The 99,623-nt window shown below is 71.5% G+C and carries 86 protein-coding genes and 1 pseudogene (1 of these 87 only partly in view); 44 read left to right on the top strand and 43 right to left on the bottom strand.

The genetic code is table 11. From position 1 onward, the window contains the following. Positions 1-328: 328 nt before the first annotated feature. From IG74_RS0112690 to IG74_RS47895, 9 genes are all read right to left on the bottom strand, one after another. On the bottom strand, positions 329-5,524 hold the full coding sequence (locus IG74_RS0112690) for a S1 family peptidase (protein ID WP_030674534.1): 5,196 nt from the start codon (positions 5,522-5,524) through the stop codon (positions 329-331). Beyond that, on the bottom strand, positions 5,505-5,903 hold the full coding sequence (locus IG74_RS52060; RefSeq protein ID WP_030674531.1) for a CU044_2847 family protein: 399 nt from the start codon (positions 5,901-5,903) through the stop codon (positions 5,505-5,507). The genes IG74_RS0112690 and IG74_RS52060 overlap by 20 nt, the downstream gene beginning before the upstream one ends. Positions 5,904-6,084: 181 nt before the next feature. Continuing rightward, positions 6,085-7,929 (bottom strand): asparagine synthase (glutamine-hydrolyzing), encoded by a 1,845-nt coding sequence (asnB, locus tag IG74_RS0112680; RefSeq protein WP_030674528.1) that lies wholly within the window; start codon positions 7,927-7,929, stop codon positions 6,085-6,087. A gap of 83 nt (positions 7,930-8,012) precedes the next feature. Further along, positions 8,013-8,435: an aspartate 1-decarboxylase gene (gene panD, locus IG74_RS0112675; protein WP_030674526.1), complete on the bottom strand. Its 423-nt coding sequence runs from the start codon at positions 8,433-8,435 to the stop codon at positions 8,013-8,015. A 111-nt stretch (positions 8,436-8,546) separates the two neighbouring features. Beyond that, positions 8,547-9,965, bottom strand: a complete 1,419-nt coding sequence (locus tag IG74_RS0112670) for an aldehyde dehydrogenase family protein (RefSeq protein ID WP_030674522.1) — start codon at positions 9,963-9,965, stop codon at positions 8,547-8,549. A 12-nt stretch (positions 9,966-9,977) separates the two neighbouring features. Next, positions 9,978-10,943 carry an alpha/beta hydrolase gene (locus IG74_RS0112665; RefSeq protein WP_051854831.1) on the bottom strand — a complete coding sequence of 322 codons (966 nt, stop codon included), beginning with the start codon at positions 10,941-10,943 and terminating at the stop codon, positions 9,978-9,980. A gap of 28 nt (positions 10,944-10,971) precedes the next feature. Next, entirely contained in the window at positions 10,972-12,510 is a 1,539-nt protein-coding gene (locus tag IG74_RS0112660; protein WP_063761240.1) for a flavin-containing monooxygenase, read from the bottom strand. Beyond that, the gene (locus IG74_RS0112655; RefSeq protein WP_030674513.1) at positions 12,507-13,907 is read right to left on the bottom strand and encodes an FAD-binding oxidoreductase; all 1,401 of its coding nucleotides are present in this window, start codon (positions 13,905-13,907) and stop codon (positions 12,507-12,509) included. The genes IG74_RS0112660 and IG74_RS0112655 overlap by 4 nt, the downstream gene beginning before the upstream one ends. Next, on the bottom strand, positions 13,904-14,443 hold the full coding sequence (locus IG74_RS47895; RefSeq protein ID WP_078868747.1) for an acyl-CoA thioesterase: 540 nt from the start codon (positions 14,441-14,443) through the stop codon (positions 13,904-13,906). Before IG74_RS47895 ends, IG74_RS0112655 begins: the two co-directional genes overlap by 4 nt. Before the next feature lie 383 nt (positions 14,444-14,826). On the opposite strand from IG74_RS47895, the gene IG74_RS0112645 reads away from it, so the two are divergent. The 12 genes from IG74_RS0112645 (at position 14,827) to IG74_RS0112590 (ending at position 25,469) form a co-directional block, all read left to right on the top strand. After that, a complete protein-coding gene (locus tag IG74_RS0112645; protein ID WP_030674508.1) occupies positions 14,827-15,222 on the top strand; it encodes a 4'-phosphopantetheinyl transferase superfamily protein in 396 nt (131 codons plus the stop codon). Positions 15,223-15,230: 8 nt separating this feature from the next. Then, a complete protein-coding gene (locus IG74_RS0112640; RefSeq protein ID WP_199818823.1) occupies positions 15,231-16,226 on the top strand; it encodes an ACP S-malonyltransferase in 996 nt (331 codons plus the stop codon). Further along, a complete protein-coding gene (fabG, locus tag IG74_RS0112635; protein ID WP_030674505.1) occupies positions 16,223-16,969 on the top strand; it encodes a 3-oxoacyl-ACP reductase FabG in 747 nt (248 codons plus the stop codon). Before IG74_RS0112640 ends, fabG begins: the two co-directional genes overlap by 4 nt. Before the next feature lie 178 nt (positions 16,970-17,147). Next, positions 17,148-17,435 carry an acyl carrier protein gene (locus tag IG74_RS0112630; protein WP_078868744.1) on the top strand — a complete coding sequence of 96 codons (288 nt, stop codon included), beginning with the start codon at positions 17,148-17,150 and terminating at the stop codon, positions 17,433-17,435. Beyond that, positions 17,432-17,926 (top strand): 3-hydroxyacyl-ACP dehydratase FabZ, encoded by a 495-nt coding sequence (gene fabZ / locus IG74_RS0112625; protein ID WP_030674501.1) that lies wholly within the window; start codon positions 17,432-17,434, stop codon positions 17,924-17,926. Before IG74_RS0112630 ends, fabZ begins: the two co-directional genes overlap by 4 nt. A gap of 133 nt (positions 17,927-18,059) precedes the next feature. Next, the gene (locus IG74_RS0112620; RefSeq protein WP_030674498.1) at positions 18,060-19,079 is read left to right on the top strand and encodes a glycine cleavage T C-terminal barrel domain-containing protein; all 1,020 of its coding nucleotides are present in this window, start codon (positions 18,060-18,062) and stop codon (positions 19,077-19,079) included. 56 nt (positions 19,080-19,135) lie between these two features. Next, positions 19,136-21,637: a beta-ketoacyl-[acyl-carrier-protein] synthase family protein gene (locus IG74_RS0112615; RefSeq protein ID WP_063761238.1), complete on the top strand. Its 2,502-nt coding sequence runs from the start codon at positions 19,136-19,138 to the stop codon at positions 21,635-21,637. Further along, positions 21,637-22,014 carry a hypothetical protein gene (locus IG74_RS0112610; RefSeq protein WP_030674492.1) on the top strand — a complete coding sequence of 126 codons (378 nt, stop codon included), beginning with the start codon at positions 21,637-21,639 and terminating at the stop codon, positions 22,012-22,014. Before IG74_RS0112615 ends, IG74_RS0112610 begins: the two co-directional genes overlap by 1 nt. Continuing rightward, positions 22,011-22,760, top strand: coding sequence for an SDR family NAD(P)-dependent oxidoreductase (locus tag IG74_RS0112605; RefSeq protein WP_030674490.1), 750 nt, complete (start codon positions 22,011-22,013; stop codon positions 22,758-22,760). Before IG74_RS0112610 ends, IG74_RS0112605 begins: the two co-directional genes overlap by 4 nt. Positions 22,761-22,805: 45 nt before the next feature. Continuing rightward, on the top strand, positions 22,806-24,476 hold the full coding sequence (locus IG74_RS0112600) for an MFS transporter (RefSeq protein ID WP_158857591.1): 1,671 nt from the start codon (positions 22,806-22,808) through the stop codon (positions 24,474-24,476). Between the two features lie 69 nt (positions 24,477-24,545). Then, entirely contained in the window at positions 24,546-24,881 is a 336-nt protein-coding gene (locus IG74_RS0112595; RefSeq protein WP_030674482.1) for a hypothetical protein, read from the top strand. A 225-nt stretch (positions 24,882-25,106) separates the two neighbouring features. Next, entirely contained in the window at positions 25,107-25,469 is a 363-nt protein-coding gene (locus IG74_RS0112590; RefSeq protein WP_030674479.1) for a hypothetical protein, read from the top strand. A gap of 118 nt (positions 25,470-25,587) precedes the next feature. Here the strand turns inward: IG74_RS0112590 and IG74_RS0112585 are convergent, their stop codons facing one another. Next, a complete protein-coding gene (locus IG74_RS0112585; RefSeq protein ID WP_037825152.1) occupies positions 25,588-28,461 on the bottom strand; it encodes an ATP-binding protein in 2,874 nt (957 codons plus the stop codon). A gap of 346 nt (positions 28,462-28,807) precedes the next feature. Between IG74_RS0112585 and IG74_RS49345 the strand changes: the two genes are divergently transcribed. From IG74_RS49345 to IG74_RS0112565, 3 genes are all read left to right on the top strand, one after another. Next, positions 28,808-29,440 (top strand): ATP-binding protein, encoded by a 633-nt coding sequence (locus tag IG74_RS49345; protein ID WP_078868741.1) that lies wholly within the window; start codon positions 28,808-28,810, stop codon positions 29,438-29,440. Between the two features lie 218 nt (positions 29,441-29,658). After that, positions 29,659-30,201: a helix-turn-helix domain-containing protein gene (locus tag IG74_RS0112570; protein ID WP_051854827.1), complete on the top strand. Its 543-nt coding sequence runs from the start codon at positions 29,659-29,661 to the stop codon at positions 30,199-30,201. After that, on the top strand, positions 30,198-32,090 hold the full coding sequence (locus tag IG74_RS0112565; protein ID WP_051854826.1) for an AMP-dependent synthetase/ligase: 1,893 nt from the start codon (positions 30,198-30,200) through the stop codon (positions 32,088-32,090). Before IG74_RS0112570 ends, IG74_RS0112565 begins: the two co-directional genes overlap by 4 nt. A gap of 10 nt (positions 32,091-32,100) precedes the next feature. Here the strand turns inward: IG74_RS0112565 and IG74_RS0112560 are convergent, their stop codons facing one another. The 6 genes from IG74_RS0112560 to IG74_RS0112535 all read right to left on the bottom strand — a co-directional run bounded on the left by IG74_RS0112560 (position 32,101) and on the right by IG74_RS0112535 (position 42,518). After that, positions 32,101-33,780, bottom strand: a complete 1,680-nt coding sequence (locus IG74_RS0112560; protein ID WP_030674464.1) for an ABC transporter family substrate-binding protein — start codon at positions 33,778-33,780, stop codon at positions 32,101-32,103. A gap of 85 nt (positions 33,781-33,865) precedes the next feature. After that, a complete protein-coding gene (locus tag IG74_RS0112555; protein ID WP_078868739.1) occupies positions 33,866-36,946 on the bottom strand; it encodes a dipeptide ABC transporter ATP-binding protein in 3,081 nt (1,026 codons plus the stop codon). Beyond that, positions 36,943-37,878, bottom strand: coding sequence for an ABC transporter permease (locus IG74_RS0112550; RefSeq protein ID WP_234334317.1), 936 nt, complete (start codon positions 37,876-37,878; stop codon positions 36,943-36,945). The genes IG74_RS0112555 and IG74_RS0112550 overlap by 4 nt, the downstream gene beginning before the upstream one ends. Positions 37,879-38,238: 360 nt before the next feature. Continuing rightward, entirely contained in the window at positions 38,239-39,162 is a 924-nt protein-coding gene (locus IG74_RS0112545; protein WP_030674455.1) for an endo-beta-N-acetylglucosaminidase H, read from the bottom strand. 258 nt (positions 39,163-39,420) lie between these two features. Continuing rightward, the gene (locus IG74_RS0112540; RefSeq protein ID WP_030674452.1) at positions 39,421-41,769 is read right to left on the bottom strand and encodes an ABC transporter permease; all 2,349 of its coding nucleotides are present in this window, start codon (positions 41,767-41,769) and stop codon (positions 39,421-39,423) included. Next, positions 41,766-42,518 carry an ABC transporter ATP-binding protein gene (locus tag IG74_RS0112535; protein ID WP_051854825.1) on the bottom strand — a complete coding sequence of 251 codons (753 nt, stop codon included), beginning with the start codon at positions 42,516-42,518 and terminating at the stop codon, positions 41,766-41,768. Before IG74_RS0112535 ends, IG74_RS0112540 begins: the two co-directional genes overlap by 4 nt. A 241-nt stretch (positions 42,519-42,759) precedes the next feature. On the opposite strand from IG74_RS0112535, the gene IG74_RS0112530 reads away from it, so the two are divergent. The 3 genes from IG74_RS0112530 to IG74_RS0112520 all read left to right on the top strand — a co-directional run bounded on the left by IG74_RS0112530 (position 42,760) and on the right by IG74_RS0112520 (position 46,379). Continuing rightward, the gene (locus IG74_RS0112530) at positions 42,760-44,070 is read left to right on the top strand and encodes a sensor histidine kinase (RefSeq protein WP_030674446.1); all 1,311 of its coding nucleotides are present in this window, start codon (positions 42,760-42,762) and stop codon (positions 44,068-44,070) included. Continuing rightward, positions 44,067-44,792, top strand: a complete 726-nt coding sequence (locus IG74_RS0112525) for a response regulator (RefSeq protein ID WP_030674444.1) — start codon at positions 44,067-44,069, stop codon at positions 44,790-44,792. Before IG74_RS0112530 ends, IG74_RS0112525 begins: the two co-directional genes overlap by 4 nt. A 135-nt stretch (positions 44,793-44,927) precedes the next feature. Then, complete coding sequence (locus tag IG74_RS0112520) at positions 44,928-46,379, top strand: amidase (RefSeq protein ID WP_030674441.1); 1,452 nt, start codon at positions 44,928-44,930, stop codon at positions 46,377-46,379. 75 nt (positions 46,380-46,454) lie between these two features. Here the strand turns inward: IG74_RS0112520 and IG74_RS0112515 are convergent, their stop codons facing one another. Further along, positions 46,455-48,047: a hypothetical protein gene (locus IG74_RS0112515; protein ID WP_030674438.1), complete on the bottom strand. Its 1,593-nt coding sequence runs from the start codon at positions 48,045-48,047 to the stop codon at positions 46,455-46,457. 278 nt (positions 48,048-48,325) lie between these two features. Here IG74_RS0112515 and IG74_RS0112510 point away from each other — a divergent pair, with 278 nt between their 5' ends. Together IG74_RS0112510 and IG74_RS0112505 are read left to right on the top strand one after the other, a co-directional pair. After that, on the top strand, positions 48,326-48,802 hold the full coding sequence (locus IG74_RS0112510) for a hypothetical protein (protein ID WP_030674435.1): 477 nt from the start codon (positions 48,326-48,328) through the stop codon (positions 48,800-48,802). A 187-nt stretch (positions 48,803-48,989) separates the two neighbouring features. Then, positions 48,990-49,937: a ketopantoate reductase family protein gene (locus IG74_RS0112505; RefSeq protein ID WP_051854824.1), complete on the top strand. Its 948-nt coding sequence runs from the start codon at positions 48,990-48,992 to the stop codon at positions 49,935-49,937. Positions 49,938-50,015: 78 nt separating this feature from the next. Here the strand turns inward: IG74_RS0112505 and IG74_RS0112500 are convergent, their stop codons facing one another. Continuing rightward, positions 50,016-50,957: an alpha/beta hydrolase family protein gene (locus IG74_RS0112500; RefSeq protein WP_030674429.1), complete on the bottom strand. Its 942-nt coding sequence runs from the start codon at positions 50,955-50,957 to the stop codon at positions 50,016-50,018. Positions 50,958-51,110: 153 nt separating this feature from the next. Here IG74_RS0112500 and IG74_RS0112495 point away from each other — a divergent pair, with 153 nt between their 5' ends. Further along, positions 51,111-51,701: a TetR/AcrR family transcriptional regulator gene (locus IG74_RS0112495; RefSeq protein ID WP_030674426.1), complete on the top strand. Its 591-nt coding sequence runs from the start codon at positions 51,111-51,113 to the stop codon at positions 51,699-51,701. Between the two features lie 39 nt (positions 51,702-51,740). Here the strand turns inward: IG74_RS0112495 and IG74_RS0112490 are convergent, their stop codons facing one another. Together IG74_RS0112490 and IG74_RS0112485 are read right to left on the bottom strand one after the other, a co-directional pair. Next, a complete protein-coding gene (locus tag IG74_RS0112490; RefSeq protein ID WP_030674424.1) occupies positions 51,741-52,343 on the bottom strand; it encodes a TetR/AcrR family transcriptional regulator in 603 nt (200 codons plus the stop codon). 112 nt (positions 52,344-52,455) lie between these two features. Beyond that, positions 52,456-53,418 (bottom strand): quinone oxidoreductase family protein, encoded by a 963-nt coding sequence (locus IG74_RS0112485; protein ID WP_030674421.1) that lies wholly within the window; start codon positions 53,416-53,418, stop codon positions 52,456-52,458. 260 nt (positions 53,419-53,678) lie between these two features. Between IG74_RS0112485 and IG74_RS0112480 the strand changes: the two genes are divergently transcribed. The 5 genes from IG74_RS0112480 (at position 53,679) to IG74_RS0112455 (ending at position 58,435) form a co-directional block, all read left to right on the top strand. Beyond that, the gene (locus IG74_RS0112480) at positions 53,679-54,494 is read left to right on the top strand and encodes a phosphotransferase enzyme family protein (protein ID WP_030674418.1); all 816 of its coding nucleotides are present in this window, start codon (positions 53,679-53,681) and stop codon (positions 54,492-54,494) included. 182 nt (positions 54,495-54,676) lie between these two features. Beyond that, positions 54,677-55,318 carry a maleylpyruvate isomerase N-terminal domain-containing protein gene (locus tag IG74_RS0112475; protein WP_030674415.1) on the top strand — a complete coding sequence of 214 codons (642 nt, stop codon included), beginning with the start codon at positions 54,677-54,679 and terminating at the stop codon, positions 55,316-55,318. A 644-nt stretch (positions 55,319-55,962) separates the two neighbouring features. Then, the gene (locus IG74_RS0112465) at positions 55,963-56,298 is read left to right on the top strand and encodes a PadR family transcriptional regulator (protein WP_030674410.1); all 336 of its coding nucleotides are present in this window, start codon (positions 55,963-55,965) and stop codon (positions 56,296-56,298) included. Beyond that, positions 56,295-57,170 (top strand): hypothetical protein, encoded by an 876-nt coding sequence (locus IG74_RS0112460; protein WP_158857589.1) that lies wholly within the window; start codon positions 56,295-56,297, stop codon positions 57,168-57,170. Before IG74_RS0112465 ends, IG74_RS0112460 begins: the two co-directional genes overlap by 4 nt. A gap of 308 nt (positions 57,171-57,478) precedes the next feature. Beyond that, a complete protein-coding gene (locus tag IG74_RS0112455; RefSeq protein WP_199818822.1) occupies positions 57,479-58,435 on the top strand; it encodes a DUF4184 family protein in 957 nt (318 codons plus the stop codon). A gap of 55 nt (positions 58,436-58,490) precedes the next feature. Here IG74_RS0112455 and IG74_RS0112450 read toward each other — a convergent pair whose 3' ends face one another. Continuing rightward, positions 58,491-58,685 (bottom strand): hypothetical protein, encoded by a 195-nt coding sequence (locus IG74_RS0112450; protein WP_030674401.1) that lies wholly within the window; start codon positions 58,683-58,685, stop codon positions 58,491-58,493. Positions 58,686-58,829: 144 nt separating this feature from the next. Between IG74_RS0112450 and IG74_RS0112445 the strand changes: the two genes are divergently transcribed. Then, positions 58,830-59,600, top strand: a complete 771-nt coding sequence (locus IG74_RS0112445) for an alpha/beta fold hydrolase (protein WP_234334316.1) — start codon at positions 58,830-58,832, stop codon at positions 59,598-59,600. A gap of 12 nt (positions 59,601-59,612) precedes the next feature. Here IG74_RS0112445 and IG74_RS0112440 read toward each other — a convergent pair whose 3' ends face one another. Beyond that, positions 59,613-59,882: a hypothetical protein gene (locus IG74_RS0112440; protein ID WP_030674397.1), complete on the bottom strand. Its 270-nt coding sequence runs from the start codon at positions 59,880-59,882 to the stop codon at positions 59,613-59,615. 218 nt (positions 59,883-60,100) lie between these two features. Between IG74_RS0112440 and IG74_RS0112435 the strand changes: the two genes are divergently transcribed. Further along, positions 60,101-61,294 (top strand): 4-hydroxybenzoate 3-monooxygenase, encoded by a 1,194-nt coding sequence (locus IG74_RS0112435; protein WP_030674396.1) that lies wholly within the window; start codon positions 60,101-60,103, stop codon positions 61,292-61,294. Positions 61,295-61,332: 38 nt separating this feature from the next. Next, a complete protein-coding gene (locus IG74_RS0112430; RefSeq protein WP_030674395.1) occupies positions 61,333-63,039 on the top strand; it encodes a methyltransferase in 1,707 nt (568 codons plus the stop codon). 58 nt (positions 63,040-63,097) lie between these two features. Here the strand turns inward: IG74_RS0112430 and IG74_RS0112425 are convergent, their stop codons facing one another. Next, positions 63,098-64,432: an MFS transporter gene (locus IG74_RS0112425; RefSeq protein WP_030674394.1), complete on the bottom strand. Its 1,335-nt coding sequence runs from the start codon at positions 64,430-64,432 to the stop codon at positions 63,098-63,100. 133 nt (positions 64,433-64,565) lie between these two features. Between IG74_RS0112425 and IG74_RS0112420 the strand changes: the two genes are divergently transcribed. After that, entirely contained in the window at positions 64,566-65,021 is a 456-nt protein-coding gene (locus tag IG74_RS0112420) for a winged helix-turn-helix transcriptional regulator (RefSeq protein WP_030674393.1), read from the top strand. A 138-nt stretch (positions 65,022-65,159) separates the two neighbouring features. Continuing rightward, on the top strand, positions 65,160-66,386 hold the full coding sequence (locus IG74_RS0112415) for a cytochrome P450 (RefSeq protein WP_030674392.1): 1,227 nt from the start codon (positions 65,160-65,162) through the stop codon (positions 66,384-66,386). 54 nt (positions 66,387-66,440) lie between these two features. On the opposite strand, the gene IG74_RS0112410 is transcribed toward IG74_RS0112415, so the two are convergent. The 5 genes from IG74_RS0112410 to IG74_RS0112390 all read right to left on the bottom strand — a co-directional run bounded on the left by IG74_RS0112410 (position 66,441) and on the right by IG74_RS0112390 (position 71,044). Continuing rightward, the gene (locus IG74_RS0112410; protein WP_030674391.1) at positions 66,441-67,706 is read right to left on the bottom strand and encodes a cytochrome P450; all 1,266 of its coding nucleotides are present in this window, start codon (positions 67,704-67,706) and stop codon (positions 66,441-66,443) included. Continuing rightward, entirely contained in the window at positions 67,703-68,323 is a 621-nt protein-coding gene (locus IG74_RS0112405) for a GTP-binding protein (RefSeq protein WP_030674390.1), read from the bottom strand. The genes IG74_RS0112410 and IG74_RS0112405 overlap by 4 nt, the downstream gene beginning before the upstream one ends. After that, entirely contained in the window at positions 68,304-68,660 is a 357-nt protein-coding gene (locus IG74_RS0112400; protein WP_030674385.1) for a DUF742 domain-containing protein, read from the bottom strand. Before IG74_RS0112400 ends, IG74_RS0112405 begins: the two co-directional genes overlap by 20 nt. After that, a complete protein-coding gene (locus IG74_RS0112395) occupies positions 68,657-69,076 on the bottom strand; it encodes a roadblock/LC7 domain-containing protein (RefSeq protein ID WP_030674382.1) in 420 nt (139 codons plus the stop codon). Before IG74_RS0112395 ends, IG74_RS0112400 begins: the two co-directional genes overlap by 4 nt. A gap of 126 nt (positions 69,077-69,202) precedes the next feature. Next, positions 69,203-71,044, bottom strand: a complete 1,842-nt coding sequence (locus IG74_RS0112390; protein WP_030674378.1) for a sensor histidine kinase — start codon at positions 71,042-71,044, stop codon at positions 69,203-69,205. 506 nt (positions 71,045-71,550) lie between these two features. Between IG74_RS0112390 and IG74_RS0112385 the strand changes: the two genes are divergently transcribed. The 4 genes from IG74_RS0112385 to IG74_RS0112370 all read left to right on the top strand — a co-directional run bounded on the left by IG74_RS0112385 (position 71,551) and on the right by IG74_RS0112370 (position 74,706). Beyond that, entirely contained in the window at positions 71,551-72,219 is a 669-nt protein-coding gene (locus tag IG74_RS0112385) for a hypothetical protein (RefSeq protein ID WP_051854822.1), read from the top strand. 314 nt (positions 72,220-72,533) lie between these two features. After that, positions 72,534-72,779: a hypothetical protein gene (locus IG74_RS53405; RefSeq protein WP_234334315.1), complete on the top strand. Its 246-nt coding sequence runs from the start codon at positions 72,534-72,536 to the stop codon at positions 72,777-72,779. Positions 72,780-72,968: 189 nt separating this feature from the next. Next, on the top strand, positions 72,969-74,186 hold the full coding sequence (locus IG74_RS0112375; RefSeq protein ID WP_030674362.1) for a serine hydrolase domain-containing protein: 1,218 nt from the start codon (positions 72,969-72,971) through the stop codon (positions 74,184-74,186). A gap of 106 nt (positions 74,187-74,292) precedes the next feature. Continuing rightward, positions 74,293-74,706: a hypothetical protein gene (locus IG74_RS0112370; RefSeq protein WP_030674359.1), complete on the top strand. Its 414-nt coding sequence runs from the start codon at positions 74,293-74,295 to the stop codon at positions 74,704-74,706. 48 nt (positions 74,707-74,754) lie between these two features. Here the strand turns inward: IG74_RS0112370 and IG74_RS0112365 are convergent, their stop codons facing one another. Beyond that, complete coding sequence (locus tag IG74_RS0112365) at positions 74,755-76,104, bottom strand: TolB family protein (RefSeq protein WP_107058926.1); 1,350 nt, start codon at positions 76,102-76,104, stop codon at positions 74,755-74,757. A 505-nt stretch (positions 76,105-76,609) separates the two neighbouring features. After that, positions 76,610-77,128: a lytic polysaccharide monooxygenase auxiliary activity family 9 protein gene (locus tag IG74_RS0112360; RefSeq protein ID WP_030674353.1), complete on the bottom strand. Its 519-nt coding sequence runs from the start codon at positions 77,126-77,128 to the stop codon at positions 76,610-76,612. 235 nt (positions 77,129-77,363) lie between these two features. Here IG74_RS0112360 and IG74_RS0112355 point away from each other — a divergent pair, with 235 nt between their 5' ends. Together IG74_RS0112355 and IG74_RS0112350 are read left to right on the top strand one after the other, a co-directional pair. Beyond that, positions 77,364-77,936, top strand: a complete 573-nt coding sequence (locus IG74_RS0112355) for a GNAT family N-acetyltransferase (protein WP_051854834.1) — start codon at positions 77,364-77,366, stop codon at positions 77,934-77,936. 9 nt (positions 77,937-77,945) lie between these two features. After that, the gene (locus IG74_RS0112350) at positions 77,946-78,392 is read left to right on the top strand and encodes a TIGR03618 family F420-dependent PPOX class oxidoreductase (protein ID WP_030674347.1); all 447 of its coding nucleotides are present in this window, start codon (positions 77,946-77,948) and stop codon (positions 78,390-78,392) included. 42 nt (positions 78,393-78,434) lie between these two features. On the opposite strand, the gene IG74_RS0112345 is transcribed toward IG74_RS0112350, so the two are convergent. From IG74_RS0112345 to IG74_RS0112320, 6 genes and pseudogenes are all read right to left on the bottom strand, one after another. Next, positions 78,435-79,193, bottom strand: a complete 759-nt coding sequence (locus IG74_RS0112345) for a helix-turn-helix transcriptional regulator (protein WP_030674344.1) — start codon at positions 79,191-79,193, stop codon at positions 78,435-78,437. Positions 79,194-79,243: 50 nt separating this feature from the next. Then, positions 79,244-80,947 (bottom strand): amidohydrolase, encoded by a 1,704-nt coding sequence (locus IG74_RS0112340; protein WP_030674341.1) that lies wholly within the window; start codon positions 80,945-80,947, stop codon positions 79,244-79,246. A gap of 331 nt (positions 80,948-81,278) precedes the next feature. Beyond that, positions 81,279-81,611, bottom strand: coding sequence for a histone-like nucleoid-structuring protein Lsr2 (locus IG74_RS0112335; protein WP_030674339.1), 333 nt, complete (start codon positions 81,609-81,611; stop codon positions 81,279-81,281). A 514-nt stretch (positions 81,612-82,125) separates the two neighbouring features. Further along, positions 82,126-82,611, bottom strand: a complete 486-nt coding sequence (locus tag IG74_RS45810) for a hypothetical protein (RefSeq protein WP_078868737.1) — start codon at positions 82,609-82,611, stop codon at positions 82,126-82,128. A gap of 219 nt (positions 82,612-82,830) precedes the next feature. Further along, positions 82,831-83,772 (bottom strand): annotated as a pseudogene (locus tag IG74_RS0112325) (NADP-dependent oxidoreductase); the annotation flags it as partial. Positions 83,773-83,839: 67 nt separating this feature from the next. Then, positions 83,840-84,580: a class I SAM-dependent methyltransferase gene (locus IG74_RS0112320; RefSeq protein WP_030674336.1), complete on the bottom strand. Its 741-nt coding sequence runs from the start codon at positions 84,578-84,580 to the stop codon at positions 83,840-83,842. Between the two features lie 226 nt (positions 84,581-84,806). Between IG74_RS0112320 and IG74_RS0112315 the strand changes: the two genes are divergently transcribed. Together IG74_RS0112315 and IG74_RS0112310 are read left to right on the top strand one after the other, a co-directional pair. Further along, complete coding sequence (locus IG74_RS0112315) at positions 84,807-85,259, top strand: DUF6082 family protein (protein ID WP_030674332.1); 453 nt, start codon at positions 84,807-84,809, stop codon at positions 85,257-85,259. Between the two features lie 172 nt (positions 85,260-85,431). Continuing rightward, on the top strand, positions 85,432-85,617 hold the full coding sequence (locus IG74_RS0112310) for a hypothetical protein (RefSeq protein ID WP_030674328.1): 186 nt from the start codon (positions 85,432-85,434) through the stop codon (positions 85,615-85,617). A gap of 54 nt (positions 85,618-85,671) precedes the next feature. On the opposite strand, the gene IG74_RS0112305 is transcribed toward IG74_RS0112310, so the two are convergent. After that, entirely contained in the window at positions 85,672-87,258 is a 1,587-nt protein-coding gene (locus tag IG74_RS0112305) for a helix-turn-helix domain-containing protein (protein WP_030674325.1), read from the bottom strand. Further along, positions 87,255-88,040, bottom strand: coding sequence for a hypothetical protein (locus tag IG74_RS0112300; protein ID WP_051854820.1), 786 nt, complete (start codon positions 88,038-88,040; stop codon positions 87,255-87,257). Before IG74_RS0112300 ends, IG74_RS0112305 begins: the two co-directional genes overlap by 4 nt. Positions 88,041-88,223: 183 nt before the next feature. Here IG74_RS0112300 and IG74_RS0112295 point away from each other — a divergent pair, with 183 nt between their 5' ends. Next, entirely contained in the window at positions 88,224-88,763 is a 540-nt protein-coding gene (locus IG74_RS0112295) for a putative immunity protein (protein WP_030674321.1), read from the top strand. 368 nt (positions 88,764-89,131) lie between these two features. Next, a complete protein-coding gene (locus tag IG74_RS0112290; RefSeq protein ID WP_199818821.1) occupies positions 89,132-89,971 on the top strand; it encodes a hypothetical protein in 840 nt (279 codons plus the stop codon). Positions 89,972-90,173: 202 nt separating this feature from the next. On the opposite strand, the gene IG74_RS0112285 is transcribed toward IG74_RS0112290, so the two are convergent. The 3 genes from IG74_RS0112285 to IG74_RS0112275 form a co-directional block, all read right to left on the bottom strand. Then, entirely contained in the window at positions 90,174-91,772 is a 1,599-nt protein-coding gene (locus tag IG74_RS0112285; RefSeq protein WP_030674317.1) for an alpha/beta hydrolase, read from the bottom strand. Positions 91,773-91,975: 203 nt separating this feature from the next. After that, positions 91,976-92,188 (bottom strand): DUF4287 domain-containing protein, encoded by a 213-nt coding sequence (locus tag IG74_RS0112280; protein ID WP_030674315.1) that lies wholly within the window; start codon positions 92,186-92,188, stop codon positions 91,976-91,978. Between the two features lie 52 nt (positions 92,189-92,240). Then, entirely contained in the window at positions 92,241-92,900 is a 660-nt protein-coding gene (locus IG74_RS0112275; RefSeq protein WP_030674313.1) for a DUF998 domain-containing protein, read from the bottom strand. 104 nt (positions 92,901-93,004) lie between these two features. Between IG74_RS0112275 and IG74_RS0112270 the strand changes: the two genes are divergently transcribed. Continuing rightward, positions 93,005-93,625: a TetR/AcrR family transcriptional regulator gene (locus IG74_RS0112270; protein WP_030674310.1), complete on the top strand. Its 621-nt coding sequence runs from the start codon at positions 93,005-93,007 to the stop codon at positions 93,623-93,625. A 43-nt stretch (positions 93,626-93,668) separates the two neighbouring features. Here IG74_RS0112270 and IG74_RS0112265 read toward each other — a convergent pair whose 3' ends face one another. Both IG74_RS0112265 and IG74_RS0112260 read right to left on the bottom strand, forming a co-directional pair. Further along, a complete protein-coding gene (locus IG74_RS0112265; protein WP_030674307.1) occupies positions 93,669-94,595 on the bottom strand; it encodes a LysR family transcriptional regulator in 927 nt (308 codons plus the stop codon). 249 nt (positions 94,596-94,844) lie between these two features. Beyond that, a complete protein-coding gene (locus IG74_RS0112260; protein ID WP_030674304.1) occupies positions 94,845-97,805 on the bottom strand; it encodes a M14 family metallopeptidase in 2,961 nt (986 codons plus the stop codon). 413 nt (positions 97,806-98,218) lie between these two features. Here IG74_RS0112260 and IG74_RS0112255 point away from each other — a divergent pair, with 413 nt between their 5' ends. After that, positions 98,219-99,199 carry an NAD(P)-dependent alcohol dehydrogenase gene (locus IG74_RS0112255; protein ID WP_030674301.1) on the top strand — a complete coding sequence of 327 codons (981 nt, stop codon included), beginning with the start codon at positions 98,219-98,221 and terminating at the stop codon, positions 99,197-99,199. Between the two features lie 89 nt (positions 99,200-99,288). After that, positions 99,289-99,623, top strand: the 5' portion of a protein-coding gene (locus IG74_RS0112250; RefSeq protein ID WP_030674298.1) for a 3-keto-5-aminohexanoate cleavage protein. It continues 394 nt past the right edge of the window; the window shows 335 of its 729 coding nt (coding positions 1-335); its start codon is at positions 99,289-99,291; its stop codon lies beyond the right edge, outside the window.

Here is a 99,623-nt window from a genome sequence, read left to right as displayed (position 1 = left end):
CACCCACACCACCAGCGCCACCACCACCCACATCACCGCAACCCAGAACAACCAAACCGCCTTCACCAGCACCATCACCACCACACCCCACCCCTAACCCACAGACCCACCAACACACCCACAGCCAGAGACCCACACACAGCCAGGCAGACACACGACAACCACGGCGACCGCCCACCCACTGCCAGGAACCCGCAACCCACACAACAACCACAGCGCCCGCAGCCCGCAGCCCGCAGCCGACGGTCACCCCCACCACCAGCCCGCAGCGCGGAAGAGGGAAAGCCAGGTGCCTGCCAAGAGCGACGGGGTCAGCAGTTCAAGGCCGTCAACGGCCCCGCAGCGCCCAGCGCACCTCCGCCGCCTCCGGATGTTCCTCAAGGTGGTGCGCCGCGGTCAGCTCGGCCGCGCGGGCGCGGTCGGTTGCCGCGTGTTCCGGGGTCGTGGCGGCGCGGATCAGTAGGCAGCCGATGTACGGCATCGACTCCAGGGTCGGGTCCTCGGCCCGGGCCGTCTCCCACAGGTGTACGGCTTCCTCGGCGGCCTCGCGTGCCGCCGGGGTCTCCCGCCGCTCCAGGTGGATCAGTGCTCGGACCGCCCGGGCGCGGGCCAGGCGGGGCCTGTCCGGCGGGTCCAGGGCGCGTAGTTCGGCTGTCGCCCGTTCGATGTCCCGTACGGCGCCGTTCAGATCGCTCAGGTGCCAGCGCGCCCAGCCTCGCTGGACGCGTAGTTCGATGCCCTGGGACAGGGCGGCGGCGTGGCTGCCCGGGGTTCGGTCGTTCCACTCGCGCAAGGCCTTGGCGGAGTGGCGCAGGGCGGCCTCCCAGTCACCAGCGAAGCCTAGGCAGCTGGACAGGCTCATGCGGGTGGCCGTCGCCTCCGGGAGGAACGTGGCGGCCGTCTGTGCGGAGACCCCCTTCAGGGCCTTCAGAGCCTGGGCGAAGGCCGTTTTGGCCTCGGTCGCCAGCCCGGGAACGTACAACCGGGCGGAGCCTCGGGCCCTGTCGGTCAGGAAGCGCAGGTAGGCGACCGTGTCGGGCAGGAGTCCGTCCCACTCCTCGGCGTAGCGGGCCGCGTCGGCCAGGTCGTCTGCCGCGGCCATGGCCTCCTGCCATCGTCCGTCTCCCAGCAGCAGGAACACCTTGCGGTGGAGATCGACGAAGTGGGCGGGCCGCCGGTCGGGGGCCGCCGCGAGCGAACGACGGTCCCAGGCGATCAGCCTGTCGAGGATCGCGAGTGCGGCGGCCCTGCGGCCGAGTCTCTCCAGCACGAGGGTGTGGCGGCGCAGCCCCTGCACCGCGAGGGCGTGCTGGGCCGACCACTCCGCGTCCGCGAGATGAGCCACCACGTCGTCGTACTCGCGGTACAGCCCCTCCGCACCCGTCACGTCGCCGTGATGTTCGTGGAGTTGAGCGGAGTGGGCGAGGGCAAGGGACAGGTGGTACCACCACTGGTGGTCGGTGGCGTAGGCGGCGCGGGCTGTGGGCAGGGCCCGCGCCAGGGCCTCCTCGGCCGCTTCCGGCCGCTGCTGCAAGAGCGCGCAGCTCGCCAGTTCCACCAGTGTCTTGGTCACGCCCCGCGTCGGTAGGTCGGGTACGGGATGGCGGTCGTACGATGCCACCGCCGCCTGCCCCAGCCGCAGGCCCTCCAGGGGTCGGCCCGCGTGTGCGTACTGAAGGCCCAAGTTGCTCAGCAGATAACCCAGTTCGGCCTCGCCGGTCAGGGCGGTGGTCTGTTCCCAGTGCGCCCGGCAGGCCGCAAGGGCCTCGTCTGCTGTCCGCTCGTCCCTGGCGACGCGTACGCTGTAGGGCACGACCAGGTGGACGGACGTCCAGTACGCCGCGAACGCCTGTGTGCGGTCGAGGCCCGCCAGCTCCGTATCGGCGTCCGCCGCGCAGGCGAGCGCTGCCTCGTCGTCGGTGCCGCACAGCGCGAACGCCCGTTGCGCAAGGAGCCGTCCCAGCCAGGCCCGCGCCTCCAGGTCCTCGGGCACCGCGGCCCGCTCCGCGCGCAGTACGGGCAGGCCCTCCTCGGTGTACCGCAGCGTCGACGCGTGGTCGGAGCAGCGGAAGGCGATGGTGGCGGCCACGGACAGCATCCTGCTCAGCTCGCGGCGCGCGCCGTGCAGGGTCTCCCCGGCGGTCAGGTCCCGCAGTTCCTGGATCGCGCGGGCGGCGTAGGGCAGCGCCCGCGCCGGTTCGCCGATCCCGTCGTAGGCCTGCGCGAGCAACAGGTCGGTCTCCGGGGCGAACAAGGCGACTGCCGCTCCGCCTTCGTCGATCAGCCGCCGGGCCGCGAGGGCGGCGGTGCCGGCCTCGCGCAGGGCGCCGCGGGCGAGCTGGATCCGGGCGAGTTCGTAGTGTCCGACCAGCTTCAGGCCGAGGCCGGACGCGGAGCCGCCGTCGAGGGACTCGGCCGCCTCGACCGCCGCGAGCGCGCACTCCAGCGCGCCGTCCAGGTCCTGGTAGTCCTTGAGGATGTCGGCCCGGCTGTGCAGCGCCTGCACCAGGGCGGCCGTCGCGAGCGGGCGCGCGGCCCCGTTCTCCGGTGTCGGTGAGGCCACGGCGACGGCCGACTCCGAAAGGCGCAGCGCCAGCTCGCGGCTGCCCTCGGCCATCTGCTCGCACAGGGCGGCCTGGTTGAGGGCGCTGGACAGAATCAGCGGGCGTACGGCAAGAGTGCGCGGCAGCCGCCGGGCCGTCCCCAGGGCCTCCAGCGCGCACTCTCGTGCGAGTGGCGGAGGCCCTGCCAGCAGACGGGCGCCCGCCCGGGACACGAGCACCAAGGCGAGGGGCAGGAGTTTCTCCTGGTCGTTGAGGACGTCGGTGTCCCGCAGAACGCGCAGACTCTCCTCGAGCACGTCGAGGGCCGCCCCGGGGCGGCCTTGAAGCGCCCATCGCTCCACCTGGGTCGCGCGGAGCACGGCGAGGTTCACCCGGGCGACCTGGTCGGTGGCCGCGAGGGCGGCCAGGTCCGTGGCGGCCTGTTCGGTGAACTCCTCGGCCTGGTCGGCAAGGCCCAGGTGGGGCAGGACGGCCGCGAACTCGTGCAGGCGCTCCACCGCCGAGGGGTGTACGGCGGTGCCGGGGTGCCGGTGCCACACGTCCAGGGCTGCCCGGGCCGCCGTGAGGGCGTCGGCGGAACGGTTCCTGAGCATGTGCAGGCGGACCTGGGACAGCTGGCAGCCCACCAGGTGCGGGGCCGCCGCCTCCGGCTCGTCGGCGTACCACGCCAGGTGCAGGGCCAGCGACTGTTCCTGCGCGGCATCGGCGACTTCGTCCTCGCCAGTGAGACAGGCCAGGCGCACCAGGTGCAGGAGATGGTCCGACACCTGTTCCGGCGTCAGGGTCAGCTGGTCGTCGCGCCACAGCCGGATGGACCCGGCGTGCATCCACAGGGCCGCGTCGATCAGGTTGCTCGGCTCGTCGTAGTGCAGCAGCGCCCGCGCCAGACGGCGGAAGAAACGAACGTCCAACTGGCCGCGCGCGTCGGCGCGTTCGAGTGCGTCGCGCACGGCCCGTCCCATGACCGCGCCCGAGCGGGCCGCCTCGTGGACCGCCAGCGGCAGCCGTCGGCGGAGGTCCCGGCAGATGAGTTCCACCAAGAGGTCGCGGGCCTCCGGGGCGTGTTCGGCGCTTCGGCCGAGCACACCGAGCGCGCGCCCCAGACGTTTCTTGGGCAGGACCGCGAGTGCCGCCGCCAGCGGCTCGGGATCGTCACGGCACAGGTCGGCCACCAGGAGTTCGGCGACCGGGTCGGGCTGGATCGCGGGCCAGTGGTCGTCGCCGTCGCGCGATCCGGTCTCGTACAGCTGGTGCAGCCATCGGGCCGTTCGCTCCGCGCGCCGGGGTCCGAGGTCCAGTGCCGCCCGCAGCAGCGCGGTGCCCTGCTCGCGGTCGCGGGCTCCGGTCACCGCGGCCAGCGCGACGGCGGTCCGCCGCAGGCCCGCCGGGAGCGGGGTGCCCGCCGCGTCGGGCAAGGTGCGCTCGGTGAACGCCCAATAGGCCGCCTCGTGTGCCAGCAGGTTCCGGAAGGTGCTGCCGCGTGTGCCGTCCGCGGGCGGCTCGTCCGTGCCGAGGACCCGGACGAGGGCGGCGGCGTGCACCTGGAGCAGGGGGGTCCCGTCGGTCGGCGGGGCGGGGCGGCCCGGCTGCGCGGGGATGCCGAGCACGTCCGCGAAGACGTGCACCGCGCGCTCGTACTCCTGCTGCGGGTCGACGAGGGGCGGCAGCGCGCCCAGCCGGATGTGCCGCCCGTCGGCGTCGAGGTCGGTGAGCGGGCGCAGCGCGGAGTCCAGTTGCTCGCTCATCTCCCTGAGCAGGTGGCGTTCCTGCCGGGCGAGGACGAGCAGGCGGACGGCTCGGCGGGTGTGCCGGGCGGCCGCGTTCAGGGCGGTGACGAGCGCCACCAGCGCCGGGTGGTCCTCGCCGTAGTCGACGACGAGCAGGGCGGGCTCGTCCAGTGTCTCCAGCGCGTCGGCCAGCGGGCCGATCCAGGCCGTCGGCGCGGCCAGTTGGGCGGGTCTCGGGACCATCCCGGTGATCCAGCCGCGGCCGTCCATCGTGCGGGCCAGTTCCACCGCCAGGCGCGTCTTGCCCACGCCGCCCGGGCCGGTGACGAGGGCCAGGGAGAACGGCTCCGGCTGCGCGCACCAGGCCGCCAGGCGGTCGTGGTCGGCGTCGCGGCCGCCGAAGGGCACCAGGCACAGGCTCGGTCGGAGCAGCTGGGCCCGGCTGTAGGAGTCGGCGGTGGCCTCGCCGCGCACCCGCAGTGCCTCGTCGGGTCGGTGGGCGGGCCGCAGCAGTTCGGCAAGGCGGGGCACCAGCGACCTGCGGCGGGCCGCCCGCCAGGCGGGGTGCGTGGGAAGCCGCACGGCCAGGGTCGCCGGGTGCAGGCCGGAGGGGTGGTCGGCGTCCAGTCCTGTGAGGGGCACGGCCCAGCCGCCGGTGCTCAGGAAGTGGTCGTGGTGCGCCATCCTCATCACGGCGGCCACGCGGCCGGTGCGCAGGTTGAGCACCGGTCCGCCACTCATGCGGTCGATGATCGGCCGCCCGTCGAGTTCGAGCAGTTGGTGTCCGTCGACGTCGACCGTGCCTTCGCAGACGTACCCCATGGAGTGCAGGGCGGGTCGCGCTCCGGGAGTCCCGTCGTCCAGGGCGCGGGTCCAGCCCAGGGCCAGGAGTTCGTCGCGGTCGCGCCCGGCGCGGGCCTGCCGCTGGTCCAGTTCCACCCAGGGGTGGTCGGCCACGTCCACGTCCAGGAGGGCCAGGTCGGGCGGCGGGTGCCGGGAGGGGCCGCGCTCCTGGGGATAGCGGGCCCGCACGGTGGCCGTCAGCGCGCGCCCTTCCAGGAACACCTGTGGATGGTCATCGGATGCCACGACGTGCGCGCAGGTCAGCACCAGGCCGGGCCCGACGAGGAAGCCGGTGCCCTCGCCGGCGCTGCGGCCACCGCGCTCCCGGATGGACACCGTGCAGCGGGCGAGCAGGTCCAGGAGGGGATCCTCATCCGGCCGGGGTGTCACCGGCGGACCCTTCCTCGGTCGTCGGCGCTCCGTCGCCCCCGGCATTTCCGGGCTCCGCCGCGCCCGCCTTCGCCCGCCACAGCGCCGTCACCGTGAACGTGGCCTTCCCTCCGGCCCCGGTCACCAGTCCGATCAGGCCGGAGCCGTCGACCGCCACGTCGAGCCCGAAGGACACGGTCAGTTCGTCCGGCTGCGCCTGTCGTACGGATCCGCGCACCAGGTCCATCACGCCGTGGATGCTTCGCTGCACTCCGCCGAGGCCGAACACCCGCCCCGCCCGCTCGACGGGCCCCCGGCCCCGGCTCGCGGTGATCAGCAGCTCGGTGCCGTCGGGCAGCACGGCCCGTACGACGTCACGGCTCAGCTCGTCCTCGTTCATGCGTCCCCCATGCCGGATGCGACCGGGCCGCCACTATAGGGAGGCGCGGGGTGGCCTCGACAGGCTTCGGGGCGATACCGGCAAAGGGAACAACCGCGCGACCTTCGCGCCGATCTCCATCGCTGAGCTGGAGGTCCGCGATCGTGGACGGTTGACGCTGCCACAGTCGCCACTCGGTCTGTCAGAGCCGTAGTTGAGGGCTGTAGAGGTCGATCCAGGTGCGCAGGTCGAGGAACTTCTCCAGTGCGGCGCGGAGCGCCTGGGGCCGGGGGTGGTCGGTGGGTCCGGCGTGTGCGGCGCGAGTCGCCGCCGCTCTGGCGAACAGGGCGAAGACCGGGTGGCCGGGCTCCCCGAGGGTCTCGCGCACCTGATCCTGGAGCGCGGACACATAGCGTCGGTCCCGGGTCATCGGGTAAGGGCTCTTGCGTCGCATCAGCACGCTCTCGGGTACGACGGGGCGTGCCGCGGCGCGCAGCACGCTCTTCTCCCGGTTCTGTGCCGCGTGCAGGGACCAGGGGATGTTGAAGGCGTACTCGGCGATGCGGTGGTCGCAGAACGGCACCCGCACCTCCAGGCCGACGGCCATGCTGAGCCGGTCCTTGCGCTCCAACATGCCGCCGAGGCTGCGGGTGATGTGCAGGTGGAGCAGTTCTCGGGAACGGCGTTGGGCGGGGCTTTCGCCGTCGAGCGCCGGGGTCTCGCCGACGGCTTCGCGGTAGCGGTGCTCCGCGTATCCGGACAGGTCGAGGGCCGTGGCCAAGTCCGGTGGCAGGAAGGCGCGTTCCTGGCGCGTCCGGCCGAGTGCGGCGGTCAGCCAGGGGAAGCCCGCGCCCGCTCGCAGGGCGGCGTCGTGGAACCACCAGTAGCCGCCGAACATCTCGTCGGCGCCCTCCCCCGACAGCGCGACCGTGGAGTGCTCGCGTATCGCGGTGAAGAGCTGGAGCAAGGAGTGGTCCATGTCGCCGCGGCCGACGGGCAGGTCACGGGCGCGGACGGCGGCCCGGCGGACGTCGGGGCTCGCGAGGTCTCCGGCGTCCAGGACGATGTCGGCGTGTTCGGTGTCGAGGTGCTTGACGATTTCCTGTACGTAGGGCGCGTCGGGGCTGACGTTGTGGTGGTCGGGTGTGAAGTGGTCGGCGTGTCCTTGGAAGTCGACGGAGAAGGTGCGCAGGCGCTCGCCGTGCCCGCTCAGGGCCTCGGCCGCGAAGCCGGCGATCGCGCTGGAGTCGAGCCCTCCCGACAGCAGCAGGCAGCGGGGCACGTCCGCGACGAGCTGCTCGCGCACCGCGCCGCTGAGGAGTTCCTCGACGTGCGCGGCGGTCGCGTCCGCGTCCTCGGTGTGGGGCCTGGCGGTCAGGCTCCAGTACGTTCGCTCGCGTACGCCGTGGCGGTCGACCGTGGCGAGGTGGGCGGGGCGCAGCTCCCGCATGCCGCGCCAGACGGCCGCGCCCGGCGTCTTCACGCCGAGGAAGATCTCGCGCAGCCCGTCGTGGTCGACCGCGGCCTCGACCGCGGGGTGCGCGAGGACGGCTTTGGGTTCGGAGCCGAACAGGATCCCGTCGGCCGTGCGGTAGTAGTAGAGGGGCTTGATGCCCAGGCGGTCGCGGACCAGGAGGAGGCGGTCGGTGCGGCCGTCCCAGATCGCGAAGGCGTACATGCCCGTCAGGTGCTCGACGAGGCGCTCCCCCCATTCCAGGTAGGCCCGCAGGACCACCTCGGTGTCGCTGGCGGTGCGGAAGGGGTGACCGCGGCCGCGCAGGTGCTGCCGCAGGGCGACGAAGTCGTAGACCTCTCCGCTGTAGGTCATGGCCACGGGGCCGTCCGGCGTGTCCACGGTCATCGGCTGCGTGCCGCCCTCGACATCGATGACCGCCAGTCGCCTGTGTCCGAGGGCGGCGTACCTGCCGGTCCAGGTCCCTGAGGCGTCCGGTCCCCTGGTCCGCAGCGACCGGGTCATCGCGCCGATGGTCTCTTCCTGGTGGCTGAGGTCGGCGTCGAACGCGACCCATCCTGCGATGCCGCACATGAGGGCTCGCCCCTTTCGTCATTCACCGGTGGGTCCGGACCGGCCCGGCCCGGAACTCGGTGCCGGGTGGTGGGTGCGGGGCGTCAGTCAACGAGGATGCGGTCGCCGCGGGTGGTGTCGCTGCCGGGGGCCGGCTCGGCCGGGTCGGATCCCAGAGCCGAGATCCTGTTGTCGTGGTCGACGTGGACGACCTTGGGCACGAAGCGGGCCGCGTCCGCGTCCTGGACGTGCGCGTAGGCGATGATGATGACCAGGTCGCCTGGGCTGATCAGCCGTGCGGCCGCGCCGTTGATGCCGACGACCCCGGAGCCGCGCCGTCCTTCGATGAGGTAGGTGGACAGGCGGCTGCCGTTGTTGATGTCGACGATGTCGACCTTCTCCCCGGGCAGGAGGTCGGCCGCGTCCATCAGGTCCCGGTCGAGGGTGAGTGATCCGACGTAGTGCAGGTCGGCCTGGGTGACGGTCGCGCGATGGACCTTGGACTTGAACAGGGTGCGGTAGTACATGGCTCTGCCTTTCTCGCAGGGGTGTTCCCGGCCGGTTCGCACGGGGACGTAGTACGGGGATGGGGTCCGGGCCAGTCAGCACGCGGACCCCGTCCGGGAACTGACGGTGGATCAGGCCTGTACGGCCTTGGTCTCCAGGAACTCCTCCAGGCCCGCGGCCCCGCCCTCGCGGCCGTTTCCTGACTGCTTGTAGCCGCCGAAGGGCGCGTTGGGGTCGAAGGCCGCTCCGTTGACCTGCACCTGTCCGGCCCGCAGTTTGCGCGCCAGGGTGAGGGCGCGGTGTTCGTCGGCGGACCACACGGCCGCGGCCAGGCCGTACACCGTGTCGTTGGCGATGTTCAGGGCCTCGTCCTCGCTGTCGTACGCCTCGATGGCCAGGACCGGGCCGAACACCTCGTCGTGGTGCACGGCCATCTGTGGGGAGACCCGAGAGAGCACGGTGGGCCGTACGAAGAACCCCCGGGGCATTGCGGCGGGTGGTTCGTCGCCGCCGGTGACGAGTTCGGCTCCGTCGGCCAGGGCACGGGTGATGTGGTGCCGTACGCGCTGGAGTTGGGTGGCCGATGCCAGCGGGCCCAGCCGTGTCCGCTCCTCACCGGGGTCCCCGGGTGCCCAGCCCGTAGCCGTGTGGCGGGCCAGTTCCTCCACCTCGGCGAGTACGGGACGCGGCACGATCAGGCGGGTGAGGGCGGAGCACGTCTGGCCGTTGTTCATGAACGCCGATGCCATGACGGCGGGGACGACACGGGCGGGGTCGGCGTCGGCCAGCATGACCGCGGGGCTCTTGCCGCCCAGTTCGAGCGTCACCTTCTTGACGGTCCGCGAAGCCAGGGCGCTGACCCGGCGGCCGGTGTGCGTGGAGCCGGTGAAGGAGACCGCGTCGACTCCCGGGTGCGCCGCCAGCGCCTCACCCGTGCGCGGTCCGCTGCCGCAGACGAGGTTGAACACGCCGGGAGGCAGCCCGACGGAGTCGATGACGTCGGTCAGCTCCCAGATGCTCAGGGGCGCGACCTCGCTGGGCTTGAGGACGACGGTGTTTCCCGCGGCCAGGGCGTGGGCGACCTTCGCCGCGGCCTGGTGGACGGGGTAGTTCCACGGGGTGATGGCCGCGACCACTCCGTACGGCTCGCGCAGGATCCGCGACGGGCCCTGCGCACGCTCGAAGGGGTACTCCAGAGCCGTGCGGGCGGCCTGGAGGAAGCTGTTGACGGGCAGGGTGACCTGCACGGCCCTGGCGAAGGACAGCGGGCTTCCCACGTCCCGGGTGATCAGCCGGGCCAGGGGCTCCGCGCGGCGGCCGAGCTCCGCGGCGACGGCGCGCAGCCGGTCGGCCCGTTCCTCCACGGGTGTGGCCGCCCAGCGCTCGGCGGCGGCGCGCGCCGCGCCCACGGCGTCGTCGACGTCCGCCGCGGTGGCGTCGGGTACGGAGGCGAGTGGTTCCTCGGTCGTGGGGTCGACGACGGTGAGCAGGGCGGGGTCGTGCGACGGCACCCAGGCGCCGTTGATGTACAGACGGTCGTGAGCTGGCATGTGCGCTCCTCCTCAGTCGGCGCGGCCCCGCTGTGCGTCCGTGGTGGGGAAGCGAGCTTGCAGCCAGGTGGTGATGTCGGTTCGTGCCTGTGTCGCGGCGGACGACTCGCACAGCAGGAAGAAGACGTGCAGCGAGCCGTCGTAGCGTCGGACGGTGCTGGGCACGCCGCTGGTGCGCAGGTGCTGGCCGTAGGCCGCCGCCTCGTCCCGCAAGGGGTCGTACTCCGCGCTCAGGATCAGCGCGGGAGGAAGGCCGGTGTGCTCCGGGGCGAGCAGCGGGCAGGCGTAGGGGTGCGCCGCGTCCTGCGGGGAGGGTAGGTAGAGGTCCCAGAAGTGGGTCATGGCGGCACGGGTGTTGAGGTATCCGCTCGCGTACTGGCGGTAGGAGGCGAAGGGCGAGTCCGTGGCGGGAGCCAGGCTCGGGCAGATCAGCAGCTGCGCGGCGATCGAGGGGCCGCCGCGGTCCCGGGCCATCAGGCACGTGGCGGCCGCCAGGTTCCCTCCCGCGCTCTCCCCCGCGACCACCAGGCGCGCGGGGTCGGCGCCGAGTTCCTCCGCCCGCTCGGCCAGGGCGGCGACCGCGGCGTAGGCGTCCTCGGCGGGGCCGGGGAACTGTGTCTCCGGGGCGCGTCGGTACTCCACGCTGGCCACGACGGCGCCGCTGGCGTTGGCCAGCTTCCGCAGTGGCCTGTCCACCAGTTCCACGTCTCCGGCGATCCAGCCGCCGCCGTGGAAGAACACCAGCAGGGGACGCGGACCGGGGCGCCGGATGGGCTGGTAGACGCGGACCGGCAGCATTCCGGCCGGGCCCGGCACCGTGGTGCCGGTGATCGACATGACCGGTTCGGGCGCCCCTTGGGCCAGTCGCAGGCCGCCCATCAGCTCCCGGGCCGTGGGCACGTCGACCGATTCGAAGGGCGGCATGCGCAGCTGGGCCAGCTGGTCCAGGAACGCCTCGGCCTGCGGGTGCAAGGGCATCGGGACTCCTTCGGTGGCATCAGGGGTTTCACGAGCGGGTCGGTGTCCGGGGCGCGTGCGGGTGGGTCGGCGTCCGCGGTGTGTGCGGGTGGTCCGCGGGGCCTCGGGGCTCGTAGTGCGCCAGGTTCACGCGGCGGGTGCGGCGGCGGTACTCCGCCGTCTGGCCGGGCCAGTTGGTGGTGACGAACCCGTTCTTTCCGCGGTACCAGTTGCGGCAGGCCGACCAGACGGTGGTTCCCAGGCGGTGCCGCATCTCCTTGGTGAAGGTGTCCTCGGCGTCCGCGCGCACGTCCAGCAGCGGACGCGTGCCGCGGCCGATGACGCGCAGGGCGTCGAGGACGTAGCGGATCTGGCTCTCGACCATGTAGACGACCGAGCCTGCGCCGACGTTGGTGTGCGGTCCGTACAGGACGAACATGTTGGGGAAGCCGGGCACCGTCATCCCCAGGTAGGCCCTGGCGCCGCCGCGCCAGTGGTCGGCCAGGGTGCGGCCTTCGCGTCCGGTGACGTGCAGCGACGCGAGGAATTCCGTGGCCGAGAAGCCGGTGGCCTGGATGATGACGTCGACCGGGTGCTCGCTGCCGGTCTCGGTGCGGATGGCCTTGTCGGTGAGCTCCGCGACGGGGTCGGTGACCAGCTCGACGTGGGGTTCGTTGAAGGCGGGGTAGTAGTCGCTGGAGATCCCGATCCTTTTGCAGCCCACCTCGTCACGCGGGGTGAGGCGCTCGCGGAGCGCGGGGTCGTGGACCTGTCGGCGCAGTTGTGCCGCGCAGCCGAAGGCGGTGAAGCCGCGGGTGCGCCACCGCCGGGTCAGGCCCGGCACGGTCAGCTCGTTGAACAGCCACCAGCCCAGTCGTGCCGCCTTGGCTCCGATCCAGGCGAGGGGCCCGCTGGTGGGCCGGTAGGTGCGTTGCCAGCGGGGCACCACGTAGGGGGCGGAGCGCTGGAACACCGTGAGGTGTGCTGCCTGCTTCGCCACCTGGGGCACGATCTGCAGGGCGCTGGCGCCGGTCCCGATCACCGCGACCCTGCGGCCGGTCAGGTCCAGGCCGTGGTCCCAGCGGGCCGAGTGGAAGATCCGTCCCGTGAAGCGCTCGGTGCCGGGCAGGTGGGGTGAGGAGGGGCGGCTCAGCTGGCCGCAGGCCGGCACCAGGACGTCCGCCTCGTAGGTGTCGCCGTTCTGGGTGCGCAGGTGCCAGCGTCGCGTGTGCTCGTCGAAGCGGGCCTCGCGGACCTCGGTGCCCAGGCGCAGGTGGTCGTGGAGGCCGTGGTCGTCCGCGCAGCCGCGCAGGTACTCCAGGATCTCCTGCTGTCCGGCGTAGCGCTGGGACCAGGTGTGCGGTGCGAACGAGTACGAGTACAGGGGGGCGGGGATGTCGCAGGCGGCGCCGGGGTAGGTGTTGTCGCGCCACACCCCGCCGATGTCGTCGGCCCGTTCCAGGATCGTGAAGTGGTGGTGGCCCGCCCGCTTGAGGGCCATGCCCAGGCCGAGGCCGCTGATGCCCGCCCCGACGATCACCACGTGGACCGGGCGGCCGTGCCGTGGAGGGCGGCGGGGCCGGTTCATCGCGGGGTCCGTGGCGGTGCCGGGGTGATGTTGTGGTTGAACCGCAGCAGGTTGTCCGCGTCGTACGTCGCCTTGACCCGGGCCAGGCGGGCGAGGCGGGCCTCGTCCCAGAAGGCGCGTACGCGGTCCGTCTCGTCGTCCTCGGAGGTGGTGTTGAGGTAGGTGTTGCCGTGGCTGAAGGCCTTGAGCCGGGAGCTCGCCTTCTTCACCCAGGCCCGGCAGCGGTCGGAGTCCGCGGGGTCCTTCCACTGGCAGATCACATGGATCAGCCAGCTGTCCTCGCGGTGGGCGAACGCGGTGGCGTCCGCGGCGACGGCCGTGGCCGCCGTGTCGAAGGGGTGGACGTTGATGGTGGTGAGCGACGACGGCAGATCGCCGCCGATGGCCGCGACGGCCGCGATCTGCTCCGCGCCGAGGCCGGGCAGGAACTCGCTGGTCCAGTAGTGCAGGTTGCCCGCCGGGTTGAAGGCGTCCAGCATCGACTGCACGGCCACCAAGGGCATCGGGCCGAGGCTGTCGTACAGCGGGCTGCCGAAGTCCCGCAGGGGCCGCACGGTATCCCAGGCGTCCTCCATGGGGCCGAAGTAGCGCACGAAGAGGGCCACCATCGGCATGCCCTGGAACTCCTCGGGCACGAAGTCCGCCTCGGGGGCGTGGATGAACAGCGCGTCGGCGCTCAGGTGCGCGGGGCTGGTGGCGCTGAAGTCCCGCAGGAACGTGAGGACTTCCTCGGCCCGGTCGACGGGGTGGGCGAGGAATCCGGCCAGCATCATCGGCCCGACGGGGTGTGCCTGGAACTCGAAGGAGGTGACCACGCCGAAGTTGCCTCCGCCGCCGCGCAACGCCCAGAAGAGCTCCCCGTGGCTGTCGGCACTGGCGGTCACCAGGCCGCCGTCCACGGTGACCACGTCGGCGGACAGGAGGTTGTCGCAGGTCAGCCCGTACTTGTGGAGCATCATGCCCACCCCGCCGTTCAGGGTGAGTCCGGCGATGCCGGTCTCCGACATCTGGCCCGTCGGGATCGCCAGGCCGTGCAGCTGCGTCTCCCGGTCCACGTCCCCCAGCAGCGCTCCGCCCTGTACCCGCACGGTGCGGCGCTGGGCGTCGACGTGCACGCCGCGCATGAGGGACAGGTCGATGACGAGTCCGTCGTCGCACATCCCGTGTCCGGCGACGCTGTGCCCGCCGCCGCGCACGGCGATCAGCAGTCCCTCCTCGCGGGCGAAGCGCACCGCCGTGACGACGTCCGCCGTCCCCAGGCACCGGGCGATGACGGCGGGCCGCTTGTCGATCATGGCGTTGTAGACCCGGCGCACGGTGTCGTATCCGGCGTCCTGCGGCCCCACGACCTCGCCCATCAGCTGTCCGCGCAGGCGGTCGAGCGCACCGTCCTTCATGACGTCTCTCCAGACTCTCGGGGTGAACCTGCGGAAATGTCCAGCTCGGGCCGGAAGCGTGCATGCGTCGCCTCATCGGGAGCCGAATTCCGCTTGCGCTCGCGGTAGTTCTCCAGGAATTCCACAAAGGCGTGATGCATGTCGTCGGGAATCTTCGTCAGCACACCGCGCTCCGCGTCGACGAACGCATGAATGGTGCGCGCCTCGGCGACGAGCCGGCCGCCCTGCTTCCGGTAGATCTCGTAGTAATAGGTGAGGGTGCCGGGTGCGGCCGCCCACGTCCTGATCACGAGCTCGTCGAGGTACTTGGCGGGCTGGTGGTAGCGGACGTACAGATCGGTGGTCGCGATCTGGTACTTGCGGTAGTCGGCGCCGACGTCCAGGGCGAACTTCTCCCGCCCGAGGTCGAACCAGGGAATGTAACTGGCATAGTAGGCATGCCCCTGGAGGTCGCACTCCCCCCAGCGGACCCGGGCCGTGGCCTCTACGCTGACGTCACGCATGAGGTTGGTGGCCGACTGCACGAGACGTGGCATGGTCTCCTCGTTCTCCTCCTGAGCCGCCGGCGGGCTCCGGGCCCGCAGCGGTCAGCGCTGCTGCGTCCGCTCCAAGACAAGCCCAGAACGGCATCGCGGGCACCGAATGTGTCCGCTTCATGTCACGGCTTGCACGGATCTTTCGGCAGCGGCCCACGCGGCCTTGGAATCTGATGGGCGCATTACGCATTCGTTGACAAGCGCTCGCTGCCGAATTTAGGTTTATGCCGCCTGGAGGAGCTCCCCCGCAGCAGCGAGAGCCATTTCCGCTCACGGGACGTCGACTCCTTCTCCGAACTCGCCTCTTCCGAACGGGCGGAGACCCAGCCATGAGAATTCCTGACAAGGCCGGGAGAATCCCGGCTCTCCTTCATTCAGCGGGTGTGGACCTGGTGGACCTGCGCCGCTGGGACCTCGCCCTGGCACGCAGCGGGGAGGAGCTGGCACGGCGGTACTTCACACCGCAGGAACGGCTCGCCGCACGGCAACTCGCCACCGCGGAACGGCCCTTCGGGGCGATCCTCTGCCACCTCTTCGGCGTGAAGGAAAGCGTCGTCAAGGCGGCCGGTGGCCTTCCCGCGAAGGCCCGCCTCGCAGATATCGACGTCCAGATCTCTTGCGTACGCGGCGACGAGGAGCCCTGGAGCGTGCGGCTCAGCGGTCCTCTGAGAGACTGGGCCCGCACCGAGCGGCTCGACGTCGTCGGGGCGTCTTCGCCCCTGGAGTCCGGTCTGGCCCTGGCCTGGTCGGCGGCCCGGGACACGGGGCCGCGCCCATGAGCCCGACCGTGGCTTTCGTCTTTCCCGGGCAGGGAAGCCAGTACCCCGGCATGGGCTACGAGATGCAGCGGTGGGGGCCCTGGACCGGCGCCCTGGCGAGCCGGGCCGAGGACGTCACCGGACTTCCGGTACGCGCGCTGATGAAGCACGCCGACGCCGCGGCGCTCGCTGCCCCCGAAGTGGCTCAAGTCCTCGTCCTGACGTGGTCCTTGGCCGCCCTGGAGCAGCTGCGCCGACAGGGCTGGAGGCCCGATGTGGTCGCCGGTCACAGCCTGGGCGAGTACACCGCGCTGGTGGCGTGCGGATCCCTCGACGAGGACACCGCGCTGTCCCTGGTCGCCCGGCGCGGCAGGGCGATGGCGGACGCGGCCGCCGCCCGCCCCGGCACCATGGCCGCGATCGTCGGCCTCGCACCGCAGGCGGTGTGCGGGCTGTGCGACGACGCGTCGGCCGACGGCGAGGTAGCGGTGGTGGCCAACTGGAACTCACCGCGCCAGATCGTGGTGGCCGGAAGCCGGACCGCGGTCAAGGACGTCGTCGCCGCCGCGAGCGCCGCCGGTGCCCTGCGGGCCCGCGAGCTGCCCGTCGGCGGCGCGTACCACTCGCCGCTGATGAACAGCGCCCATCAGCTCCTCACCGAGCACCTCGCCGAGGTCGCGCTCGCCCAGCCCGCGGTGCCGTTCGTCTCCAGCACCACCGGCCTTCGGATCACCGACATCGAGGCCTACCGCCAGGACCTGCTGGCCCAGGTCGTCTCCCCCGTGCGCTGGCGGGACGTCATGCACACCCTGGCCGGGCTCGGCGTGGACACCTACGTCGAAGCGGGGCCCGGCCGCGTCCTGCACGGCCTGGCCCGCGAGATGGCGCGCTCGGCACGCCATCTGACGACCGCGGAGGCGTCGCGGCACGCTCTCGCGCCGCCCGGCCCGGTGAGCCGACCGCGCGCCGTGCCCCTCTCGGGCACGGAAGCCGCGCCCCTCCCCAGCAAGGAACAAGTGACGTGAGCGAACTTCAAGGGCGTGTCGCCCTGGTCACCGGCGCCACCCGGGGCATCGGCCTGGCGGTGGCGCTCGAGCTGGCCCGCGACGGGGCCACGGTCCTGATGAACCACCGCGGCAGACCCGAACAGGCCCAGGAGGCACTGGCCCAGGTACAGAAGATCCAGGCCGAGGCCCGGCTCCTCCAGGCCGACGTGGCCGACGCGGCCGCCGTCGAGCGCATGTTCCGCTCCGTCAGGAACGAGTACGGCCGTCTCGACGCCTTCGTCAGCAACGCCGGCATCACTCAGGACGGCTACGCCCTCATGATGGGCGAGGCCAAGTGGCGCGAGGTCATCGACACCAACCTCACCGGCGCGTTCCTGTGCACGCGTGCGGCCGCCCGCCTCATGGCGCGGCGCCGGGCGGGAGCGATCGTCACCGTGAGCTCGACGAGCGCCGTACGCCCTCCGGTGGGCCAGGCCAACTACGCCGCGGCCAAGGCCGGAACCGTGGCCCTGACGCAGGCGCTCGCCAAGGAGCTCGGCTCCTACGGCGTCCGTGTGAACTGCGTGGTGCCCGGCTTCATCGACACGTCGATGACCCGGCAGATCCCCTCGGACCGGCTCACGGAGAACCTGCGGCACGTCCCGCTGGGTCGCATCGGACGGCCCCAAGAGGTCGCGTCCGCCGTGCGGTTCCTCCTCAGCGACGCGGCCGCCTACGTCACCGGGTCCTCCCTCGTCGTCGACGGCGGCCTCGTCTGCTAGTACGCCCCGTTGTCGACGGCGGCCCCGTCTTCCAGCACGCCTCGCTGTCGACAGCGGCCCCATCCGCCAGCACACCTCGCCGTCGACGGCAGCCCCCATCTGCCAGCACGCGGCCCTCACCCGCCGCCCGCGCGCGAGTCCCCCCTCGCGACCACCCACCCCTTTAAGGAAGCACACCATGGTGATGACACTTCACGAGGCGACCCGCCGAGCGGCTGCCCGGCAGGAGCTGTGCGCGCAAGTCAAGGCGCTGCTGGTCGAACGCCTCGCGCTGAACGTCGACCCGCACACCATCGGCGACGACCAGCCCTTGTTCGGCCGCGGCCTGGAGCTCGACTCCATCGACACCCTCGAACTGGCCATGGCGGTGGAGGACACCTTCGGCGTGACCGTCACCGACGACAACACCCACAGCCTGCTGTCACTGAACCGGCTGGTCGACCACATCGAAGGCGCCCGCGCATGACCACCCAGCCCGCCGCGCCGCCCGCACGAGCGGTACTCGGCGCCGACGACATCGCCCGGCTGCTTCCGCACCGCTACCCCTTCTTCCTCCTTGACCGCATCACGGCGCTGGAGCCCGGCACGAGCGCGGAGGCCATCAAGAACGTCACCGCTTCCGACGCCGTCCTGGCCGGTCACTTCCCCGGCCGCATGCTCTATCCAGGAGTGCTCCTGGTCGAATGCGTGGCCCAACTGGCCGCCGTCGTCTACGGCAGCGCCGCCGCCCGCTCGACGACGGGCGACCTGGTGGCGGACGTCGCCGACCGGGTCGGCTACCTCGCCGAAATCCGTCAGGCCAAGTTCCTCAAGCCCGTTCTCCCCGGGGACCAGGTCACCGTACGCGCGCACAGCGGCCCGCGCATCGGCGGTCTGATCTCGGTCACGGGCCAGGCCGCGGTGGGCCGTGAGCTGGTGATGACCGTGCGTCTGGCCGTCACCGAACTCGCCCCGTGACACGAGCCGTACCACGACCCACGGCACGCCCCGTGCCATGCCCCGTGACACCCCCCGCGGCGCCCTCCTACCGCGCCGTGCCCCCGCCTTTCCCACCACCAGCGTCCGCCGAGCCACCTTTGGAGAAGACACCATGACCACTCACCGCACCACCACCGACGAGGAGTACACGGCGCTGCGGCAGAGCTCCGGCCTCGTCGACTACGACGGCGCGGGCCTGCTCACCGTCACCGGGCCCGAGGCCACGGCCTATCTGGGACGCGTCGGGACGCGCAGCGTCGACTTCCTCCTCGAAGGGCAGAGCACCTCGTCGCTGCTCCTGCGCGAGGACGGCACCATCGTCGCCGAGGCACTCATCCACTGCCACGGCACCGGCTACCTCCTGGAGATCTGGCCGGACCAGGCCCCCGCCGCCACCGCCCACCTCCTGGCCGCGGCCGCCGACCGCTCCGGTGTCACCGTCGAGGACGTCAGCTCGCGGTTCGCGGTGCTCGGCGTCGAAGGCCCCACCTCGTTCAAGATCGCGCAGCAGTACCTGGACTTCCCCATCGCCTCGCTGTCCTACCGCAGTTGCGTCAGCGTCACCTGGGCCGGGAAGCCGGTGACGCTCTCACGGACCGGCGTCACCGGCGAGTACGGTTACAAGTTCCTCGTCCCCGCCGACCACGCGGCGTCCCTGCGCGCCGAGCTCATCGCGCAGGGCGCCGTCGAGTGCGGCAGGGAAGCCCTCGACATCTGCCGCATGGAAGTCCGCTTCGCCAGTCACGAGAGCGAGCACACCGGCGGCCCGGTGACCCCTTACGACATCGGCCTGCAGTGGATGCTCGACCCCGACCTGGACCACACCGGGCGGCAGGCCCTGGACGAGCGGCGCCGCGAGCCGCACCGCTCGCCCGTGTGCTGGATCGCCGAACCCGGCCTGGAGACGGCGCCCCGCCGCGGTACCGCCGTCGCGGTCGAGGACGCCGCCGTGGGCACCGTGACGCACTGCGTGTGGTCGCCCCGGCTCGGCCGCTTCATCGGTACCGCCGCCGTCGACCGGGGCGTGGCCGCCTCGGGCCAGGACTTCCGCCTGGAGGGGACCGGAGCGGCGGTGCGCACCGTCTCGGCGCCCTTCCTGACGGCCACCAGCCTCGGCGTTCCTCTCGACTGAGCCCGTCAGCACGCGGACCGTCCCACGGCAGTGGCAGCAGCGAAGAGGAGAAACCCATGAGCCCCAGCCTGCGGCGCCAAGAGAGCGTCGCCGTCACCGGAATCGGCATCAGCTGCGCGCTCGGCACAGGCGCGGAGCAGGTCTGGCAGGCCGTGCAGAGCGGCGCCAGCGGCATCGGCAAGGCCCAGCGCCTCGATGTCTCCGCACTCAGCTGCCGTTACGCGGGCGAGGTGCGGTCGGTGCCTGCCGACGTGCGGCGCGTCGGCATACGGCCCGACCGTGCCACGCGCCTCGCCCTGGCCGCCGTGGGCGAGGCGGTCACGGGCGCGGGCCTGCGCCTGGCCGACCACGACTCCTACCGGGTGGGTGTGGCCGTCGGCACCTCCGTCGGAGGCCTGGAACACGGGGAGCGATTCCACTGGGACATCCTCAAGAGCGGCCCCACCGCGGGCAGGCGCCACCACCTGACCAGCTATCCGCTGTACACATCGGCGGACGCGATCAGCGTGGCCTTCCGGCTCCGGGGGCCCAAAGTGGTGCTCTCCAATGCCTGCGCGGCCGGGTCCAACGCGATCGGGTACGCGGTGGACGCCATCCGCGAGGGCCGCGCCGACGTCATGATCGCCGGTGGTGTGGACGTGCTCGACATCCTGTCCCTCGCCGGGTTCGACAGCCTCAACGCGCTGGACACCGAGCCCTGCGCGCCCTACTCGCGCAGCAGCGGCACGAGTCTCGGCGAGGGAGCCGCCTTCCTCGTCCTGGAGGCGGAGTCCCTCGCCCGGGAGCGCCGCGCCCCCACCCTCGGCCACGTCCTCGGCTACGCGACGACCAGCGACGCCTATCACGCCACCGCCCCCGACCCGGCGGGCAACGGCGCCTACCGGGCCATGCGCCGCAGCCTCGCCCAGGCATCCCTCGCTCCCGCAGACGTCGACTACGTCAACGGCCACGGCACGGGTACCCCCACCAACGACAAGGCCGAGACCAAGGCGGTGGCGGACCTCTTCTCGCCCGCGCCCCCGGTGCCCATGAGCAGCACCAAGTCCCAGGTGGGTCACATGCTCGGGGCCGCCGGTGCCATGGAGGCGGCCACCTGTGTCCTGGCGCTGCGCGACGGGGTCCTGCCGCCCACCGTCAACGTCGCGGAGCCCGACGACCTGTCCCGCGACGTCGTCGCCAACCACGCCCGCCCGCACGCCCTGGACGTCGTCGTCTCCAACTCCTTCGCCTTCGGCGGCAACAACTGCTCCCTCGTCCTGGGCCGTCGTCCGGTGCCTCCCGCGGACGTCCCCGACCACCGGGTGGTCATCACTGGGGCCGGGCCCGTCACCGCGTTGGGCAGTGGCAGGCAGGCCTTCCTCGACGCGCTGCGCGCGGGGACCAGCGCGGTCGGGGACGCCCGCCTCACCGATGTGTCCCTGTCCCGCACCCGCCGGGCGGCGGAGCTCGACAGCGCCGCGTGCCGACGCCACGTGGACCCGGCCTACGCGCGCCGCCTGGACCAGATCGGCCTGTTCACCCTCGCCGCCAGCCGACTCGCCGTGCGCGACGCCGGGCTGCGGATCACCAAGGCCAACGCCGAACGCATCGGCATGATCTTCGGTACGTTCAGCGGGCCCATGCAGACCGTCGCGCAGCTCAGCGAGACCATCGGCACGGTGGGCCCGCACCGGGTCAACCCCCGCCTCTTCCCCAACTCGGTCATGAACGCGGCAGCCGGTCACGCCTGCCTCGCCCTGCAGATCCGCGGCCCGCTGTCCACCCTGGCCACCGGCTGCGTCTCGGGCCTCAGCGGCCTGGGCTACGCCGCCGACCTCGTACGGCGCGGGGAAGCCGACGCCATGCTCGCGGTCAGCGCCGACGAACTCACCCCCCTGCTCCACGGCGGCTTCGACCGCTTGGGCCTGCTCTCCGACGACAGCGTTCGCCCCTACGCCGCCACGGCCGGCGGCACCGTCCTCGGCGCGGGCGGCGCCGCGCTGGTCGTGGAGTCCCTGGAGCACGCCCTGCGGCGCGGGGCGACGATCCTCGCCGAGGTCAAGGGCCACGCGGTGACCTCCGACGCCTACCGCGTCGCCGGGAACGACCCCTCCGGCCAGGCCTGGGCCGAGAGCTTCACCCGCGCCCTCGACCACGCGGGACTGAGCACGGACGACATCGGCACCGTGTACGGGGACGCGCGCGGCACCGCGGCCATCGACACCGCAGAGGCCCACGCCGTGAGCCGGGTGTGGCGGCCCGGACAAGTCAGGCTGAGCAATCTCAGCCCGTACGTCGGACATGTGCACAGCACCACCTCGCTGATGTCCGCGATCTGCGCCGTCGAGACCGTGCGGAGCGGCTGGAGCCCCGGCGTCCGTCCGCCGTCGACGCCCGGGCCCGTCGACGCCCATCTCCGGGCGATCGCCGACGCGGGCAGGGCCTGCCTGGTCACGGCGGCCAACTGGGGCGGCACGTACGCCTCCCTGGTCATCGCGCCGTACAACGGCCCGGCGGCGTACAACGGCCCGGCAGCGTACAACGGCCCGGCGGCGACGGCGAAGACGGCGGTGCGGTGATGGCGGCGCACGCCCTCGTCCTACTCCCACCGGAGCGGATCCCCGATGCGGACGCCGACCACTGGCACGACTGGCTCACGCCTGAGGAGATCTCCTTCAGTCGCGGCTTCCGCCGTGCGCACGAGCACCTGGCGGCGCGGAAGGCCGCCAAGCTCGCCGTCGCCTCGCTCCTGGGCCTTCCGGCCGATCCGGGGTTCTGCCGGGCGGTCGAAGTGCTCCGGGCCCCCGGCGCCGGGCCCGTGATCCGGTTCGGTGGCACCCCCGGACAGCTCCTGCGGAGCAAGGACCTGCCTCACCCCCACGTCTCCTTGACGCATGCCAGGGGGCACGCCGCGGCGCTCGTCTGGCTGCCGGTGCCGAAGGCGGGCGGGCGATGACCGCGGGCAGCCAGGTGGCCCTCGTCACGGGTGCGCTGGGAGGCATCGGCCGGGCGATCACCGAGCACTTCCTCGCCCGCGGCATGGGGGTGCTCGTGACCGACCTCGACGGCGACGCCTGCCACGAGGCCGCGGTCGGACTCAACGGCGCGGGCGGGTCCGGCCGCGCCCTTGGCTGCGCGCTCGACGTCACCGAACCCGAGGCGTGGGCCCGGGTGACACAGCTGGCCCGGCGCCGCTTCGGCGCCCTGACCGTGCTGGTCAACAACGCCGGAGCGCTGGGGCACCAACCGCTGGAGGGCACGGGCGAGCAGGAGTGGGCCCGCGTGGTCCGCGTCTGCCAGCGGGGCACGTTCCTCGGCATGAAGGCCGTCGCCCCGTGCCTGCGTTCCGCGGGCGGCGGCGCGATCGTCAACATCGCTTCGGTCTACGCGCTCGTGGGCTCCGGCGCCTCGTTCGCCTACCACGCGGCCAAGGGCGCCGTACGTTCCATGACGACCGCCGCGGCCGTCGAACTCGCGCCCAGCGGGATCCGCGTGAACGCCGTCTACCCCGGCATGGTCACCACCGCCATGACCAGCACCGCCCCGGCACGGTTCGTGGAGCGGGCCATCGACGCGACACCCCTGGGCCGCGCCGCCCGCCCCGAGGAGGTCGCGGCCGCGGTCGGCTTCCTCACCTCGCCCGCGGCCTCCTACGTCACGGGCGCCGGACTCGTCGTCGACGGCGGTTACAGCGCCCGATGAAGCCCCAGATCACCGGTACCGCCTCTCTGAAGGGCCGTGGCACTCATGTCCCCTGCGTCTCCTCGCCGGCCGTGGCAGATCCTCGCCGTGCTGTGCACCGGCTTCTTCGCGATCACCATGGACACGACGATGGTCAACGCCGCCGTTCCCATCATGATCAGCGAGTTCGACGCCGGTCTCGCCGAGGCGCTGTGGGTGGTGAACGCCTATGTCCTGACCTGTGCGGCGCTGCTGATCACGGCGGGGCGGCTGGGTGACCGCTTCGGCCCCAAGCGGCTGTATCTGGTCGGCCTCGCGGTCTTCACGATCGCTGCCGCCGGGTGCGGAACGTGCGACAGCATCCGCGAGTTGATCGCTCTGCGCGTGGTGCAGGGCCTGGGCGCGGCGCTGTTGACGCCGCAGACGAGCGCGTTCATCACGGTGCTGTTCCCGCTGCGGCTGCGGGGCGCGGCGTTCGGTGTCTGGGGCGGTGTCATCGGTCTTTCCGCCGTGGCGGGGCCTCTGGCCGGTGGCGGTCTGATCGCACTGGCGGGCTGGGAGTGGATCTTCCTGGCCCATGTGCCCCTCGGCTGTTTCGCCTTCGTCCTGGCGGCGGTGTTCGTGCCGGATCACCGTCCGCGCGTACCGCATCGCTGGGACGTCACCGGCACGCTCCTGGTGACGTCCGGCCTGGCCGCGCTCTGCTACGGGCTCTTGGAGTTCGGCCGGCCCGACGGCGCGGCGTCGGCCGCCTCCGGGGCGTGGATCGGCGTGGGTGCGGTGCTGCTGGTCTGCCTCGTCGCGCAGCAACGGCGCGCGCGGGGCGAGCCCTTGGTTCCCCGGTCCCTGTACCGCAGTCCCGCGTTCGTCAGGGCGTCCCTCATCGGTGCCGGGGTCCACTTCGCCGTGATCGGCACCGCTCTGCCGCTGCTGCTCTACCTCCAGAACATCCTGGGGCACGACCCGCTCGCCGCCGCCACGATCACCGCTCCCTCCGCGCTGGCCGTCGGTGTCACCGCCGTGGTGGTGGGCCGCTGGAGCCTGGGCACGCACACCGCCCGGCTGCTCACCCTCGGGGTCCTGCTCTACGCGGCGGGGCTGGCCCTCACGGTCCTGTGTGCCCGTCCCGGCATGAACGCCTGGCAGCTGCTTCCTCCGATGCTCGTCGCGGACGCGGGCATCGGCTGCACCCTCGCCCCCGTCACGGCCCTCGCCCTGCACGGCGTCGCCCCGCCCCTGGCGTCCGGTGCGTCTGGCGTGCTCAACACCGCCCGGCAGATCGGCGGCGTACTGGGCGGGGTGACTGTCGGCGCTCTCCTGCGGCTGCGGCTCTCCGCCGACCTGCCGGTACACGCCCACGCCGCCGGGAAGGGCCTGCCCGCCGAACTGCGCGCCCCCTTCACCGAATCCCTGCTGTCCCGCCCCGGCGACGGCCTCGTGCGGCCACCGGCCCCGGTCGGCCTGTCCCCGTACGAAACCGACTGCTTCGCCGCCTTCACCGACACCGTCGTCCAGCAGACGTTCATCAGCGCCTGGCGCACCACGATGGCGCTGCCCGTCGGTGTCCTGCTGCTCTGTTGTCTCATCGGCCGACGGCTGTCCCGGTCGCCGGCCAATCCTGCCGACGGTGAACACGTCCGGCCCGCGAGGCGTGCCGGGTTCCCGAATTCCCTTCCTTTTCGGATGCCACCGCAAGGTACGGGCAATAGATTCTCGCGACCGCCGGGAAGTTACTAACCTGGCCGCGGGCCGAAAAGAGAAGCCCTTCGCAATTCCCTCCCCAGCAATACAGAAAGAAGGACACCCATGCTCAACACCTCCGGCAAGATCGGTCGGTTCCTCTTCTCCGCCGCTCTCGTGGGCGCGGTGGGCATCGCGGTCGCGGGCCCCGCGCAGGCGGCCGCTTCGGCGCACTCCTCCCAGTCCAGCGTCGCGCCCCAGGGGCAGTACGTGCACTTCCAGGGCAAGCTCACGGCCGTGGCGGACGACCACGTCAAGGTCTCCACGGGCGGCACGGTGGTGACCGTGCTGCTCACCGGTGACGCCCACTGGATCGGCCACCTCAGGGTCGGCGCCCATGCCGACGTCACGGCAACGCTCAAGGACGGGGTCTACACCGCCAAGGTCATCGTCACCTGGTAGCCCCTCCGCCGCTCGCCCGGGGATCCGCATCAGCGGATCCCCGGGCTCTTTTCATTCCCCGGCGAGTGCTCACGTGAATCAGCTTCCAGCTACCGAAAGAAGAGCGAAACAAGTCCCTTCCGGGAATTACAGAAAGGGTATTTTTCGAAACGTCAGAACACCGCCCGGATCCCCCACTTCATCGTTTCCCGAAGGGCATCCGGTATCGACATCAAGGAGTGCGTCATGAGCAGGTCCCGGAATTCGCTGATCAAGCTGGCGTCGGTCGTCATCGGGCTTGCGGGCACCGTGGGAGCCTTCACGTCGACGGCGCAGGCGGCCGCGGCCGAGCAGCCGCCCGTGACGGCGATCAGCGCCCCGGCGGCCGGCACGGCCGCGAACCCGGCGGAGATCACCCGGTTCTTCGGCAAGATCACCGCCTTCAAGGACGACTACCTGGAGCTCGAGACGGCGCGGGGGAAGATGCGTTTCAGCCTCCGGGACGGAGCCGAGTACTACGGCCCCATGCGCGTGGGCGTCTACGCGCTGGTGGAGGCTTCGTTCGTCAACGGCGAGTGGTACGCCAAGCGGATCACCGCCCGCGCGTAGCGGACACTCGCCCGGGATGCGGCCTCTGCCGGAGAAGCCTCCGGCAGAGGCCCACGCATGTCCGCACCGCACCTCACCACCGCGTTCGGGCGAGCCGGACCACCGTGACGACCGGCGCTCAGCCAGCCGGACCGTCGCCGAGGTGGGCGTCGAGGGCCCCGGCCACCTCCGCGCGGTTGACGACCTGGAGCTTCTTCAGGGTCCGGGCGACATGGTGCTCGACCGTGCGCACCGAGAGGCAGAGCGCCTGAGCGATGTCACGGTTGCTGGCGCCTTCGGCGAGCAGCCGGGCCACCTCGACCTCGCGTGGTGAAAGGTCCTCGCCGTAGCCACGCCGTCCGGGGGTGGCGGGGCGTTTCGCACCCGCCTGCCGCAGGGCGCGCCGGCAGCGGGCGACGTCAGCGGTGGCCCCCAGCCTGCCGTAGGTGTCGAGCGGTTCGTCGAGAGCCGCGGGTTCGAGGAGCGCCCCCGATCCGCTGCGGCAGCGTGCGAGCAGTTCCGCGGCCTGGGCCGCGGGGTAGGGCCGGCCGATGGTCCGCCACTTGTCGCGGGCCTCCTCGAACCACTGGGCCGCGCTCTCGGGGTCGGCGTCCTGTGCCAGCAGCCCACGGGCGACGCAGAGTTCGGCGTCCGCGGCCGGGGAGACATGGGTGACCCTCGCCGCCAGGGCCTCTTCCACCAGGCTCCGGGCCTCCTCGTGGTGACCGGTGGCCAGGCCCGCGCGGACGGCCGCCTGGATCACCCCCAAGGGCTTGTACCAGAGGCTGGACGACCGGAGCAGCCGGATCGTCGGTTCGAGCACGTCCCACGCCTTGTCCGGCTCCTCGCGGGCGAGGTGTACCTCGGCGGTCGACGCCGCGGAATGCAGGGCGCACACCGTTCCGCCGATGCGCTCACCGGCGTGGCGGGCGAAGTCCAAGTACTCCATCGCGGTGCCCCACTGCCCCTTGGAGACGGCCAGGCTCCCGCAGATGAGGGCCTGTTCGCGGTGGGCGATCGCCATGTCGGGGCAGGTGGTGTTCAGTTCGTCGAAGCGCTCTTCGAGGCTTGACCACTCGCCCGCGAACCAGTCGCACCGCAGCAGCTGGGTCCGGGCGAAGCATTCAAGGGAAGGGTTGACGCCGTCGGCCGTGAGACGGGCGGCTTCACGCAGAAGCGCTCCCGCACGCGCGTCCTCCCCTCGGTTCAGCGCGTTCGCGCCGACGTTGTACAGGCCGATGAGCCGCTGCCTTCGCGCCTCGGGGTGCGCGGAGGACCGCGGGAGGGCGTCGACCACGTCCCAGAGTCGGGCATGGCCCTTCCTGGACATCAAGAACAGCTTCGCGGAGGCGAGTTCGGCAAGGCGACCCTCGTCCTCACAGCCCTGGAGAGCGTGTTCGGCCCGCTCCACCCACCGGTCGATCTCGTCCGGTGTCTGCGTACGCTCGTAGAAGATCGCACTGAGCATCCCGGACGCGGCGAGCGAGGGCCACGGCTCGAGTTCCTCCAGCGCCTTCATCAGTTCGCGGTACGAGGCCACGTCACCGGCGTGGTTCATGAGCACGGCGGCGAGCGTGAGCCGCACCCGGCCGCGGGTCTGGACGGGGAGGGTGGGGTCGTCCACGAGCCGCCGCATGATGGCCAGGTGGTGCGCGAAGCGCGTGAACTTGTGCGCGATGTCGCACAGCGCGAGGGCGACGCGTGACCGCACCTCCGCCCGGACTCCTTCCTCGCCGAGGATGCCGTGCAGGAGTTGGGAGGCGATGCCGTCGTCTCCCACGGTGACCGCTTCGCGGGCCGCCTCCTCCGCCTCGCGCAGCCACGCCTGCTTGTCGCCCAGCGCCTTGGAGTGGTGGGCGACCTGGACCAGCGCGGGCTGCCGCTGTCCGCGCAGGGCGCGGTGGGCCCGCTGGTGCAGGTGCAGCCGTCGCGGGCCGGGCAGGTCTCCGTACACGGCTTGCTGCGCGAGCACGTGGCGGAAGGCGTAGGTGGCGGACTCCGGCTCGTGCAGGAGGGACCGGTGCAGGGCCTGGGTGAGCGCGGCGGTCGCCTGCTCGGCCTCAAGACCGGCCACCTCGGCCAGGACGTCCTGGGCCGCGGGGACCGCGAGGACGGCCGCCGCCTCCACGAGGTGGGCGGCGGGTTCGGGCAGCTCGGCCAGCCGCTCGTGGACGGCTTCGCGGAGGGAGCGCGGCGCCGGTGAGCGGCCCAGGAACTCCAATTCCTGTTCGAGGCCTTGGGAGCTGCTCCTCTTGCGCCGGTCCAGGAGCGTGAGCAGGTCCTCCTCCACCACCAGGGGGAGTCCGGCGCTGCGCCGGTACAGCACCCGCCCCAGGGAGTGGCCCGCCACGCGCCCGACCACGCCCGAGGCCAGGTCCGTGACCTGCTGCGCGGTCAGCGCCTGGAGCCGGATCTCGCCGCCCGCCACGCCGATCGGCCGGCGGTAGGCGCTGCCGAGGACCGGTTCGGTGGGCGGCAGGTCCTCCGCCCGGTAGGTCAGGACGAGGCCGAGCCCGTCCGGGGGTTCGCGGGCGATGAGGAACAGCAGTTCACGCGTCGCCTCGTCCGCCCAGTGCATGTCCTCGATGACCAGCACGACAGGGCCGACCGCCCGCAGGACGGCCCGGATGCCCAGGAGGAGCCTCAGACGCTCGGGCATCGCGGAGGCGAGCTGCCGGGAGTCGTCGAGATGCTCGGCCAGGCCCGGCAGGTAGGTGGCCAGCGTCCCGGTCTCGGGCGGCAGGAGGCAGTCCGCCGGGAGGTGCTCCGCCGCCTCGCCGATGGCCCCGAGGACGGGGCCGTACGGGAACGGCTCGCGCAGTGGGTGGCACAGGCCCGTCACCACCTGCGTGCCGGAGGACGTCAGACGCTGTTCCGCCTCGCGCACCAGTCGTGACTTCCCGGATCCGGCCTCGCCTTCGAGCATGACGACCGAGGGCAGGCTCCGCAGGAACGTGACGAGGTCGTCGAGCTCCCGCTCACGGCCGACCAGAGCGAAGCCGTTCTTTCGCATCCACGAGACGTCCGCGGAAGTCGCAGCCTGAACCACCGGTTCTCGTCCTCTGCAGGATGTGAGCGGGCGCGCCTGCCCGGCCACCAGCCGGACGTCCAGCGTAGCCAGTCCCGACGTCGCCTTGCCCCTGTTTTCCGGCGCTTTCCGGGCGCACGGGAGTGGATCCGGGCGGTTCGTCGCGCCCCGGGCGCCCGGCGGCTCGGCACGTGAGCTCCCCGCACATGCGTGCTCTCCGCCGAGCTTTAGGTGGTGCCCCGCATTGAACACGCATCTATCCGCGCGGTCCTCTGGGTATCGACAGGCGCGATCCCTCACAGCTCCGCCCAGCGGAACCGAGGAGGCAGAGATGACTCCGTTCTACGACCACGCCGGCAGCGTGGCACGGGAGACCAGGCCCGTGCCCAGCACCCGGGCCGCGAGCAGGCGGGACGGGCGCTCCCACGGCTCAGAGCCCCCAGCGGCCGCCCCTGAGAAGACAGCCCCTGAGAAGACCGAGCGCCAAGCCGAGGCCGACCGACGCCATCCGCCAGGCCGTGACACGCGACAGCCGAGGGACTTCCGGGCCCTGCGGCTCAGACTGCCCGCCACTGTCAGCACGGTGCCCGGCGCCCGCCACCGGGTGCGCCGCTCCTTGATCGAGTGGGGGTGGGGTGACCAGGTGGACACCGTGGAGCTCCTCTTCTGCGAACTGCTGTCCAACGCCGTCAAGCACACGCCGAAGGACCTCTGGGGCCGGGAGGGCGAGGAGACGGTCGAGGTCAGTGTCCGGCAAGGACACGCGTCGCTCCTCGTCACGGTCGACGACGCGGGCAGCGACGGCGCTCCCGTGGTCGCCGACTCCCCCGTGGACGCGCTCGCCGAGAACGGCCGGGGCCTGCTGCTGGTGGAGGCGATGGCCTCCGCCTGGGGCTGCCGCAGGACCCGGAAGGGAACCAGCACCTGGTTCACGCTGGACTTCCCCGGTTCCGGACGCCGCTGAAGCGCACCCGCGAGGCCAGGCGCCACCAGCCCCGGTGGACGCCCAGCGAGGCGATCCGATCTCGCGCGCAGCGCACGACCTCCCCGCGCAGAGCACACGTCCCCGAGCGCACACATCCCCCAGCGTCACAGGAATACGTACACATGATCCGTACCCCTTCACCGCTTCCCCCACGACCCGCCCGACCAACCGGCTCGCCCGGGCACGCCACGCCCGCCGTGCCGACCGCCCCGCCCGGGCGGCGCAGCCTGAGCCGCACGACGGGCGGCATTCCGGCGCTGCGCTGGCCGGAGCAGGCCGCCGTGGTGCACGAGCTGCGCCTGCGCAAGGCGCCCCGGGTCCTCCTGGTGCTCCCCGGAGAGCAGCCTCCGACCACCCTGGATCCGCTGGAGGACTGGGTCCGGCTGCCCGTCGACGAGCGGGAACTGCGGGTGCGCTGCGACACCTTGCGGGCCAGGGCCTCGCTGCGCAAGCCGGTGCTCGACGCGCACAACGTGCTGCGCTTCGCCGGGCGGCACCTGCCGCTGGCGGCGGGCGAAGCAGCGATCGCCCGTCTGCTCATCGACTCCTACGGGTCGGTGGTCAGCCGGGAGGCGTTGCAGGCGGGCGTGTGGCCGGACGACGAGAACGGTCGGCGCAACGCGCTGGACGTCAGGATCTCGCGTACGCGCCGCCGCCTCACCCCGCTCGGTCTGCTGATCAGGACCGTGCGGCACCGGGGCTACCTGCTCCACGCCGAACTCGACGAAGGAGCGGTATGAACCGCGACGCCAACGCCCCGGTCGCGCCTGACGGGCACGGCACCCGGAGCGACGGCCGGGACGCCCCGACCGACCCCGGCGAGACGCTGGCTCACCTGGCACGCCGCAACGCGGAGCTGTGGCCCGAGGCACCGGCCCTGCGCTGGCGCGACCCCGTCGGCGACCGCCAGCACCGCATGACCTACGCCGAGGCCTGGGACATGAGCGAGGGCACCGCCCGCGGCCTGCTCGCCCTGGGCCTGGCGCCGGGCGACCGCGTGGCGGTGCTCAGCGGACTGCGGCCCGAGTGGACGACGACGCTCCTGGCAGCCGCGGCGTCGGGCCTCGTCGTGGTGTCCCTGCTGCCCTCCACCGTGCCCGAGGAGATCGCCCACGTACTCGGCGACAGCGGCGCCCGGGTGGTGGTGTGCGAGGACTCGGAGCAACTGGCGAAGGTCGAAGCCGCCCGCCACCGCCTGCCCCACCTGAGTCACGCCGTACTGATGGACGCCCCGCCCGAGGCCGCGTGCGCCATACCCACCGAGCACCCCACCCGCACGCTCACCCTGGACGAACTCCGGGCCCGGGGACGGCTCGACGTCAGCGCGGGCGAACTGAGACGACGCTCGGACGCGGTGCGGGCGGAGGACCTGCTGGTCATCATCTACACGTCCGGCACCACCGGCCCCAAGAAGGGCTGCGCCCTCAGCCACGGCAACTACGTCAGCGTCCTGCGGGCCCACCCCAAGCCGCCGCGCGCCCCCGAAGCCACCGACGACCACACCCACGGGACCGTCTTCGTCGTCACGGGCCCGCACACCATCGCGATGCTGATGCAGGTCCTGGCCTGGTGGTCGCGGTACACGCTCGCCTTCCGCCGCGGCGGTCCCGACGACAGCCTGGTGGAGGAGATCCGCGCCGCGCGGCCGCAGATCCTGCCGCTCGTCCCCCTGGCCCTGGAGCAGATCCACAGCTCGATCCTCGCCTCCTGGCCCGAGGAGGACACGTCCCTGATCCAGGAGGCGGCACGGGCGGGCCTGGCCGCACGCGAGCGCGTCAACCGCGGCGAGGTGCTGCCGCCCCGCCTCCAAGAGTGGTTCGAGGCCACGGAGAAGTCCCTGTTCACTCAGGTCCGCGAGCACTTCGGGGGCGCCCTGCGCAGGGTGACGGTATCGGGCGCGCCGGTCTCCCAGGAGATCCTGTCCTTCTTCCTGGGCTGCGGAGTCCCCGTCGTCGAGTGCTACGGGATGACGGAGACGGCGGCGGCAGCCACCACCAACACCCCGGACGCCTACCGGCTGGGAACCGTGGGCAGGCCCCTGCCCGGCGTCGAAGTAGCCACCGCACCCGACGGGGAAGTCCTCATCCGCGGGGCCAACGTCTTCCACGGCTACTGGGGCTATCACGAGGACGAGTTCGGTGCCGTCCGCGACGGCTGGCTGCACACCGGAGACCTCGGCAGCATCGACGCGGACGGATACCTGACGCTCACGGGACGCAACAAGGAACTGATCCAGCTGTCCCACGGCGTGGCGGTGACCCCGAACCCCCTCGAGAGCGAACTGCGCAGGAATCCGCTGATCTCGCACGCGGTTGCCTACGGGGAGGGGAAGCCGCACCTCGTGGTCCTGCTGACGCTCAATGAGCGGTACGCCCAGAAGTGGGCAGCCGATCGCCGCCTGCCCACCGACCTCGCCCAACTGCTTCGAGAGCCGGTCCTGCTGGGGGAACTGAAGCGGACGCTCGACCGCGCCAACGCCACCCTCCAGGAATACTACCGAGCCCAGGATTTCACGGTCCTGGAGCGCGATCTGTCGCTGGACGAGGGCGAGTTGACCATCTCGATGAAGGTCGTGCGCCACGTCGTCCAGGCGCGGTTCCGCGACCTCTTTGAGGCTCTCTACCGGTGAGTGCGGCCTCTCACCGGGTGAAGCCGATGTCCTGGTAGATCACGGAGGCGTAGCCCTGGGCGCCCAGGTTGGCGAGCGCGCGTTGCGCCGCGACGACGCCCGGCTCCTGGTAGAGGGGGATGGCCGCCGCCTCTTGCCAGATCAGGCGGTCGGCGCGGTTGATGACGTCGATGGCCTCGCGCTTGTCCGTCTCGCTCGCGGCCTCGTCGAGGAGGGCGTCGATCCGCGATGACCCGGTCCGCGCGAAGTTCAGCTGGATGTCCTTGCCTTTGGGCCGCACGTAGATGCTGCGGCTGAGCGACACCGGGAAGGGCCTCTTGGTCCAGCTGAAGACCGTCAGGTCGAATTTCCCCGGGATGATGTGGCGTTCGAAGAGCGCCTTCTCCGGGACGAGCGTGAGTTTCGCCCGTACGCCCACGTCGCGGAGCATGGCCTGAATGACCCGGGCTTCGTTCTGCAACTCGTCGTTGCCGCTCGCGGCCAGGTAGTCGAGTTCGAGCCGTTGCCCGTCCTTCTCGCGGACATCGCCGTCGAGACGCCACCCGGCCGAGTCGAGCGCCTTGCGGGCCGCCGCGGGATCGTACGTGCCGACCGGGCCCGCGTTGTCCTGGTAGCCGTCCTGTTGGGGAAGGAGGAAGTGGTTGCCGAGCGGCCGCGCGTTGCCGCCGACTCCCTGGAGGGCGACCTGGGTGATCCTGCGGCGATCGACGGCCTGCGCCAGGGCCCTGCGCACGCGGGCGTCCTTGAGGAAGGGGCTTTCGCCGTTCATGGTCAGCTGGTGGTGGCTCGGGCTCCCGGCCCTCCGGATCTGCGCGTGGGGTGTGTCCTGCGCGGATCGGTACGCGGCCGCCTTCACTCCGACGTCGAAGAAGTCGACTTCTCGATTGGCGAAGGCTCCGGCGTGGGCGCCCGGGTCGAGGGCGCGGAATACGATCTTGTCAAGGAGTGGGCGGTCGCCCCACCACGCTTCGTTGCGCACCACGGTCAGCGTCTTCGCGGTCTCGTCCCGGTGGGCGAACTTGAACGGCCCGGCGGTGACATCGGCCCCGCCCTTGAATCCGTTGTTGAAGCCGCTGACCGTGCGGATGACGGACGCCGGGTACAGCGGCGTGAACAGCGATCGCCACTCCCCGAACGGCCTGGCGAAGTCCACGGCGACCTCCCGGTCTCCCCCGGGTCCCCTGGACACCTTGGTGATCAGCTCGTAGCCGGTGTGGGACATCGCGTGGAAGGCGGCCCGCCTGCCGTTCTGTGCCTTCCAGTTCGCCTGGAAGTCCCGGTAGGTGATCGGGGATCCGTCGGTCCACCGCGCCTTCTCGTTGATGCGGTAGGTGACGCGCTGTCGTCCGTCCTTCGAACGGGAGACGGCGGAGACGAGATAGTCAGGGTCCGGCGTCACCCGGCCGCGGTCGTCGCTCTTCATGACGATGGGCATCATCGACTCCATGATGCGCCGGGTGTCGAGGTGTCCGCCGTCGAGGTGGCGGATGTTGAGGTTCTCCTGGATCACGGTCACCGGCCAGTTGAGGGCGCCGCCCTTCTTCAGGTCGGCGCGGTCGACGGGGTTGACCTGACTCGCGCCTGGTGGCTTCGCGGAGGGCTTGTCCTCGCGGGTCGAGCACGCGCTGCCCAGCGAGGCGCAGACGGCGGCTACGACCACCGAGGTGAGGACCGTACGAGCAGGGCGCATGGTGCCGCCTCCTGTGAGTGTGACTACCGGTTTCCGCCGCTCCTCGGGGTCAGGTGCACTGTCCGGAGGTCGGCTCCTTGGGCCCTCAGCCGAGGGCTTCGCGCGGCCTTGCGAAGTGGCAGGCCGCCGTATGGTCCTCCCCCTGCGGCGACGGCATCGGGTCCTCCGTCTCGCACCGCCGCCGCTGCTCGGTCGGCAGCTCGGCGTGGCGGGGGCAGCGAGGGCGGAAGCGGCACCCGGTGCGGCTCTCCGCCCCTCCCGGCGGCTCGTCGACCAGCGGGAGGCGGGCCCTGGCCCGCTCCAGCCTCGGCTCGGGCCGCGGCACCGCGGAGAGCAGGACCTGGGTGTACGGGTGGCTGGGCCGGGCGAGGACGGCGGCGGCGTCACCGGCCTCGACGACGCGTCCCAGGTGCATGACCGCGACGCGGTCCGCGAGGTAGGCCGCGACGGCCAGGTCGTGGGTGACCAGGAGGCAGCTGAGCCCCAGCTCCGCCTTCAGCCTTCGCAGCAGGTTGAGCACCGTCGCCTGCGCGGACACGTCGAGCGCCGCGACGGGCTCGTCGAGCAGCAGCAGCTCGGGCCGCGGGGCCAGCGCCCTCGCGATGCCGACCCGCTGGGCCTGGCCCCCCGAGAGCTGTGCGGGGAACCGGCCGCGGTGCTCCGGGCCGAGGCCGACGAGGCCGAGCAGGGCGGAGACCCTGCGGGCGCTCGCCTCACGCGTCCAGCCGTACGCCCTCAGCGGCTCGGTGAGGCTCTCCTCGACGGTCATGCGCGGGTCCAGGGCCGCGACCGGGTCCTGGAACACCATCTGCACCTCACGGCACAGCTGTTGCCGCACGCCGGGCTTGGCACCGCGGACGTCCTGACCGTTGACCAGCACGGTCCCCGCCGAATGGCGCCTGTGCGGCGGCGGTGGTTCCACGACCTGACTCAGCAGCGTGGTCTTGCCGCTTCCCGATTCACCGACCAGCACGAGCGTCTCGCCTCGCCTGACGTCCAGGCTGACGTCGTCCACTGCCCGCACCGGGCCCGTCCTGGCCTGTCCCAGCGGGGACCGGCGGGCCGGGTAATGGTGAACCACCCGGTCCATCCGCAGGACGACGGGCCGCTCCGCGCGCGTCATCCACTTCCCGCTCCTCTCCCCGCTCGGCGCGACGAGGTGGGGAAGGTCCCCCGGTGCGCCACGGAGCTGTTCGCTCTCACGCCGCCGCCCGACCTCCGCGCTGCGCAGGCACGCGGTCGGATGGCCGACGCCGTGCCGCGCTTCCAGAGCGGGCTCTCCGTCGCGGCAGGAGTCGACGGCCAGCGGGCATCGGGGCACGAACGGGCAGCCCTGGGGCACGTACAGCGTGTTCGGCGGGTTTCCCCCGATCGGGGTGAGGGTGCGCTGGTCGACCTCAAGACGGGGCACCGCGCCGAGCAGTCCGACCGTGTACGGCATCCGGGGCCGTTCGTAGACGTCGTCCACGGGGCCTTCCTCGACGAAGCGTCCCGCGTACATGATGTGGATCCGGTCGGCCAGGCCTGCGACCACCGCCAGGTCGTGCGTGATGATCACGACGGCCGCTCCGGTGGCCGTACGGGCCTTCCCGATCAGGTCCAGGATCTGGGCCTGGGTGGTCACGTCAAGCGCGGTCGTGGGTTCGTCGGCCACGATGACCGCGGGGTCGTTGGCGATGGCCATGGCGATGGCGACGCGCTGCCGCATTCCGCCGGAGAGCTCGTGCGGGTAGGAGTCGATCCGCCGGGCGGGGTCGCGCATGCCCACCATGCCCAGGAGCTCGACCGCCCGCCGACGCGCCGCCGCCTTGGACAGCCGCTGATGGACGCGCAGGGCCTCCATGATCTGGTACCCGACGGAGTACACGGGAGTCAGCGAGGAGAGCGAGTCCTGGAAGACGATGGACAGGTCCTTGCCACGGACACGGCACAGGCCCCTCTCCCCGAGGGACAAGAGGTCTTGCCCGTGCAGCCGCACGGAGCCGCGGACTTCGGCGTGCTCGGGCAGCAGGCCCAGCACGGCCGACGCCGTGACCGACTTCCCCGCCCCGGACTCGCCGACGATGGCCAGTACTTCGCCGGGGCGCACGTGAAAGGAAACCCCCCTGACCGCGTGGACGGTTCCGCCGGAGCTCGGCAGGGAGACGTGCAGGTCCCGTACCTCCAGCACGGGTGGGACGCGCGGCCGCTCCCCCTCCGGGAGGGCCCTGTCGGTGGGTGCGGCGCATCTCGTCGAGCCTCGCGCGCCCCTTGTCCCCGCCGATCCCGGGTCGAGTGCGTCGCGCAAGCCGTCGCCGATCAGGAACAGCGACAGGCACAACAGCAGCAGGGACCCTGCCGGGAAGTAGAAGAGCCAGGGGTACGCCATCACGTTCGGCGTTCCCGACGCGATGAGCGCCCCGAGTGACACCTCCGGGGGATGCACCCCCAAACCCAGGTAGGCGAGGCCCGCTTCGGCGATGACGGCGGACCCGAACTGCAGCGTCGCATCGATGATCAGGAAGGAGGCCAGTGAGGGAACCACATGCCGACGGATCACTCTCCGGCCGGGCAGACCGAGGTGACGGGCCGCCCGCACGAAGTCGCGTTGCTTCAGGGACCGCGTGCCGGCGCGTACCGCACGCGCACTGATCATCCAGCTGAAGACCGACAGAAACACGATCAGTAGCAGCCAGGTCGTGTCCTCCATGACCGGCGACAGGACCGCGACCAGCAGGAACCCGGGCAGTACCAGGAAGAGATGGATGCTCGCGAGCGCGACGCGGTCCGTCCAGCCCCCGGCATAGCCCGCGGCGGTCCCGATGACGACGGCGATCGCCGTGGAAAGGATCGCCGTGAGCAGGCCGACGACCAGGGACCTCTGGGTGCCCCGCAGCACCAGGGCGAACAGGTCCGCTCCGGCGCCGTCGGTGCCGAAGGGGTGGCTGCCGCTCGGCGGGCTGCGCAGGGCCAGCGGGTCGAGATCGCTGTGGTCCCAGGGATGGAACAGGGGTGCGCAGTAGGCCAGTACGGCGAGACCGATGAGCATCACCGAGCCGACGAGCACCGCCGGGTGTCTCTTCAGCGTGGTCAGAACCCGTACGGCCCGACGGCGCGCGCTCCTGTGTTCGAGCGATTCACCCCGAGTCCTCGTCAGCAGGGCCCCGGGGCCGGGGAGTGTGCTCATGGGATCCTGCTCCTCGGGTCGAGAACGAGGTGCAGGACGTCGGCGATCAGGCTCGCGACGAGAACCAGCGCGGCGGTGAAGAGCCCGATCGCCGCCACCACGTTCACGTCCTGGGCGAACACGGCGTCGACGAGCCATTCGCCCATACCGTGCCAGCCGAAGATCCTCTCGATGAAGACGGCTCCGGTGAAGACCAGCACCGCGTTGTACGTGAGCAGCGGAAGCAGCGGCAGGACCGCGACACGCAGCGCGTGTCTGCGCAGGGCCGTGCGCCGGGAGAGCCCTTTGGCCCGGGCAGTGCGCACGAAGTCCGCGTGCAGCACATCAAGCATCGTGTTGCGCTGGTACAGGCTGAACAGCGCGACCTGGTACGCGATCAGCGTGACGCTCGGCAGAACGAGGTGCTGGGCCCTGCTGACCAGCCTGTCCCAGGTCCCCGTCGACTCCGGCGCGTACTCCCCGGTGTAGGCGAAGAAGCCGCTTCCCACCGCGTCGTTGACGCTCCTCGCCCCCAGTTGCAGCGCGAGCGCGATGACGAAGACGGGCGTGGCGAGGACGGCGAAGGCGGCCAAGGTCAGGATGCGGTCGCCCCGGCCCTTGCGCAGCGTGGCGCTCCAGGCCCCGAGCAGGATCCCGCCGACCGAACCGATGAGGGAGGCCAGCAGGACGAGCCGGACGCTGGTCATGGCGCGGCGCAGGAACTCCGGGCTCACGTCGGCGCCGGACACCTGCCGCCCCAGGTCTCCCCGGACGACCCCCCACGCCCAGTGCGTGAACCGTTCGACGACCGGCGTTTCGGGGTTGAGGTTGTAGGCGTTGAGGACGGCCTCGACTTCCGCGGGGGACGGCGGCGGATTGCGGTCGGCGTAGTTGGACCGCGGGTCCAGGCTCAGCGCGGCGAGAAAATACGTGCAGGTGACCGCCAGCAGCACCAGCACGAAGGTGGTGCCCAGTCGCCGAGCACAGCAGCGAAGCACGGACGGACCCCTCGACTCGACATCGCCTGGAACGACCGAATAGCGCCTGTCTCAGACCGGTTCACAGGCTGAGACCCCAAAAGCGTATCCGCGTACGTGTCGGTTGAGGCGCTCACCTCAGAACACGTACCCGTTCGTGGTGTCTTCGAGGATCGTCGGCGTCTCGGGAGCGGAACGTGGAATCATCACGCCCCCGCCGACTCCGGACACACCACGCCTCCGACATCGTTGTCAAAGGCGCGGCGTGCACGGTCACAGCCCTACGGGATGCGGCCTGCCCCGAGGGAGCACCGCATGCCGGGGCGTGCGGTCGCCTTACGGCGTGTAGACGGCGTCACTGCCGTACAGCTCCCTGGTGAACGCGGAGACGTCGGCGCTGCGGTCGGCGCCGTTGAGGTTGTACGTCAGATAGACGCCGTAGCCTTCGCTGACGGTGCGGCGGGCGAGGTTGGCAGCCGTGCTCTGCGAGGTGCGGCCGATCTCGACGGCCGCCGGTGAGAGCTTCGACTTGGGCAGGGCGATGCCGGGGACCTGCCAGGTGCCGTAGTACGGGTTCCAGGCGTAGTCGAACTTGGACGAGATGTTGACGCCGCCGTAGGAGAGGCGGGACGCGGCCGGGCCGATGTTGTAGAGGCTGATGATCTTGTTCGGCATGTTCGCGCGCAGCGCCGTCACCAGGTGCACGAACGAACTGGCGTTGGGCTGGCCGGTGCCGTTGTTGCCGTACTCGGCGTACTCGTCGTCGAAGTCGATGCCGTCGAGGCCGTACTTGGTGACGGTGTCCGACAGCTGCTTCGCGAACGCCGACGCCGCCTGCTGGTTCGGGAAGTTGGCGAAGCCCGCGCCCTGGTGGTTGCCGAGCACCGAGAGGACGACCTTGATGCCCTTCTGCTGCAACGGCCGTATCTGGGTGGAGGCGTTGTCGAGGACGCGCTGCACGTTCTCGTTGAAGTGGAGGTACGCCGACTTCTTGCTCGTGTCGTAGTTGATGTTCGCCGCGAAGATCACGGCGACGTCGAAGACGTTGGCGCCGCCCTTGGCGAGGGTGTACTTGCCGACGTTCAGCATGCTGTTGTCGTTCACCTCGACGTACGCCACCGAGGTCGGCCCCTGTTTCGTGGGAGCCGGAGCGGGGGCCGCTGCCGCGCCGGTCGAGGTGGTCGCGCCGAAGGCGAGGGCCGCGACTGCCGAGAGCGCGAGCGCGGCCGTTCGCGCTCTGCTCCGTACCAGAGTGAACATCGTTGATCGGTCTCCCATCGCATGGGTCGGCGCCCGACCTGTTCGAAAGCGCCGAGTGAGCGCTCCGAGTTTTCCGCTCCCGTGACCGAATCCCAAGATTCACACATGATCTCTTCACAATTCCCACGCATGTTGCGCCCCAGTCGGCACTCGCGGACAAGGGAGCCCCGGGCGACGCCCCGCCCCCACCGGGCGGCCTTGCGGTCAACCGCCGTACGCAGAGCCCCCGTCGGCACCATCCCGACGAGGGCTCGTCAACTATTCCGTGCGCAAGGCCGTGGCCGTTCGGGCCCGGGCCGCCAAGCCCGCGGGCAGGAGTGCGCCCAGGACGGCGATGAGCAGGCCGCCGAGGGCGAGCGGGAGCAGTGCGGCGGCGTGGTAGACGGCGAGGACCGGTTCGGGCAGGCGGAGTCCCACGCTGTCGCCCATCGCGGGGAGGACCCAGCCGTGCAGGGTCACGCCGAGCGGCACGCCCACGGCGCCCGCGACGAGTCCGGTCACGGTGACCGAGGTGAGGACCATCGCGATGGTCTGCCGAGGCGTCATGCCGAGCGCCTTGTGGACGCCGAGCTCCCGCACGCGCTCGCGGGTGTCGAGCAGGACGCCGTTGAACACACCGAGCGCGGCGACGGCGACGAGCATCAGCGTGAGGATCGCCGACAATGCGTTGAGCGTAGCGACCGTGTCGCCACCGGCGCCGGGCCCGCCGACCCGGGCCGTGACACCCAGGGGTGCCAGATCCTCGTTCAGCGTGTCGACGTAGTCGGCGACGTCGGTGCCGGACGTGACCGCGATGTGATGGCTCGTCTCCGCCAGGTTGGGAGGTGCGCCTGTGAGGGTCGAGGCGTCGGTGTAGACCTGCATGCCGTCGTTGCGGGGGTCGAGGACCTCGCCGACGATGCGGACGGTGACCGGCTCGGCCAGGCCGTTCAGGGTGACGGTGTCACCGATGCGGGTGCCGGTGGCGGTCAGGAAGGGGGTCGGGACCACCGCCTCGCCGGGCTTGTCGAGCCAGCGGCCCGAGACCATGGTGTAGCCGCCCCAGGAGGCGTCGCCGGTGAAGGCGATCACGTCGACGGTGTCGGTCAGGCCGGCCACGGCCGTTCGGACCGTCGAGGCGCTGTAGTGCTTCCCGGTTCCGGCGTCGGCCTCGATGGCCGCGGTGACCGCTGCGGGATCGGCCGTGGGCCGCTGCTGCTCGGGTTCGGGGCTTTGCGGGTCCGGCAGGGGCGCGGCCACGGTGACGTCGGCCGCGTCGTGGGCCTTGGCCTTCATCACCTGGCCGAGCGAGGCGCCCATCCCCACGGTGAAGGTGACGGCGATGGCGCCGAACAGGACCGCGATGCCCATGGCCAGCGCTCGGGCGGGCCGCGCGAAGGGCCGGACCAGGCCCAGGGCGACCGGCTGCGGCAACGGCAGCCGCCCTGCCAGGCGCGCGGCCCAACGGCCGCGCCCCGTCGAAGCGTTACGCCCGACGGCGAGCGCGTCGACCGTGCGCAGCCGCCCGCCCCGCCAGGCACTGGCCCACGCGGTCACCGCCACCAGACCGAGCACCCCGGCGACCACCGCCAGGTCGACCCAGGGGGCGATGGTCAGGGACGAGGTGCCGTAGACCTCCTCGGTCTCGGCCAGTACGGGGACGGCGAGCAGGTGGCCTGCGACGACGCCGAGGGCGGTGCCGACGGCGGCCGGGATCAGCGCCTGGCCCACGTAGGCCCGCACGACCTGGGCCGGAGTGAAGCCGACGCCCTTGAGGATGCCGATGCGGCGCGTTCCCGTACCCACGGCCGACGCGACGACGTTGCCGACGATGAGCACCGACATGACCAAGCCCAGGGCGCCGAACGCGATGAGGAACGGGACGTAGAGGGCGGTGTCGCGCTCGGCGCTCTTCTTGACGGTGAGCCAGGACTGCTCGCCGACGGCCGCTTTCGGCGGCAGGGACCGTGTCACGGCTCTGCCGCCCGCGGCGATCTGCGCGGCGGTGCCCGCGTCGGTGAAGCGGTAGAGCATCTGAAAGCCGCCGCTGCCGGGCGCGGTGAGCGCCTGCATCTGGGACGGGAGCACCCAGGCGTCGGCGCTGTGCGTGACCGAGCGGGCCACCCCGACCACCGTCAGGGTCGGGCCGTCGGGCAGACGGGAGAAGGCGAGCTTCACGCCCATGGCCGGGATGACGGAGGAGTCGGCGGACAGCGCGATCTCCCCGGGGCGCGTGGGCCACCGCCCTTCGAGCAGTGCCACCTCGTCGACGTCCCGGCCGGGGTCGCCGCGCCCGACCACGGTCATCGGCCAGCCGGGGTTCTTCCAGCCGTCCGGCCGCGGGGTGACCGTCGCGGTGCGGAACGGCCCGGCCGCGTCGCTCACCCCTCGCGCGCGCTTGGACGCGGACAGCTGCCCGGCACTCACCTTGCCCGCGTCGAACTGTACGGACAGATGCGCCCCGCGCCGCTTGGCGAAGGCCTCGTCGAAGGGCGCGCCGGACACCACGAGAAGCGTTCCGCCGAGGACGGACGCGGCCACCGCCATCATCGTGGCGAGCCCGATCACCAGCGTCTGCACCCGACGCCGCCCCACGCCCGAGCGCACCACCTTGCCGAGCGCGCTCATCGGACGGCCCGCGAAGTGACCGTCTCCGAAGCAACCGTCCGCGAAGTACCCTCCTGCGAGGTGGCTTCCTGCGACCGGGCGTCTTCGATGATCCGGCCGTCGGCGATGCGGACCGTACGGTTCGTGCAGGACCGCGCCAACCCCAGGTCGTGAGTGACCACGACGATGCTCTGGCCCTCGGCATGGAGACCGCTGAGCAGTCTGCTGACGTCTTCTCCGGCGGCCGTGTCCAGGGCCCCGGTCGGCTCGTCGGCCAGGAGCAGCGCCGGCCAGTTCATCACCGCCCGGGCCACCGCGACACGCTGCCGCTCGCCGCCGGACAGCCGCGCCGGGTAGGCGCGGGCATGCCGTTCGATGCCCAGCAGTTGCAGGAGTTCCGCGGCCCGGCGGCCCGCCTCGCGGCGTGCCATGCCTGCGAGGCGGGCGGGCAGGACGACGTTGTCGGTGACGGTCAGATCGTCGAGCAGGTTGAAGAACTGGAAGACCATGCCGATCTTCGACCGCCGATAGAGCGCCGATCCCGCTTCGCTCAACCGGTCGACCCGCACGCCGTCCACGGTGACGGTCCCCGTGTCGGGCCGGTCCAGGCCCGCGATCAGATTGAGCAGCGTGGACTTGCCGCTGCCGGAGGGGCCGAGGACGGCGACGGCCTCGCCGGGCCGCACGGTCAGCGACACCTCGTGCACGGCGGGCGGGCCGTTGTCGTAGCGGCGGCTCACCTCGCGCAGTTCGATCACGGGAGTGGTCATGAAGGGCTCCTTGGGTACGGGCAGTTGGCTGCGTGAACGGGGTACGGGCAGGCGGCTGCGTGAACGCTAGGAGCGGACCCGGTCCGCACGCGTCGCCCGCCCGAACCCCTTCCGGTACCGCGCCGGGATGAGCCGCGCAGACGTCATCCCTGCGATGTAGGCGGCTGATGTACCCGGTGCACCGGCAATGACCACCAAGGCGGACTCCGCAGATCCGGGCGGCGGCGACAATGAACCGGTGATGAACGTACGTACGACGGTGGGGCAGTTGCGGGATCGTGCCCGCCGGGCCGTCCGCGACGCCGGGCTTCCGAGCGGTCCGCCGCTGCGGCCCACCCGGCGCGCCTGGCAGTTCGACGTACTGATGGCACTGTCACTCGGGGTCATCACCGTCTACTACGGCGTCGACAACGTAGGGACCGTCGTGGTGCGCGAGATCGCACCCGGCGTGAAGCACGTCATGACGCGCCCGCACGGCCCCGGCGGTCTGGCCTTCATGGTGGGCCTCGCGGTCATCGCCTCGGGTGCCCTGGCGCTGCGCCGTCGCTATCCGCTCGCCGTCCTGTGCGTCGTGACGGCCGCGACGCTGGCGACGCCGCAGAGCGTCCTGCGGCTGACCTTCTACGCGTTCGTCATAGCCGTCTACAGTGCCGCCGTGTACAGCCCGTACCGGGTGGCGACCCTGGCGGCGCTGCCGGTGGCGGTCGTCCTGGTCGGCACGTCGGGCAACTCGGTGACGCCGATCGTCCCCAACGAGTACATCGCCCTGCTGATCCTGGTCCCGATGGCCGTGGCCGCCGTCGGTCTGCGCACCTGGAAGCTCCGCCACGACGAGGGCCGCACCCGCCTGTCCGCTCTGGAACACAGGCAGGCCGAGGCGCTGCGCCGGGCCGTCGAGCACGAACGGGCCCGCATCGCCCGCGAACTGCACGACGTCGTCACGCACAACGTCAGCGTGATGGTCATCCAGGCGGGCGCGGCCCGCACGATCATGAGGTCTTCGCCGGAGCAGGCCGGTGAGGCGCTGCTCGCCGTCGAGGCGGGGGGACGGGCGGCCATGACGGAGCTGCGCCACGTCATGGGGCTGCTCACCATGGCCGATGAGGGCGAGGCGGCGGAGCCGGGCGCGGAACCGGCCGACGCGGAGGTGGAGTTGGCGCCGCAGCCCGGACTCGGCCAGCTGGAGACGCTGGTCGGACGGGTCCGGGACACCGGGCTTTCCGTCGACCTGACCGTGACGGGTCCGCCCCGCCCGCTCCCGCCCGGGCTCGAACTCGCCGCCTACCGCGTGGTCCAGGAAGCCCTGACCAACACCGTCAAGCACGCGTCCGGCGCCACCGCCGCCGTGGTCGTCGAGTACCGCCCGGAACGGCTCCGGGTGGAAGTCACCGACGCCGGGGGGCGCCCCGGCGCGAACGCGGACGTCGGCAGCGGGCGGGGCCTGATCGGCCTGCGCGAGCGCCTCGCCGTCTACGACGGAACCCTGAGCACCGGCCCGCGCCTGACCGGCGGCTACCGTGTGGAGGCCCTCATCCCCCTGGAGACACCGTGACCGACCCTCTGCGGGTGCTCCTCGCCGACGACCAGACCCTGGTCCGTACCGGATTCCGGCTGATCCTCGGCGCCGCCGGCATCGACGTCGTCGCCGAGGCGACGAACGGGGCCGAGGCGGTCGAAGCGGTCCGCCGCACCCGGCCCGACGTGGTCCTGATGGACGTCCGGATGCCCGAGATGGACGGCCTGGAGGCCACCCGCCGCATCCTGGCCGCGCCCGAAGCCCCGCACTCCTCGCGAACAGGGCAGGCCCCCCTGCCCGGCAGACCCCGCGTCATCATCCTGACCACCTTCGACCTCGACCGGTACGTCTACGCGGCGCTGTCCGCCGGTGCCAGCGGCTTCCTCCTCAAGGACGTCACCCCCGAGCAGCTGACCGCGGCCGTCCGCACGGTCCGTACCGGCGACGCGCTGCTCGCGCCCGCCATCACGCGCCGCCTCGTGCAGCGGTTCACCCGGCACGGCGGCGAATCAGCCGCCCTCCACCGCGACCTCGCCACGCTCACCCCGCGCGAGCTGGAGGTCCTGGGGCTGCTGGCCCGAGGGCTCAGCAACGCCGAACTCGCCGCCCGCCTCCACCTGGCCGAGGCGACCGTCAAGACGCACGTCGCCCGCATCCTCGCCAAGCTCGGACTCCGCGACCGCGTCCAGGCCGTCATCGTCGCCTACGAGACCGGCCTCGTCAGCGCCGGGGCACGCGACTCCACCGAGGCGACCTAGCCCGGAGCCAGGGCTCGGGACCGGCGCTCCACGGCCCAGCTCGTCGGCGAGGACGCGGCGCGGCGCGGAGGCTCTGCACCCGTTGCGTGAGGCGGCGTTTTATGGCTTCCCAGAGGTGCCCGTACGGTCCCATTTATGGAACGGATCTTTCAGACGGCCGAAGAACTCATGGCTGCCTTGCGTGCGGGTGAAGTGACCTCGGTGGAACTGACCGACGAGGTCATCGCCCGTATCGAACGGGACGACGTAGCGCTCAACGCGATCTGCGTGCCGGACTTCGACCGCGCGCGGGCCGCCGCGCGCGAGGCCGACCGGGCGCGCGCCCGCGGCGAGGACCGACCGCTCCTCGGCCTTCCCGTAACGGTCAAGGAGTCCTACAACATCGCCGGGCTGCCCACGACCTGGGGCATGCCGCCGCACCGGGACTTCCTGCCCGCGGAGGACGCGGTGCAGGTGACGCGGCTCAAGGACGCGGGCGCGGTGATACTCGGCAAGACCAACGTGCCCTTGGGGCTGCAGGACATACAGAGCTTCAACGAGATCTACGGCACCACCAACAACCCCTGGGACCACAGCCGCACGTCGGGGGGCTCCTCCGGCGGCTCGGCGGCGGCCCTGGCGGCCGGATTCGGGTCGCTGTCCATCGGCTCCGACATCGCCGGTTCGCTGCGCACCCCCGCGCACTTCTGCGGCGTCTACGCGCACAAGCCGACGCTCGGCCTCGCGGCGTACCGAGGCATGACCCCGCCGCCCGCACCGGCCCTGCCCACCGAATCCGACCTGGCCGTCGTCGGCCCGATGGCGCGCACCGCCCGCGACCTGACGCTCCTGCTCGACGTCATGGCCGGACCGGACCCGCTGACGTTCGGTGTGGCGCACCGCGTGACGCTGCCGCCCGCCCGCCACGAGCGGCTCAGCGACTTCCGAGTCCTGGTCGTCGACGACCATCCGCTCATCCCGAGCGGGGCCGCGGTCCGGGCGGGTGTGAACCGGGTGGCCGACGCGCTCGCCGACGGCGGCGCCCGCGTCGCACGGCACAGTCCGCTGCTGCCCGATCTGACCGAATCCGCCCTGCTCTACACGCAGTTGATGTTCTCCAGCTCCGTCGCGCGCTTTCCCATCGAGACGTACGAGCAGCTGCGGATCCACGCCGCCGCGCTGAGCGCGGACGACCGGAGCCTCGACGCCGAGCGGCTGCGCGCCATGGTGTTCAGCCTCCACGACTGGCTCGCGGCGAACAACCGCCGCGAGCTGCACCGCCACGCCTGGCGGCAGTTCTTCAAGGAGTTCGACGCCGTGGTGTGTCCCATCACGCCCACGCCCGCGTTCCCGCACGACCACGACCCCGATCCGCTGCGGCGCCGGATCGACATCGACGGCGTCGAGTACCCGTACTTCGACCAGCTCGTCTGGGCCGGTGTGGCGACCATGCCGGGTCTGCCCGCCACCGCCGTGCCTGCGGGCCGGTCGCCCGAGGGCCTGCCGGTGGGGGTGCAGCTCATCGGCCCGATGTTCGAGGACCGCACCCCGCTGCGCCTCGCTGAACTGCTGGAGCAGGAGATCGGCGGGTTCCAGGCGCCGGAGTAGGGCGACCGGCAACACACCGCGGCCCCACCGGATGGCTTCCGGTGGGGCCGCCCCGTGCGCGGGCCTCAGTGCTCGCTAGCGGACGTCGACGTAGTCCTCACGCCCGTGGTCCGCGTAGTGGGAGGTGTCCGTGTCGGTGTAGCGCAGCTGCCAGGTGCCGTCGCGCTGCGCGGTGAACTTCTTGCGGAACGTGCCGTCGCTCAGCGTCTTGGTGCTGCCCAGCTCCTTCCACGCGGAACCGCTGGTCGCGGCCTTGAACCAGACGCGGACCCGCTGCCCGCCGTACGGCCGCCAGGTGGACCCCGACTTCTGCATCAGGCCGCCCTTGGCGGTGACCGTCGCCCCCTTGCGCACGCGCTCGGGGGTGACACCGTCGTTCCAGACGCGCGTGTACTTGCGGCCCAGCTTGACGCTCGCACCGTTCACGTCCGCGTTGACGAGGCGCAGCCGCCAGTCGGCGCCCGCGTCGGCTTTCCTCGGCGAGGACGCCGTGAAGGAGGCACCGTACGCGGCGTCGAAGGTGCCGGTGCTCGTCCACGATCCGCCCTTCGGGCGGTGGTCGATCGACACCTTCGTCGTGGCCCCGGCCGGGTACGACCCCCGTGTGACACCGAGCTTGCCGGTGAAGGTGACCTTGCGGTACTTGCTCACCTTGGCCTCGACGTTCGACAGCTCGCTCGTGCGCGAGGGCGTGGCCATCGTGAAGGTGTGCGGGGACGGCGCGGTGAACCAGTTCGACGCGGCCGGCTGGACCTTCACCTGCTCGCCCCGCTTGACGGTGTACCGCGTGGCGAAGGTGCCGTTCTCCCCGCTCTGCACGGTGCCGTCGGTGCCGATGTTCACCTCGGTGGCCAGGGGCTTCTCGGTGCCGTCGTCCGCGATGCGGGTGACCTTGCCGCGGACGGGAACGTCACTGCCGTACGGGGCGGTGACCGTGCCGCTGGGGGTGTCCGCCTTGAGCTTCAGCTCCTGCTTGTGGAAGGGCAGGCCGAGGGACTCGTACTGCTGGTCGAACATGTACTCGTAGGTGGTGTCGGTGCTGCGCTCGTGGAAGGACGCGGACTGCGTGAAGCGCCCCGCCTCGTCCGTCCACTTCCATCCGTCGGTGAAGACCTCCCGGGCGCGGTAGTACATGCCCACCCCGGCGAACGGCTTCACCTCGTGGGTGTTGGGGTCCTCGGCCACCAGCGATCCGGTGATCTCCAGGGACGGGTGGTCGTAGGAGATCCTCGGGTGGCTGCTGGTGAGGGTCAGCTTGGGGTTGAGGCCGTAGTTGAGGAAGCCGGTCGACCGCTGGACGACCTCGTTCGGCTGCCCCTCCCTCGCCACGACGTCGATCACGTAGGAACCCATGGCGGGCAGGGTGACCGGTCCGGACCGGAAGGTGTCCTCGTAGCAGTCGTCCGCGTCGGAGCAGCTCTCGGTGTCGTCGAGGCGGAGGCTGGCGAGGACCTTGGTGTCGTCCTGCTCGTGAATCTTGAGCGTGACGTCCTTCGGGTGGAACCCCGAGGACATGTGCTCGTAGCGGGCGTAGATCTTGCCGCCCTCCAGCAGCGTATCCGTACGGCTGCGGGGGTCGCCGCCACCCGCGTGCGCCGCGGGCACGGCGACCAGTGTGGCAGCGCTGACCACGAGGCTCGTGGCCATCGCTGCCGTGAACTTCTTCAAGACTCCCCCAGTGGGCGTTGCTGTTCGTTTCGCGCCTTTGACCTGCGAGGCGGCCGAATGGTTGTGCGACTCCCCGCGTGTGCCGACCGCGGCGGCCCGCACAGGCCGCGACACCGGAGGGCTCGTCACCCCAGCGGGTGAAAGGGCGACACATGTGGGTGACGTCGGCCCTCCGGCCTGGTGACAGCGCGGCATGCCCGCTTGATGCTCGCGTCATGGGTAAAGGAACCAGGCATTCACGCCGTACGACCTTCCACCGGGCCGCCCGAGTCGCAGCCGTGACCGCGACGCTCGCCTGGCCCACCGCGGCCTTCGCGGCCCCCGCCGACCTGCGGCCCGCAGCGGAGAACTGCGTCGTCAACGGCCAGCCCCAGTCCGGCCCGGAGATCTACGGAACCAGCGGCGACGACGACATCCGCTGCGACCGCCTCGTCTCCGGGGACGTCATCTTCGGCCACCACGGCAACGACACGATCCGGGTCACGTTCAACCGCGCCGGCGTCATCAACGGCGGCGACGGCGACGACACCATCAGGCTGGAGGAGTGGAGCATCGGCCTGATCCAGGCCGGCGGCGGCAACGACGACGTCATCGCCTCCGTCAACGACGAGATCGACGGCGCCAAGGGGAGGATCCACGGCAACCAGGGAGACGACGAGATCCAGGTCCTCCTCAACGAAGGCGAAGTCGACGGCGGCGAAGGAAACGACATCTGCCGCGTCAACGAAGGCATCGTCCTGAACTGCAACCCGTGAAGGAGGCCCATCCGACCCAAGGATTCACTTGGGTCAGATGGAGAGAATCCGAGGATTGACTTAAGTTTCACGCCCCCTCGATGATCCTCTCGGGCCCAGGGCGGCAACCCGGCCCGCCCCTCCTGCCGCGTCCGGACACGGCCGAGGCAGCGGGACGGGTGCCGACCCGTGAACCGAGAGGACCCCCATGCCCCACACCGCACCGCTCAGCAGCGGCTCCACTCCTGCCCCGCCTCGCTCAACGGTGGCGGTGCTCGGCCCCGGAGGGATCGGCGGCCTGCTCGCGGCGCTGCTCTCCCGCGCCGGGCACCGCGTGATCTGCGTAGCCGCCGAGGAGACCGCACGCACCCTGCGCCACAGTGGCATCCGCGTGCACAGCGCGCAGTTCGGCGACTTCACCGCCGCGGTCGAGGCGGACACCGTGCTGCGTGAGCCCGTCGATCTGTGCCTGGTCACGGTCAAGCAGACCGCGCTCGACGCGGCGCTCGACCGCGTCCCGCCCCATCTCCTCGCCGACGGCCTCGTGCTGCCGCTCCTCAACGGCATCGAGCACCTGGACATCCTGCGGGAACGCTTCGGTGCGGGACGGGTGACACCGGCCGTGATCCGCGTCGAGTCCACCCGCACCGCCCCCGGCGTCATCGAACACGGCAGCCCGTTCCTGGAGATCGACCTGGCCGTACGGCACGAACCGCGCCTCCCTGTCGCCGCCTTGCTCACTTCCATCGGCGCGGACACCCGCGTCGTCCCGGACGGGAACGCCGTCCTCTGGGCCAAGCTGGCGTTCCTGGCCCCCTTCGCGCTCCTCACCACCCGCTACGGCGTGCCGATCGGCGACATCCGGTCCGCGCGGCGCGCGGAACTGGAGGCCCTGGTCGAGGAGACCATCGCGGTCAGCAGGGCGTGCGGCGGGCCAACGGATGCCGCCCCGATCCTGGCGCGCTACGACGCCTTCCCGCCCGGCAGCAAGTCGTCGATGCAGCGCGACGCGGAAGCGGGCCGTCCGCTGGAACTCGACGCGATCGGCGGGGCCCTGCTCCGCGCGGCGGAGCGGCACGGCATCCGCGTACCGCTGACGACACGCTTGATGGCCGACCTGCAAGAGCGGCTGGGCTCCCCGTCCCCCAGTCCGTGACCGTCCCCGACGCCTCGTCGGTCATCGCTACGAGCCTTGCCCGGCAAGGGTGTTGCCCCCCGGGCGCGCATGGCTCGTCTACTTGCTCCGCAGCTTCCCCAGCGGGCTGGGGTCGTCCTCCAGCGCGGTGACCGCGGCCTTCCAGGCCGTGTCCTCGGGGTAGAGGGCGCTGCGCAGGAACGCCGTGCTGAGCCGCTGGATCAGGGCGACGCGGGCGGGGCTCTCGTCCGTCGTCTCGGCGACCTCGTACCCGGGGATGCCGCCGAGCGAGTGCTCGGCCCCGAACAGCGTGAGCAGGCTCTTGTCGCCCGGGCTGTAGGTGTAGGGGTCGGTGAACCAGTCCGGTCCGCGCGTGGACAAGTGGGATCGGTCGTTGTCCCCGGCGACGATGAGAGCGGGTGCGCTCATGGCGCCGAAGGACGGCTTCATGAAGGGGAAGTGCTCAAGGGCGAACGGCGTCAGGCTGTCGCCCAGGCCGGTCAGGGCGAGCAGCACACCCGCCTTGACGCGGGGGTCGGACAGGTCATCGCCGCGTACGCCGTTGGAGTCGAGGACGCGCGCGCCGAGGAGCGCGCTCGCCGTCTGGGCTCCCCAGGAGTGACCCGCCACGGCGACGCGGTCACGGTCGATGCGCCCGGCGAGGCCCGGCACTGCGGCTTCCAGTGCGTCGAGTCCGTCGATGACGCGCTTGAGGTCCTCGACGCGGTAGCGCCAGATCCGCGGCGTTCGGGGATCCTCGGCGGGCAGGCCGAGCGTTCTGGAGTCCAGGTGGGTGGGCCGGACGACCACGAAGCCGTGGGCGGCCCAGAAGTCCGCGAGCGGTGCGTAGCCGTTCATCGACCAGCCGAAGCCGTGGGAGAAGACGATGACGGGCAGATCACCGCCGGTCGCGGGGGCGGACACGCTGACCTGGAGGTCCTCGCCGCGGCCCGGGGCGGGCAGTACCACCGGCTTCGCGGATATCACCAGGGCGGGCGAGCCTGTGGCCATCGGTGCGTTCGTGGAGTTCGATTCGGACATGGAACTGCCTTCCGTGCGGCGCTGCGCAGCCTTGGTGCGGGCCGGCGGTCTGGTCGGCCGGCCCGGGGTCTGCCATCATGGATGAAACGGAACCTTGTTCCACATACAATACGGAACACTGTTCCGCTTAGCAAGGTCATGGAGGTAAGTCGCGTGAACGACAACGGCAGGGGCGCGGAAAGCACGGCCAGGCCCAAGCGCAAGGACGCCCAACGCAACCAGCAGACCCTGCTGGACGCGGCCGCGGCGGTCTTCGTCACCTCAGGCGTGGAAGCGCCGGTACGTGACATCGCGGCCAAGGCCGGGGTGGGCACGGGCACCATCTACCGCCACTTCCCCACCCGGGCGGACCTCGTCATCGCCGTCTACCGCCACCAGGTCGACGCCTGCGCCGAGGCGGGACCGGCCCTGCTGTCGACCGGCCCGACTCCTCATGCCGCCCTGGGGCAGTGGGTCGACCTCTTCGTCGACTTCCTGGTCACCAAGCACGGCCTGGCCGCCGCGATGCAGGGTGACAACTCCGGCTTCGAGGCGCTGCACACCTACTTCCTCGACCGCCTCCTGCCGGTGTGCACCCAACTCCTCGACGCGGCCGCCGCTTCCGGCGAGATCCGCTCCGACCTCGACGCCTACCAACTCATGCGCGGCATCGGCAACCTCTGCATCGGCGCTGACAGCGACCCCCGCTACGACGCGCGCCGACTGGTCACGCTCCTCGTCGCGGGACTCCGCCAACCGCACTGACCACGGCGCTCTGCGCGCTCTCGCCCGGCCCCCGCGTGCTCAGCGGTCGCGGTGAACGGAAGCGCGGAGGTGGGCGATGCCCAGGTCGATCGCGGCCTCCAGGTGGGTGATGCCGCCCGTGGTCATGACGATCAGCACGCCGCCCTGGATTCCGGCGAGCAGGGCCGCCGCCTCCCGATCGGCGTCCAGCCCGGCGGCGACCTCGCCGCTGCCCTGCATGTGGCGGATGCCCGCGGCGAGTTGCTGCTGCCACCGGCCGAGGAGTTCACCGGCCACGGTCCGGGTGGCGTCGGTGGCCCCGCCCAGGTGGGCGAGGGCCGCGTGGAGGGGGCAGTCGCTGCCCTGCGCCTGGTAGCGGGCGACGACCTTGTCACGCCACTGGTGCCAGGCCGCCCAAGTGGTGAGGGAGCCGAGTTCGGGTTGCTGCTCGTCGATGACCCGGGACGCCTCGTGCCGGGCCACGGCGAGCAGCAGCTCGTCCTTCCCGTCGGGGAAGTAGTGGAAGAGCTGACTCTTGCTGGTCGCCGTACGGGCCATGACGTCCTCCAACCGCACCGCGAACACGCCCTGTTCGCGGATCTGGTCGGCGGCACCTTCGATGATGCGCTGCCTGGTCGCGGTGCCCTTGCGGGTCAACGGCATGGGTCCTCCCGTACGAGCTGTCCTGTGTCCCATTCAAACGGATCGGGCGCCGCGCGTGGGCCCGCGGCGGGCGGTGGGCGCCGCACGTGGGCCCGCATCGGGCTGCGGCCGCTCAGGGCAGGAGCAGCAGCTTGCCGGTGGTGCGCCGCGACTCCAGGTCCGCGTGGGCGCGGGCCGCGTCCGCGAGCGGGTAGCAGCCGGTGACCCGCTGGACGAGCCGCCCCGCCAGGATCAGGTCGAACACCTCCCCGGTCCGCCGCAGCAGGGCCTCGCGGGTGGCGACGTGGTGGTGCACCACGGGGTAGGTCAGCAGGATGCTGTTGGGCAGGTCGGTGGGGCGCAGCGTCGGGACGCCCATGAAGGGGCCGTAGTAGGCGTGCACCCCGTGCGGGCGCAGGGCCAGCTGGGAGGAGCGGAACGTCCCCGCGCCACCGCCGTCGTAGACGACGTGGGCGCCCTGCCCGTCGGTGAGCTCCCTGACCTGCTCCTCGAAACCGCCGCCGGAGTGGACCAGGACGTGGTCGGCGCCTGCCTCCTTCGCGATGGGTGCCTTCTCCTCGCGGGAGACCAGCCCGATGACCCGGCCGCCGCGCGCTCGGATCATCTGTGTGAGCAACTGGCCGACGCCGCCCGCCGCGGCGTGCACCACGGCGGTGTCTCCCGGGCCGACCGGGTAGGTCTCGGTGCTCAGGTGGCTGGCGGTGAGGCCCTGCATCATCACGGCGGCGGCGGTCTCGTCGCTGATGCCGTCGGGCACCTTGACGAGCGAGCCGGCCGGGACGGCGAGCAGCTCGGCGTAGCTGCCCGGGTGGTAGAACCAGGCCACCCGGTCACCGACGGCCAGGTCCCGCACCCCTTCGCCGACCGCGGTGACACGGCCCATCCCTTCGACGCCGAGGACCGCGGGCGCCGCCCATCCCGGGCCGCCCTCGGCACGGGCGCCGACGTCCATGTAGTTCACACCGGCGGCACCCAGCCGCACCAGCACCTCACCGGGACCGGCCGACGGATCGGGCAGCTCGGTCCAGCGCATGACCTCGGGACCGCCGTGCTCCTCGATACGGATCGCATGCATGGGTGACACCTCTCTGCGGGAACAGGCACGTGTTCCTGTGGGAACAGGCACGTGTTGTCGGGAACGGCAGCACCGTAGGACGCCAAAATTGGACCAGCAAGTCCAAACTCGGGGCTGGGGAAGGGCGTTGCTCGTCCGCTCATCACCGATGCAGGCGAAGGCCCCCTCAGCGTCCGACACATGCTCAGGTGAGCGGCCTGGTTCGCAGCGCATTTCGAGACCGCCCCACGCACGGCCGACCCGACGGTAGCGTGATCGACATGACGGCTGAGGGCGAGACGGCAGAGGGCGAAGCCCTGATCGGCGGCATGATCAATGCAGGCGCGGTCTTCCGCCACGGTGCCCTGGTGGAACGTCCAGCGCCACGCACCGCACGCGCTCTCCATACTCATCTCCTCGCTCTCGCAGATCACGGGTTCGACGCGGCTCCGATCCCGGTCGGCCTCACCGAGGACGGCCGCGAGCAACTGACCTTCATCCCCGGTGACGTGGCTCTATCGCCTTATCCGCACTGGGTCATGACCGAGACCGCGCTGCGATCGGTGGGAAGCCTGCTGCGGCGCCTGCACGACGTCAGCGCGGCCATCGCTGTTGACGCGGACGCCAGGTGGCCCCGGTCCCTGGCCGACCCGGCGGGAGGAACGATGCTGTGCCACAACGATGTCTGCCCGGACAACGTCGTCTTCCGCGACGGCCGTGCCGTGGCCCTGATCGATTTCGACATGGCAGCCCCCGGCCGAGCCGTGTGGGACGTCGCCATGACCGCCCGCTACTGGATTCCCATGCTCGATCCCGCATCCGCGACGGCTCACCATCCCGCGGGACTGGACGCCCCGACGCGACTGCGGATCCTCGCCGACAGCTACGGCCTCTCCCCGCAGGAGCGCGCTGAGCTGCCCGACGTCATCGAACAGGCCACCGCGTCCTGCCGGGCCTTCGTCGCCGACCGGGTGGCCGACGGCGACCCCGTCTACGCCCAGGCGCTGTCCGAACGCGGCGGCTGGCAGCGTTGGGACCGCATCCAGGAGTGGCTGACGGCTCACCGCGAGATGTTCACGTCTGCCCTGTTGAGCTGACGCGGCATCGCCGCATCCCGGCCGGGAGGTCCGAACGGTCGGACGCGCACGGTCGACGCGATCCGGTGCCGCGCAGACAACGAGGCTTCGGCCCCACCAACTACTTGTCCACAATTTGGTCAAGGGTTCCACCATGTGAACGACCCGCCCATGACGATCTCGGTGCGGGCAAGATGCCTCGCATGACTGAGGAGATACGCGAGGCATACCTGCTGGGCGCCGAACAGGCCGTGCAGCTGCTGGCCACGGAAGGGGTGGCGCGTCGCTGGGGCAAGGAGTCGGTGCTGCCGGGGATGACGGTGGGCGGACTGGCGGGTCACCTTGCGCGCAGCGTCCTGCAGGTCGAGTGGTTTCTCGACGGCGAGATCGTCGGCGCGGAGCCGGTGTCGCCAGTGCGCTACTACGCGCGGCTCGTCGGCACGGCCTTGCCGGACTCCGCACTCAACGTCGGCGTGCGCGCGCGGAGCGAGGAAACGGCAGCCGTCGGCCCCGCCGCCGTGGCTGAGCAGGCACGCACCGCATGGCACAGGCTGGCGCGACGGCTGGACCACGAGCCCGCCGATCGGCGCGTGGCCGTCCTCCACCGGCCGGGAGAGGAGATGCTGCTCGACGGCTACCTCCAAACCCGGTGCGTCGAATTGGCAGTGCACCTTGATGACCTGGCGCTGAGCGTGGGCGCTCCCCGGCAGACGCCCGAAGCCACGCTCGCCGTCGCAGTCGACGTCCTCGTCGCAGCCGCCCGCGACCGGCACGGCGACCAGGCCGTACTGCACGCGCTCGCCCGGCGAGAACGCGACGCCGCCCAGGCCTTGCGCGTGCTGTAACCCGTCCCGCCACACCGACGCGACCGAGCCGGGGACCGTTCATCGGGGCGGTCACCGGCACGCCCTTTCGACCACGCGGCTCCGCCAGGACCTGCCCGACCGTCTCAACCGACGCCATCCGGCGCCTCCGCCGAGGAGACGACAACTTCAAGGACTCAGCTCTCCGTGTCAGGCGAGAACCTCCGCGCGAGGGCACGGTGCCGGTCCGCGGCGAGCCTTCCCTGTTCAGGGCTGAGGGTCGATCCAGGCATGCGGCTCAAGCGCTCCGCCTCCTCCGCGAAGCGCAGGTGCTCGCGTCGCGCGTGCTCACGACAGGCGAGGCAGGTGACTCGATCCGGTCGCGGAGAGGTCATCGCGTACGGCACCCGCAGCCCGCACCCGGTGGCGACGAGGCTCGGCAGATCGCCGACCAGACCGAACGTGGACGCCATCAGGTTCCGGACAGCGGCATCCGCGTGGACCACCTTCGCCTCAACATGGATGTGCGGATCGTTCCCACCCATGGTTCCTCCCGGCCCGATCCCGGCAACTGGACTGACCGAGAGTGCTCCTGCCGGGCCGCACCTCGCAAGCCGAGTCCGGGTGCTTGCGAGGTGTGGCCGTTGGCTGTCCCAGCCGTCCGTGGGGCGGAATACTCTGTTGCCATGAGTGAGCGAGGGATGCAGGAGCTGGCGCTGCTGTTGCTGACGGCGTTGGCCAATGCGCCGCGGCACGGCTATGCCATTGCCCAGGAGGTCAAGGACATGACCGAGGGCCGGGTGGTGCCGCGTACCGGAGCACTGTACGGGGCCCTGGACAGACTCCTGGCGGAAGGGCTGATCCAGGTCGAGCGCGAGGAGGTGGTGGGCGGCCGGGCGCGGCGGATCTTCGCCCTGTCTCCTGCGGGGCGGGAGCGGCTGGAGGCGGAGGCCAAGCGCCTGGCCGCCACCGCTCGGGAGGTCAGGCGGCGGCTGGCCGACGGCGCGACGGCGCTGACGTGATCGATGTTCTGGTCCGCCTGTATCCGGCCGCCTACCGGGCTGCTTGCGGGCAGGAGATCGTCGATGTGCATCGGGAGATGACGACGGGCATGCCGTGGGCGGTGCGCCTGCGCGCGGACGCCGACCTGGCCGCGCACGCGCTGCGGGTGCGGATGAGGCTGGACTCGGCCTCGTCCGCGGGACAGTTGCTCGCCCTGGCCGCCCCGTTCGCGCTGGCGGCCGCCGCCGTGGACAGCGGGCTGCGGCTGACGCGCTGGTACGCCGGTCTTGTTCACTCGCCCGCCCCGGTGCGGGTGCAGCTCTCCACCATGGAGGGCCGGTGGACCCTGTACTTGCTGCTCTCCCTCCTGGTGTGCGTCGGCGCGATCATCGCCTTGACCGGCCGCTGGGTACTGGGCGTGGGCGTGGCCGCGTGCGGGCTGCTCGGGACGGCGGCGCAGTGGACCGTCACCCCGCACTTGTACGGCGACGGGGTGGACACTCCGGTCGCGGCGCTGCTGACGGTCGTGGTGGTCCTGGCCTGTCCTCCGGATCGACGTGGCGACAGACGGCTGTCCGCGGCCGCCGGAGCCATGGCCGCCGCGGCTTGGTTCCCCGTCGTCGTCGTGGACACCAGGGCCTTCGGCGTGACCACGGATTACGGCGCCTGGCCGATGCTGGTGCTCGCCTTCACGGGGGCAGCCCTCGCGCTGCGCGCTCGCAGCTCCGGGCTGCGCGAGATCGGCGCGATGGCGGTGGCCTCTCCGTCCCTGATCGCCTACGCCTACACGGACGCCTCGCTCGAACCGCTGCCCGTCCTCGGCATACTCCTCGCCCTTCCGGTCACCGTCCTGCTGACCGCGCTCTTCCACGCGGTGCGCCGCCAGCACTGACCTGGCGCTCGCTTCCTTTCGGCCGGTCGCCCCTCGCCGGGGCGGCCGGCTTCCTCATGCCGTCCCGGCTTCCTCACCGCTCCGTCCCAGCCTCCCCACCGCTCCGGCTCGGCTTCCGCACACCTCACAGCGCTTCATCGTTCGGTTGTCATAGTCCGTTGAAGTGAATACTCTCTCCAGTGTTCTATCCGTGAGTGCTGCCGGGTCAGCCCAGCCGCGCGCCCACGCACGCCCCTGCGCAGGGCGGGCATCCGCAGCGTGACGTGCAGTGATCCCGGCACTTCGCCCGAGCAGAGAAGATCGTCACGTTGCCGTTCACCCTGTCTCACCCCGCCGCGGTACTGCCGCTGCTGCGGCGGCCGTTCGTTCCGGCGGCTCTGGTCGCCGGCGCCGTGGCACCGGACGCCCCGTACTTCCTGACCACCGTCGGCATCTCCGCACGCAGCGCCCAGGACTGGTACGAGCCGCTGCTCAACGCCACCCAGACCCACTCCTCCGTCGGCGGCCTGCTGATCAGCCTGCCGTCCGCCCTCGGCCTGGTCGCCGCCTACCGGCTGCTGCGCGCTCCGCTCACGGCGCTGCTCCCGTCCGGCCTCCGCCTGCCCGAACCGGAGCGGACAGTCGGCCTTCCGGCCAAGGCCCGCCACACCGTGTGGCTGCTGGTCTCCGCCCTGATCGGCATCGCCTCCCACATGGCATGGGACTCCTTCACCCACGGCGACGGCTACCTGGTCACGCACGTGGAGCCGCTGCGCGCCTCGGCAATCGGCGGCTTGAGCGTCGCCCGGCTGCTCCAGTACACGAGCACCGTCATCGGCCTGGCGGCCCTGGGGCGGCACCTCTGGCGGCGCCGGGACCGACTGCGGCCCCGCGCCGGAACCGACTCCGTCGCCCGCCTGAGTCCCCTCACGCGGTGGGGTGCCGTGGTCCTGCTCGTTGCGGCTCCCGTGGTGGGCGGTGTCACGAACGCCGCAAGGGACTTCACCACCTACCGCTACGTGACCGAGGTCGACTACAGCCGCCCGACCACCGTCGACCTGGGCAACGGCGCGAGCGACACCAGCTACCCCACCGAAACGGTCCCGGCACCGTGGGGCACCCTCGCCGAAGGAGTGCTGACCGGAGTCGCCAGGAGGGCCTGTGCCTCACTGGCGGTCGCCCTGGTGCTGTACTGCGGCGCCTGGCACATCGGTGCCGTCTCACGCCGGGCGGCGAAGGCCTCGTCCAGCCGCGCTCGTTCGACCGGAGGGGCGCGCGGCATATGACCGCGCGCTGGCTGACCGTCCTTCCATCGCCCTCAGCAGGCCCCGGCACCTCCGGTCAGGGCTGCCCGTCCTTCACCTCTTCGCACGCCTCCGGCTTGGCCTTGTCGCCCTCCGGCCGGTCCTTCAGCGCGGCGACGCAGTCGTCGACACGGTCGTCGTACGAGGGCTGGTTCAGCCAGAGGATGAGGCCGGTGAGGCCTCCCGCGACGGCGACGACGCCGGTGGGGATGAGGACGGTTGAGCGGCGCATGGGTCCCCCCGAGGACGGTTGCAGGGCCCGGAGCGTAGCGGCGCGAGCACCGTGATCGGGCAGGAACGACGAAGGCTCACCGGGAGGACGCCCTGGTCACAATTCGCAGGCGTCGACGCCATCGCCAGGGCTAGCATGCGGGTTATGCGTGATTTCTTCACAGTTGATCAGAAGCAGTTGTCGTTTCTGGACTTCGGCGGTCCGGGGCGCCCGTTATTGGCGTTTCACGGGCACACCAGCGAGGCCTCGACATTCGCCCCGCTGGCTGAGGCGCTGGCTCCGCAGTGGCGAGTCATCGCCCTGGACCAGCGCGGGCACGGCGAGTCCGACCGAGCGCAGAGCTATCAACGAGCCGACTACGTCGCAGACATCGCAGCCTTCCATCGCCATCTGGGTCTCGGTCCGGTGCCGGTCCTCGGCCATTCGATGGGCGGCGTGAACGCCTTCCAATATGCCGCCCGGCACGCGGGCCAGGTCACCTCTTTGATCATCGAGGACATCGGCGCCGTCATGGACGCCGACTGGTCGATGGTCACATGGCTGCCCCTCCAACAACCGTCACGCGAGGCGCTGACCGCAGCGCTCGGCGAGTTGGCGCCCTACCTCGAGTGCACGTTCCGTGAATTCGACGACGGCTGGAGCTATTCGTTCGACATCGATGACACCGTGCGGTCCCACAAAGCCCTCAGCGGCACCTACTGGAACGACTGGGAATCCATTCCCTGCCCGACCCTGCTGATCCGGGGCGCGGACAGCGTCGTACTGGCGCGGGACCACGCCCGGGAAATGATCGCCCGCCGGGACGGCCAAGCCCAGCTGGTCGAACTTCCCGCCGGGCACGTCGTGCACGCCGACGCGCCCGAGGAGTTCGCCGCCACCGTGCGTACCTTCCTGGCCCAACTGCCCACGCCCTAGCGGAGACGAGTCTCAGCCGTCCTCCGCGGCCTGCGCGATCGCCGCCTTGAGCAGCTCCACCGTGGTGGCGGTCGTCGCGGCACGCGCCGCGTCCTGGTCCACGCGCTCGGCCTCCTCGAGGAGCACCACGGCGGCCTGGAGCACACCCACGTGCACCGGCACCGTACGCAGGGCGGCGAGCGAGGCCGCGGCCCGGTGCGTCGCGGACACGGAGTCGGCCTGGGGAATCAGCGCGAAGACGCCGCGCCCCAGCGCGCGGTCGCGGGAGGAAGGCATGTCCATCAGAGGATTCTCCCCCACCCGGCCCGGTCGATGACGGCTGATCAGGGGCTCGCCGCCAAAGCTCCCCGGACGGCCTAGGTCACCGCCGCCGCGGCCCCGTACAGGTGACACCGCCCGCGAACCATGCGCACCGCACGTACTGCCACGACCGGGTGATTCCTTGGTCAGAGCCATAGATTTCCATGCATAAGATCAGCTCCGTGACAGAAGGTCAGCACATGCCCGCCGTCGACGGCGCGGCTGACGTGGTGGTACTCGGTGCGGGGCCGGCCGGTCTGGTCCTCGCCAACCTGCTGCAGGCGCGCGGGATCGACTGCGTCGTGCTGGAGCGGGCCGACCGCGACAGCCTCCACGCGCGGGCACGGGCGGGGTTCCTGGCCGCCAACACCGTACGGATCCTGGAGCGGCACGGGTTGGCCGACCGGCTGCTCCGGCGCGGGCAGACCCACAGCACGTGCGAGTTCCGTACCGAGGACGGCCGGTTCCGCCTGGACTACAGCACGCTCGGGCAAGGGGAACCGCACACCGTCTACCCCCAACAGGACCTGGTGGACGACCTGCTGACGCACTATCTGGCGGCCGGGGGACGGATCCGTTTTGACACCGAAGCCGTGGCCGTGCTGGACGCGGACGGCGACGACCCGTCGGTGAGCGTGCGGGCGGCGGACGGACGGCCCGGGCGGTGGCGCGCACGGTACGTCGCCGCGTGCGACGGCCGCCACGGGGCGGGGCGGCGTGCCATGCCGGACCACGCGGTCCGCCACTTCCACCGCGACCACGGCGTCACGTGGCTGGGCGTACTCGCCGAGGCACCGCCCAGCCTCGACGCCGTCGGCTACGCGGTGCACGAGCGGGGCTTCGCCGGGCACATGGCACGCACCTCCGAGATCACGCGCTACTACGTGCAGTGCGAGCGCGGCACCCCGGCCGACGCCTGGTCGGAGGAACGGATCTGGGACGAGCTGGACCTGCGGATGCGGGCCAAGCAGTACGGGACGCTGCGCCGCGGCCGCATCGTGCAGCGCGGCATCGTCGACCTGGAGTCGGACGTGCTCGAACCGCTCCGGCACGGCGCGCTGTTCCTGGCAGGAGACGCCGCCAGCCTGATCAGCCCCTCCGCCGCCAAGGGCGCGAACCTCGCGGTCCTGGAGGCCGAGCTCCTCGCCCAGGCCCTGATCGACGACCTCACCCGCAAGGATCCCACCGGGGTCGAGAGCTACTCGGCCCGTTGCCTCAGCCACATCTGGCGTGCGCAGGAGTTCTCCCACTGGATGGTCGAGCTGCTGCACGGCGCGTCCGGCGGGGACGGCGACGCGCCCTTCCTCAACTCCATGCGGCGTTCCCGCATGGCCTCACTACGCACCTCGCGTAGCCAGCAGGACTGGTTCGCCGAGCGCTACGTCGGCGTTTGAGATCCCCCCACCGAACATTCCGGAATGAGGACGCCCCGTTGATCACGGCGTTGTCGGACGACACGTCGCGCCTGCGCGCGACCGTCGACTTTGTCACCCAGCAGGACAGCGAGTCCCTCCTGCCGCTCCTGCTGCCCGGGCTCGACGTCGCGGAGCTGCGCTCCCTGGTGAAGCGCTGTCGCTTCGCGCACGCGGCCCTGCTCGTCTTCCCCGCCCACGCCCGGGCGTTGGAGGCCACACTGGCCGAGTGCGGCCTGGTCGCCCAGGCGCCGCCCCAGCCGAGCGTGGTGGTACGGGAACGCCTGGCGCTGCGTCACCGTCGTACCGCCGACGACCTGGACGTCCGCATCCTCCGCCCGGTGGTGCTCGGCCGCGACGGGCAGCGCCGCACGGTCGAGGTGTTCGCCCTGACGGTGCCGCCGGGCTCCGATCTGGAGGAGGTCGCGGCGCTCGAACTCGCCCGGCACGACGAGGCACACGTGGCCTTCGAGGTGCTGGCCCCGGACCCGCTGGTGCTGCGCGGTCTGCGCTCGTCGTTCGCCCTGCACGGGGCGCTGCCGGACGGCGGCGGATACAACCCGCACGAGAACGGCACGGTGTTCTACTTCGCCACGCCCGCCGCGTCCAAGGCCGGCTACCGGCGCATCGAGCTGTACGCGCCCGGCGACCACCGCTGCCAACTGGCCGCGCACCTGGCCGAGTTCCGCAGTCAGCAGCCCGCCGAGACGATGCTGCGGCTGCTGACCGGGGCCTGGACGACGCAGGCGCTGACCGCGCTCGCCCAGTTGCGGGTGGCCGACGCGATGGACACCGACCACGCCGTGGACGCCGGGGCCCTGGCGAGCAAGGTGGACGCCGACCCGGACAGTCTGGCCGTGCTCCTGCGCTACCTCGCCACGTTCGGCGTCGTCACCCAGGACGCTCCCGACAGCTTCCGGCTCACCTCCCTCGGCGCGCTGCTGCGCGCGGAGACTTCGGGCTCGATGCGGCCCCTGGCCCTCATGTACGGCGGACCGTTCTACCAGTCCTTCGCCGCGCTCACGCACACGGTGCGCACCGGGCAGGTCGCCTTCGAGCACCTCTTCGGCGCCAACCACTTCGACCACTTCGCCGACGATCCCCAGCTCGCCGAGCTCTTCGACCAGTCCATGGCCGCGAACTGGCGCATGTTCGAGCCGCTGCCCACCCACCCGGTGCTCGCCGATGCGGCGCGCGGTACGCGCGGAGCCACCGTGGTCGACATCGCCGGCGGAAACGGCGAACTGCTCAGTCGCATCCTCGCCGCCCACCCGAACGTCGACGCCGTCCTGCTCGAACGCCCGCACGTCGTCGAGGCCGCCCGCCGCCGCCTCGGCACGGCCCGGTGCGGCTACGTGGCGGGGGACTTCGCGGACGTACCGGCGGGCGCGGACGTCTATCTCCTCTGCCGCGTGCTGCACGACTGGGAGGACGAGCGGTGCCGGGAGATCCTGCGGCACTGCGCCCGTGCCATGCCAGCCGACGCCGACCTGCTCATCGTGGAACGCCTGCTGCCCACCGACGACTCCCCCTCCCTGGCCACCGCCTGGGATCTCCACATGCGGTGCAACGTCGGCGGCCGCGAACGCACCGCCCAGCACTACGCCGAACTCCTCACCAGCGCGGGACTCACCTTGGTCGGACACCGGCCGCTGCCCCTTGACGGCCATGTGCTGCACGCCCGCAGGACCGTTCCGACACAGACCGCGCCCAGCACGGTCCGGTAGGCCCCACAGTGCGATGCCCGGTGGCGGGCCGACGGGAGCCCGCCACGCCCGGCCGTGGTCAGCCGGAGACCTCCCGGCCAGGGCTGACCCGCTCCGGAGCGCTCCGCCGGGTGCATCCCCACAGCACGAGTCCGAGACAGCTGAACCCGGCGCCCAGGGCGCAGACGGCGCCCCAGCCGGCCGCCGTGTAGAGGGAGGTCGCGGCGATGGCGCCCGTGGCGCTGCCGATGGAGTAGAAGACCATGTATCCGCCGATCAACCGGCTGCCCGCGTCGGGGTGCAGGGCGTAGATCAGGGTCTGGTTGGTGACATGGACCGCCTGTACGGCGAGGTCCAGGAGGATCACCCCTACGACCAGGGCCCACAGCGAGCTGCGGGTGAGGGCCAGGGGCAGCCAGGAGGCGGCGAGCAGGGCCAGGGCGATGCCGGTGGTCTGCTGGGAGCGGCCGCGGTCGTTCAGGCGGCCCGCCACGGTCGCGGCCAGGGCTCCGGCCACTCCGATGAGACCCAGCGCCCCGATCTCGCTGTGCGACATGGAGTACGGGGCCTCGCTGAGCGGCAGCGCGACGCTGCTCCACAGGGTGCTGAAGGAAGCGAAGATCAGCAGGCCGAACAGGGCCCGGAGCCGCAGCAGTCGTTCGCGCGCGAACAGGGTGATCGTGGAGCGCAGGAGTTCGCCGTAGCGCAGAGCGGTCGGCGCGGTGGCGCTGTGGCGCGGCAGCACGCGGTACAGGACCAGGGCGAGCAGCGCGGTGAGCGATGCCGAGGCGACGTAGACGGCACGCCAGCCGGCGAGGTCGGCGATGAGGCCGGACGCGGTGCGGGCGAGCAGGATTCCGGTGACCACGCCGCTGGTGACCAGGCCGACGACCCGGCCGCGCCCGGCGGCGGGTGCCAGTGAGGCCGCGAAGGCCACCAGCGTCTGTGTGACGACGGCGAGAAGCCCCGTCGCGGCCATGCCCGCGAGCAGGATCGCCGCCGTGGGGGCGGCGGCCACCACGGTCAGGGCCAGCATCAGGAGCAGCAGTTGGACGACGATGAGCCTTCTGCGGTCCACCATGTCGCCGAGCGGTACGAGGAAGAAGAGGCCCAGGCCGTATCCGACGTGGGTGAGGGTGACGACGCTGCCGACGAGTGCCGGGCTCATGCCGAGGTCGTGGCCGATGGTCACGAGGAGCGGCTGGGAGAAGTAGACGTTGGCCACCGCCGCTCCGCAGGCGACGGCGAACAGGATGACAACGCCGCGGGACAGAACGAACGCGGTCCCCTCTCCTACGGGCGACGCCTCGACGGACTCCTCCCTGATGGGCACTCCCCTGGCGGTCCCTTCCCCCGCTGCCCCGGCGCCTTCGGCCTCGGTCCGTCGTGTCGCAGCCTCGCAGTTTCCGGGCATCAGTACCCCTCCGCAATCTGGTTTCATCTTGCTACCACTGGCGATGGCGACGGTAAGCCCTTTTGGTAGCATGTTGCAACTAGCGCGAGAGCGCAGAGCGCTTGAGCACGTGTGTCAGAGAGCGAGGAACGCCATGGTGACCAGGACGCGCTTCGACGACAGCGAATGTCCCGTCGCCCGGTCCGTGGACGCGATCGGCGACTGGTGGTCCCTGCTGATCGTGCGGGACGCCTTCGACGGAAGCCGGCGCTTCGGCGAGTTCCAGCGCAGCCTCGGCGTGGCGAAGAACATCCTCACCGCGCGGCTGCGCACCCTGGTCGCCGGTGGCGTCCTCGAATCCGTCCCCGCCTCGGACGGCAGCGCCTACCGCGAGTACGTACTGACTCCGAAGGGCAAGTCCCTCTTCCCCGTCATCGTGGCCCTGCGGCAGTGGGGCGAGCAGAACTTCTTCACCGCCGGGGAGCCGCACTCACAGCTGCTCGACCGTCGCCGGGGAGAGCGGCTGCGGCCTCTGGAAGTGCTGTCCGCGGACGGGCGGCGGCTCGACCCCGACGACACCGCGGTCCACAAGGTCCCCTCCACGCAGTGAGCCTCGGCCCACGGGGGCGGCTCGCGGGGGCGGCTCGCGGGGGCGGCTCGCGGGAAATCCCGCCCCGCGCACCCTGTCGGTTCCTTTTCTTGATCAATAGGGTGGCCCCGCCACGCAGTTGTTCCCCTAAGGAGCCCCGTGTCCACTGCTCAGTCCATACCGGACATCCTCTCGGCCGAGTTCGCCGCCGACCCCTACCCCGTGTACCGCGCACTGCGGGAGCACGCCCCGCTCCTGTGGCACGAGCCCACCAAGAGCTATGTCGTCTCGCGCTACGAGGACGTGCAACGCGTCTTCAAGGACAAGGAGTCGGTGTTCACCACCGACAACTACGACTGGCAGCTGGAGCCGGTGCACGGCCGGACGATCCTCCAGCTCAGCGGGCGCGAGCACGCGGTGCGCCGGGCGCTCGTCGCCCCGGCCTTCCGGGGCAGCGAGCTCCAGGAGACGTTCCTGCCGGTGATCCGCCGCAACTCCCGCGAGCTCGTGGACGCCTTCCGGGACCGGGGCTCGGCGGACCTCGTGGCGGAGTACGCGACCCGATTCCCGGTGAACGTGATCGCGGACATGCTGGGCCTGGACAAGGCGGACCAACCACGGTTCCACGGCTGGTACACGAACGTGATCGCCTTCCTCGGCAACCTCGCGGGCGACCCCGAGGTCACGGCCGCCGGTGAGCGCACCCGCGTGGAGTTCGCCGAGTACATGCTGCCCGTGATCCAGCGGCGTCGCGAGGAGCCCGGGGACGACCTGCTCTCCCGGCTGTGCGCCGCGGAGGTCGACGGCGTCCGCATGAGCGACGAGGACATCAAGGCGTTCTGCAGCCTGCTGCTCGCGGCGGGCGGCGAGACTACGGACAAGGCGATCGCGAGCATCTTCGCGAACCTCCTCGCGCACCCCGAGCAGCTGGCCGCGGTGCGCGCCGACCGGTCCCTGATCGACCGGGCGTTCGCCGAGACGCTCCGCCACACTCCGCCGGTCCACATGATCATGCGGCAGACCGCGGCGGAGGTGGAGCTCGCCGGTGGCACCGTCCCGGCCGGGGCCACGATCACCTGCCTGATCGGCTCGGCCAACCGCGACGGCGAGCGCTACCGCGACCCGGACCGCTTCGACCTCTTCCGTGCCGACCTCAGCACCACGACCGCCTTCTCCGCGGCGGCCGACCACCTCGCCTTCGCCCTCGGCCGGCACTTCTGCGTGGGCGCGCTGCTGGCCCGCGCGGAGGTCGAGACCGGCGTCAACGACCTCCTCGACGCCCTGCCCGACCTGCGGTTCGCGGACGGCTTCGTCCCCGAGGAGCGCGGTGTCTTCACCCGGGGGCCGCAGTCGCTGCCGGTGGTCTTCACCCCGGTGACGCGCTGAGCGACGCCCGCACCGGTCACGGCGTTCCGCCCCTGCGGGCGGAACGCCGACGTGCTACTGGGCCACCGGCGTGAACTGCACGGGCAGGGCCGTCAGTCCGCGCATCCACACCGAAGGGCGCCAGGTGAGCACCGCCGGGTCGACGCCCAGGACCAGGTCCGGCAGGCGTTCCAGGAGCGTCTCGACGGCCGTACGGGCGATGACGTCGGCGAGCAGCGGGGCCGGGTAGGGGCAGCGGTGCTCGCCGTTGCTGAAGGACAGGTGCGCGGAGTTCTCCGAGCCGACGTGGGCGCCGGGCCACAGCTGCGGGTCGGAGTTGGCCGCGGCGAGGCCGAGGACCAGGCAGTCGCCCGCGCGGATCTGACGGCCGCCCAGCTGGGTGTCGCGCACCGCCCAGCGCCCGATGAAATTCTGCGTGGGGGTGTCGAGCCAGAGCACCTCGTTCAGGGCCTGGCCGACGCTGAGGCGGCCGCCGGATACGTTCAGGGCGAACCGCTCGTCGGTCAGGAGCAGCCGCAGCGTGTTGCAGATCCAGTTGGCGGTGGGCTGCTGCGCGGCGGCGATGATCGAGATCAGGTCCTGGACGATCTCCTCGTCGGTGAGCCCGGCCGGGTGCTCCAGCATCCGCGACGTGACGTCGGCGGCGGGCCGCTCGCGCCGCTCCTTGACCAGCTGGTGCACGCGCTCGCCCACCCGCCCGTACGCGGCGACCGGGTCGTCGCCCTCGGCGGTGTCGAGCGACATGCGCAGGTCCTCGACGAGGCCCTCGGTGTCGGCGGTGCCCGGCGGCATGCCGACCATGTGCACGGCGGCGCGCATGGCGAGCGGGTGGGTGTAGGCGCTCATCAGCTCGGCGGCGCCGCGGCCGGAGAACGAGGCGATCAGCTGGTCCGCGATGTGGACGCACTCGCGGCCCAGTTCGAACTGGTCGACGCCCTCGAGGGCCTCGGTGATCACACCGGCGCGGAGCCGGTGCTCGGCGCCTTCGGTGAACAGGACGGACGGCTGGTAGCCGACGAAGGGCAGCAGCGGCCAATCGGCGGGAATCCGGTCCCACTGGTTCCAGCGCCGCGAGTCGCGGGCGAACAGCTCGTCGTGCGCGGTGACGTAGCTGACCTCGGAGTAGCCGAGCACCAGCCAGGCGGGCACGTCGCCGTCGAGGAGGACGGGGGCGACGGAGCCGTACCGGCCGCGCAGGTCGCGGTAGAGCTCGAAGGGGGTCTGCTGGTACTCCAGGCCGCTGAGGGGCACCGCGTCGCCGTGTGCGGGGCAGCCGGGCGGCGGGGTGCCGGGCGCCGCCGGTCCGGTGGCTTCGGTCATGCTGTCAGTTCCCGTTCCCGTGCCAGGTGGTGGAGGTGGTCGACGAGGGTGATGAGCACGTCCTTGCCGGACGAGCGGACCCGGGCGTCGCAGTCGACGAGGGGGACGTGCGCGGGCAGCGCGAGGGCGGTGCGGATCTCGTCCAGGGAGTGGTAGGCGTGCTCGCCGTCGAAGCGGTTCACGGCGACGACGAAGGGCGTGCCGTGGTGTTCGAGCCGGTCGATGGCGTACCAGGAGTCGTCCATCCTGCGGGTGTCGACGAGCACCACCGCCCCGAGCGTGCCGGAGAAGAGGCGGTCCCACAGGAACCAGAAGCGCTTCTGTCCCGGCGCGCCGAACATATAGAGCACGAGGCGGTCGTTGAGGCTGATGCGGCCGAAGTCGAAGGCCACGGTGGTGGTGGTCTTGGCCGACTCCGTCGGCACCGGGTCGACGTCCTCCCCGGCCCGCGTCATCACCTCCTCGGTGTTGAGCGGGCGGATCTCGCTGACCGAGCGGACCAGGGTGGTCTTGCCGACCCCGAAGCCGCCCACCACGACGATCTTCAGGCCGGACTCGGCCGTGTCGCGCAGCGGTGTCCGGGCCTCGGGCGGCAGCTCAGAGGTTGCGGAGCCCATGGAGCACCTCCGTGAGAAGAGCGGAATCGGGCAGCGCGGCGGACTTCGCCACGCGCGGGTGTCGGGCGGTGATGCGGCCGGTGGCCTGTAGGTCCTCCAGGAGGATGCGGACGACCGTGATGGGCAGCGACAGCTCGGCGGCGATCTCGACGACGGCCGTCGGGTGACGGCACAGCTCCAGGATGCGTACGTGCTCCGACTGCTGGCCCGTGGCCGGCTCGCACTCGGCCACGATCAGGGTCACCAGGTCGAACGCGCCGCCGTCGGCGCGGCTGCGGCCTCCGGTGATGGTGTACAGCCGGTCCGGGTCGCCCACGTCGACGGGCCGCCGGCTCATGACGCGGCGTTCGTGTGGCCCTGGCCGCGCGGTTCGGCGCTCAGGTGCTCCCCGATCTGCGCCACGAGCTGGCTCATCTGGTTGCCGACGACGCCGGGGTCGGCGTCCTCGTCGGCGATCACGGCGAGGTGCGCGCCCTGGCCCGCCTCGACGACGAACAGCAGGCCGCCGTGGAACTCCGTCATGGAGTGCCGTACGCCGCCCGTGCCGTCCCCGAACTCCATCGACGCGCCCTGGGCGAGCGCCTGCATGCCGGAGCAGATCGCGGAGAGCTGGTCCGCCTGGTCCAGGGTCAGGCCGGGGCTCCAGCACAGCTTCAGGCCGTCCCGGGAGAGGACGAGGGCGTGCCGGGTGCCGGGGGTGCCGTCGAGCAGGCTCTCCAGGAGCCAGTTCAGGCTGTTGTCGGTGGTCGTCATCGTGTGTCGGGGCCGTCACCGGGGGGGTGCGAACGCCCGTGCCTCCCTTTCGGTGTGCGGGGCGGGGGTCGAGAAACGGTCCTCGCGGTCCTGCGGAGCGGGCCGGTCCGCGAGGGGGGCGGGCGGCTACTCGGCCCGCGGCGGCCGTGGGTTTTCGCCCGTGTCGTCGGTGGCGGCCCGGCGGGCGCGGTGGAACGCGCCGAACCGGTCACCGATGCTCTGCGGGGAGCGCAGCCGTTCGTCCTGCGGCGCGCCGTCGGGGCCGGTCGGCACGGCGTCGGGGGCGGTCTGCCGTTCGGCGTCGCGCCGTTCGGTGGTGTGCCGGTCGTTCGCGGCGTGCGCGGCGGCCATCGTGCGGCCGGGGCGTCGCACGGGCAGGCCGCCCGGGGTGGCCTGCGCGGCGTCGGGCGCTTCGGGGCCGTCCGCCATGCCGTCCGTGGTGGCCTTCTCCGGGGAGGCCGGGGAAACCCGGGTCGGCAGGGAGGCGGGGCGGGCCGCCTCGGTCGTCTCCGGCGCGCTGTCCTGACGGGGCGCCGGGACGGCGGGGGCCTCGGCGGCGGGAGCCTCGACGGCGGGGTTCTCGATGGTGGGAGCCACTGCCGTACGGGCGCTGTCCGGCTGGGGCTGCTGTGCCAGGAGCTGCGGGGGCAGCAGGATGACGACGCCGGTGCCGCCGCGCGAGGAGGGGCGGAAGTTCACGCTGACGCCGTACTTGACGGCCAGTCGGCCCACGACGGCGAGCCCGAGCCGGGTGCCCTGGAGGAGCGCGAGGTCGGCGGCCTGCCCGGACACCGACTCCTTGGCGCGGCGCAGCGCCGCCTCGGACATGCGCAGACCGCTGTCCTCGATCGTGACGACGACGCCGGTGCGCGACTCCTCCACGTAGACGTGGACTTCGTCGGTGGGCGGCGAGAAGTTCGCGGCGTTGTCCATCAGTTCGGCCAGCAGGTGCATGACGCCTTCGGCGGCGAAGCCGACCACGGCCGCCTTGGTGGAGCTGTGCAGTCGTACCCGCTGATAGGCGGCGATGCGGCCGACGGCGCCGCGCAGGATGCTCTCCATGACGATCGGCTTGTTCCAGGCGCGGCTGGAGCGGCCGCCCATCAGGAGCGCGAGCCGGTCGGTCATCAGGCCGAGCTGCGACGTGCTGTGGTCGAGCCTGAGCAGGTCGCCGAAGACGTCCTCGCCGTGCCGGTCCTGCATCTCGCGCAGGTCGGCGAGCATGCTCACGGACTTGGCCTGCACCCGGCTCAGGGCCTTCGCGCTCGCGGTCTGGGCGGCGGCCGCGCGCCGCTCGCTCAGGGCGAGTTCCCGCACGGCGGCCTCGGTGAGGTCGCGCAGGGAGGGGTCGGCGGGCCAGGTCACGCCGGCGAGGGTCCGGTCCACCGAGGCGCCGCCGCGCAGCGCGCCGACGACCGCGGGGAGGGTCTCGGTGGCGAGCAGCCGTACGTCGTCGGTCAGCCGGGCCAGGTCACCGGCCGTGTGGTGCTGGGCCGCCGTCACGGTGGCGGCGCGCCGCTCCGCTTCGGCGAGGACGGTCACGCAGACGTTCAGGAGCTCGCGGTACGCCGGTTCGGCGGGGGGCCGGATCTGGTGCAGGGCGTCCTGCGGTCCCGCGCCCTCGTGCAGGGACCGCGCCACGGTCGGCAGGGTCACCTGGGACATGTGGATCACCTCGGCGCCCCGGGCGCCCAACTGCGTCTGGGCGGCGGTCAGCTGGCTCTCCAGCTGCGCGGCGTGCGCCCGGAGCCGGGCCGCGCCCGCGCGCCCCGTCCAGACGACGACGGCCAGGAGCAGCCAGCCGACCACGGCCACGGCGGCCACCCAGCCGCGGGCGGCCGACGGCGCGAGCCCCGCGGCCGCGGCTCCCGCCACGGCGGCCGCCCCCAGCAGGAGCAGCGGCAGCGAGGACGCCGCTCGCGGAGTGCCGGCTATGCCGGACGGACGCCCATCAGCGGACAAAGTCATTCCGTGACCCCTCGGTCTCGGCACGGGGATGCAGGCTGTCGGCCCGCCCTCACATCGGTGCCGTCGCGAAGGAGGCCCGCTCGGGGCCACGGCCCTCTGACGGCTGCGCATGGTCATGCTAATCGCAAGATCGTGTGGTGGTGGCAAGCACCATGAACCGGAGGCTCCGCATCACGGCCTTCGTCGTGAAAGAGGCCTTCAGCGCCGGGCATGTGCTATAGGGATCACTCCCGAGGTTCGACGCACAACTCACCCCACACCATCGGACCGAACGTTTCTGCGGTCCGTCAGATGCCGCCCCTCTGCGCCCCGTAGGCAAACATCCGAGTTCAAGTCCGGACCAGTGAGCGATTATTTTCAGCCACTCATGACGAGCGGCTGGCCGCACCCGGCAGCGGTTCGAGCCATTGGCATGGACAGCACCAGCGAACTGCCGTGCGGCGCGAGACGATTGCCATGCCACTGTCATCGATCGACCAGGCAAGCGGAAGCGGAAGGGAACCACCATGCGCATCACGAGACCCCTGTCCGTCGCCATCGCGGCCTCCGCGGCCGTGGCGTTGAGTGCCGCTGTCGCACCAGCGGCGGACACCTACGGAAGCCACTCCCGCACGGCGGCGGCCGAAGCGGCACCGCAAGCAGCCGCCGCCCCTCTCGGCATCGGAAGGCAGATCCACCCCCGGATCGACACCGGCATCTACTCCGGCCCCGGCCTCAGCACCCCGAGGATCGGAACGGCGTGGGCGGGCGACAACGTGGCCGGTATCTGCCAGGTTTTCGACAACAACGGCAAGCGGCTGGTCCTCGGCATCGAACGCCCCGGACGCAACGGCGTTCAATGGGCCAACACCGCCGGTTACATCTGGGACGACGACATCCGCGAACCCACCGGTGACCTGCCGTCGTGCAACGGCTACGGGCAGGGCGTCCACCCCAGGATCGACACGGCCATGTACTCCGGCCCCGGCCTGAGCACCCCGCGGATCGGGACCGCCTGGGCGGGCGACGACGTGGCCGGTGTCTGCAAGATCAACGACAACAACGGCAAACGCCTGGTCCTCGGCATCGAGCGGCCCGGACGCAACGGGGTCCAGTGGGCCAACACCGCCGGCTACATCTGGGACCTCGACATCGTCGAGTACACGGGCGGCCTGGAGGACTGCGGCGTGGTGTAACCACCGACAGCCAGCCTCGCTGCTGCCGGTACCGGCAGCGTCCGGCGCTCGATGCGGCTGTCATGAGTAGGCGTACTCAGGCGCGTCCCCTTCCCCGCGCGCCATACTCACCGCGTCAAGACGGAACAACGGGAGGGACACACGTGAAGAGCGCAGTGAAGGCCATAACGCCGTTATTCGTGGCGGCTGTTGGGGTGCTGGGGGCAGGGGCGTCGCCCGCCGCGGCGGCAGACGTACTCCTTCCCCACCCCGGCCCCGACGGGCTGGTGTGGGTGCCGGAGTCGACGGGGGACGGCGGAGTCGTGTCCGGAGGCGTGTCGGAGAGGCTCCCGACCGTGCTCACCGTGGCCTGCGAGGGCGGCGGCAGCGCGGCGGTGACGATGGAGGGACAGGACGACGTGCAGGTGGCCGAGTTCACGGTCAACTGCCCCAAGGGCAGCACGGGCGTGGGCTCGGCCTCCTTGGACCCCGGCGTGGTGCCGCGGGGATCCTTCTCCGTGGCGGTCGACACCTCGACGCAGGACATCCGCTGGTCCCTGACGGTGACTCAGCCCGAGTAACCCTCTCCTGCCCCTGCCCGTGCGGGCCGCGCTCCGTGTGTGGTGCGGGGCCCGCACGAGGCCCGGACAGGTCTGCCCTCCCCCTCCTCATGCCCCTCTGACCAGGGCTGACGTAAGAGAACGTCATGTCAGTGGCCGTGTCAGGGGTGTGACAGACGGGTGTCAGCGCCGGTGGGCATGGTGAGGGACATGAAGAGTTCAGCGATCGCGGCTTCGGGGCTGCGCAGAGTGCACGACGTACTGGCACGGCACGTGGAGTCCGGGAGGATTCCCGGGCTCGTGGCCCTGGTCAGCCGGGGCGGTGAGACGCACGTCGAGGCGATGGGGACGATGCGTCACGACGGTGGCGCGCCGATGCGCCGGGACACGATCTTCCGGATGGCCTCGACGTCCAAGCCGGTCGGGGTCGCGGCGGCGATGATCCTGCTCGACGAGTGCAGGCTGCGCCTCGACGATCCGGTGGAGCCGTGGCTGCCGGAACTCGCCGACCGGCGCGTGCTGAAGCGGGTCGACGGACCGCTGGACGACACCGTGCCCGCGCACCGGCCGATCACCGTGAGGGACGTACTGACCTGTACGTTCGGGCTCGGGATGGATCTGACGTCGCTGGGCCTCCCGATCCAGTCCGCGATGCAGGAACTGAATCTCACCGGCCATGCGGAGCCGCTGCCCGAGCCGGACGAGTGGATGCGCCGCCTCGGCACGCTGCCGCTGATGTTCCAGCCCGGGGAGCGGTGGGGGTACCACATCGGCTCCGACCTGCTGGGCGTGCTCGTCGCGAGGGTCACGGGCCAGTCGTACGAGGAGTTCCTGCGCGAGCGCGTCTTCGGTCCGCTGGGGATGGAGGACACCGGTTTCCACGTGCCTCCCAGCGAGATCGACCGGCTGCCGCCCAGCTACGCGCCCGATCCGCAGAGCGGGAAGTTCCTCGTGTGGGACGAGGCGGCGGGCGGCAGGTTCAGCCGACCGCCGGAGTTCCAGGCGGGCGGCGGTGCGCTGGTCTCGACCGTGGACGACTTCCACGCGTACTTCCAGATGCTGCTGCACCACGGGAAGCACGGGACCGAACGGATCCTGTCCCGGTCCGCCGTCGAGCTGATGACCACCAACCGCCTCACCCCCGAGCAGCAGGCCGCGCGCGAGGCCATGGCCAACAACACCCAGGCGTCGTACGGCCTCGGGCGCCACGGCGGCTGGGGCTTCGGGATGGCGGTGCGCACCTACCGCGGCGACTACGCGTCCGTGGGCCAGTTCGGCTGGGACGGCGGCACCGGCACCACGGCCTACGCCGACCCGGACAAGCAGCTCGTCGGCATCCTGCTCACCCAGACCGGAATGAGCACGGCGGATTCACCGCGGCTCATCCACGACTTCTGGACCACGCTCTACCAGGCGATCGACGACTGATGCCGAGCCCTCGCCGCATTCACCGTTCATCCGTATTCACCGTTCATCCGTGGCGTTCGCCGCGCTGAGTCGCATCCGCCGCATTCATTTGAAGGAGCACACCACCATGTCCGTCACCCTGACCCTTACCGACCAGGACAAGCACACCCTGCGGACCGGCGCGTACGGTGCCGTCTCGCTGTTGGCCGCCGCCGGTGCCGCCGGTTCGCCGCACAGGATCGCCACCAACGGCTCCCTCGCCCTGGCGTCCGCGACCGGCCCGATCGGACACGTGCTCGCCGCGAAGTCGAAGATCACGAACCTGCGCGGCAAGTCCGTGGCCGAACTCGCCGACCTCGTGCTGCCCGCCCTGACCGGAGCCATGAGCCTGCTGAAGAAGCAGGACCCGGCAGAGGCCGTCAACTACCGCGGCACCGTCCTCGTGGCCCTCGAAGCGGCCGCCCGCGCCCACCGGGGCGAGGCCGGTCCTCCACTGGCCGAGATGACCCGCAAGATCACTGAAGCCCTCGACGCGGCCTGACGCGGCGGTGGACCCCGGCCTGTCGGGACAGCCCTGCCCCGCTCGCGTTCAGCGCAGGCGGCGCAAGAAGACGTCGGCCGCGGTGTTGGTGTCGCCGGGCACGAGGTTTCCGGCCGGGGAGTCGAAGACGACCGCACTGCCGTCCTCAGTGACGCCGGTCCGCCGCCCCGGTGCGGTGTCCTCGTGCCCGAGGTCGCTGTCGTCGACGCTGACGACGGTGACCTGGCCGGTCCTCATGTCCTTCAGGAAGACGTCCTCGCTGCTGTCGCCGTCGTCGCCGGGGGCGAGGTTGGAGGCGGCGGAGGTGAACGCCGCGTAGCGCCCGTCGCGGCTCAGGGAGACCGCGTCGCTGTTCCCGTTGGCGGGTGTGCCGTCGGAGGTGGCGCTGACCAGTCGCATGCGCTTGGTCTCGCGGTCGTAGAGGAAGACGTTGTGCTGGCTCGTCGGGGCCGGTCCCTCGGGGCGGAGCACCCCGGAGGCCGAGGTGAACGCCACGTAGCGGGCGTCACCGCTGAGGGCGGCGCCCCAGGACGGGGTCTTGCGGTTGTAGCCGTGCGGGACGCTGACGAGTTCCGTGGTGTGCTTCTCGCGGTCGCGCAGGAAGATGTCGGTCGCGGAGGAGTGGTCCTCCACGTCGGTCAGGCCGGAGGCGTTCGAGGTGAAGGCGAGGTAACGACCGCCCGTGCCGCCCGCGAACGCGGGGGCGAACGCGTCGCCTTCGCCGTGCTTGCCGTCGTTGCCGAGCTGCGCCAGTTCCGTGGTCTTCTTCTTGCGGTCGTAGAGGAAGACGTCGTCCCGCTTGTTCGCGTCCCCCGTCACCAGGTCCTCGGCACCTGAGGCGTACGCGACGTAGCGGCCGTCGCCGCTGACCGCGGGGTCGTACGTCAGCTGGCCGCGCAGTCCGTCGTAGGTCGCGCCCGTGGGGCTGATCCGCTCGGTCCTGCCGGTACGACGGTCGTGCAGGAAGACGTCGTCGAGGTCGTTGGGGTCGCCGCGGACGAGGTCGTCGGCGGTGGAGGTGAAGACCACGTGCCGTCCGTCGGGGCTGATCGAGACTTCCCGTACGACGCCGTGGCTCGCCTTGCCGTTGCTCTGGACGCTGACGCGTTCCGTCTTTCCGGTGCGCAGGTCACGGACGAAGGCGTCGGGCGTGCCGTTGGTGTCGTTCTCGACCAGGTTCCGGGACGCCGAGACGAAGGCGACGTACCGGCCGTCGGCGCTGATGGCGGGGCCGGTGGAAGCCGCGTTGCCCTGGGCGCCCGTCGGGCCGACGCTCAACCGCTCGGTGTGCGGGGCAGAAGGAGGAGCGGCGGAGGCACCCGGTGGTGACAGCACGGCCATGGCGCAGAGGGCGGCGAGCGCGGCGCCGGCGGCTGTCACGCGCTGATGAACGGGCATCCGGTTCCTCCTGTGTCGACGGCGGTCCAGTCGTGCTGTCCGGGCCCGCTCGGGGAGTGGCGCATATCTTTCGTTTCCCGCGCGCCTTTCTCCTCGGCGTTTCGGCCCCGGTCGGTACGAGTCGTCAGTACGAGCAGTCAGTACGGGCAATCGGTACGAGCAATCGGTACGGGCAATCGGTCGGCGAAGGCCAAGTGGTCACGCCGGACGCCCCGGTCGCCCGGCTCCTGCGGCGATCGGCCGTGGCGTGGCCAAGCGCACCGTAGGCGAGCGAACACGGAGAAGTCCCGGGGGTCAATGTGTCGCGTGCCCTCCACGGTGCGGATGCGTCGGTTGCATCAGCGGGATGGGAGCGTTGCGGCGGGCTTTTGTGCCGTCCTCACGCGGAATGGGCAACCATCGGCGCCGATTCGGCAGCCGTGCCTCCTTGCGGAATCCGTGCGCGGCGCGGCGGGTCAAAGGCCGCCCGATCCGGCCAATCGCCGCCTGGTCCGAAGGGAACCGTCTAGCCGCGGATGTTCACATCGATGCAGGCGTAGAAGGCATTCTCCGTGTCGGCGATGTTCCAGACCGCCAGGACCTTCTGCTGGCCTCGGATGCTGCCGAAATTGACGTGGTGGCGTACGAACTGGGGCGGTTGGGCGCCACCCTGGTCGAACTCGGCGACCTTTTGGGAACCCACGAAGTACTGCCAGGTGGTCGTGCTGTGCTGCGCGGTCAACTGCCAGGTGAACTGCGTCGACTTGGCGATGCTGTGGACGGTCCAGCCCTTTCTGTCGTCGTCCAGGTCGGCGAACTGGGCATTGCCGCCACTGCAGCTCTTGAGGCCTTTGGGCCCTTCCACGGCATCGGGCTCCCACTTGATGGGGCCGCACTCCACGCTCCCGTTGAAGCACTGGTCCTGTCGGCTGGCGGGGGCGGTCACCCAGCCGTGCGCTTGGGCGGGACCGGCCGGGAGACTCACGGCGATGAGCGGCGCGAGGGCCAGGACGAGGGCGGCGGCCGAGCTCTTTTTCGCGGACATGACAACTCCTTCCGTCATTAGTCCGGACCATAGCGCGCGGCGGTTCACGGTCAAGAGCCATGGGGCGGAAGTGGCCAGGGATGCCTCCACGCCGACCCACCGGCCCACCGGTCCACCCGGCCCACCCCGCAGCCCCGCAGCCCCGCAGCCCCGCAGCCCGAACGGGCCTGCCCGGCCGACCAGTTCTCCCCCGTCCCCATTGCACGGAGCCGTGCCACGAAAGATCATGGCCGCCATGGTGCGACCGAGGCAGCTCATCGAGTGCGGAGACTTCGTCCTGCGACGCTGGCGGGGGCAGAGCGATTTCGCTCCGGCGTTCCGGTTGATCGAGGAGTCCGTGGAGCATCTGCGGCCCTGGGAACCGTGGGTGGAGGGGCACAGCGAGGAGAACACCCGGAGCTTCCTCGCGAAGGACGAGGCGAAGTGGGCGAGCGGCGACGTGTACAACTACGCCATAGCCCAGGGCGACACGCTCGTCGGCATGTGCCAGTCCTACCGCGCGCCCGAGCCCCAGGGCCGGCGCATGGGGTACTGGCTGCACCCGGCCGCCACCGGCCGGGGCATCGCCACGCGGGCGGCAGCGGCCCTGGTCACCGAGCTGTTCACCCTGCCGGGCGTGGCGTATCTGGAGATCGTGCACGACCTGGCCAACACCTCAAGTGCCGGTGTACCCCGCCGCTTGGGCTTCACCGAGGTCCGCCGCGAGCAGGCGCCATGCCCCACGACTCCCGCGGGCACGGGGATCGGCGTCGTCTGGCGCCTGGACCGGCCCGCCCCGCCGCGCGGCCCAGTCGATCATGGTTGGTAGCCTCCCCCGATGACTGCGACGTTCAACGACTCCGTACGCGCACGGCTGCGCGCTCCCCTCATCTGGTACGTCGGCACCGTGTTCGCCGATGGAGCTCCGCAGGTCAGCCCGATGTGGGTGGACCTGGTGGGAGAGAACGAGCTGATGTTCAACACCTCGGTGGGCCGGGTGAAGGAGGAGAACCTGCGCCGCGACCCCCGCGTCTACCTCTCGCACGCGGATGCCGCGGACCCCTTCGACCGGGTGCAGATCAGCGGGGTGGTGGACCGCTTCGTCGAGGGCGACGAGGCGCACGGCCACATGGACCGCCTGGCCCAGAAGTACCTGGGCAGCGAACGCTTCGAGTGGCTCATGCCCGGGGAGCAGCGGGTCGCGGTGATCGTGCGCCCCACCAAGGTCCGGCACATCGTCGGGGTGGAGCGCTTCCGGCCCGGTGGGCCCGTCCCGGCTTCCTGACCTGGGGCGTGTGCCGTGCCACCGCGCGCCGTCGGGCCCGTGTCAGCGGGAGGGTGCGATTCCCCAGGCGGCGGCCCGCGCGGCGGCGGCCGCGCGGTTGGGGAGGTCCAGCTTGGCGAGGATGTGCTCGATGTGGGTGCCCACGGTGCGCGGCGTGATGTAGAGCCGCTCGGCGATCTCGCGGTTGGTGCGGCCCGTGGTCAGTTCGGCGAGGACCTGGAGCTCGCGGGGCGAGAGTCCCCCGGGCCGCGCGTCGGCCGCGGGGGCCTGCTCGGGCGGCGGGTCCGCCTGGGGGGCGACCGCCGCGGCGAGGGACTCGGTGAGCAGGGTGACCACGGCGCGCGCCGGGTCGGGCGCGCGCCGCGGCCGCCGGGTGCTGACGTTCAGCATGCCGACGTACCGGCCGTCGGCGGCGAACAGGCACTGGGCCACGCCGTCCTCGATGCCGAGGGGGGACAGCACTTCCTGGAAGCCGAGGGACGCGGCCAGGAGCTGCCCCGGGACGTCCCTCAGCCAGAGGCCGCCCCGCTCCGGGCTGCGGAGCACGGGGAACACCGGGTCCCGGTGGAGGCGGTTCTCGATGTAGGCCGTGGCGTCGTCCGGGTAGCTCCCGGCCAGGGTGGTGTGGCGCCGGTGCAGCGGATCCCACCGGGTCAGCGAGGCGTGGTCGTACTCCACCACCTCCGCCAGCGCCGTCAGGACCGGGCCGAGGCCGGTCGCGCCGTGCGCGGCGCTCCGTGCGGCCTCGCGGACGTGGACGGCCGCGTCCAGGATGTCCGCCGTGCTCCGCTGCGCTGCCATCCCCCAAGGATGATCATGTGCCTGGAATACGTCAAACGCGAAGGGATACGTCAAACGCGAAGGGTGTCGTGCACGACAAGGCCGTCCACGACGGTCAGGACGACCGGCATGGTGGGGATGTCGTGGGGGTCGGCGGTGAGCAGATCCCCGTCGAGCACGCACAGGTCCGCGACCTTGCCCGGCTCCAGGGAGCCCTTCCAGTCGTCGGCGAAGTCCTGCCAGGCCGCGTTGATCGTGTACGTACGGATCGCGTCGGCCAGGCCGATGCGCTGCTCGGGGCCGCTGACCCGGCCCGCGGCCTTCGATTCGCGCAGCACCATGGTGGCGACGCCCTGGCGCCAGTCCGGGTGCGTGACGGGGGCGTCGGAGCCGCTCGCGACGCGCACGCCCGCGTCGATGGCGTCGCGGTAGGGCCAGGCGTACGCGGCGCGCTCGACGCCGACGAAGTCCTCCTCCATGTCGGCGACGGTCCACTTGATGGTGGGGTTCATGTTGACGCCGAAGTCGTGCGCGGCAAGGACCTTCATGCTGTGCGCGGTGAGGAAGTCGCCGTGGATGATGTAGTGGCGGGCGTCGGGCCGCGGGTGTTCGGCCATGGCCGCGGCGAAGGCGTCCGCGACGGTGTCGCAGGCCCGGTCGCCGGTGACGTGGATGCCCAGCTGGTGACCGGCGACGTGGGCGTGGCGGATGATGGCGTCGATCTCGGCGGTGCGCTCGGTGTCGGTGGCGCCGCTGACGCACAGGGAGCCGCAGCCGCCGCCGACGTACGGCTCGTGCATCCAGGACGTCTTGTTGGGGACGACGCCGTCGGCGAAGACCTTGACGCCGTGGATCGCGAGGCGGCGCGGGTCGGCGTCACCCACCTCGCCGATGGCGGTGAGGGTGCGGGCGAACTCCTCCGCGGTGCTCGCCATCCCGGTGGGCAGGAGCAGGACGCCGACGCGGGCGGTCAGTTCGCCGTCGGCCAGCAGCTGACGGTAGACGTCGAGGGTCTGGGCGCCGAGCGCGCCGCGCATGATGCCGTCGCCCCCGGGGCCGAGCCCGGGTTCGGTGTAGCTGGTGATGCCGGTCCGGGCGAGGGTGGCGAGGGTGGACCGGATCGCGTCGGTCCGCTCCTGGCGGCTGAGCGGCGGCAGCGCGTTCTGGATCAGGGCCTGGGCGCCCTCGTGGAGCAGCCCGGTGGGCTCTCCCTCGTCGTCCTTGACGATGGCTCCGCCGGGCGGGGCGACGGTGTCCCGGTCGATCCCGATGAGTTCCAGGGCCTTGGAGTTGACCCAGGTGGCGTGGCCGGAGAAGGAGTACAGGACGACGGGGTGGTCGGGGCTCACGGCGTCCAGGTCGTGCCGCGAGGGGGTCCGCGACGGGTCGGCGACGCACTCGTCGAGGTAGCCGGGGTCCCAGCCGTGCCCGGTGATCCACTGCCCGTCGGGGGTGCGTCCGACGGCCTCCCGCACCGCTTCCGCGGCGTCCGTGAGGGAGGACACGGCGGGGTGGCCGAGGTCGACGGAGAGCGGCGGCGTCGCCATGCCGAAGGCGCATCCGTGCAGATGGGAATCGTTGATTCCGGGGAGCAGCGTCGCTCCTCGCAGGTCGACGACGCGGGTGTCGGGTCCGATGAGCGGCGCGACGTCGTCCCGCTCGCCGACGGCGCTGATGACCCCGTCGGTCACCGCGAGGGCCGAGGCGATGGAGAACTCCGCATCGACCGTGACCACCTGGCCGCCGAGAAACACCAGGTCCGCATACGTGTCCACAGAGGGTCCTTTCGAGTACCGGGCGCTCTGCGAGCACCCGCGAACGATCTCTCGAGGACTATGGCCGTGCTGCTCTGCCCCGCACATCGGTCATCCAACCGATAGGGGCTCTCGGCGCGGGGAGGACTGGCCAGACGGCGGATCCGGAGGCGGCGGTGCAGGTACGGTCCGCGGGCGACCACCGGCCGGAGCGAGCCGGGGCCGCAGGACACGCATGCGTCGTTCCGCCGTCGGCTGTGCGAGGTCAGCCGACGTCCACCCGTGTCCTGGGCTCGCGCTCCTCCGTGCGCGGCGGCCGCTCGGTTCGCATGGTTCGAGCGGCCGACCGATGTCAGGCGGCGGCCTTCTCATAGGCCTCGCGGATGTTCGCCGGGACGCGGCCGCGGTCATTGACCTCGAAGCCGTTCTCCTTCGCCCAGGCACGCATCTTGGCCGTGTCCTGGCCGGCGCTCTTGCCCTTGCTCACGGGCTGCTTCACGCCGCGGCCGCCACCGGTCTTGCGGCCGCCTTTCAGGTACGGCTCGAGGAGACCGCGCAGCTTGTCGGCGTTCTTGGTGCTGAGGTCGATCTCGTATGCCTTGCCGTCCAGGCCGAACGTCACGGTCTCGTCGGCCGTCTTGCCGTCCAGGTCGTCAATCAGCTTGATTTCTACGCGCTGTGCCATGGTTGTGCCTTCCGTAAAGGGGTTCGCCGATGAGGGGTGGCCCGTCGGCCACCGAGCTTCTCGAGGTCGCTTATCCGCTGACGGTCACGCCGGTCGGTCAGCGCGCTTGCCTGAGTTTCGCACGGTGACGTATGGCGTGTTCGTCCGCATACAACTTCTCGACCCCCCAATCCATTTGGGGATCATCTCAGAGGAATGCGGATACCGCTAGCGGCAATCCTGATGATGTGGAGCCGAGATACTCTCAATCCCCGGGACAACGCCGGTCCTACGGAATCGCTCAGGCGTCCAGCAGGCAACAATCGCCGTCTTCCGGCGAGGGGAGATACGCCGATCAGTCAAGGTCGTCCGGGACCTGAACAGGGCGCGACTCTCCCATGTCAATGAAGAGCGGCTGTCCGCCTTGATGCGCAGATCTCTCATTCGTCTCGATCTCAACGTGTCGATCTCACCGTCTCGATCTCACTGAACGTGCTTGTCCGATCGCACCCCATCAAGGTCACCGTCGACGCGGCTACCTGAGATGTGCGAGAAGCCCGTCGAGTGCCTTGGTCAGGGCTTCGGCGTTGCTCGTGTCGAACCACGTGGTGCGAATGCGCTCGTTGCTTCCGTTCGGCGTCTCGTGGTCGCCCGCGAGCTGCCGCAGAGACCGGGTGTCGTCGTCCAGGCCGCGCCCGACGCCTTGGAAGAGGCTGCGGATGTACCGGGCCGCGCCCTCGGGAGGAATGCCTTGTCGCGAGGCCCAGTCGGTGAGCGTGGCCAGGTACCAGTAATGGACGGTCAGTGTGCCCGTCAGCGTGGAGTAGACGTCGAATGCCGCTTCGTCCACGACCGGCAGCGCCCCGCCCAGGGCGTCGAAGAGGCTTTCCACGGCCGGGCGGGAAGGGTGAATGACGGTGACGGACCGGCGTTCGCGCGCGGCGGGCAGCGGAATGGCGCGCACGACGGGGGCGCCGGTGTCGATGCTCCGGCGCAGCTCGCTGATGCTGACGCCCGCCATGACGCTGATGACGACCTTGTCGCGGTGTCAGTACACACCCGCACGTTCGGGTACCGCTGGGCGAGTTCGGCGGCGGTACGGGCTCCGCGGGGCGAGAGGTGGATCTGCGGGGGCTCCTCGACGCCGTCGCTCAGGCCGGTCACGATGGCACGGCCGATCTCGCCCACGCCGATGATTCCGAGGCCGCCACGGTCGACGAGGGCAGCGGCGGTCCGCTCGGGAGAAGTCCAGCACCAGCCGCCCCCGCAAGCCTCCGGCTTCCAGGAGGCGGTGGGCCCGAGCGGCCTCGGCGGCAGGCAGCACCTCGGCGACCCGCATGCTGAGCACGCCCTCCTCGGCCTGGCGGCGCAGCGCGTCCAGGAGCGCGGTGTCGAACATGACGGCCGACACCACCACGGGACACACCCGGATGCCGCGCTCGGCGGGGCCGGGCCAGCCCCGCAGTTCGGCCAGGGCTCCGCCGTCGGCGATGGCGGGTACGACGTCGGTGGTCTGCGCCGATCCGTCGAGCAGCCCCGGCACGCCGTCCGTGGCCAACTCGCGTACCCGTGTGGGAAATTCGCGCCCTCGCGCCACCACGTGGTCCGCTCCGAAGCCGCGTACCAGGTCGGTGTCGCGCGGGGAGGCATCGGCGATGACGGTCAGCCCGTCGGCCTTGGCCAACTCCACCGCGTACCCGCCGACGGCGCCCGCCGCACCGGTGACCGCGACGGTCCCCCCGCTCGGCACGGCGAGGGCGTCCAAGGCGTGGCGGGCGGTCGCGGCGTTCATCAGCAGGGTGGACGCCTCGGCGAACCCGGCGCCCAGGGGCGCGGGCACCACCGCTGCCGCGGGCACCACGACCTGCTCGGCGTAGGCTCCGCCGTGCGGGCCGGTGAACGGGACCATCGCGATGACGCTCTGGCCGACGGCGAGCCGGTCACCGGTTCCGGGCCCGAGCTGGTCGATGACGCCCGCCGCGTCCATGCCCGGTACGAACGGCGGTTCCATGCCCACCATGCGGACGGCGTGGCCGCCGGTGCGCAGCAGCACGTCGGTCGGATTCACAGCGGCCGCGTGCACGCGGATGCGGACCTCGCCGGGGCCCGCCTTCGGTTCGGCGAGGTCCAGCACCCGCAGGACGTCGGGGCCGCCGAACGCGTTGATCCCTATCGCCCTCACAACACCGGCAACCCGATGGGCCGTTGCTTCATTCCGCGACGGGACGTCCGGTCGGCCCCTCGTGCTGTCAGGCGCGGCAGCGCAGCATCTCCAGCGGCGGGTTGGCGAAGCAGTCCGCCCAGAAATCCGCCCCGAACTCGCGCACGCCGTCGTCGGACACCTTCAGCGGGACCCACGTCACCTCGCTGAATCCGGCCGTACGCAGGCAGTGTTCGTAGACCTCGCGGCGCGGGCAGGCGCCGACGAACGAGACCGGCGGGTCGAGCAACGCCGTGACCCGGACACGGGGCCCGGTCTCGATTTCCTCGCCGGTCGGTTCGCAGAGGAAGCCGTACTTGGCCAGCGAGGGCCCGTCGAAGCGGTAGTCCGGGTTCTGGGCGAACACGAAGAACTCGCCGCCGGGCTTCAGGCTCCGGCGCACGTTGCGGCACATCCGCTCCATGGCGGCGATGTCTTCCGCGTAGTTGAGCAGCTGCACCGCGAGCGCGACGTCGAAGTGCCGCCCCAGGGGCCGTAGTTCGGACACGTCGCCCACCTCGTAGAGCACGCCCAGCGGTTCGCGCTCCTCGAACGCCCGCGCCACGGCGACCATCTCGCCGGAGATGTCGACGCCGAACACCTCCGTGGCACCGCGTCGCTTGACCTCCCTGCTGTAGAAGCCGGTGCCGGAGGCGAGGTCGAGCACTGACTTGCCGCGCACGTCCCCGACCATCTCCAGGAAGCTGGGCACCTCTCCGTACCGCGCCAGCGGCAGGGCCTTGAAGCCCTCGAACGCCTCACCGATCTCGTCGTACTGCTGCACGCTCATCGCGCCGCACTCCCCTGTGTTTCGACATGCCCGCGCCCGCAGCCCCCGTCCTCGGTGCGTGCGTCGCGGCTTCCGTTCGGCAGTCTCTACGGATGGCGGCAGGCTGCCGTATTGGCAGAAGCCACAAAGATCCGGACATCGTCCCGGGCTCCCGTACAGGGTCCGCGGTGACGGTGACGCCGATCCGACCGGGCTAGGGGACGTCGCGCCGGGGGAATGTCAACGCATGGCTCTGACATCGCTGATCATTTCCGCTGCCGCGCTCGCCGGTGTCCTGGTGTCTCTGGTCTACCAGTCCCGCCAGACGAGGATCTCCCAGGACGGAAGCATCCGCGCCTCGCATCGCGAACTGCTGGTCCTCAGCCTCAACGATCCCGTTCTGCGGGCCTGTTGGGGCAGTCCGAGCAACGACCTGCCCGACGACCAGGCGCGCCAGGTCATGTTCGCCAACCTCATTGTCACCTGGTGGCAGACCCAGTACGTACTCAAGGAACTCAGCGAGCCCGAACTGGCGATCAGTCTGGGGACGTTCTTCCGAGGTGAGGTCGGCCGCACCTACTGGAGCCGGGTTCACCGGGGCTGGTGGCGCGTGGCGGAGGCGACGCACTCCAAGCGCAAGAAGCGCTTCGTGGCGATCGTCGACGAGCACTACCGGCTGGCGGTCGGCGGGAACAGCTAGGGCTCGCGTCGCCCGTTCCGCGGTGAAGATCGTTCCATGGCGACGCCACCAGACGGCCCTCTGCGCTGGCCCGACCGGGGCAGGTGTGGGCACATGGCAGGGACGGCGCGGCTGTGCGCCGTCGTCTTCCCGTACGCGTTCCTGTACGCGTTCCCGTACGAAAGGACTGGTCGTGGGCAAGCGTGATCGAGGCCGGGGCGAGGCCTGGCAGGACGAGCAGGCCAAGAAGGCTCTCGCCGAGAAGGAGCGGGCCGAGAAGGAGGCGGCCAGGGCTTCCGAGGCGGACAGCGCCAAGGCACCTCCCGGCCGGAACCCCGGCGTGCGCGAGACACCCGGGGAGTCCGGGCATTCCGGGTAGTCCGCGTCGGCCTTGGTGAGGGGCTCGTGCGTGGCGCGGGCCCCCCATCGGGGGTCAGGGCTCGGTCAGGGCGGTGTCCTCGCCGAGGGTGTAGGCGTCCTTGACCTTCACCTGGGCCACGCCCCGGCCCTCGTCGAAGACGGCGCGCCAGTCGCCGATGACGTGGAGTTCGTCGGTGCCCATCGCGCGGACCACCATCAGGCCCTCGTCGTAGGCCTTGTAGGTCTTCATCCAGAGGTTGGCGAAGGCCTGGGAGCGGATGAGGTGCATCCAGTCGGACCGGTACAGCTCGCGGTTGTAGTTCGACTCCCCAAGGGTCGAGACGAACTTGGAGTACATGGCCTTGACGTACTCCAGCGTCACCTCGTCGTCCTCGGCGATCGCCCGGTCCCGGGCGTCCTTCAGAGCGATGCGGAACTTCTCCAGAAGCCCCTCCGTGGCGCCGGAGGTGAACGACTCGTGGATCTCGGGCGGGTCGCACAGGCCGTACTTGGGTCCGGACAGGCGCAGCAGCAGGCGCAGGGTCGGTTCGGTCACCCACAGGGGGCCGGGTTCGTCGCGGCTGCCGAGCGGGTTGGGGAGTACGTGGTCGTGGTCCCAGGCGGGCGGCGTGATCAGGTGGACTCCGGCTCGGCGCCGGTCGTGGAGGGTGCCCGTGGAGTGCTCCAGCTGGCCGATCGGCAGGTGGGTCTTGAGGGCGGACAGGTACGCGCCGTTGATGTCGAGGGCGGTCACCTCGTGCTGCCCGGCGGGCAGTTCGGGGCGGGTCCACTTGGGGCGCGCCTCCCAGATTTGGTCGGCGCCGCGGGCGCTCTGCCTGCGCAGGATGTCGGGCATCCAGGGGTGGGCGACGATGTCGTAGCGACCGCCGGTGCGGGTGTGGTCGAGGAGCGCCATCGCGTCGGGGATGGCGCGCTTGATCAGGGCCGCGGTGGCCGCCTCGACGTCGCCGTGGTGCTGCGCCATGGTCTCGGCGACGGCCGTGCCGATCAGGTCCGGGGAGTCGGCGGCGGTCTGGGCACGGCGGCCGACGGGGACGACCTTCACGCCTCGGCCCGGGCTGCGGACGGTGCGGGTCGCGGTGCTGGGGGCGTCGCCCGGCTCAGGGGCTGAGGGGGTGGTGTGCGGCGGCCGCGCCGAGGCGTCGGCTGTTTGCGCCGGGCCGCTGGGCGCGGCGGCCCCGCACTCGGCGGCGTCCAGATGCTGGGGATAGCCCTCGACCTGGTCATGGGCGGGCTGCCCGCACAGCACGCACGGCTGCGGCTCGGCGAGTTCGTCCTGTGCCGACTGTGCCAACTGTGCCGACCGGGCCGGGGCGTCGGTGCCGGCGGTCGGCAGCGGTTCGTGGGCGGGGGGCGCCTCCGCAGGCTCCTCGGCGGGTGCGGCGGCGCTCAGCCGGGCCTGGACCTTGTCCTCGGCCTGCCCCAGGAAGTACGCGTACCGGCTGCGGACCTCGCCGCTGGGGTCGCGGCCCGCCTCCCAGCCGCCCACGGTGGACGGGCTCACGGCGAGCGCGCGGGCCACCTGCGCACGGGAGAGGCCCAGCGCCTCGCGCAGCGCGCGGCGTTGCTCGGCCGGCGGCAGCGGAACGGGTTCGGCCGCCGAGGCGAGCAGCGCGTCGATCGCGTCGAAGTCGCTCATGCCGTCTCTCCGTGGGGGTGCAGGGATGCCTTCTCGCCGTGAGGGTGCACGGGAGCTTTCTCGTCGCGGGGGTGCGGGGGCTGTGGGGGCTGCGAGGACTGCGCGGGCCGCGGAGGCTGCGGGGGCGCCTTGAGGTAGGCGATCGGGCCGCCCGACCTCGCCTCCTGGACCCGCGCGCCCAGCAGCGTACGGGTCAGTGCGGCCAGAGCGGGATCTCCGGTCAGGACGCGAGAGCTGTCGGGGTGATCGAGTGCCGTGACGCGCCCGGCGACGCTCGCTTCGAACGAGTGCCGTACGTCCCGCCCTCCGTGCCGGGTGCCACCGCGGCCTCGGACGGCCAGGACCCCGGTCACCCAGCCGGCCACCGCCACGGCCAGGACTCCGGCGGCGACGACCTTGTCCGGCTCGCACCGCCACCACTGGCGGGAGGCCTCGAGGAACTGCTCGTCCGTCAGGTGCGGGGCGTCCCCGATGAACTCCCGGTCGTCGTCCTCGTGCGGCGGCGGCCCGGCGGGCCCGGTGCGCAGCACCGGCAGTTCCCCGCGGGTGACGCTGATCTGCGGGGCGCGGGCCAGGGCGTGGACCCGGGCCGCGGCGAGGTCGGGGAGGAATCCGCTGGCCAGGAGCTTGCCGACCGTGTTCGGTGACAGCCGGAGCACCGTGGCGGCCTGGGGGCGGGTGAGGAATTCGCCTGCCAGGACCTGGGGTGTCGTCAGGGCGACGGACGGCAGCACGGCTTCGGCCTCCGGGTCGAGTGCGGTGAAGCGAGTGTGGTGAAGCAAGGCACAGTGTATTGCTTCACCATGCTCATGGAGCGCGTGCCCCGGCCCGGAGTGACACACGGGCAGAGACGTCGCCCGAAAGGCGACCGACCCACTGGCCCCGACCCACTGGCCCGACCGCCTCTCCATCCGCTGCCCATCCGCCCGTCGTCGGTCCATCCGCCCGTGGCAGGATTCTCCGCCGTGACGAACGCGGCAGGTGACTTCGAGTTGACCATGGATGAGCTGCGCGTCGTGGCGCGCTTCGCGGCGGAGAGCGCGCAGGACGTCCTGTCCGTGTACGAGGACGCCAGCCCCGGCGACGACCGGCCCCGCGCGGCCCTCGATGCCGCGTGGGTGTTCGTGAACGGCGCGCGCAGGACCAAGGTGCAGCGCGTCACCTCCTTGGACGCGCACCGCGCGGCGAAGGACGCTGCCACCGAGGCCGCGCGTCTCGCCGCCCGTGCCGCCGGTGACGCGGCGGCCGCCGCGTACCTTCATCCGATCGCGAAGGCCACCCAGGTGGGCCACATCCTGCGTGCTGCCGCTTGTGCGGCGCGCGTCGCCGAGCTGAACGCGGGCGACGACCCGGACGTCGGCCTCGCGCAGCTCGAGCGGGTGCGGCAGCGCGCGACACCGGTTCTGATCGACGTACTCGGCCGCTACCCTCTCCCGCCGGTCGGCAGGAGCCGCGTCGCACAGCTCATGAGCCTGCTGGACGCCTCGCTGCGTACCACTCGCTAGCGAGTGGCCAACGCCCGCACGTGCGACGGTGCGTCGCCGAGCTACCGGACAGCCTCCACGGGGGCTCGGGCTGAGGTCGAGCCTGATTCGGAAGGCTCCTGCACGCCACTGCTGGTCAGCGGTTCCTGTGTGACGGGGGCCGCGTTGGTGCTCAGCACCTCGCCCTAACACAGCCCTATTTGCCCCCAGCAACGGTCTGCGCCAGGGGCGGAATAGGCCCCTCCGTGATCATTTGTGGCTGGCCAGTTCAGGCCTCACACCACCACCCCCCGTGGCCGCTGCATTCCCCCCGACCCGACACACACCACAGGGGGAAACAGGCGATGATGCGCTCCATCAGACCCGCCGGCCACACCGGCAGATCACGCATGGCGATGACCGCCGTGGCGGCCGCCGTAGCAGTCACCGCCACCAGCCTTGCCGCCTCTCCGGCCGCCGCGGCACCCACCGGCACAACGGCGTCCCGGCCCGGCGACAGCCGTACGGCGGCCGACCTCGGCACACGCCACCCCTACATCAAGACCACCGAGGTCTCCCCGACGATCACCCACTTCAAGGGCTGGTACGTCACCGAGGGCACCACCGGCAACCAGACCGTCACCACCAGCACCCAGACGACCATCACGGTCTCCGTCGGCCTCAACAACAGCATCGAGGGCGGCTTCGCCTCCGAGACCCTCGGCAAGGCCGGCGTGAGCGTGGGCCTGAACGTGAAGGCCGAGTCCTCCTCCACCAGCACCGAGTCCAACTCGGTCGCGTGGAACTTCAACCAGGCCGGCTACTACGGCGTGTACAAGGGCACCAAGAAGGTCACCGGCACATACGGCAGCCTCAACTGCAACCGCGTCCAGCAGAACGACGGCAGCTGGGCGCTGAAATGGATCGAAGGGTCCGAAGGCGGCAGCTTCACCACCTACACCACCCTCGAAGAAGGCGCGGTGGCGCCGACGGCCACGCAGAAACACAACCGCCACACCCAGCCCCCGGCCACCGAACGAGGAGTCTTGAGGACACTGCCCTGCGCGGAGGACGACCTCCAGCGGTTCTACATCTACCGCGACGTACCCGGCAGCCCGAAGATCGGTGTGCAGAACAAGTACACCGGCTCCATGATGGGCCACGACCGCTACGCGGACGGCGAGTTCCTACGCCAGTACTCCAGCGGCAGACAGGACGGCGCGGGCACGTACAACCTGACCACCGTCTGACGGCCCACACCCCGCGAGCGGACCCGCACGAACCCGTGCGTCACGCTGCTGCGCTGCTGCCGCCGCGTCCAGTATGCGCGGCGCGCCGGACGGCGGGGTGAGTTCGGCCGAGGGCGGCGAGCGGCCCCTCTCACGCAGGGCGCGGGTGAGAGGGGCCGACGCGTGGGCTGTCAGGCGCCGTTGCGGGGCCTGTCCGTCGCGGCTACTTGCAGACGGTGCCGTCGGCCGGGGCCTTGCCGTCGATCAGGAACGTGTCGATCGCCTTCGTGGCGCAGCGGTTCTCGCCGTAGGTGCCGTGGCCCTCGCCGTCGACGGTCAGGTTGACGCCCACGCCCTTGCCCAGCTGCCGTGCCATGCGCCGGGCGCCTTCGACGGGCGTGGCCGGGTCGCCGGTGTTGCCGACGACCACGATCGGGTCGGCGCCGGGCGCGGCCACCTCGGGCTTGTCCGCCGTGCCGCGCACCGGCCACGCCGAGCAGCCGAGCAGGCCGTCCGCCATGGACGGGCCGAAGACCGGCGAGGCCTTCTCGAAGGCGGGCCGCTGCGCGTCCGCGTCGGCCCGGGTGTGGCGGCTGCGGGTGTCGGCGCAGGTGATCGCGGTGTTCGCGGCGTACATGTTGCTGTAACGGCCCTTGTCGTCGCGGCCGTTGTAGGAGTCGGCGAACATCAGCAGGTTGTTGCCGGTGCCGCCCTGCATCGTCTCGCCCAGGCTCTGCGCCAGGGCGTCCCAGCCCTCCTCGCCCGCGTACAGGGTGGCTCCGATGCCGGTGAGGGCGAGTTCCTTGGTGAGCTTGCGGCCGCTCTCGGTGGACGCGGGCTTCTTGTCGAGCTTGGCCAGCATGGCGTTGACGCGCCGGTTGCCCTCGGCGGCGTTCTTCCCGGTCGGGCAGTTCTCGGTGTACTCCTTGGCGCAGTAGGCCATGGCGGACTCCAGGGCCTTCTGGAAGGCCTTGGCCTGGGCGAGGCCCGACTGCAGCGGGTCCTGGCTGGGGTCGACGACCGCGTCGAAGACGGTGCGGCCGACGTTCTTCGGGAAGAGGTGCGCGTAGACGCCGCCGAGTTCGGTGCCGTACGAGATGCCGAAGTAGTTCAGCTTCTTGTCGCCGAGCACCTGGCGCATCAGGTCCATGTCGCGCGCGGTGGTGGCGGTGCCGACGTGCGGGAGCACCTTGGCGGAGTTCTTCTCGCAGGCCCGGGTGAGCCGCTTGGCGTCCTTGAGCGCGTCCCCGCTGCCCGGGTCGGTGTCGAGGGTCTTGTCGTCCAGGCACTTGACGGCCGTGGTGTTGCCGACGCCGCGCGGGTCGAAGCTGACCAGGTCGTAGGAGGCGTTGAGCTTGGTGTAGTCCTCGGCGGCCTGCGGGAGGGTGGCGACGCCGGAGGCGCCCGGGCCGCCGAAGTTGTAGACGAGGGAGCCGATGCGCCGGTCGGCGTCGGTGGCCTTCTTGCGGATGAGGGCCACGCCGACGGTCTCAGCTTTGGGCTTGGCGTAGTCGAGCGGCGCTTTCATGGTGGCGCACTGCCATCCCTTGCCGGGCGCCTCCGCGGTGCCCTGGGCGGCGGACGGCGCGGGGCAGGTGCTCCAGGACAGCCGCTGGCCGGTGAGGGCCGCGGGCAGCGCGGACTTCCCCCCGCCGGATCCCCCGGCGGACTTCCCCGTGGCGGACGGGGTCGTGGTGGCCGTCCGCCCGTCCTTGCCCGCGTCGTCGTCGGACCCGCCGCCGCAGCCGGCGAGGGCGGGGATCGCGAACAGCGAGGCGGCGGCCAGCACCGCGGTGCGACCCGGACGTATGGGGTGGGGCATGCTCTGACTCCTACCGATATCGGTCATGTGAGAGTAAATGGTGAGTAAAGTCGGCTGTACTTTACCCAGTGCCTCATCGTGACCGTCCCCCACCCCGGCGGGGAACCCTCATCCAGCGTTTCCGGCACGGACGGGGAGCGACAGCGCACCCGCCGCGGGACCCTGAGTCCCATGGCGGGTGCGCTGCCCCTATGGTCACTGCCCTACTTGCCGCCGCCTTCCGCGAGCGTGTGGGCGACGAGGGCGTTCGCGTGTCCGTGGCCGAGTCCGTGCTCGGTCTTGAGCCAGGTGACGAGTTCCATGTGCTTAGTGAGGGGCGAGGTGCGGATGAGGTCCTGCCAGTCCGCGATCGGGCGGCCGTACTTCTTCTCGATGGAGGGGAAGTAGCTCGCCGGGCCCTTGGGCGTCTGGGTCATTGCGGTGTCCTGTCTCTGGTGGCGGATGCGGGTTTCGATGACGGGCGGGTGACTACGCCCTGGCCAGGCGCGCGGTGACCGCGGCAAGCCCCAGCAGGCCCAGACCGGCGCCGACGGTGAAGGCCACGACGGTGACGGAGGAGCCCGCGAAGCCCGCGAGTACGGCGACGGGCGCGAGGCGGCTCCCGACGGCCCATCCCCGGCGCCCGTCCGCGGCGAAGTACCGGGCCAGGACGGAGAAGGCCGCGCACAGGGCGAGGTAGCCGACCATGCCGCTGAGCATGTGCAAGGTGCCGTGCCAGCTCATGGAGGTGGCCCGGGCGTCGGGGGCTCCCGCGGGGAAACCGGCGCCGGGGTCGGCGGTGAAGACGGCGGACAGCAGGAACGACGCGCCGAAGACGGCGGTCAGCCGCGGCGCCCACACCCCGCCGGGCTTCCCGTGCAGCACCCGGCGCATGCCGATGGCACCGGCGATGACCAGCACGCCGGTCAGCACGAAGCTCGTCACCTGGATCCAGCCCGGGCCGCCGAGGCTCAGCTGGCTGATCGCGTTGCGGGTGAAGTCGAAGCCGTCACGGGTGAGGCCCTGGATCAGGCCCGCACCCAGGAACAGCGGCCCTGCCACGACACCCCCGGCCAGAAGCGTGCGGGCCGGTACCGAGGTGGCGGCGGCAGGAGCGGTGGCGACTGGAGCTTCGATCGTGTGCGTCATGGCGCGATCCCCCAACTGGAACTAGACGGTTCAGTACTCCTCGCGGTGCAGGCGCTACAGTAGCCAGATCAGAACTAGACTGTCCAGTACTGAAGGGAGTCGGGATGGAAGCGAACGAGCAGAGCCGGTCGGCCCGCAAGCGCAGGGCGATCATGGACGCCGCGACGCGGGTCTTCGTCGACAAGGGCTACTCGGGCACGAGCATGGACGACATCGCGAAGCTGGCGGCCGTCTCCAAACAGACGGTCTACAAGCACTTCGCCGACAAGGAGAAGCTGTTCGCCGAGATCGTCCTGGCCACCACCGACCGGGCCGACGCCATGATCGACCTGGTGGCCGACATCCCGGCCGACGCCGACCGCCTGGAGGAGAACCTCACCCGGCTCGCCCGGCAGTTCCTCACCGCCCTGACCCAGCCCCAGGTGCTCCAGCTGCGGCGCCTGATCATCGCCAACTCCGACACCTTCCCCGAGCTCGGCGCGGCCTGGTACGAGCAGGGCTTCGAGCGCGTCCTCGCCACCCTCGCGGCCACCTTCCGGAAGCTGGCCGACGAGGGGCTGCTCCGGATCGACGACCCGCTGTTGGCCGCCAACCACTTCTCCGGCCTGCTGCTCTGGATCCCCGTGAACAAGGCCATGTTCCACGGCGGACCGCGGCACACCCAGGACGAGCTCGACCGCTACGCCACCGCGGGCGTCACCGCCTTCCTCGGCGCCTACCGCTGAGGACTCCCGACGCCCGGCGTTCTCCCGTCGCCCCCTCCCACCGTCAGGACACCGGCGACGCCGACGACACCGGCGACACCGGCGAGTAGAACACGGACTTGTGCCAGGTCTCCTGCCGCAGGAGGTCGAGCAGGGCCGTCTCCGCCGGACCCGCGCCGGGCCGGACCGCGGCGAAGACGGGCTGGGACACGACCGGGGACACCGGGCGGGCGAGGTGCTCGTGGCCGTGGGGCACCGCGGAGGCCGGGACGAGCGTCACTCCGAGGCCGTGGGCGGCCCAGCGCACGGCCGTCGCCGTCTGGGACACACGGGCGACGGTGGTCGGGGTCAGCTCGTTGTCCCGCAGCACGTCCCGCAGCACGCCGTCGAGGGCGCTGTGGTGGTCGAACCTCACCCACGGCTCCCGCTCCAGGTCACGCAGCTCGACCCGGTCCGCGGCGAGCCGGGGGTGCCCGGCGGCGAGGACCACGACGAACTCCTCGTCGCCGAGGCGGTGGCCGTCGTACAGGCCCTCCTCGCACCGCCCGGCCATCAGGGCGAGGTCCAGGACGCCCCCGCGCGCGAGCCGCTCCAGCTCGGCCGGGTTCGGCTCCTCGAAGACGGTGATCTCAAGACGGGGGAAGCGGCGGCGCAGCGCGCTCAGCGCGCCCGGCAGCTGCCGTGTGCCCAGGCCCATCTGCGCCGCGACCGCCAGTTCGCCCACCAGCTCGTCGGCACCGGCCCGCGCCGTCGCCCGCGCCCGCCGAGCCGCACTGACCGCGACCTCCGCGTCGCGCAGGAACGCGCGGCCGACCATGGTGGGCACCAGTCCGGACGGCGTACGGGTGAACAGCGTCACTCCGAGTTCCCGTTCCAGGCCGCGGATCTGCTGGGACACCGACGGCTGGGCGACGCGCAACAACTCCGCCGCAGCCGTCACCGAGCCCTCCTCGGCAACGGCCAAGGCGTACTCGAACTGACGAAGGCTCATCGGCTCCCGTCCCCCCTCACTGCGGCGGGCCGCGGCCCACCCCGTCCTCATCGTCGTCGTAGTAGTAAGTGACCTTGTTCTCCCGTTATTTCATTCCGGTCGGCGGCGCACGGCTCGTCCGCGCACCACGCAGTCGGCCTCCGGGACCACAGTGGGTCCCGGAGGCCGAGGTCATGCGGGGTGCGCGTTGCCTGGAGGTGCCTCTTCACCAGGGCTACGAGCCCGGAGTCGAGGTCCGGTCGGGGTGTGTCAGCTGCGGAGGTGGTTCAGGGCGGATCGCATGAGGGCTGCCCTGTCGTTGGCTTCGGTGACGTGTTCGAAGCCGAAGCCGAGCAGGACGCTGTCGCGGGCGGTGACCGCGGCGTAGGGCCGGTAGAGCTCGCCGGTGCGGGCCCAGTCGCCGGTGATGTTGGCGCTACCGGCCGGGGGCGGGGCCACGGACCAGGTGCCGAGCGAGGTCTCGAACCCCTCGGTCTCGGTCGCGGTGCCGCCGACGACGAGTTGGGCGTTGTCGGCGAAGAGGCCGCGGCCGCCGTCGGAGGGGTCGGTGACCGAGCTGAGGGAGACCTCGACCTTCTTGCCCGCGTAGGCGCTGAGGTCGAAGGCGACCTGCTTCCAGCCGCCGGACGAGCCGGTGAAGCTGTTCCAGCTGCCGCTGCTGCCGCTGGCCGTGCAGCTGGAGGCGCCGCGGGTCAGGTAGTGGCGCAGGAACGGGTGGGCGGTGAGGAAGAAGCCCGCCGTGCACTGGGTGGGCACGGTGGTGGACGAGGCACCGTTGCGGTCCGCGAGGGTGGTCCAGTCGTCGGCGCCCGGGGTGTGCGCTTCGAGCAGGCCGTGGTCGTAGCCGGACTCGAGGTTCCAGTTCAGCGCCAGGCGCAGCTCCGGCCGGTCGGCGGCCGTGACGCCGGTGAGGTCGATGGTGCGGGTGAGGCGCTTGTAGTCCCGGTCGGAGTGGGTCGCGGACGCCATGCCCTGGCCCGCGTACGGCGCGTACGGGTTGGTCAGGCCGGGGTAGTTGCCCGCCGCCGCGCTCTTGAACTGCGGGAACTGCTGCGCGGGCAGGCTGTCGGAGGTGACGGTGAAGCGGCCCGCCTTGTCGAGCGCGTTGCCGTCGGCGGCCGCGACGGGGCCCTCGGCTCCGGCGAGGGCCCCGCTGCCGGTGAAGCGCTGGGCTCCGGCCGCGGGCAGGCGTTCGTAGGCGCCCAGGTAGTACTGCGCGAAGTCGTCGGTGAGCGCGTCGCCGAGGTCGACGTCGCCGCCGGCCCGCTCGCCGGACTCGATCAGCTTGCCGCCCTCGTTGAGGTAGGCGCGCAGGGCCAGCTGGGTGGGCGCGCCGGGCACGGGGTCGCCGGTGTAGTGCACGACCGCGCGGAAGTGCGACAGGACGCCGAGCGGGTGCGGGGTGCCCTGCTTGGCGACGTCCCAGACGGCGGCCGTGCGGCCGCTCGCCTTGACGGCGTCGACGTACTTCTGGGTCTGCGTGGCGCTCGCGCCCTCTTCGGCGACGACGAGGGTGTTCGCCTTGGGCCGTTCGGCGACGGTGTAGGTGAAGTGCTCGCTGTCGGTGCGGCCCTTCTTGGCGCGGCCGCTGAACCACACCTCCACCTTGTCCCCCACGCCCGCGCCCTCGACCTCGGCGCGGTACTGGTCGAAGTACAGGTTGTCCTCGCCGCCGAAGGTCTCGCCGCCCTTCCAGCGCGAGAGCTCCTCGGTGTGCGTGCGGCCGCCGTTGACGCGGTAGCGCAGCTCCTTGTCGCGCACCGACTTGCGGGCGGTGACGGCGACTTCCTGGTCACCGTGGCGTCCGTAGGAGGTGGTGAAGGAGTCGGGGGTGAAGTCGGGGGCGTCGATCCCGCTGACGGAGACCGGCCGGTCCGGGTGGAGCGCGGTCTCGGCGACAGCGAGCGCGAAGGGCACGTTCTTCGCGAACTCCTGCTGGATCAGCTTCTCGTCGTCGGGGAAGGTGAAGACGGAAGCACAGTCCTGGGGCTTCCAGGCGTCATTGGGGTCGACGTTCGACGCGGTCTGGCAGGTGGACATCTCCGGGGTGAACATGGCGATGCCGTTGACGTTGCCGCCGTGCCCGTCGGCCTCGCCGTTGGTGGTGTAGAGCTCGGAGGAGACCTGCGGGTGGTAGCCGGGCACTGCGGGCTTCTCCGGGGTGCCCGCCAGGGCCTTGTAGAGCACGTCGTCGGGCGTGGGCGTGGCGACCTGCCAGCCCACTCCGTAGAGGATCAGTTCGGCCGCCGAGTGGTAGTTGATCCCGTACGCGAAGCCGATGCGCTTCTGGAAGCGGTCGATCGCCTGCGTCTCGGGCTCGGACATCGGGCCGGTGCCGCGGTAGGTCTCCGAGGACGCGTTCGGGGACGAACCCTCGTTGTCGTAGCCCCACTTGTAGGCGAAGTTGCGGTTGAGGTCGACGCCGTCGCCCGCGGCTATCCTGCCGTCGCCGTCGATGTCGCGCAGGTTCTTGCGCCACTGGCGTTCGCCGCCCGCGGCGTGCGTGAAGTCGTAGCCGTCCGGGTTGGCGGAGAGCACGAACCACAGCTCGGTGGAGTTCACGAGCTTGGTGACGCGCTTGTCCTTGCCGTAGTTGTCGAGGTAGTGGTGCATCAGGCGGCGGGTCATCTCGGGGGTGATCCACTCGCGCGCGTGCTGGTTGGACATGTACAGCGTGGCGGGCTTGGAGCCGTCCTTGGACTTCGCCGCGCCCTTGGACAGCTTGAGCGCGAGGATGTCCTTGCCCTGGAGGCTCTTGCCGATGGAGACGACCTTGGTGAGGCCGGGGTGGGCCTGCGCGGTCTTGACGATCTCCTCCTGGAGTCCGCCCTTGCCGCTGTAGGGCCGGTAGACGCCGTCGCCCGCGGCCGCGAGCCGCTTCTCGGTGGCTTCGGAGATCTTGTGCTCTTCGAGGTCGACGCCCTGGCGTTCGATCGACTTCGCCTGGGCTTCGGTCAGGTAGAGCTCGACGCGACCGGTGCCGCGTTCGGGCACCTGCCCGGCGAGTTCGTGCGCGTCCTGGCCGGCCTTGAGCATGATCGGTATCTGCTTCTTGGTGACCTCGGCCTGGTAGACCTTCACGGCCGCAGCGTCGTCGCCGCCCGACGGCTTGGCCGGGCCGCTCGCCTGGGCGTGCGGTGCGGCGGCCATGCCGCCGACGAGCAGGGCACCGGCGGCGAGGATCGATCTCGCACGGGTTCTTCGTCTCATGAGCCCCCCTTGCAGTTGTCCGGCACGTTTGTGCGCGAACGCCAGGCTCGTCATGCTCCATGATCATGTCAATGGGTGGGTGGCTGGTTCATTCCCCTGACCGGTGCGCTGCCGGTTGCGTGGCGAACTCATGTACATCTACGAGGAGTTGGGGGCTCCTGGGACCCGTGGTGACATCCCGGCGCCGCGGCGCCGTGGCCCCGGCCACTGTCCGCTTCGCCCGCCTAGGCAGGGGCACCGGTTCGAGGGATGCTTGGGGGGCCGCTGCGAGGGGGCCTCCGATGAGGGCCTGGAGAGGCGCGACCACCCCTCGCCCGCGCTGCGCGGGGCGTGCCCCCGTGCACCGCCGACGATCCGCCGGGGCCCGTACGGGCCCCGCGTGCCCGCTCACTTCGACGGGGGGGAACGCCGCCGTGAAGGCCATCGTGCAGGACGTCTACGGCTCCGCGGACACGCTTCACGTACGGGACGTCGTTCGCCCCTCCCCCGCCGAAGGCGAGGTGCTGGTACGCGTGCACGCCGCAGGCGTCGGCCCCGACGTCTGGCACGTGATGACCGGGCTGCCCCTGATGGTCCGCCCGGTCTTCGGACTGCGCGGCCCCAGGAACCCCGTACGGGGCTGGGACGGTGCCGGGCGCGTCGAGGCGGTCGGCGCGAAGGTGACGGACTTCGAGCCCGGCGACGCGGTGTACGGGCGCCTCGACGGCTCCTTCGCCGAGTACGCGCTCGCCAAGACCGAGCGGATCGCCCCTACGCCCCAGAACGTCACCTTCCGGCAGGCCGCCGCCGTCCCGGTCTCCGCCGTCACCGCCCTCCAGGCCCTGCACACCAAGGCGCGGCTGCGGGCAGGGCAGAAGGTCCTGGTCATCGGCGCGTCCGGCGGCGTGGGCAGCTTCGCCGTGCAACTCGCCGTCGCCCACGGCGCGGAGGTCGCCGGGGTCTGCGGGGGTCGCGCGGCCAAGTTCGTACGCTCCCTGGGCGCCACGACCGTCCTCGACCACACCCGCCAGGAGATCACCGACGGCTCCCGCCGCTACGACGTCGTCCTCGACGCGGCCGGCAACCGCCCCCTGCCCCTGCTGCGCCGCGCCCTCACCCCGCGCGGCACCCTCGTGCACATCGGCGGCGAGGGCGGAAGCCGCTGGTTCGGCGACACCGGAACCCAGCTGCGCATGGCACTTATGACCCGCTTCACCCGGCACGACCTCCTCGGCCTGTTCGCCGTCGTAGGCCGGGCGGACCTGCTGACCCTCACGGCCCTGATCGAGAGCGGTGACATCACTCCGGCCGTCGACAGCACCTACCCCCTGACCGAGGCCCGGGACGCGATCCGCCATCTGAAGCGGGGCCATCCCCGGGGCAAGGTGGTCCTGGTCGTGGTGCCCGAGGCCTGACCTCACGGTGGTCACGCTCGACGAGGGCTTCGACGGAGCCCGCGGAGCGTCCGCCGACGGTGTCAGTGGTGGCTGGCATGGTCGAGGCCATGCTGCAGGTATGTCTGAACGGGGCGCGCACGCGCGCGGAGTGCCGCTCACTGCCGGTGTCGCCCAACGACCTGGCCTCGGCAGCGGCACGGGCCGTCGTTGCCGGAGCCGACGACCTTCACCTTCACCCCAAGGACGACGAGGGCCGGGACTCGCTGGAGGCGCACGCGGTGGCCCGGGCGGTGGCCGCGGTGCGCCGTGGCGTTCCGCCGGGTGTGCGGATCGGCGTCACCACGGGGGCGTGGGCGGTGCCGGACCCCGAGCAGCGTGCCGCCCTGGTGCGTTCCTGGAGCGTGCTGCCCGACCACGCCTCGGTGAACTGGCACGAAGAGGG

The sequence above is a fragment of the Streptomyces sp. NRRL B-1347 genome (genome assembly GCF_000720325.1).
Classification (GTDB): Bacteria; Actinomycetota; Actinomycetes; order Streptomycetales; family Streptomycetaceae; genus Streptomyces.
Note: the sequence above shows the minus strand (reverse complement) of the source record. Positions and strands in the feature narration are given on the sequence as shown.

Bases quoted from the DNA above. Each gene is read 5' to 3' on its own strand.
- IG74_RS52060 (WP_030674531.1), bottom strand. From the start codon at position 5,903: ATGAACGAGGACGAGCTGAGCCGTGACGTCGTACGGGCCGTGCTGCCC.
- asnB (WP_030674528.1), bottom strand. From the start codon at position 7,929: ATGTGCGGCATCGCAGGATGGGTCGCGTTCGACGCCGACCTCAGCCAC.
- panD (WP_030674526.1), bottom strand. From the start codon at position 8,435: ATGTACTACCGCACCCTGTTCAAGTCCAAGGTCCATCGCGCGACCGTC.
- IG74_RS0112670 (WP_030674522.1), bottom strand. From the start codon at position 9,965: ATGCCAGCTCACGACCGTCTGTACATCAACGGCGCCTGGGTGCCGTCG.
- IG74_RS0112665 (WP_051854831.1), bottom strand. From the start codon at position 10,943: ATGCCCTTGCACCCGCAGGCCGAGGCGTTCCTGGACCAGCTGGCCCAG.
- IG74_RS0112660 (WP_063761240.1), bottom strand. From the start codon at position 12,510: ATGAACCGGCCCCGCCGCCCTCCACGGCACGGCCGCCCGGTCCACGTG.
- IG74_RS0112655 (WP_030674513.1), bottom strand. From the start codon at position 13,907: ATGAAGGACGGTGCGCTCGACCGCCTGCGCGGACAGCTGATGGGCGAG.
- IG74_RS47895 (WP_078868747.1), bottom strand. From the start codon at position 14,443: ATGCCACGTCTCGTGCAGTCGGCCACCAACCTCATGCGTGACGTCAGC.
- IG74_RS0112630 (WP_078868744.1), top strand. From the start codon at position 17,148: ATGGTGATGACACTTCACGAGGCGACCCGCCGAGCGGCTGCCCGGCAG.
- fabZ (WP_030674501.1), top strand. From the start codon at position 17,432: ATGACCACCCAGCCCGCCGCGCCGCCCGCACGAGCGGTACTCGGCGCC.
- IG74_RS0112620 (WP_030674498.1), top strand. From the start codon at position 18,060: ATGACCACTCACCGCACCACCACCGACGAGGAGTACACGGCGCTGCGG.
- IG74_RS0112615 (WP_063761238.1), top strand. From the start codon at position 19,136: ATGAGCCCCAGCCTGCGGCGCCAAGAGAGCGTCGCCGTCACCGGAATC.
- IG74_RS0112610 (WP_030674492.1), top strand. From the start codon at position 21,637: ATGGCGGCGCACGCCCTCGTCCTACTCCCACCGGAGCGGATCCCCGAT.
- IG74_RS0112605 (WP_030674490.1), top strand. From the start codon at position 22,011: ATGACCGCGGGCAGCCAGGTGGCCCTCGTCACGGGTGCGCTGGGAGGC.
- IG74_RS0112600 (WP_158857591.1), top strand. From the start codon at position 22,806: ATGTCCCCTGCGTCTCCTCGCCGGCCGTGGCAGATCCTCGCCGTGCTG.
- IG74_RS0112595 (WP_030674482.1), top strand. From the start codon at position 24,546: ATGCTCAACACCTCCGGCAAGATCGGTCGGTTCCTCTTCTCCGCCGCT.
- IG74_RS0112590 (WP_030674479.1), top strand. From the start codon at position 25,107: ATGAGCAGGTCCCGGAATTCGCTGATCAAGCTGGCGTCGGTCGTCATC.
- IG74_RS0112585 (WP_037825152.1), bottom strand. From the start codon at position 28,461: ATGCGAAAGAACGGCTTCGCTCTGGTCGGCCGTGAGCGGGAGCTCGAC.
- IG74_RS49345 (WP_078868741.1), top strand. From the start codon at position 28,808: ATGACTCCGTTCTACGACCACGCCGGCAGCGTGGCACGGGAGACCAGG.
- IG74_RS0112565 (WP_051854826.1), top strand. From the start codon at position 30,198: ATGAACCGCGACGCCAACGCCCCGGTCGCGCCTGACGGGCACGGCACC.
- IG74_RS0112560 (WP_030674464.1), bottom strand. From the start codon at position 33,780: ATGCGCCCTGCTCGTACGGTCCTCACCTCGGTGGTCGTAGCCGCCGTC.
- IG74_RS0112555 (WP_078868739.1), bottom strand. From the start codon at position 36,946: ATGAGCACACTCCCCGGCCCCGGGGCCCTGCTGACGAGGACTCGGGGT.
- IG74_RS0112545 (WP_030674455.1), bottom strand. From the start codon at position 39,162: ATGTTCACTCTGGTACGGAGCAGAGCGCGAACGGCCGCGCTCGCGCTC.
- IG74_RS0112540 (WP_030674452.1), bottom strand. From the start codon at position 41,769: ATGAGCGCGCTCGGCAAGGTGGTGCGCTCGGGCGTGGGGCGGCGTCGG.
- IG74_RS0112535 (WP_051854825.1), bottom strand. From the start codon at position 42,518: ATGACCACTCCCGTGATCGAACTGCGCGAGGTGAGCCGCCGCTACGAC.
- IG74_RS0112530 (WP_030674446.1), top strand. From the start codon at position 42,760: ATGAACGTACGTACGACGGTGGGGCAGTTGCGGGATCGTGCCCGCCGG.
- IG74_RS0112520 (WP_030674441.1), top strand. From the start codon at position 44,928: ATGGAACGGATCTTTCAGACGGCCGAAGAACTCATGGCTGCCTTGCGT.
- IG74_RS0112505 (WP_051854824.1), top strand. From the start codon at position 48,990: ATGCCCCACACCGCACCGCTCAGCAGCGGCTCCACTCCTGCCCCGCCT.
- IG74_RS0112500 (WP_030674429.1), bottom strand. From the start codon at position 50,957: ATGTCCGAATCGAACTCCACGAACGCACCGATGGCCACAGGCTCGCCC.
- IG74_RS0112490 (WP_030674424.1), bottom strand. From the start codon at position 52,343: ATGCCGTTGACCCGCAAGGGCACCGCGACCAGGCAGCGCATCATCGAA.
- IG74_RS0112485 (WP_030674421.1), bottom strand. From the start codon at position 53,418: ATGCATGCGATCCGTATCGAGGAGCACGGCGGTCCCGAGGTCATGCGC.
- IG74_RS0112480 (WP_030674418.1), top strand. From the start codon at position 53,679: ATGACGGCTGAGGGCGAGACGGCAGAGGGCGAAGCCCTGATCGGCGGC.
- IG74_RS0112475 (WP_030674415.1), top strand. From the start codon at position 54,677: ATGACTGAGGAGATACGCGAGGCATACCTGCTGGGCGCCGAACAGGCC.
- IG74_RS0112465 (WP_030674410.1), top strand. From the start codon at position 55,963: ATGAGTGAGCGAGGGATGCAGGAGCTGGCGCTGCTGTTGCTGACGGCG.
- IG74_RS0112450 (WP_030674401.1), bottom strand. From the start codon at position 58,685: ATGCGCCGCTCAACCGTCCTCATCCCCACCGGCGTCGTCGCCGTCGCG.
- IG74_RS0112445 (WP_234334316.1), top strand. From the start codon at position 58,830: ATGCGTGATTTCTTCACAGTTGATCAGAAGCAGTTGTCGTTTCTGGAC.
- IG74_RS0112440 (WP_030674397.1), bottom strand. From the start codon at position 59,882: ATGGACATGCCTTCCTCCCGCGACCGCGCGCTGGGGCGCGGCGTCTTC.
- IG74_RS0112435 (WP_030674396.1), top strand. From the start codon at position 60,101: ATGCCCGCCGTCGACGGCGCGGCTGACGTGGTGGTACTCGGTGCGGGG.
- IG74_RS0112425 (WP_030674394.1), bottom strand. From the start codon at position 64,432: ATGCCCGGAAACTGCGAGGCTGCGACACGACGGACCGAGGCCGAAGGC.
- IG74_RS0112420 (WP_030674393.1), top strand. From the start codon at position 64,566: ATGGTGACCAGGACGCGCTTCGACGACAGCGAATGTCCCGTCGCCCGG.
- IG74_RS0112410 (WP_030674391.1), bottom strand. From the start codon at position 67,706: ATGACCGAAGCCACCGGACCGGCGGCGCCCGGCACCCCGCCGCCCGGC.
- IG74_RS0112405 (WP_030674390.1), bottom strand. From the start codon at position 68,323: ATGGGCTCCGCAACCTCTGAGCTGCCGCCCGAGGCCCGGACACCGCTG.
- IG74_RS0112400 (WP_030674385.1), bottom strand. From the start codon at position 68,660: ATGAGCCGGCGGCCCGTCGACGTGGGCGACCCGGACCGGCTGTACACC.
- IG74_RS0112395 (WP_030674382.1), bottom strand. From the start codon at position 69,076: ATGACGACCACCGACAACAGCCTGAACTGGCTCCTGGAGAGCCTGCTC.
- IG74_RS0112390 (WP_030674378.1), bottom strand. From the start codon at position 71,044: ATGACTTTGTCCGCTGATGGGCGTCCGTCCGGCATAGCCGGCACTCCG.
- IG74_RS0112385 (WP_051854822.1), top strand. From the start codon at position 71,551: ATGCGCATCACGAGACCCCTGTCCGTCGCCATCGCGGCCTCCGCGGCC.
- IG74_RS0112375 (WP_030674362.1), top strand. From the start codon at position 72,969: ATGAAGAGTTCAGCGATCGCGGCTTCGGGGCTGCGCAGAGTGCACGAC.
- IG74_RS0112370 (WP_030674359.1), top strand. From the start codon at position 74,293: ATGTCCGTCACCCTGACCCTTACCGACCAGGACAAGCACACCCTGCGG.
- IG74_RS0112365 (WP_107058926.1), bottom strand. From the start codon at position 76,104: ATGCCCGTTCATCAGCGCGTGACAGCCGCCGGCGCCGCGCTCGCCGCC.
- IG74_RS0112360 (WP_030674353.1), bottom strand. From the start codon at position 77,128: ATGTCCGCGAAAAAGAGCTCGGCCGCCGCCCTCGTCCTGGCCCTCGCG.
- IG74_RS0112355 (WP_051854834.1), top strand. From the start codon at position 77,364: ATGGTGCGACCGAGGCAGCTCATCGAGTGCGGAGACTTCGTCCTGCGA.
- IG74_RS0112350 (WP_030674347.1), top strand. From the start codon at position 77,946: ATGACTGCGACGTTCAACGACTCCGTACGCGCACGGCTGCGCGCTCCC.
- IG74_RS0112345 (WP_030674344.1), bottom strand. From the start codon at position 79,193: ATGGCAGCGCAGCGGAGCACGGCGGACATCCTGGACGCGGCCGTCCAC.
- IG74_RS0112335 (WP_030674339.1), bottom strand. From the start codon at position 81,611: ATGGCACAGCGCGTAGAAATCAAGCTGATTGACGACCTGGACGGCAAG.
- IG74_RS45810 (WP_078868737.1), bottom strand. From the start codon at position 82,611: ATGGCGGGCGTCAGCATCAGCGAGCTGCGCCGGAGCATCGACACCGGC.
- IG74_RS0112320 (WP_030674336.1), bottom strand. From the start codon at position 84,580: ATGAGCGTGCAGCAGTACGACGAGATCGGTGAGGCGTTCGAGGGCTTC.
- IG74_RS0112315 (WP_030674332.1), top strand. From the start codon at position 84,807: ATGGCTCTGACATCGCTGATCATTTCCGCTGCCGCGCTCGCCGGTGTC.
- IG74_RS0112305 (WP_030674325.1), bottom strand. From the start codon at position 87,258: ATGAGCGACTTCGACGCGATCGACGCGCTGCTCGCCTCGGCGGCCGAA.
- IG74_RS0112290 (WP_199818821.1), top strand. From the start codon at position 89,132: ATGGCGATGACCGCCGTGGCGGCCGCCGTAGCAGTCACCGCCACCAGC.
- IG74_RS0112285 (WP_030674317.1), bottom strand. From the start codon at position 91,772: ATGCCCCACCCCATACGTCCGGGTCGCACCGCGGTGCTGGCCGCCGCC.
- IG74_RS0112280 (WP_030674315.1), bottom strand. From the start codon at position 92,188: ATGACCCAGACGCCCAAGGGCCCGGCGAGCTACTTCCCCTCCATCGAG.
- IG74_RS0112275 (WP_030674313.1), bottom strand. From the start codon at position 92,900: ATGACGCACACGATCGAAGCTCCAGTCGCCACCGCTCCTGCCGCCGCC.
- IG74_RS0112270 (WP_030674310.1), top strand. From the start codon at position 93,005: ATGGAAGCGAACGAGCAGAGCCGGTCGGCCCGCAAGCGCAGGGCGATC.
- IG74_RS0112265 (WP_030674307.1), bottom strand. From the start codon at position 94,595: ATGAGCCTTCGTCAGTTCGAGTACGCCTTGGCCGTTGCCGAGGAGGGC.
- IG74_RS0112260 (WP_030674304.1), bottom strand. From the start codon at position 97,805: ATGAGACGAAGAACCCGTGCGAGATCGATCCTCGCCGCCGGTGCCCTG.